Source organism: Comamonas odontotermitis, from assembly GCF_014207855.1.
GTDB classification, from domain to species: domain Bacteria; phylum Pseudomonadota; class Gammaproteobacteria; order Burkholderiales; family Burkholderiaceae_C; genus Comamonas; species Comamonas odontotermitis_A.
Genome location: NZ_JACHKZ010000004.1, coordinates 1 through 113,691, shown reverse-complemented (window position 1 = coordinate 113,691; position 113,691 = coordinate 1). Strand labels below are relative to the sequence as shown.

Below are 113,691 nucleotides of genomic sequence, written 5' to 3'. Positions count from 1 at the left end.
TGATGTGCGCGATTTCAGCTACAACATGCTGTACGGATCGGCGCTGGTTTTTGGCTGGTGCTGCCTGCTTGTGGCCTACCTCTTCAGTGCAGATTTGATGGAGCGCGAACGGCGCATGCACGCCTGGCGCGAAGAGGCCATGAATGCGCAAATGCGCGCGCTGCGCTATCAAATCAACCCGCACTTTTTGTTCAATACCATGAATTCGCTGGCCGGGTTGATGGAAGAGCGGGCTGTGGATCAGGCGCGGACGATGCTGCTGTCGTTTTCCAGCTATCTGCGTGCCACGCTCACGCTCGATCCTTCTGCGGATATTCCTCTGGAGGAGGAAGTTGCCATGCAGCAAGGGTATCTGGATATTGAGCGCGAACGGTTTTCCGATCGCATGCAGGTGACGGTCGATGTACCAGCATCGCTGGGGAAGGCGCTGGTGCCTGCGCTGGTTTTGCAGCCTTTGGTGGAGAACGCGGTCAAGCACGGGGTCTGCAGCATGCAGGGCCCGGTTCAGATTGTCGTGAGCGCATGCGCTCACGACAACCAGTTGCGGCTGGTGGTGGAGAACGACTTTCTTCCCCCTGCAGGCCGGATGAGTCTTGGCACAGGCATTGGCCTGATGAATGTGCGTGAGCGTATCGCGTTGCAGTTTCCTGCAAGGTCTGCACTGACTACGGAAACCGTGAATGAAGGAGGGCGGTTTCGCGCTACCGTTTGTCTGCCTCTGCGATGGGGTTGACGCGGTGAGCGCAGACTGTTTTGCTGGAGAGGCAAAAAGGGCTTTTGTCGGCATGGGCAGGGCATGCGTCAATTTTTGGCACACTGGCGAGCCGCTTTGCGCCTTGGCGCAGCGGCTTTTTCATCGCCAGGCCGCCCTTGGAAGGGCGACTGCCGCGCAAGGCGGGCAGGTTGGCGGCTCTTTTTGCAATGACTGAATCTTCTCCTTTGACTCGCCAGCAAGCCTGGCTGGGTGTGATCGCCCTGGCCATGGGCGCTTTTGTCTTCAATACCAGCGAATTTGTACCGGTGGGCCTGCTCAGCGACATCGGCGCGAGCTACGGTATGACCACGGAGCGCGTCGGCCTGATGCTGACTATCTATGCCTGGATCGTTGCCCTCACTTCGCTGCCATGCATGCTGCTGACCAAGAATGTCGAGCGTCGCAAGCTGTTGATGGGTGTGTTTGCCTTGTTCGTCGTCAGCCATGGCGTATCTGCCATTGCGTGGAACTACCCGGTACTGCTTGCAAGCCGCATGGGCATTGCACTGGCGCATGCGGTGTTCTGGTCCATCACCGCGTCACTGGCCGTGCGTATTGCGCCTGAAGGCAAAAAACCCCAGGCGTTGGGATTGCTGGCCACGGGAACGACCCTGGCCATGGTGCTGGGCATACCGCTGGGCCGCGTGGTGGGTGAAGCCCTGGGCTGGCGAACTACCTTTGGCGGCATCGGCCTGGTTGCACTGGCGGTGATGCTGGTGCTGTGGCGTCTGCTGCCTCTGCTGCCCAGCGAAAACGCAGGTTCGGCCAAGAGCATTCCGATGCTGTTCAAGCGCCCAGCCCTGTCTGCCACCTATGCTTTGCTGATTGTGATGGTGACCGCGCAGTTCACCGTGTACAGCTATATCGAGCCTTTGATCCAGCGTGCGGCTGGCCTGTCCAACGATGTGACCACCTGGGTTCTGCTGCTGTATGGCGGCATGGGCATTGTGGGCAGTGTGCTGTTCGGCGCTGTGGGTCTGCGCTGGCCGCGGGGCTTTCTGCTGGCGGCCATGGCTGTGCTGACGGCCTGTCTGTGGCTGCTGCTGCCCAGCGCGCAATGGCCGCTGGCACTGTATGCGGTATGCGCCGTGTGGGGCGTTGCCATGCTGTGCATGGTGTTGCCACTGCAGGCCAAGGTGCTGCGTCTGGCTTCGGACGCCACCGATGTGGGCATGTCGCTCTTCTCGGGTCTCTTCAACGTAGGCATTGGCGCTGGCGCCTTGCTTGGTAGCCAGATCGGCACGCACTGGGGCCTGCAGTACCTGGGGCCGGTGGGCGGTGGTATTGCTGTGGCCGGGGTGCTGTGGTGCGCTTTTGCCAGCTGGTACTGGGTGGGTACCTTTGCGCCAAAGCCGCAGCGTTGACAGTGTTGAGCTAACTCCTGACAGTCTCCGGCACCACCAGCTTGCGCGCTTTGCGTGCCAGGTCGATGAATGCGCGCGCAGCGGGCGAGAGCTTGTCAAAGCGCAGAGCCGCAAGCGCGATTTCTCTGCGGCGGGGCGGCTCCAGGCTGCGGTAGGTGATGCCATCTGGCGCCTCCGGTAGCGCCAGGCGGGCCGCCATGGTGACCGCATTGCCTTGCGCGACAAAGCCCATCATTGAGGAGAGTTGTTCAAACCGAAACAGGGTTTTGGGCACGGCGCCTTCGCTTGCCAGGAAGGCATCGATATACGGGCCCGAGCCCGCAGAGGTGCGAATGAACGGCAGGCCATGAAAATCCATGGCGGAGATGGCCGTCTTGCCGGCCAGGGCATGTGAGGATGGAAGCACAGCCACCAGCTCATCCTCTGCGAGGGGCAGGGTGTCAAATCGATCGTCGGGCAGCACGACAAAGCCCAGCTCCACGCGCCGCGCGAGCAGCCATTGCACCACCACGCTGTCTTGCGCTTCTTCAATCTGCACTTCGACGTATGGATGGGCCTGCTGGTAGCGTGCCATGAGCCCGGGCAGCAGGTGCAGCGAGGAAGTGGCGCCAAACGAGGCGATGCGCAGGGTTCCGCGTGCAATGCCGCGCTCTGCAAGGGCTTCCTGCTGCAGGGCGTCCTTTTGCTGAAGAATGTCATTCGCACGGGTGAGCAGCCGTGTGCCTACATCGGTCAAGGTTGCAGCTGCCCCTTCGCGGTCGAACAGGCTGGCATCCCATTCCATCTCCAGTTGCTTGATGGCATGGCTGACCCCACTCTGGGTAATGCCCAGGGCCGTGGCGGCGCGGGAGAAGCTTCCCATCCGGGCCAGCATCGAGAAGATTTCCAGTTGCGCAAATGTCATGAGTGTTTGCTCATTTGATGATGAATGAAGATAAGTGAATAGTAGCGTTCCATGAACGCATCACGGTATTCCACACACTGGTGTCTGGTTGGCATGGCTGCCTTATGGGGCGCTTCCTGGCCCTGGGGGCGGGTTGTTGCACAGGCCATGCCGCCGCTTGCAGCGGCCAGCTTGCGGTTTCTGCTGGCCAGTGCAGTGCTTTTGCTGTGGCTGCGCCGCAGCGGGCGCATTGGCGCGTTGTGGGCCCTCGGCTCGCGGCAGTGGATGGGATTGGCATGCGCTTCTGCCGTGGGCGTGCTTGGGTATTCGGTGTTCTTCATGCTGGCGCTCCAAACCGTACCGGCGGGCAAGGCGGCGATGGTGGTGGCACTCAACCCGGTACTGACCATGCTGTTTGCCGTGTTGTTGTTCCGCGAAGCCGTCAGCATGCCCATGTGCCTGGGCCTGGTGCTGGCCGTGACCGGTGCGCTGTATGCGCTCAGTGGCGGATCTTTGGTTTTCTTGCCATCTTCGGCCGCTGGCGCGGGGGAGTTGCTGCTGCTGGGCTGCGCGGCTTGCTGGGTGGCCTATACCTTGATTGGGCGGATGGTGCTCGCCCGTGTCGATCCGCTCACCACCACGACCGTGACAGCCGCCATCGGCGCCGGACTGTTGCTGGCTGCAAGTCTGGTGCTGGAGGGGCCTGCGGCGTGGCGGAGTCTGGCGGATGCGCCTGCACAGGCGTGGCTCAGCATCGCAGCGCTGGCACTGGGTGCCACGGCACTTGCCTACGCCTGGTATCTGAACGGTGTGAAAGTGCTGGGGGCTGGAGCCGCCGCAGCCTATATGGCGCTGGTGCCTTTGTTCGGCATGGTTTTTTCCAGTTTCTGGCTGAATGAGCCCTTTACCGCATCGCTGCTGCATGGCGGCGCCTTGGCGATCCTGGGCATGCTGCTGATGAACTGGGGCCATCACCGCATGGAGAGCCGGGCGGGCAAACCAGTGCGGTAGTGCCCATGGTTCATGGCATGGCCAATGGTGCAAAGTGTGCCTGCAGTGCCGCCAGCGCGAGGCGAACGCGCGCGGGCAGGGCGTGGCGCTGCGGCGTGATGGCCCAGATGTCCAGGCTGCCGCAGTCCCAGTCGGGCAGCAGACGCAGCAACTGGCCGCGCTCCACGGGCTCGGCAACGTCCAGCGAAAAGAGCCTGGCCAGGCCCAGGCCTTCACTGCACAGCTGCTGCAGGCCTTGTTGCTGGTTGCAGATGATGCGCGGCGTGGTGTGCAACTGTGCACTGGTTCCCGTGGCCAGGTGCTGCAGGCGCAGCTCTGTCACCAGGGTCTTGCCGGTGTTGCGCACGATCCACGGCAAGGTCTGCAGTTGCTGAGGATGCTCGGGTAGCCGGGCTTGCGGGCCCAGCAGGCTGGGCGCCGCGCAGATCCACCAGGGCAGGCGACCCAGCGGGCGGGCCACCCAGCTGGAATCGGGCAGGCTGCCCAGGCGCACGGCGAGGTCAATGCGCTCCGAGACCAGATCGGTGTGCGCGTCGTCCAGCAGCAACTGCAGACGCAGTTGCGGGTGGGCATGCAACAAGGGCGCCAGCGCGCGGCCCAGTGGGGCGGCCAGGCCCAGCACGGCGGCAATGCGCAGCTCGCCCACTGGCTCTTCGCGTTCGGCTTCCAGCTCGGCGCGGGCCTGGCGGGCTGCCTGCAACATGACGGCGCATTGCGCATAGAAGCGTTGTCCCGCTTCGGTCAAGCTGTGCTTGCGGGTGGTGCGCTGCAGCAGAGGCAAGCCCGATTGCGCTTCCAACTGCCGAATGTGCTGGCTGACGGCCGATGCTGTCATGCCCAGAGTGCGCGCGGCGGCACTCATGGAGCCTTGCTCCACCACGGTGGCGAACACGGCCATGCGATTGAGGTCTTCCATGGGGTAATTTTGAAGTAGAGCTAAACAATCATTGCAGAAATTGATGAATTATCAAATGAACGGTCGCAATCTACAGTAGAGGCCTACGCACACCACTGGCGCACCAGACGCCTTCTTTTCATTTTGACCAAGGAATTCACCATGCAAGTCGCACTGATTGGCGCCACCGGATTTGTAGGCGCTGCCGTATTGAACGAGCTGCTGCAACGCGGCCACGAGGTGGTGGCGCTTGCTCGCCAGCCCGAAAAAATCGCCGCACAGCCACACCTGAAAGTGGTGCAGGCCGATGTGATGGACGCCGATGCCGTGAAAAACGCAGTGGCAGGCAGCCACGCCGTGCTGAGCGCCTACAACGCGGGCTGGACCAATCCGCATATCTACGACGATTTCATGCGCGGATCGCGCGCCATTGTGGAAGGTGTCAAGGCGGCGGGCATCAAGCGCTATCTGGTGGTGGGCGGCGCGGGCAGCCTGTTCGTCAACGGCCAGCAACTGGTGGATTCGCCTGAGTTTCCTGCTGCCATCAAGCCAGGAGCCAGCGCAGCGCGTGACATGTACACCGAGCTGCAGAAGGAGCACCACCTGGACTGGACGATGCTCAGCCCTGCCGTGGGTTTTCATGGCGGGTCTGCGGCGCAGGCGCAGGGCCGCACGGGCCACTACCGCTCCGGCAAGGATGAGCCCCTGATGCAGGCGGGCGGGCAGGTCGGGGATATCTCGGTGCAGGATCTGGCGGTGGCCCTGGTCGATGCGTTGGAGCAGAACACGCATCTGCAGCAGCGGTTTACCGTTGCCTACTGAGAATCAGTCGCTGATAGATCACAAAATTAGCTGCTGGCGCCTGTCCGTAAAGCGCCAGCAGCTATTGTTTTGGTAGCTTCAAATGTTCTTCAGAAACTGCGCGATGTGCAAGAGCACCTGCTCGGGCATCTCGCGGTGCGGCATGTGGCGCGCGCCGGGCAGAATTTCGCAATGTCCGCCGCCGCCAGCGAGCCGGGTGATGCGGGCGGGCTGGGCGGCAGAGCCATACTCGTCGAGCTCGCCATGCAGCGCCAGCAGCGGGCTGCTGAGCCGGGGCAGGGTGCTGTCGAGCGACCAGTTGGCAAAGGCGGGGCTCAGCCAGGTTTCGGTCCAGGCGTCCACCACCCAGCGCGCCTTGTCACCATGGTATTTGGCCAGGCGCGCCAGCTGCTCAGACTCTTGAAACCGGGCGCGGGCCTCGCGGATGCCTGCAAGCGTGTGCGACTCCACCAGCGCCTGCGCGGCGATGGTGATCACCGCCCGGCATTCGCTGCCGGCGCGCGCGGCAATTTCCGCCGCCATGCCGCCACCCACGCTGTGGCCCAGCAGCACGTAGCTTGCCAGTTGCAACTGTTCGCGCACGGCCGGAAAGTACCGCACGGCTTCCTGCGCCACAAAATCGAGATCGGGCAGACCATCCCTCGCGTCTGACTGGCCAAAACCCAGCCGGTCATACGCCACCACCCGGCGGCCTGTGGCCTGTGCCAGCTGGGCCGGAAAATCCCGCCACAGGGCGACGCTGCCCAGCGACTCGTGCAGCATCACGATGGGCGCGCGGGCTTCGCTGCCAGAGGGCGTCCATGATTGCGCAAAAAGCCGTCCTTCAGGGGCGTTGATCCAGTGTTGCTGGGTGGCGATGGTCGTCATTGCAAGTGGCTGTGCGCAGAGGCATGCAGGGTGGGGCGAGCGGCGACCGGAGCGGACACCGGGGCGGATGTGTCTGCCGGGTAGACGATGAATTCAAGCTGCATCTGCGCCTGGGCCGGATCAGTCCAGCGGTAGGGCAGGTTATGGATCTGGCATTCGGGCATGCTGCCTATCGGCCAGGCAGCCCACCACCAGGCGTCAGGTGCCGGAGTTTCGGTCGATACCTGCAGCAGCGGCAAACCTTTCGCACGGGCCCGCTCGGCCTTGCGCCAGGCGCAGCCGAGGTGAAAACCGGGGTCATCGGCATCGCAGACCACCACTTTGGCCTGTGGAAAGAGCATGTGGAGCACGCCGCCTGTGGTGTGGTGTTCGGCCAGAATCACCCCATGGCCGTCGAAGCCGGCATTGCGCAAACTGGCGGCGATGGCATCCAGCTGCCAGTTCAGCCGGTCGCCATTGCCTCGCTGGGCATCGCGCAACGGCGCCAGCATGGCAATCGCGCACATCAGCACCAGGATGGTCAGGCACGCCGTCAGATAGCGCCGCGCGCCTCTTGCGTTGTTACCCGCCTGCGGCCAGCGCGACAGCGCCCACAGCGGAGCCATCAGCAGCAAGGGCTGGATCCAGCGGCCATCGAATTTGGAAGCGCCTGCCAGCACCATCAACGCCAATGCCCCCACCACCACGATGGCGTAGTGGCGCAGCAGAGGCTCCACCCAAGGCAGGGAGCTGGTGTGCTTGCTGTCAGCGGATGCGGCGGGTGCAGCGGGTGCTTTCCAGAATTTACCCAGCGTATAGGTCGCCATCAGCAGCCAGGGCAGCACTGCCAGTAGCAAAAAGGCAAGCAGATCGCCTGAGCCCGTGGCCAGGCCGTGCAGGCGTGAAGGCGTGTCGGCGGGGTGCAGTTTGTCGAGCGTGGAGCCGCTGGCCTTGTCCCAATGCTCCAGCACCCACCACGCATGCGGGGACACCAGCACCACGGTGACCAGCGGCGCCAGCCAGAAGCCACGTGACAGCAGTGCGCGGCGCGGGGCTGGCACGGTCAACGCCGCGGCCAGCAGGGCAACGGCCACCAGGACAAAGCTGTACTTGGACAGAACCCCCCAGGCCACTGCCAGACCGATCCATACAAAGCCCAGCGGGCGAGGACTGCGGATATGGCGCAGCACCAGCCACCAGGTGCAGGCAATTGCACAGGTCAGCATGACGGTGTGGGTTTGGTCGCGCAGCAGTTGCCAACCAATGCCTGGCAACCAGGCCAGGCCCGCCGTCGCCAGCCACGCGGTGCGCTCGGGCAGCACCTGGCGTGCCGCCAGCAGCATGAACACAAAGGTCAGTGCGATCAGGGAGTTCTTGACCAGCCCCACTGCCAGGGTGGTCGGCCCCAGTACAAGGTTCACCGCCCATTGCAGCCAGGTATAGAGCGGTGGCTGCGGCCCATAGCCCAGCCGCAGCCGTTGCGACCAGACCAACTGCTCGTTCTGGTCCCACGAGACAGCGGAAGACATCCACAGCCGCGTCATGATCACCAGCAGGGCCAGCGCGGCAATCCACAGCCAGGGCGCCCGGCTGGGCGCATGCGCCGTGGTTCCGGAAGAAGCACTCATTGCCAAAATACAGTCACCATCTGATAGCTCATCGTGATGCCTTGATCATATCGGGCTTGGTGCAGGCGCTGAATCACTCTTGTTTTTATAGCGGCTTGTATTTGTTGGTACTGCACTACGTGGCATTTGTTAGAACCAGCGCGCTACAAGTGGCATCAGCAGCGCCGCCAGCAACACCTGCAGACTCAGGGCGAGGCCTGCGTAGGCGCCGGCGTCGGCGTTTACCTGCAGGGCGCGCGCGGCACCAATGCCATGCGAGGCGGTTCCGAGGGCAAAGCCACGGGCGACCCAGTCCAGATCACTGGTGCCCACACCCAGCAGCTTGAAAAGGGCCCGTGCCGAGAGCGCACCGACCAGGCCGGTCAGCACCGCAAACACGGCGGCCAGTGCTGGCACGCCGCCGATTTTCTCTGCCACCCCCATGGCGACCGGCGCAGTGACCGATTTGGGCGCGAGCGAGCGCAGCACCTCTGGGGTCAGGCCCACGGCCCAGCCCGCAGCCACCGCGACGATGGCCGCCGTGGCTCCCCCGGCCAGAGCGGCGAGCAGAAAACGGCTCCAGCTGCGCTGCAGTTCGGCGCGCCGCTCCCACAGCGGAAAGCCCAGCGCCACCACGGCAGGCCCCAGCAGAAAGTGAATGAACTGCGCGCCTGCAAAGTAGGTGGGATAGGACACGCCTGTCACCATCAGGGCAGAACCCAGCACCACCACTGACCAGAGCACAGGATTGGCCCACGGCGCCTGGCCGGAGCGCACATACAGCGCCTGGGCCAGCACATAGACAACGAGGGTGGCCGTCAGGCCGAACAGCGGCGCAGACGACAGGTACACCCAGAGCTGAACGAAATCAGGCATCGCCAGACTCCTTCTGGTTGCCTGCAAACTGATCTCGCATCAACACGCGCACCAGCAGCACGGTGACGGCCATGCCGGCCCAGGTGGACAGGGCAATCACCAGCATCAGCTTGAGCCCATAGTTGCGCAGCAGATCGAGGTGGGTGATGACACCCACACCCACCGGCACAAACAGCAGCGACAGGTGCGAGAGCAAGAAGCGCGCCGTGGCCTGTACCGGCTCGCGCACCAGGGGTACACCCAGTGCCACCACCAGGAGCAGCATGCCGACCACCGGGCCGGGAAACGGCAGGTTCAGAAGGCGCGCCAGCGCTTCACCAGCGAGTTGCAGCACAAGAAGCCAAGCCATTCCTTGCAGTGCTTGCATGGGAGAGAGCCTTTCAAAGTGAAGAATCGAATCTGATGGGTCAGGCTGCAGCGCAAACAGGCTTTGCCTGCTTGCGTAGCATAGCGCCGCAATCAGGGAGAGGCCGGTTGCACCGGGGCTTGCATCACCCGCGCATAGTGCTGCGGGGCAAACCGCAGCGCCAGCACGGCGACGGCCAGCGCCATGCCCGCCTGGTAGAGCCAGCCGCTGGTCCAGCTGCCGCTCCAATGGTGCAGCTGCGCCATCACGAGCGGTGCCAGCGCCGCCAGAACAAAGCCGCCGCCTTGCATCAATGCGTTCAGGGCGCCAGCCTGGGTGGGGCGGGGCAAATGGTCAAGCGCCAGCACCATGAAGAGCGCAAAGCAGCCGCCCAGCCCCGCACCCAGAATGACCGCATTGGCCGTGGGCATGGCATCAGGCCACAGCGCAAGGCCGGCAAAACCGATGATCTGCGCAGCCAGGGCTGCCAGCATCCAGCCGCGCCGATCGATCTTGCGACGCGCCAGCGCTGGCATGGCCAGGGCCGATGCGGCCTGCGCGACAGAGAGGAGGGCCAGCAGCGACCCGCTTTGCGCGGCCGACCAGCCATGGCCTTGGTAGAAGGGGGCAATCCAGGCCACTGTTGAGGCATAGCCGCCATTCATCAGGCCAAAGCTGATCAGCAGCAGCCAGGTGCGGGGCCGCCGCATCAGCCAGCTGGTGTCGCTGACGGGTACTGCGCTGCCCGTGCGAGGCGCTGCTGTACGAGCCTGAATGCGCGAGAGCGCCCACCATGCCAGTGGCAATGCGGCCAGCACGGGCAACGCCCAGATAGCCATCGCCGCCTGCCAGCCCATGCCCCATTGCATGGCCAGTGGCGAGAGCTGCGCGCCCAGCGCGCCACCGCCCATCAGTGCGGCGGAATACACGCCCATCATCGGCGCTACATGGCCGGGCGACTGGCGTTTGATCAGCCCCGGCAAAGCGCTTTGCACCAGGGCGACGCCCACGCCGCACAGGCCGGCAGTGGCAATCAGCAAGATGGAGGTCGCGTTGCCCGCTGGCGCGAGGCGCAGCGCACAACCTAAGGCAATGAGCAGCAACGATGCGCAGACGGCCGTGCGCGCGCCCAGACGTTGCAAAGCTGCGGGCGCCAGCCAGCCGCCTACGCCCATCAAGGCCATGGGAAGCAGGGTGAGCCAGGAGAAAGCTCGCAAGTCCATGCCGGTGGCTTGCTGTATGGCATGGCCCAGCGGGCCCGGCGCGGTAAGAAACGGGCGCAGATTGAGGGTGACAAGTATCACCGTCAGCAGCCAGAGTGCAGGCTGGATGGCAGGCGCCGCGTGGGCGCCCGGTTGGGTCACAGACGACATGGCCGCTCAGCCCTGCTGCGGCCAGGGGCTGTTGCCGTACAGCTGGGCGGCAGAGATGCCCGTGTCGATGCGGGTAATGGGCAGCGGTGGCGGATTCAACTGAATACCCAGGCGCTGGTAGGTGCCTTCGCTCGACAGGTTGTAGGGCGCGGCATCGGCATTGTCGAACGCAAAGAACACCTGCCTGGCATTGCCTGCTACCAGCGCGGCAAGGCACATGGGACAGGGATGGCCGCTCGCATAGATGCTCAGGCCCGCAAGGCTGGGATTGGCGCGGGCGCGGGTGCCGACGCGGATGGCCTGCAGCTCGGCATGGGTGCTGGGGTCGTGGCTGGCGATGATTTCATTGACGCCCGTGGCGATCACCACACCGTCCTGCGCCAGCACGGCCCCAAAGGGGCGGCCACCGGCAAGGCGGTTTTGGTGTGCCAATTCAACCGCCTGGCGCATCAACGCCACATCACTGGTCTTCTCGATCATTTGCTATTGATCAATGAGCTATTGGTGCTTGATGATCAAGCGCCGAAGCCACTTTTTATGAATATTAACAACAGCGGTCCATTGTGCCTTTGGCGCGCGCACCCTGGGGGGCTCCTTCGCAAAGGCCGAGGTACGAGGATGTGTTTACCGCAGTCTCGGGCAGACTTTTCACGAGCTGCGCTAGCCAAGGCCCTGGCAAAACGGCAAGATGCAGGCATGCGTCCCACCACTCGCCCTGTTCCTGACGATGAAAACTGGCAGCCCGACCGCACGGGCCACGCCTTGTTCACCACCCGCCTGGGGGTGTGTGCTGTTGCCTGGGGTGAGCAAGGCGTGGTGGCCGTAATGCTGCCTGATCCATCGCCCGACACCACGCGCGACCGTGTGCTGCACAGCGCGACCCGGCGCCGCCCGGGTGGCTGGCGGCAGGCATTGTCAGCAGGCAATCTGAGCCCGGCTGCGCTGCAGGCGGTGGCTGGGGTGCAGATTCTGATGGCGGGCCGTGCACAAGGTGCAGAGGGCGCATTGGCCGCCAGGGAGGATTGGGCCTTTGCCCAGCCACGCCTGACTGCGGCAGGCATGGTGTTGCCGGATGTGCGCGCACAGTTCAGCTCCAGCCGCTGGGCTGCCAACGGCCTGCCGCTGCTCGACGACATTCCGCTGGACTGGCATGGCGTTCCTGAATTTGCCCGGCATGTGTACCGGCTGGCACTGGCGATTGCGCCGGGCCACACCCGCACCTATGGCGAGCTGGCCGCCGATCTGGGGGCGGGCGGCGATGCTGAAGGCTCTGTCAGCAGCGCGAACGGCGGCCGGGGCCTGGCGCGGGCCGTGGGGCAGGCGCTGGGCGCCAATCCGTTTGCACCGGTGGTGCCTTGCCACCGCATTCTGGCGGCGCAGGGCGGATCAGGAGGCTTTTCGGCCAGTGGCGGCACGCGCACCAAGCTCAGTCTGCTGGAGTGGGAAGGCGCTGCGCTGGGCGATGGGGCGACACTGCCGCTGTTCTAAAGGCAGGCAAAGCGAGGAACGAAGAAGAGCCGCGATTGCGGCTCTTGATTTTAGGTTTTAGGTTTTAGGGGAGAGGGATGCCTACACCACGCCGCTCTCGCGCAGCTGGGCAATCTCAGCTTGGCTGCGGCCCATCTCGGCCAGGATCTCGTCGGTGTGCTGGCCCATGGCGGGTGGCGGGCGGCGCACCACGGGGGGTGTAGCAGTCAGGCGCATGGGGCTTGCCACGGTGCTGATGGTGCCAATGCCATCACCCGCGTTGCGAGGCGTCTGCACATGCAGGCCGCGCGCCTTGACCTGCTCGTCATCAAAGGCCTCGGCAATGTTGTTGATCGGGCCGCAGGGCACGGCCTTGTCTTCCAGCAGCTTGATCCACTCGGCGGTGGTGCGGGTCTTCATCAGCGGGTAGAGCAGCTCTGCCAGGGCCTTGCGGTTGATGATGCGGTCTGAATTCTTGGTAAAGCGCGCATCCTGCGCCCAGCCCGGGTTGCCGGTGGCGGCGCAGAAGCGGGCGAACTGGCCGTCGTTGCCGATGGCCAGCAGCACATTGCCGTCCTTGCTGGGGAAATCCTGGTACGGTCCCACGCTGGGGTGGATGTTGCCCGCACGCTCGGGGATGACGTTGGCATTGAGGTAACCCACGGCCTGGTTGGCAAGCACGGACATGCCCACGTCAAGCAGTGCCATGTCGATGTGCTGGCCTTCGCCCGTGCGGTGGCGTGCATGCAGCGCCGCCAGGATGGAGCTGCACGAGAAGATGCCGGTGAACACATCGGTCACCGCCACGCCCACCTTCAGCGGGCCGCCGCCGGGCTCACCATCGGGGTGGCCGGTGATGCTCATCATGCCGCTCATGGCCTGCACCATCAGGTCGTAGCCCGCGCGTGGCGCGTAGGGGCCGGTCTGGCCAAAACCGGTGACGGAGCAGTAGATGAGGCGCGGGTTGATCCTCTTGAGGCTTTGGTAGTCGAGCCCGTAGGCCTTGAGGCCGCCCACCTTGAAGTTCTCCACCAGAATGTCGGCATCCCGCGCCAGCTCCACGATCAGCGCCTGGCCTTCTGGCGTGGCCATGTCGATGGTGATGCTGCGCTTGTTGCGGTTGCAGCAGGTGTAGTAGCTGGCCTGGTCGGTTTTTTCGCCGTCATCGGTATGCAGGTATGGAGGGCCCCAGTGGCGCGTGTCGTCGCCTGCAATGGGTCGCTCTACTTTGATCACATCGGCGCCCAGGTCGCCCAGCATCTGGGCGCACCAGGGGCCTGCCAGCACGCGCGAGAGATCGAGAACTTTGATGCCGTCCAGCGGCGCAATGGGTTGGGTCATGGTGTCTCCAGATTGGATAGCTGAGGGCGCTTGTCAGATGCGCGCTATCGCCCGAATTTTTTGGCAAATCCTGCCGATGGTACGGCCAGCTTCGCGGCCACACCATTCGCATCCCGCAAGGGGCTGGTTAAAGGATCGCAAAGCGCAAGGCGCAGAAGGCAGACAACCCACCCACGGCATGGCCTGCTGTGCGGTGGGTGTGTCATGGATTTGAGTCGATTTACCTGCGGGTGCTTGATCGATAAACGCTGATTGCTATTTAAAATATAGCAATCAGGTTGAGCGACAGGCGGCGCAGGGCAGCTGTGGGTGTGCGCTCAGTTGGCGAACGCGGCGATACCCGTTTGGGCGCGGCCCAGGATGAGTGCGTGCACGTCGTGCGTGCCTTCATAGGTGTTCACCACTTCAAGGTTCACCAGATGGCGGGCCACGCCGAACTCGTCGCTGATGCCGTTGCCGCCCATCATGTCGCGCGCCATGCGGGCAATGTCCAGCGACTTGCCGCAGTTGTTCCGCTTGATGAGCGAGGTCACCTCGATCACGTTCTGGTGCTCATCCTTCATGCGGCCTACGCGCAGCGCGGCTTGCAGGCCCAGGCTGATTTCGGTCTGCATGTCGGCCAGCTTCTTCTGGATCAACTGGTTGGCAGCCAGTGGGCGGCCGAACTGCTTGCGGTCCATGGTGTACTGGCGGGCGGTATGCCAGCAGAACTCGGCAGCGCCCAGCGCGCCCCAGGCAATGCCAAAGCGGGCGCTGTTGAGGCAGGTGAACGGGCCCTTGAGACCACGCACTTCGGGGAAAGCGTTTTCTTCGGGCACGAAGACGTCGTCCATCACGATCTCGCCGGTGATCGATGCGCGCAGACCCACCTTGCCGTGGATGGCAGGGGCGGTCAGGCCCTTCCAGCCCTTTTCCAGGATGAAGCCGCGGATCTGGCCGACGGCGCCGCCTTCGGAGACTTCCTTGGCCCACACCACGAATACATCGGCGATGGGGCTGTTGGTGATCCACATCTTGCTGCCCTTGAGCTTGTAGCCGCCGTCGACCTTGTAGGCGCGGGTGGCCATGCTGCCGGGGTCGGAGCCGTGGTCGGGCTCGGTCAGGCCAAAGCAGCCGATGAACTCGCCCGTTGCCAGCTTGGGCAGGTACTTCTGCTTCTGCTCTTCAGTACCGAACTCGTTGATGGGCACCATCACCAGCGACGATTGCACGGAGGCCATCGAGCGGTAGCCCGAATCGATGTACTCGATCTCGCGCGCCACCAGGCCGTAGCTCACGTAGTTGAGGCCTGCTCCACCGTACTGCGTAGGGATCGTGGGGCCCAGCAGGCCCAGCTCGCCCATCTCGCGGAAGATGCTGGTGTCCACCGATTCCTTGCGGAACATCTCTTGCACGCGGGGGGCCAGCTTGTCGCGGCAGTAGGCGCGCGCCGCGTCGCGGATCATGCGCTCGTCTTCAGTCAGCTGCTCGTCCAGGTGAAAGGGATCGTCCCAGGTGAAATTGGCCATGTCTGTGCTCCTTGAATCCGTATGGATGTGTATTGAATGGGTAGAGGGAGGGTGCGCGGCAGTGCATGCCCGCCCGCTCCTGAGCAGCCGCCATCGTAGGTGGGGGAGTGCTTTGACGCAAACGATTGTTTATCATCCAGATATGCCAAAAGATCATTTATAAAATATGGCTGAACACGGGACTTGCTATCAAATTCGTAGAGATGGTTTACGCTGATAAAAGGAGGATGATTCAAATGAAAAGAAAAAATGGCTCTGCAAGATGAGGTGAAAAGGCTAAGTTATGCGCCGAATGATTCCATCGACCCAGGCATTGGCCTGCTTTGAGGCAGCCGCCCGGCACGAAAGCTATACCCGCGCCGCGCAGGAGTTGGCTCTGACGCAGAGCGCCGTCTCGCGCCAGATCATTGCGCTCGAAGAGCAGCTGGGTGTGCAGCTGTTCAAGCGCTCGCGCCACGGCATGGTGCTCACGCCCGCAGGCCACCAGTACAGCCAGCAGGTGGCGCAATGGTTGCAGGGCATCGAGCGCGGCACGCTGGACATCATGGCCCACCAGGGCGCAGGGGGGGCCATCAGCATTGCCGCCGTGCCCACCTTTGCCACGCGCTGGCTGCTGCCGCGGCTGCCGCAGTTCCAGCAGTTGCACCCCGGCGTAGTGGTGCATATCGATGTGCAGACCCGTCCCTTTGTATTTGCCGAGCGGCAGGTGGATGCAGCCATCTACGCAGGCACGCCCGAGCAGGCGAGGCAATGGCCGGGCACGCAGGCCACCTGGCTGATGGACGAGGTCATCGTTCCCGTCTGCAGCCCGCGTCTGCTGGAGCCTGCCATTGACCGTGGCCGGGGCCGTGCCTACCAGCCGGTTGCGCCCCAGGTGTTGGCCCGGCTGCCGCTCCTGCAGCAAAGCACGCGCCCGGATGGCTGGCGCAGCTGGTTTGACGAGGTGGGTGTGGACGCACCGCATGCGCTCGATGGCCCGCGCTATGAGCTGTTTTCCATGCTGGCCGTGGCGGCAGCGCAAGGCATGGGGGTCGCCTTGATTCCGCCGATGCTGATCGAGGACGAACTCGCACGTGGCGAGCTGGTGGTGGCCTGCAACCTGCCCCTCAAGGGCAGCCGGGCCTATTACCTGATCACGCCCCTGGCCACCGATGGAGAGCCGACGCAGGCGGCGCTGGAGGCGTTTGCGCGCTGGCTGGTGGGCAGGGCCGGGAACTGAGTGCCAGGCCGGTTGGCACAAAGCAAGGCGCCAATCGCCGACAATCGCGGGTCATTTCCAAGAAACCCGACAGAGACCTTTCAGGAGTTGCCATGTCTTTCTGCCAAACGCTTTGGCAAGCCAACCATGCCCTGTACCAGCGCACGCTCGATCTGCCATTCAACCGCGAACTGGCCGCCGGTACCCTGAGCCGCGAGCGCTTTCGCCACTACATGATCCAGGATGCGCACTACCTGGTGGCCTATGGCCGGGCGCTGGCCGTGGCGGCTGCCAAGGCAGACAACGCAGAAGGTGTGGTGCAATTCGCCAATGCTGCCAATGAGGCGGTGGTGGAAGAGCGCAAGCTGCACAGCGGCTTCATGCGCGACTTTGGCATCACCGCCGAAGAGTTTGCCGCCACGCCGCTCACCCCGGCCTGCCACCACTACGCGAGCTTTCTGGTGGCCAACAGCTGGTCCGAAAGCTACCCTGTGGCATTGGCAGGGTTGCTGCCGTGCTTCTGGATCTACGCCGAGGTGGGGCGCGATATCCATGCGCGCTCCATGCCGGGCAATCCGTACCAGGCCTGGGTCGATACCTATGCGGGCGAGGAATTCCACGCCATCGTGCGCGGCGTGATTGCCACGATTGACCGCGTGGCGGACGCAGCCGACAGCGCAACACGCCAGCGCATGGCCGAGGCCTACCGCTATTCGGCGGAGCTGGAATGGATGTTCTGGGACAGCGCCTACCAGTTGGGTGGCTGGCCGACGCGTCCCTGAAGGCGTACCTTTAGGCGCATCGGGCGCTCACTGCAGGCGGTCCCCAAGGACTCGCTCAGCGGTTCACCGCCTCGCAGGCAGCGGCGCACTGTCTGCACGCGTCTGCGCAGCGCTGGCAATGGTCGTGGTGGTGCTGAACGCATTCATTGGCGCAGGCCAGGCATACCTCGCCGCATACGCGGGCCAGGTGCCTGGCCATTTCGCTGTTGCGGGCCATGGCAGAGGCGGTCAGCTGGCAGATGGCGGCGCAATCGATGTCCAGCGCAATGCAGCGCGCCATCATCTGCATGTCTTCCTCTCGCAGGCAACCGGCCAGACAGGTATTGCAGGCGGTGGCGCAGGCGTTGCAGGCGTCAATACAGGCTTGGTAGCTGAGGGTAGGGGTCATGGGTATCTCCTGGTGGACGGACGGATGGCTTGCTTTCCGTTGTACTCCGCACTGCAGCAGGTGTGTGTAGGTGATGGGGCTCAGTTGGGGATGATGGAGGCTCCGAGGGCTGGCGGTATCCGGCACCTGCCAGAAAATTAAAAGCAATGAATGGGGGGGCGTGTAAACACTCTGTCGCACTTTGGTAAAGCAGTGCAATGTCGGCTTGTGGATGACACGGTTGGCGGTGTTGGCCTACAAAAAAGGCCAGGGCGCAGGCCTACGCTAGCGGCGTTATCTCACCAGATGCGCAATGGCGCAGACCCCGAAGTCACCTGAATCCGAGGCCTACGAAATACGCATCGCAACCAGAAAAGGAGTTGCCATGTTGTCTCTCAATCCCGTCAAGCCCGATACCGTCTACCACGCTCCCGTTTTTGAGCCCACCGTCGACGAGCTGGCCTTGCTCAAGAAACTGGAGCTGGGCGAAGTGATCTCGATAGCGACCGCCTTGCACGACCATGTCTCCAAACGGCTGTTCGAGTGGGGCATGGTGGATCGCCGCGATGGTGATCTGGCGATCACGGCATTGGGCCTGCAGCAGATTCGCCGTGTGGAATAGCGCCTGTGCGGGCGCACTGCATGTGCAATGTGCGCCGGCTGATACAGGAGGAATCCTCTCACCCGCTGAAAAGGGCAACCGTGTTGGTTGCCCTTTTTTTCATCACCTGCCTGTAAATCCTTACAAATCAATGTGATGAGTCTCTTATCTACAGCTGTGCACAGTGCTTTCCACAGCATTGTGCCCGGCGGGTGGGGACAAGCGGCTGGTTTGTGAATAGCCTGTCTACCGTGGGCGTAAATGGGCTGTGGCGCTCGTCCGGTGTGCGAGGTTTGCTACAAAAACAGGCAGATTTCGCGCAAAAGACCTGTTTTGGTGTGGATAAAACGCGCGCTGCCCAAAATTTGAGCGGGTGGGTGTTTTTGTTGTTTTATCAGCTACTTGCAGTGCTTATCTACAAGCGTTTCCACTGCTTTCCACAGCATTGTGCCCGCCAGATGGGGACAACGGGGCACGCAGGCCGGCTTACCCCGCGTTTTCGACGAGAGGAGCACATTGCTCCTGCAGATAATCCAGCATGGCGCGCAGCTTGGGCGGGATGTGCGGGCCTGGCGCATAGACGGCATAGACCATGCGCGGTGCATAGCCGCCGGTGAGTTGCCAGTCAGGCAGCACCTGCACCAGGCTGCCATCGGCCAGATGGCTGCGCGCCACAAAATCGGCCATCAATGCAATGCCTGCCACTGGCCCTTGCTGCAGCGCGCGCAGCATGCCGTGGCTGCTGGCGATGGTGATGGGGGTATTGAGTCGCAGCTTGGTGGCAGGTGAGGCTGGCGCTTGGGCAGGAACCATCTCCACTGTGTTCTGAAACAGGCCATAGCCCAGGCTCATGCAGCGGTGGGCCAGCAAGTCCTGCGGCGTGGCGATGGGCGCATGCATGCGCAGGTAATCGGGGTGCGCCGCCAGCACATAGGCCATGCGCGCCAGTGGCCGCGCCACCATGCCTGGCGGCAGGGCATCGGCTGCAGCAATGCGGATGGCCAGATCCAGCCGCTCGGCGGTCAGGTCGGCCATGGCATCGGTCATGGACACCTGTACCTGCACATCGGGCCAGCGTGCGCAAAAGCCCGGCAGCAACGGCGCCAGCCACCAGTCGCCAAACACCAGTGGCGCATTGATGCGCAGCACGCCCTGGGGCTGCTCGCGGTGCGCTGCTGCGCGCGATACGGCCAGCTCGGCGCTCTGCAACATCTGCAGGCAGTCGGCATGCACGGCGGCTCCTACCTCGGTGAGCGACAGCGAGCGCGTGGTGCGATGCAGCAGCTTGACGCCCAACTGCGATTCCAGCCGACCCACGCTGCGGCTTACCGCTCCGGTGGTGAGCCGCAACTGGCGGGCCGCCCCGGCAAAACTCTGGTGAGCCACCACTTGGGTGAATACCTGCATATCGGCCAGCGGAAGCGTGTCGGTAGTCATGGCTTTGGTACGTTGAAGATGTTGATTTGAATTCAATAATAAATTGAAATAAAAGTGGATTGTTGATTTTTTGTTGATGAGAGACCATGCACGGCAACTGACAAGGAATCGACAAGGAGTTGGTCATGGCGCATTCAAGTACGGTCTCTCCCGCAGTGGCGGTGCAATCCTCAGCAGCCCAGGCGAAGACCGCCGGAGGCAATTGGCGCATGGTGGCTGCCATGCTGCTCTCGGGCACCATTGGTCTGGTGGTGATCGAAAGCGGCCTGCAGGTGGAGCTGGTGGTATTGCTGCGCTGCCTGCTGGGTGCCTTGGGCCTGGGTGCATGGCTGTGGTGGCGCAAGGCGTGGACGGCGCCCAGCAGCATGGGCCTGTGGATGATGGCAGCAGGCGGTGCGGCGTTGGTGGGCAACTGGGTGGCGCTGTTCCATGCCTACGCCTATGTAGGCATTGCAGTTGCCACGGTGGTCTACCACGTACAGCCGTTCTTGTTGGTGCTGGCGGCAGCGCTGGGGGGTGAGGCGCTGCGCTGGCGCCAATGGCCGTGGATGCTGCTGGCCCTGGCCGGTGTGGTGCTCACCAGCGGTCTGGGCACCGATGCGGCTCTGGCGGGCGAACACGCAGCGGCCGGCCTGCCGGTTTGGGGTGTGCTGCTGGCATTGCTGGCGGCAGCGCTCTACACGGTAACGGTGATTACCACCCGGCGTGTGCAAAACACCGCGCCTGCGCAGATTGCCATGGTGCAGATGCTGGCCGGTGGTGTGCTGCTGGCGCTGTGGCAGGCTCCCGTGCTGGCCGCCATGGCGCTGCAGGGCTGGCAGCAGCCAGCTGGAATTCCGATCAGGCAGACCGTGGCTTGCGTGCTGGTGGTGGGGCTGGTGCACACATCGCTGATGTATGGGCTGATGTACGGCGCCTTCCAGCGCCTGGGGGCTGCGGCCATCGCCATGCTGAGCTTTGTCTACCCTGCCGTGGCGCTGCTGGTCGATCTGTGGTGGTTCGGAGCGCACCCTGCACCTGCGCAGTGGCTCGGCATGGGCCTGATCGTGGTGGCGGTGGTGGGTTATCGCTGGCAGGAATTGCGGGCCGTGCAGCGCTGAGGCGCCAGCGCTCAGACGGGGGACATGCGTTTGCTGCAATGCGGCATTTACTTTTCTTCGCAGTCGGGATAAAGCAAAGGCAACACGGCTGCACTAGGATGCGATCATTCTTCTTTACATGAGGCGTCCTCCTGAGGGGGAGGGGCCTGTTCATGTAACACCACTGATCGATCGCATGCCATGGACCACAATTCCAACAATTCCGCCCATCCTGCCAACTCTCCACAGCCTGCTGCTGCACCGCTGACCAGTCCGGCCCCCAAGCCGCGCAGGCGCTGGGTGGGCTCCACAATTGCCGTGCTGCTGGTGGCGGCGCTGGCGGGCGGTGCCTGGTATTTGGTGCAAAGCAAAAAAGCCGGCAGCGGCGGGCCGGGCGGCCCCGGCTTTGGCGGCCCGGGTGCGATGCGGTCCATGACCGTCACAGTCGGCAGCGCCACCGTCAAGCGCCAGAATCTGCCGGTGACCCTGACTGCGATGGGCACGGTGGTGCCCACCAACACGGTCACCCTCACCACCCAGGTCTCCGGCGTGCTGCGCGATGTGCTGTTTACCGAAGGCCAGACGGTGAAAAAGGGCCAGAAGCTGGCGCAGATCGACCCCCGGCCCTTTGAGCAAGCGCTGATGCAGGCCAAGGGCCAACTGGCGCGCGACCAGGCCCAACTGGACGCCGCGCGCGTGACCTTGAAGCGCTACCAGACGCTGTGGAGTCAGGACTCCATCGCCCGCCAGGACGTGGACACGCAGGCAGCCACTGCCAAGCAGCTGGAAGGCACGGTGATTGCCGATCAGGCGGCGGTGCAGTCCGCGCAACTGAACCTGGGCTATACCAGCATCACCTCGCCGATTGATGGCCGCATCGGCCTGCGCAGCATCGACCCCGGCAACTACGTGAGTGCGGGCGGCACTACAGGCATTGCCGTCATCACCAAGGTGGCGCCGATCGATGTGAGCTTTACCGTGCCGCAAGACCATATTCCTTCAGTTCTCGACGCCCAAAAGCAGGACGCTCGCCTCCCGGTGGTGGCGCTGGATCGTGCGGGCAGCAAGCCGCTGGCAACCGGTGCATTCCTCACCTTGGACAATCTGGTGGATACCGCAACGGGTACCGTCAAGGCCAAGGCGCGGTTTGACAATGCCGACGGTGCGCTGTTTCCCAACCAGTTCGTCAACACCAGACTCACGCTCAAGGACATCAGCACCCTGGTGGTGCCGGTCACTGCCATCCGCACGGGCGGCAATGGTGATTTCGTCTATGTCATCAACCAGGACCGCACGGTGAACCAGCGCACCGTGATCCGCGGCATGAGCACGGTCGAATGGGTGGCAATCAGCAGCGGCCTGAAAGAAGGCGAGTTGGTGGTGACCGAAGGTGCCGATCGCCTCAAGGACGGAGCCAGTGTTGCCTTGCAGGGAGACACGCCCACGCAGGCGCCTGGTGCCAGCAGCGGTCGCAGAGGCAACCGGGGCGAGGGTGGCAATGGCGGCGGTGGAAGGCGCGGTGGCGCGGGCCGCCCGGGCGATGCGCCAGCGGCTCCTGGCGCGCCCGCCAACGGCGCTGCAGCCAATGGCAGCCATGGAGGCGCAGCCATGGGCAACCCTGCTGCGGTAGAGCCCAATGCAGCGCAACCCACCCCGGCAGCGCCTGCTGTAGCGGTACCTGACGCAGTGCCCACGGCCCCCGCCTCTTCTGCGACACCGGCAACGCCCGCCAAGGCGCAATAAGGCGGGCTGATCGATGAGTCCTTCCCGTCCATTCATTCAAAGGCCGGTGGCCACGGCCTTGCTGATGGTGGCCATTGTGCTGTCGGGCCTGGTCGGCTTCAAGCTGCTGCCCTTGTCGGCGCTGCCCGAGGTCGATTACCCCACGATCCAGGTGCAGACCTTGTACCCCGGTGCCAGCCCTGAGGTGATGAGCCGCACGGTGACTGCGCCACTGGAGCGGCAGCTCGGCCAGATGTCGGGGCTGGACCGCATGTCGTCCACCAGCGCGGCAGGCGTCTCCATGGTCACCCTGCAGTTCCAGCTGGGCCTGTCGCTGGATGTGGCCGAGCAGGAGGTGCAGGCCGCCATCAATGCCAGCAGTGCGCTGCTGCCTGCCGATCTGCCCGCACCGCCCGTCTACGCCAAGGTCAACCCGGCCGATACGCCGGTGCTGAGCCTATCTGTCACCTCCAAGGAGCTGCCGCTGACGGAGATGCAGAACATCGTCAATACGCGACTGGCGCAAAAGATCAGCCAAGTCTCGGGCGTGGGCCTGGTCACGCTCGAAGGCGGGCAGAAACCGGCCATGCGCATCCAGGCCAATACGCAGGCGCTGGCGGCCAACGGTATCACCTTGAGCACGCTACGCACTGCCATCAGCAATGCCAATTCCAACACCGCCAAGGGCAGCTTTGACGGGCCCAAGCGCGCCTACTCGATCAACAGCAATGACCAGTTGCTGACCGCCGATGACTACATGAACCTGGTCGTCAGCTGGAAGAATGGCGCGCCGGTCTATATGAAGGATGTGGCCCAGGTGGTGGCCAGTGCCGAGAACGACCGTCTGGCGGCCTGGGTGGATGAGACACCAGCCATCGTCGTGAACGTGCAGCGCCAGCCCGGCGCCAACGTGATTGCCACGGTCGATGCCATCAAAGCGCGCCTGCCTGAGCTGACGGCCTCCCTGCCCGCTTCGGTGGAGGTGAAGGTGCTGACCGACCGCACCACCGGCATCCGCGCGTCGGTGGAACATGTGCAGATGGAACTGGTGCTGGCCGTCATCATGGTGGTGCTGGTGATCTTCTTCTTCTTGCACAGCCTGCGCGCCACGGTGATCGCCAGCCTGGCGGTGCCGATCTCGCTCATCGGCAGTTGTGGCCTGATGTACCTGCTGGGCTACAGCCTCAACAACCTCAGCCTGATGGCACTGACGATTGCGACCGGTTTTGTGGTGGACGATGCGATCGTGATGATCGAGAACATTGCCCGCTACATCGAGGAGGGCGAGACGCCGATGGCAGCAGCGCTCAAAGGGGCGTCGCAGATAGGCTTTACCATCATCTCGCTCACCGTGTCGCTCATCGCGGTGCTGATACCGCTTCTATTCATGGGCGATATCGTGGGCCGGCTGTTCCGCGAGTTTGCCGTCACCCTGGCGATCACCATCCTGATCTCTGCCGTGGTGTCGCTCACCCTGGTGCCCATGATGTCGGCGCGCTGGCTCAAGCACGAAGACACAGGGGCGCACAGCCATGGCTGGGTGGGGGCCGTGCAGCGCGGCTTTGACAAGGTGATCCACCACTACGACCGCGGACTGCAGTGGGTGTTTCGCCACCAGGGTCTGACCTTGGTGGTGGCCGTGGCCACCCTGGCGCTGACCGGGTTGCTGTACCTGATGATTCCCAAGGGCCTGTTCCCGACGCAGGACACGGGCCAGCTCAAGGCCCAGATCGTGGCCGCGCAGGAGGTGTCTTTTTCCCGCATGAGCGCGCTGCAGCAGCAGGCTGTGAGCGCCATCCTGCACGATCCGGATGTGGAATCGGTCAGCTCGGTCGTTGGTGTGGATGCCGCCAACAACACCATGCTGAATACCGGCAGCCTGTCGATCAACCTCAAGCGTCCGCACGATGCGCAGGACGTGGTGATGCAGCGTCTGCGCGACCGCGTGAACCAGGTGGCGGGCGTGTCGATCTTTCTGCAACCTGCGCAGGATCTGACCATCGATTCGCAGAGCGGGCCTACCGAGTACCGCCTGTCGATTGGCGGCGTGAACACCGACGAGGTGAACCAGTGGACGCAAAAGCTGGCCGCGCGCCTGCAGGAGTTGCCCGAGGTGCGCAATGCCACCAGTGATGCCGGTCGCCAGGGGCTGTCGGCCTATGTGAATGTGGACCGGGACACCGCATCGCGCCTGGGTATCAGCGCCAGCAGCATTGACGACACGCTCTACAGCGCCTTCGGCCAGCGCATCGTCTCCACCATCTTCACCGAGACCAACCAGTACCGCGTGATTCTGGAAGCGCAGCAGGGCCAGTTGAACAGCGTGCAGACCCTGGGCAATCTGGCCATCAACGCCAACAGCACAGGGGCCACGCCACTGTCGGCCATTGCACGGATCGAAGAGCAGATGGCGCCGCTGCAGGTCACCCGCGTGGCCCAATACCCCGCAGCCACGCTGGGCTTTGACACTGCGCCCGGCGTGTCGCTGGGCCATGCGGTTGATGCGATCAAGCAGGCGGCGCAGGACATCGGCATGCCCCGGTCGCTGACCATGGAGTTTCTGGGCGCGGCCGGCGCTTACCAGAAATCGCTCACCAGCCAGCTGCTGCTCATTCTGGCTGCGCTGGTATGCGTGTACATCGTGCTGGGTGTGCTGTACGAGAGCTATGTGCACCCGATGACCATCCTCTCCACCCTTCCGTCCGCAGGTGTAGGCGCCTTGCTGGCGCTGATGCTGAGCGGCAATGACCTGGGTGTGATCGGCATTATCGGCATCATTTTGCTGATCGGCATTGTCAAGAAGAACGCGATCATGATGATCGACTTTGCCATCGACGCCGAACGCAGCCAGGGTATGGCGCCGCAGGATGCGATTCACCAGGCGGCGCTGCTGCGCTTCCGTCCCATCCTGATGACCACGCTGGCCGCGTTGTTTGCTGCGCTGCCGCTGATGTTCGGCTGGGGCGACGGCGCCGAGCTGCGCCGCCCGCTGGGCCTGGCGATCTTTGGTGGCTTGATGCTCAGCCAACTGCTCACGCTGTTCACCACGCCGGTGATCTACCTGGCCTTTGACCGCCTCGGAGCACGCTTTCGCCGCAAGCCCCAGACCCCCGCGCCTGGCGGCGGCGTGAATGATGGCGGTGCAGGTGGTGGAGTGGCGGCATGAATCTATCCTTGCCGTTTGTCAAACGCCCCGTTGCCACGGTCTTGCTGACCATTGGCATTGCGCTGGCGGGAATGGCCGCATTCTTTGTGCTGCCGGTGGCGCCGCTGCCGCAGGTGGACTACCCGGTGATTTCGGTATCGGCCAGCCTGTCAGGCGCCAGCCCCGAGAACATGGCATCGAGCGTGGCCACGCCGCTGGAGCGCCATCTGGGCGTGATTGCCGGCGTCAACGAGATGACATCGAACAGCTCGACCGGCTCCTCGCGCGTCACCCTGCAGTTTGACCTCAATCGCAATATCGATGGCGCCGCGCGCGAGGTGCAGGCCGCCATCAATGCGGCGCGCACCGATCTGCCATCCGATCTGCGCAGCAACCCCACGTACCGCAAGATCAATCCATCCGATGCGCCGGTCATCATCCTGGCGATGACATCGCCCACACGCACACCTGGCGAGCTGTACGACGAGGTCTCGAACGTGGTGAGCCAGCGCATCTCGCAGGTCGATGGTGTCGGTGATGTGGAAATTGGCGGCGGTTCGCTGCCCTCGGTACGTGTGGAACTGCTGCCGCAGGCCCTGAGCAAATACGGCATTGCCACCGAGGACGTGCGCGCCGCCATCCAGGCGGCCAACGCCAACCGTCCCAAGGGCGCGATCGAGAATGAAGGCAACCGCCTGCAGATCTATACCCCCGCGCCAGAGCGCAAGGCGTCCTGGTACCAGGGCCTGGTGGTAGGCTGGCGCGACAACGGTGCCGTCAAGCTGGGCGATGTGGCGCGCGTGATCGACGGCCCGGCCAACGTGCACACCATGGGCCTGTTCAACGGCCAGCCCGCCATCCTGGTGCTGATCACGCGCCAGCCGGGGGCGAACATCATCGATACCGTTGACAACGTGCGCAAGCTCTTGCCCGAGCTGCAGGCGCAGCTGCCCAAGGATGTGACCATCCAGGTGGCCAGCGACAGCACCAATTCCATCCGCTCGTCGCTGCGCGAGATCGAAACGACGCTGATGGTGTCCGTGGCGCTGGTGGTGCTGGTGGTGGGGGCTTTCATCCGCAAGGCGCGCGCGACGGTTATCCCGGCGGTGGCAACTGTGGTGTCGCTGCTGGGCACCTTCGCCATCATGTACCTGCTGGGCTTCAGCCTGAACAATCTGAGCCTGATGGCGCTGACCGTGGCAACCGGCTTTGTGGTGGACGACGCGATTGTGGTGCTGGAAAACACCAGCCGTCACATCGAGCAGGGCATGGACAAGATGGCCGCTGCCTTGCTGGGAGCCCGTGAGGTGGGCTTTACCGTGCTGTCGATCAGCATGTCGCTGGTGGCGGTGTTCATTCCGCTGCTGTTCATGGATGGGCAGATCGGTCGCCTGTTCAAGGAGTTTGCCGTTACCTTGTCGGTGGCGGTGATGATTTCGCTGGTGATCTCGCTCACCACCACGCCGATGATGTGCGCGTGGTTCCTGCGCGATGAAGATGCCGTCAGCTCCGAACCCCAGGGCCGCATGGCGCGTGCCCTGGAGGCCGGTTACTCCTGGATGCTGCGCATCTACGAACGTTGCCTGGACTGGGCGCTGCACAGCAAGGCGCTGGTCATGGCCATTCTGGTGGTGGTGATCGGGATGAATGGCTATCTCTTCGTGCATGTGCAAAAGGGTTTCTTCCCACAGCAGGACAACGGCCAGCTGGCGGGCGGCCTGCGTGCGGACCAGAGCATCTCGTCCACGGCCATGGCCGACAAGCTCAAGGATGCGTTGTCCATCATTCAACGGGATCCCGCCGTTGATACGGTGGTGGGCTTTTCGGGTGGCAGCCGTGCGGGTGGTGGCTTCATGTTCATCAACCTCAAGCCCGTGAAGGAGCGCGATGTGACAAGCTTGCAGGTGGTGGCGCGCCTGCGGCCGCAGCTGTCGCAGATCACTGGCCTGCGTGTGTTCCTCAATCCTGTGCAGGATCTGCGCATGGGCGGGCGCTCGTCCAATTCCACCTACCAGTACACGCTCAAGAGCGACAACACGGCAGACCTGAAGAAATGGGCTACGCGCCTTGCCGATCGCCTCAAGCAGGAGACGTTGCTGCAGGACGTGGATACCGACCAGGCGGAAAACGGCGTTGAAGTGTATGTAGATGTCGACAAACAGGCCGCGGCACGCCTGGGCGTCAACTCCAAGGCCATCAACAATGCGCTCTACAACGCATTTGGCCAGCGCGCGGTCGCCACCATCTACAGCGATCTGAACCAGTATTCGGTCATCATGGAGTGGGCGCCCGAGTACACGCGTGGCCCTCCTGCGCTGCAGGACATCTATGTGCCGTCCAACCTGGCGGGTACTGTGGGCACGGCGGCAAACCCGGCGCTCAAGAGCGCCTCGACCGGCAATGTCATCAGCACGGCGGCCGACACCATGGTGCCGCTGTCCGCCTTTGCCAAGGTGGTGGAGCGGCCTGCGCCCACCTCGGTCAACCACCAGGATGGCGAGCTGGCTACAACGATCTCGTTCAACCTGGACGAAGGCGTGGCGCTGAGCGAAGCGCAGGCCGTGATCCGGCAGGCGGAAGCCGATATCGCCATGCCGATCAATGTACGCGGCAGTTTTCAGGGCACGGCGCTCAGCTTTCAGAAGACACAGTCGCAGCAGCTGTACCTGATCCTCGCGGCGCTCGTGGTGATCTATATCGTGCTGGGCATCCTGTATGAAAGCCTGGTGCATCCGGTCACGGTGCTGTCTACCTTGCCGTCGGCAGGTGTGGGCGCGGTGATTGCGCTGATGCTGTTTGACATGCAGTTCACGGTGATCGCACTCATCGGGGTATTTCTGCTGATCGGTATTGTCAAGAAGAACGCGATCCTGATCATCGATTTTGCGCTCGAAGCGCAGCGTGCACGCGGTATCAGCGCCACAGATGCCGTGCGTGAAGCCTGCGTTCTGCGCTTTCGCCCCATTCTGATGACCACCCTGGCTGCCGCGCTGGGCGCGCTGCCGCTGGCCATCGGCTTTGGCCAAGGCTCAGAGCTGCGCCAGCCGCTGGGCATCGCCATCATTGGCGGCCTGCTGGCCAGCCAGGTACTGACCCTGGTGACTACACCGGTCGTGTACGTGCTGATGGACAAGTTGCGCCGCCATGCACCCGATGAGCGCTATCTGAGCCGCACGCATCCGGATGAGGCAGGGCCTGCTCTGGGTTAAGAAGAAACTTATGAAACCACAACTCGAACAACCATCTCCACGCGCCAACGCGCTGGGCGCCAACGCGCTGGGCGCCAATGCGCTTCGCACCCTGGCTCTTGCGCTGTGCTGTGCAGGCGTGCTGAGTGCCTGCTCGGTGGCTCCTGTCTATGAAGTGCCGAGCACACCGGCGCCCGCCAGCTTCAAGGAGGCGGGCGCACTATGGCAAAGCGCGCAGCCCAATGACGCCATGGATCGCGGCGAATGGTGGGCCTTGTTTGGCGACGCGCAACTCAACCAATTGGCCGCGCAGGTGCAGGTGAACAACCAGAACATCGCTGCTGCCGCCGCTGCCGTTGCACAGGCCCAGGCTGCCGTGCGTGTGCAGCAGGCAGGCCTGCTGCCAACCGTCAGCGGCTCGCTCGGGCAGACACGCCAGGGCGGCAGCCAGGCCAGCGGCAGTGGCAGTGCATCGCTGGGCATCAATGCAGCCTGGGATGCGGATGTATGGGGGCGTTTGAAGGAGTCCGTGAGCGCTGCGCAGAGCAGTGCGCAGGCGAGCGAAGCAGATCTGGCCGCTGCCCGCCTGTCGGCAGTGGGCAGTCTGGTGCAGAACTACTTCCGGCTGCGTGAGGCCGATGCGGAGTTGCAGATCCTGCAGCAATCCATCGAGGGCTACCAGCGCAGTCTGCAGATCACGCAGAACCGCTATGACAGCGGTATCGAAGCCAGGACGGCCGTGCTGCAGGCGCAAACCACCCTGACCAATACCCAGGCCAGCGCCGAGTCGCTGCGCCAGTCACGCCAGACTTATGAACACGCGATTGCCGTATTGACCGGCCAGGCACCCGCCCAGTTTGATCTGCCTGTGGCCCCTTGGCGGGTGACCGTGCCGCAGGTGCCGGGGGTGGTGCCTTCGACCTTGCTGGAGCGCAGGCCCGATATTGCATCGGCCGAACGTGCCGTGGCTGCGGCCAATGCGCAGATCGGCATTGCGCAGTCGGCCTATTACCCAAGCCTCAGCCTGTCGGGGTCGCTGGGCCGCACGGGCTCCAATCTGGGTGATTTGTTTAGCGCTTCGGGCTTGCTGTGGTCGCTGGGCGCGTCCATCAGCCAGAGCATCTTCAACGCCGGGGCCACTGCGGCGCAGGTGGATTCGGCCAGGGCCGGGCATGCCGCCAAGACGGCCAGTTACCGGCAGACGGTGCTGGGCGCTTTCCAGGCGGTGGAAGATGTGCTCAGCAACATCGCGGCGTTGAACGCGCAGCAGCCGCTGCTGCAGCAGAGCCTGGATTCGGCTGAGAAGGTGGAGCAGCAGATGCTCAACCGCTACAAGGAAGGGCAGGTTCAGTACACCGATGTGGTGACCGCGCAGGCCACGGCGTTGAATGCGCGCCGCTCGCTGATCCAGTTGCAGCTGAACCAGCAGCTGGCCGCGGCGCAACTGATCCAGGAATTGGGTGGTGGCTGGCATGCGCCATGGATGCAGGCCCCGGATGCAGCAGCGCTGCAGCCCAAGCCTTAGGACAATGGGGATACTGCTGCTGCCTGCGTCTGTTCACCGCAGGTGGGGCAGAAAGTTCCGCCCTGTGCGCTCTACAAAGCTGGCATAACTCATCGGCGGCCCCAGGGTGGCGTTTGCATCGTTGGGCAGCACCCAGGCCCAGGCGCGCTGCTGCTGTTCGTCATACACCAGCTTGTACAGGTGGCTTGGCACCCAAACCTGGTTGCGGCCAATGGTGTGGGCACCGCTGTCGAACAGCGGGCCGGTATACACAAAGACATTGCCGCTGGCACGCTGGGCGTACTTGCGCACGTCGGCTTCGAGCTTGGACCAGATCTTGCGGTTATTGGTGGGGTCTTGCGGCACCATGTTCGACAGCGCAAACGACTGCGCCATGCCGACTTGGGTGCTCTGGTTGGCGGCGGCTGCCATGTGGCCGCGGTCATAGCCGCTGCCCTGGTAATCAGACAGATCGGCCTTGTATGCGGAGCGCAGGCGCGCATCGGCGTAGAAACGGTCGGTACGCTCCTGGCCCGCAGCATGCTGCAGGCGATGGCGATTGAGCCGTTCGATGGTGACGATGGGGGTTTTGGACAGCCCCGAATACAGCACTGCAAAACCATCCGAGCACAGCGCTACCGGCATCCAGCTGGCGCCCACATTGGCCAGCCCGAGCGGGGCGCTGGCGGGCAGCTGTTCTGCGCACTGCGCAAAGCTGTCTGATACGCCTGGGGGTTTGTTGCTGGCCTGGCCTTTGGGCGCAGTCGGCTGGCTGGCCCCGCCGCCGGTCCCATGGCTACCGGATGAAGGTCGCGCAGATTGGCGGCTTTGGCGGGCCAGTCTCAGCAGGTCATCCTGCCAGTTGGCCCATCGGGTCTGCTGGTCTTCCTGCCAGTGGGCGGCATCGCGCACCAGAGGCTGGGCTTGCAGCCAATGCTGCGTTTTTTCTCTGGCCCAGTGGCGAGCGCCTTCCAGTTGCGGGGCCAGCGCGAAAGAGCCTGCCGCTGCTGCTGCGCTATAAGCTGCAATGGCAGCCTTGCCGACCAGCGGGCGCAGCAGCCGAGCGATCAGACCGTTAGAGGATTTGCGGGATGTGTTGCTGCGTTTGCCAGCACGGGATGCGGAGCGGGAGCGGGACGGGGGGCAGGCCATGGATGAACAGACACCAGGGCGCCCAATGCGCCCTTTGCAGGAGAGTCGCAGACAGAAAACACATGCGCAACTGGTGCAGCGAAAGGGTGCTGTCTGCTATCGTAATTGTGGCGGTCTTACAAGCAAGGGCGAGCGTAAATGATGAATTTATTTAAAACATCTCTGCGTGCTTTGGCGCGATGGAAGGGGTATGGGTAGTCTGTTGATGGAATGAGCCGGGAACGCGAGCGGACTGGAGACATATGGCGCAATTCGATATGGAGTTCTCAGTGAAAGTCACGGCTGCGGATGTGCAAGGTGTCGAACCAGTCGGACATATCGCGCAACCGATGGGCAATCAGGTTGCCGACATCGCCCGTGCGCTGCCAGCGCCCCTCCACCGCCAGCAGCTGTGAATGCAGCAGCGCCTCGCGCTGGTGTTCGCGGATCTTGGGCCAGCAGATCACCTGCAGGTTGCCGGTCTCGTCTTCCAGGGTGATGAATACCACGCCTTTGGCCGTGGGGGGCTGCTGGCGCAAGGTGACGATGCCGCAGGCGCGCACCCAACTGCCGTCACGCGCATCGCGCAGGGCCGCATGGGTGCGGAACTGGTGGCGTTGCAGGCGTTCGCGCAACAAGGCCAGCGGATGGCGGCGCAGGCTCAGGCCCAGTGCTGCATAGTCCCAGTGGATGTCTTCCTGCTCGGCGGCAGAGGGTAATTCCAGGTGGGTCTCATCAATGGCAGCGGCTTGCAGCAAGGGGCTGCTGTGCCGTGGCGCGGCGGCTTGCCATAGCTGGTTGCGGCGGTGGCCTTCCAGGCTGGCCAGGGCATCGGCGGCGGCGAGTTGCTGCATGGCAGGTGCATCCAGCCGGGCGCGCAGTGCCAGGTCTTCGGCGCTGATGAAGGGCGCGGCCTCGCGCGTCTGAACCAGGCGCTCACTCTGGGCTTGCGATAGCTGTTTGACCAGCCGCAGTCCCAGCCGCACTGCAGGCTGCGCGCTGCTGCCATCTTCCATGGTGCAGTCCACCATGCTGTGCATTACATCGACCGGCAGCACCTGCACGCCATGGCGCTGTGCATCCTGGATGAGCTGGCTGTTGCTGTAAAAGCCCAGTGGCTGGCTGTTGATCATGGCGGCCAGAAATTCAGCCGGGTAGTGGCATTTGAGCCAGGCACTGAAGTACACGAGGATCGCAAAACTGGCTGCATGGCTTTCGGGAAATCCATATTCCGAAAAGCCCTGGATCTGTTGGAAGATGGCCTCGGCAAACTCTGGGGTGTAATTCCGCTGTGTCATGCCCTCGATGATCTTGGCATGGTATTGCTGCAGGTCGCCGGTGCGCCTCCATGCAGCCATGTTGCGGCGCAGCTGGTCGGCTTCGCCGGGGGTGAAACCGGCGGCGACGATGGCGATCTGCATGACCTGCTCCTGAAAGATCGGAATGCCTAGCGTGCGCTGCAGAACGTGCTCCAGATCATCGCTGGGATAGTTGACTTTCTCCAGGCCTTGCCTGCGCCGCAGATACGGGTGCACCATGCCGCCCTGGATGGGCCCGGGCCGCACCAGCGACACTTCGATGACCAGGTCGTAGTAGTTGCGGGGCCTGAGGCGTGGCAGCATGCTCATCTGCGCGCGGCTTTCGATCTGGAAGACGCCGATGGTGTCGGCGGCGCAGATCATGTCGTAGGTGGCGGGGTCTGCGTGCGGAATGTCGCCCAGCCCGAAGGTGCCGCCCTTGCGCGCGCCAACCAGGTGCAGCATTTTTTGCAGTGCCGTCAGCATGCCCAGGGCCAGCACATCCACTTTCAGCAGACCCACGGCATCCAGGTCGTCTTTGTCCCACTGGATGACGGTGCGGTTTTTCATGCTGGCGTTCTCGATCGGCACCATGCGCGACAGCGGCCCGCGCGTCAGCACAAAGCCGCCGACATGCTGCGACAGGTGGCGTGGAAAGTGGCGCAGGGTCTCCACTAGCTCCACCAGTTGGCGCACGGCCAGATCATCGGCCTGCAAGCCGGCCTTTTGCAGCGCTTCGCTGCGCAGCAGTTCGGCGTCCCATTGCGAATGGTCGCGTGCCAGCAGGTCGATCTGCTCCGCTGCAAACCCGAGTGCCTTGGCCACATCACGGATCGCGGATTTTCGCCGGTAGCGGATGACGACGGCCGTCAAGCCTGCGCGGTGCAGGCCGTATTTCTTGTACAGGTATTGGATGACTTCTTCGCGCCGCGCGTGCTCGAAATCCACGTCAATATCGGGCGGCTCGTTGCGTTCCCTGCTGATGAAGCGTTCAAACAGCACCGTGCTTTCGGCAGGGTTTACCTCGGTCACGCCCAGGCAATAGCAGACGGCCGAGTTGGCTGCCGAGCCGCGGCCCTGGCACAGAATGTTCTGGCTGCGCGCATAGCGCACGATGTCGTGAACGGTCAGAAAATAATGTTCGTAGTGCAGCTCGCTGATCAGGGAGAGTTCATTCTCCAGCTGGGCCTGGGCCTTGGTGGGAATGCCCTGCGGCCAACGGCTGGCCGCGCCTTCGTAGGTGAGTTGGCGCAGGTAGCTGGCGGGGGACAGGCCCACGGGCACAACCTCGTCGGGATACTGGTAGCGCAATTCATCCAGCGAGAAATGGCAGTGCGCTGCGACGGTGAGCGTGGCATCGAGCAGATCGCGGGGGTACATTTGTGCCAGCCGCAAAAGGCTGCGCAGATGGCGCTCGGCATTGGGCTGCAGGCCGTAGCCGCAATCGGTCAGCGGCTTGCGCAGACGGATGGCGGTGAGCGTGTCCTGCAGCGGTTTGCGCGAACGCACATGCATGTGCACATCGCCTGCTGCGACCAGTGGCACGCCTGTGGTGCGGCTGGCAGCGCGCAGTTGCAGCAGCCAGGCTTCGTCGCCCAGGCTGCGGTCTTGCTGCACCGCCAACCAGCAGCGGCCTGCAAAGTGCTCCTGCAACCAGCGGGCCTGGGTGTCGATATGGGCAGCACTTGCCTGGCGGTGCGGGGCCAGCAGCAGCACGCAGTCGTCAAACACTCTTTTCTTGATAGCTGATTGCGCAAGCGCGTATTGCCCTTTGGGCGCTCTTCTTCGCAAATGGGTGATCAGTGCGCACAGGTTGCCGTAGCCGCGCAGGTTGCAGGCGAGCGCGATGAGGGTGAAGGGCGGCGCATCATCGTTGCTGCATTGCACCTGGAACTGGGCGCCAATGATCAGCGGCAGGTCGCATTCGCGGGCCGCCACATGGGCGCGCACAATGCCGGCGAGCGAGCATTCATCGGTCAGCGCCAGTGCGGCATAGCCCTGGCGGTGCGCACGCGCCACCAGCTCATGCGGGTGGCTGGCGCCGCGCAGAAAGCTGAAATTGCTCAGGCACCACAGCTCGGCGTAGCGTGGAATGGTGGGGCGGGGGAGGTCTGCCATGGCAAGGCTCATGCAAAGCGGCCATGTAGAAACCAGGCGCTGTCCTGCGCCGACAGGCGGGTGTGAAAGACCCACAGCAGGCCTGCATGCGCGCTGTATGCCACCCAGTAATCGCGTACAGCGTTGTGTGCGATCTGGGCCATGGGCGGTGGCGTGCTGGCGCCGGGCTTCGTATCAGCCTCGCCATCGCCGGGCAGCACAAAGCCAGGGCTGCGGTGCCACCAGCCGCCTTCGATGCGCTGCGGCCCTGTCAGCAGCTGCAGCGGGCCTTGGTACAAGGGCTGGCTGTTGCCGTCCTGCAGCAGTTGCAGGGGCTCTGCCAGCAGGAAGCTCGGTTGGGGCAGGGGTGGCACGGCGGGTTGTGCGGGGAGGTGTACGGGGGATAGAGCACCAAGCTGGCAGGCGGGTTGCCATTGCACCTGCCATTCGGGCCGGTGGTCGGCCTGCAGTTGGGGGCGCTGCACCTGGTGGCTGCCCAGGCGGGCGGTGATGCGCTCAAGCACCTGCACCAGGCTTTCGCCTTGTGCGGTGGTGTCGGGCAGCAGGCTGGCGCTGGCTTCGTGCAGGGCTTCAGGGGCATCGGCATGCAGACTTAGCTCGCCCACGGGGGCAAGCAATTGCACATGGGCCAGATGCGCTTGCAGTAAGCGGGCCAGATGCCCGACATCGCGTGTGGTGGTGGCCGTGTGCAGCACCAGCTCGCCGCCATCGCCCACATGTTTTGAACGCATTGCGTCGTGGCACCAGCGCAGGGTGCAACTGCGTATCCCTGCCCGCTGCGCGGCAAGCCAGCCGCACAGTTGCAGCAGCAAGTGGCGCGCACCATGCATCAGGCCGTCGGCCTGATCGATACGCATGGGTAGCTCCAGCCGGGCATCAAAGCGAGCGGGCAAGTCTATCCAGGGGTATTGGTCGGGGCGCAGGCCGCAAGCCTGGTCGAGCGCGGCCAGCAGTTCTGCCCCAAAGCGCCTTGCCACGCCGCCGCGCGGCAGGGCTTGCACCGCTCCCAGGCTGGTGCAGCCCAATTGCGAGAGCAGTTGGGCATGGTGTGCGGTTGCATCGAGGGCGGCCAGCGGCAACGGTGCCAGCACTTGAGCGAGTGGCGCGCCAAAGCCGTGGCGCAGGCCGCTGCGTGCCAGGGCAATGGCGGCCAGGCTGCTAGGGGCCCAACTGATGGCGCGCACGCCCTGTTGCCGGGCTTCGCGCAGCAGGCGCCGGGCCAGTTGCTGGCGGCCACCGAAGAGGCGCTGGCTGGCAGACAGCTCCAGCACCAGTGCATCGCCAAACGGCGCAGGGGAGGGCACGCAGGCCACGCGCGGCGTGAACTGCAGTGCCCACAGCGCCAAGCCATGCATATTGGCATCAATGCTGCTGGGCGGTGGCGCGGTCTGCATGTTTTGCAGATGGGGCAGCAGCGCTGCCCAAAGCGGTGTCATGGCGTACAGGAGAGGATGAGGGGGCTGAAAGAGGGGTGAGCGAAGGCGTGGCGGTTGCGTTGCCCAGCATGCGCGGCGTCAGGAACGCTTGCAGGCTGCGCGGAGCGGCAGGCAGATCGAGCGTGCCGGTATGTGCCGGCCCGCGTCGCTTGACGATCTGCAACTGCAGTGACCAGGGCTTGCTGGCATGGGCCAGCAGCCGCAGCGGAGCGGCCGATGCCTGGTGTTGGCCACTGCTGGGCCGAAACAGAAAGACGAGTCCTTCAAATTGCTGCGCGCTGATCTGCAGGCGGCGGATCTGCTCAGGGCTGGCCTGCGGGAGCCAGGCGAGGAGCACGCCTGCCGCATTGGCGCGGATGAGCTGCTCCAGTGCCCAGAGCCGGTCCTGCGGCGTGGAGGTATTGATCCATACGAACTGGTCGGGCGTCAGCCCCTGCTGCGCCAAGCCGCTGGCGTGAGGCGGCAGCGGCGGGCCGATGGCGACGATGGCTTTGCGCTGCTGGCTGTGTTGCTGCAGCGCAGCGGCTGTCAGTCGCCATTCCAGCTGGCCTGCCTGGGGTTGCAGCACTTCCGTCAGGCTCTGGCTGGGCCAACCCTTGCCGGGCAGCTCGCAATCCAGCGCTTCCCATCCTGTGGGTGTGCAGGCCAGTTGCGTGCGCACCATGCAGTCGCCCCGCCAGATGTTGGCGGCAACCGATGGTGGCAGAGCAGGAGCCGGATTGGACGGGATGGAATGCATGATAAATACTGTTTATATATACAGTATAAAGCGACGCGGGGCACTTGTCTGCAATGGTTGGAACGGGGCAGGCTTTCCATATCAAATGCATAGCGCACAATGCTTTGCCAGATGGCGCCGGCAGGATTTTTATTACCATGGCTTGCAGCGCGGGTAAGATCAGGCACACATGCATATACCAGAACCCCACGATTCAGCGGATCGGCCTTTGCCGCCGCATGCTGCGGCTTCGGTGCGGCATACGGCCGTGGCCGATGGCGTAGCCATTGATGGCCTGGCGCCCGTTCCGCATCTGGAGCGCAAGGCCGCTGCATTGCTGCTGTTCACGATGCTGCTCATTGTTGGATCGGCGTTGTACCTGCTGTATGCGCGCGGGGTTTTCGAGCCCAAGCAGGAGCTGATCCTGACAGCCGAAGACTCCGAGGGCGTGACCATTGGCATGGACATGACCTTTTCGGGCTTTCCCATCGGCAAAGTGGACAAGATTGAGCTGGCCCAGGATGGCACGGTGCGCATCCATGTGGCCGTGCCGCAAAAGGATGCACACTGGCTGCGCATCAGCAGCGTGTTCACCCTGGTCAAAGGCCTGGTGGGGGGGACCACGATCAAGGCGTACTCAGGCATTCTGGACGACCCACCGCTGGAAGATGGCGCGGTGCGCGCTGTGCTGCTGGGCGATGCCACGGCCGAGCTGCCGCAGCTGATGAGCAATGCCCGTCAGCTGCTGGAAAACCTGAACATGATGACCTCGGCCGGATCGGCGCTGGACAGCACCTTGGTGCAGTTGCGCATGCTCAGCACCAAGCTGAATGGCCCCGGCGGCGCGCTGGGCGTGGCGCTGGGCGGGGATGAGGAGGCCAAAAAGATCTCCGTCACGCTCGACCGAGCCAACCAGTTGCTCGCGCGCCTGGACGGCCTGGTCAAGAATACGGACAAGCAGGTGTTTGGCGCGCAGGGCGTGATGCCCGAGGTGCGTGCAACCGTGCAGCAGCTCAATGGCGTGCTGGCGGATGTGCGCGGCAGCCTCAAGAAAGTGGACGCCGTGCTGGTGGAGGCGCAGGCTGTAGGCTCCAATACAAAGGACGCCACTTCCAATCTGGGTGACTTGCGCGCCGATGTTGAGGCCAGCCTGCGCAAGGTGGACGGTATGCTGGCCGAGCTGAACCGCAAATGGCCGTTTGCCAAGAAGGAAGCGGAGGTCAAGCTGCCATGATGTCGACGCGCTTCTTCTCTTCTTCTGCTGTACATCGGATTGCTATTGCTCTGGTAGCTTCTAGCGCTTTGCTGGCTTGCGCTGGCGGCCAGAAAGTACCAGATTGGGCCGTCAATGAACAGGGCGCGGTCGAGCGGGCAACCGATGCCTACCTGTCTGGCAACAGCCGCGTTGCCGATGTGGAGTGGCGCCGTGCGCGTGAGGAGGTTCGCCGCACTGCGCGGCCTGACTTGCTGGCCCGGCTGGAGCTTGCACGCTGCGCCGCACAAGTGGCTGCGCTAGATGCGTCGCCATGCAGTGGTTATGAGGCTGTGGCCCAGGATGCGGCAGCGCCCGAGCAGGCCTACGCTCGCTATCTGCGCGGCGCCCAGCAGATGGCAGATATCGCACTGCTGCCCAAAGCCCAGCAGGCCGTGGCAGCGCAGCAGCCTGCCAGTGCAGTCGCGGCACTGGCAGCCATTGACGACCCGCTCTCGCGCCTGGTGGCCGCAGGCGCAATGGCGGTGCGCGGCCCGCTGCCCATGGCGGTGGTGCAGCAGGCGGTCGACACTGCTTCTGCCCAGGGCTGGCGCCGTGCGCTGCTCGCCTGGCTCATCAACCAGCAGCGTCTGGCACAAGAGCAGGGTGATACCGTACTGGCAGCGCAGGTGCAGCGGCGGCTGGATGTGCTGCAGGCGACGCAGAAGTAGCACAGCGCCTGCGCAACCCCTGCGCCTTCCCTACAATCGCTGCCCATGCAACTTTCAACGCTGTGGCGGCAATCGTCCGCTTTTCGCATGGGTGTGTCGATCAGTGTCGCCACCGGGCTGTATGGCATCTCTTTTGGTGCCTTGGGTGTAGCCGCAGGCCTGTCGGTATGGCAGACCTGCGCGTTGAGCCTCTTGATGTTCACCGGCGGCTCGCAGTTTGCCTTCGTCGGCGTGGTTGCTGGTGGTGGTGCTGGAGTGGCCGCGCTGGGCGCCGCCAGCTTGCTGGGTGTGCGCAATGCGGTCTACGGCATGCAGATGGCAGCGCTGCTGGGCCCCAAGGGGTTTGCTCGGCTGCTCTCGGCGCAGCTGACAATCGATGAATCCGCTGCCACTGCCTTGGGCCAGGCAGACAAGACTGAGCAGCAGCGCGGCTTCTGGACGGCTGGCGTGGGCGTCTATGTCCTGTGGAATCTGTTTACCGCAGCAGGCGCACTGCTGGGCAATGCACTGGGCGACCCCAGCCGCTGGGGGCTGGATGGCGCGGCAGTAGCCGCTTTTCTGGGGCTGCTGTGGCCGCGTCTCCAAGGGCGTGAGCCGATTGCGCTGGCTGTGGCGGCAGCAGCAGTTGCCATGCTGGCGGTGCCCATGGTGCCGCCGGGCATTCCGATTCTGATCGCTGCCGTGCTGGGCGGTGTGTGGGGTTACTGTACCCGCAGCAGTGGGCGGGCACCCAGCGCCGCAGGAGGCGCAGCATGAACACGGAAACCATTGCACAGATCGGCGGCCACTGGTGGCTCTGGGTGTTGCTGGCCAGCGCCATTGCCTATGCCACCAAGCTGCTGGGTTACGGCGTGCCCGCACGCTGGCTGCACCATCCGCGCATGGCACGGGTGGCGGGCTCGCTCACCATTGCCTTGCTGGCGGCGCTGACAGCCATGAATACCTTTTCCAGCGGCCACCAACTGGTTCTGGACGCGCGGCTTGCGGCCTTGGCCGTGGCTGCCATTGCGCTGGCGCTGAGGGCTCCGTTCCTGCTGGTGGTGGTGCTGGGAGCCGGGGCGTCGGCAGCAGTGCGCTGGTGGATGTAAGAACGTGTTTACGATCCCCTCACGCCGCGACTGTGGCTTTGCGGGGCGCCCGGCTAGGGATGGGATGCGAGGGGTGCGCCTAGCGGCGCAATACCGCAGCAATAGCCATGCTATTGCGATGATTTGTAACGCCGCAGACCGCCCCTAGCCGGGCGCCCCTGACCGGGCGCCCCCAAAACCACTGTCCCTACGGGTTGGAGTGAAATCGGGCGATTTCTGTGCGCTGGCCCTTGCTTGCACCCCGGTGCAAGCTGTGGCCCATCGCATCGAACTCATCCCGATTGCACTCCAACGCGGCTGCATAGAGATCGTGAACACGTTCTTAGCGCCGTAAAGCGGTTCCAGATACAGCGGTTCAGCACTTTGGTATAATCGACCGGTTTTGCATGGTGCAAGACGCACGTCGCAAGCTTTTCCGGCTGCGGCGCAAGTAACCAAAAATGCCAGCGCAAGCTGCATTTTTCAGAAGGAAAACACATGATCGCCGCATCTATCAAGGCCGAAGTTGTAAAGGCCAACGCACGTTCCGCTTCCGATACTGGCAGCCCAGAAGTCCAAGTGGCTTTGCTGACCGCCCGTATCAACGAACTGACCCCTCACTTCAAAGAGCATGCCAAGGACCACCACGGTCGTCGCGGCCTGCTGCGCATGGTGAGCCGTCGTCGCAAGCTGTTGGACTACCTCAAGTCCAAGGACGCTGACCGTTACACCGCGCTGATCGCCAAGCTGGGCCTGCGCAAGTAAGCCTGGGGTGAGATGAAAACGCCTGAGTTAGTCCGCTAGCTCAGGCGTTTTTTACTTCGGAGGGTGCAAAGCAGAGCGAAGCTGTGTCATTCCAATGCTGCAAAATTTGTAGCTATAAGTGCAGCATTGGAATGGCATCGTGTTCTGTTTGTACCCCTAAATCAAGCCGGGCCTGCGTGCCCAGCTATCCATCAAGGAGTCAAATATGACCATGTTCAATAAAGTGACCAAGACTTTCCAGTGGGGCCAGCACACGGTCACCATGGAAACCGGTGAAATCGCACGCCAGGCCTCTGGTGCCGTGCTGGTCAACATCGATGACACCGTGGTTCTGGCCACCGTCGTTGGTTCCAAAATTGCCAAGGCTGGCCAGGATTTCTTCCCGCTGACCGTGGACTACATCGAGAAGACCTACGCTGCAGGCAAGATTCCTGGCAGCTTCTTCAAGCGCGAAGCCAAGCCGAGCGAGCTGGAAACCCTGACCAGCCGCCTGATCGACCGCCCGATCCGCCCGCTGTTCCCTGAAGGTTTCTACAACGACGTGCATGTGGTCATCCACACCATTTCGTTGAATCCCGAAGTAGATGCCGATATCGCTGCGATGATCGCAGTGTCCGCTGCGCTGTCCGTCTCAGGCATTCCTTTCAACGGCCCCATTGGTGCTGCCCGCGTGGGTTACATCAATGGCGAATACGTGCTCAACCCCGGTCAGACCCAGCGCAAGGATTCGCAGATGGATCTGGTGGTGGCTGGTACCGAAGCCGCTGTGCTGATGGTGGAATCCGAAGCGCAGCAACTGCCCGAAGAAGTGATGCTGGGCGCCGTGGTCTTCGGTCACGACCAAGGCAAGATCGCCATCAACGCCATCCACGAACTGGTGCGCGATGCTGGCAAACCCGCCTGGGACTGGGCTGCGCCCGCCAAGGACGAAGCACTGATTGCCAAGGTGACCGAGTTGGGCGAAGCCAAGCTGCGCGCCGCCTACCAGGAGCGCAACAAGCAAGTGCGTACGCTCGCTTGCCGCACCGCTTACGCTGATGTGAAGGCTGCACTGACGGAGCAGGGCGTGGCGTTTGACGGCGTCAAGGTCGAAGGCATGCTGTTTGATATCGAAGCCCGTATCGTGCGTTCGCAGATCCTGGCTGGCGAGCCCCGTATCGACGGCCGCGACACCCGCACCGTGCGTCCCATCGAAATTCGTAACTCCGTGCTGCCACGCACCCATGGCTCGGCGCTGTTCACCCGTGGTGAAACGCAGGCCCTGGTGATTTCCACCCTGGGTACCGAGCGCGATGCACAGCGCATTGACGCCCTGGCTGGCGAATTTGAAGACCGTTTCCTGTTCCACTACAACATGCCTCCGTTCGCCACTGGTGAAGTGGGTCGCATGGGTTCGACCAAGCGCCGCGAAATCGGCCACGGCCGTCTGGCCAAGCGCGCCCTGGTGGCTTGCCTGCCTTCGAAGGAAGAATTCCCCTACACCATCCGCGTGGTGTCGGAAATCACCGAATCCAATGGCTCTTCTTCCATGGCATCGGTCTGCGGTGGCTGCCTGTCCATGATGGATGCTGGCGTGCCCATGAAGGCGCACGTGGCCGGTATCGCCATGGGTCTGATCAAGGAAGACAACAAGTTTGCCGTGCTGACCGACATTCTGGGTGATGAAGATCACCTGGGTGATATGGACTTCAAGGTGGCTGGTACGACCAACGGCATCACCGCTCTGCAGATGGATATCAAGATCCAGGGCATCACCAAGGAAATCATGCAGGTTGCTCTGGCACAGGCCAAGGAAGCGCGCATGCACATCCTGGGCAAGATGCAGGAAGCCATGGGCGAGGCCAAGGCTGAGATTTCGTCGTTTGCTCCCAAGCTGTATACGATGAAGATCAACCCCGAAAAGATCCGTGACGTGATCGGCAAGGGCGGTGCCACCATCCGTGCGCTGACCGAAGAGACCGGAACCCAGATCAATATCGAGGAAGACGGCACCATCACCATCGCCGCCACCGACGGTGCCAAGGCAGACGAAGCCAAGCGCCGCATCGAGGAAATCACTGCCGAAGTCGAAATCGGCAAGGTCTACGAAGGCCCGGTCGTGAAGATTCTGGACTTCGGTGCCCTGGTCAATCTGCTGCCCGGTAAGGACGGTTTGCTGCACATCAGCCAGATCGCCCACGAACGCGTGGAAAAGGTCACGGATTACCTGCAGGAAGGCCAAGTGGTCAAGGTCAAGGTTCTGGAAACCGACGACAAGGGCCGCGTCAAGCTGTCGATGAAGGCGCTGACCGAGCGTCCAGCGGGCATGCCGGAGCGCGAGCCTCGCGAGCCACGTGAATTCCGCGAACGCGCACCACGCCAGCACCGCGAGCCCCGTGAGCCACGCGTGGGTGCTGAGGGCGATCAGCAACAACAACAGCAGCAGTAATGCCTGCAGGGCGCACCCAAGCTTTTGGGCCTGGGTGCGTTTTTGTTGATCGAACAATGTGAATGATGTGATGTACCAAGGAAGCGCCATGGACAAGATGCGTGCTGTCGAGATGAACGGCTTTGGCGAGCCGGGTGTCTTGAAGCTGGGCGAGCGCCCCATGCCGCAAGCAGGGCGGGGCGAGCTGTGCATTCATGTGGCTGCCAGTGGTGTCAATCGCCCTGATGTGCTTCAGCGCAAGGGCCACTATGCGCCGCCTCCGGGCACGTCTGATCTGCCCGGGCTGGAGGTTGCGGGTGTCATCGTTGCCGGTGATGCTGCAGCCATGGCTGCGCAGGGCCTGAAGCTGGGTGACCGCGTCTGTGCGCTGGTTGCCGGTGGTGGTTATGCCGAGTATTGCGTGGCGCCTGTTGCGCAGTGCCTGCCAGTGCCTGCGGGTCTGTCTGATCTGGAAGCTGCGGCTTTGCCTGAGACCTTTTTCACGGTCTGGAGCAATGTGTTTGACCGTGGCGCACTGCAGGCGGGTGAGACCTTGTTGATCCAGGGTGGCAGCAGCGGCATTGGTGTCACGGCGATCCAACTGGCCAAGGCTTTTGGTGCGCAAGTGATTGTGACCGCGGGCTCGGACGAAAAGTGCCAGGCCTGCCGCGACCTCGGGGCTGACCATGCCATCAACTACAGGACGCAGGATTTTGTCGCAGAAGTCCAGCGCATCACCGCAGGCAAGGGCGTGGATGTGATCCTGGACATGGTTGCTGGCGACTACGTGACCCGTGAGGTGGAAGCGCTGGCGGAAGACGGCCGACTGGTCATCATTGCAGTGCAAGGTGGCGTCAAGGCGGAATTCAATGCTGGCCTGGTGTTGCGCCGCCGCCTGCAGATCACGGGTTCTACCCTGCGCCCCCGTCCTATAGCTTTCAAGGCTGCGATTGCAAAGGCCTTGTTGGCCAAAGTGTGGCCTTTGCTGGCGGCAGGCAAGGTGCGCCCCATCATTCATAGCCGATTCCCTGCGGCGCGTGCGGCCGAAGCCCATGCGCTGATGGAATCCAACCAACATATCGGCAAGATCATGCTGAGCTGGAGCGAGCAATGAAAAAACTGATTGCAGGCAATTGGAAGATGAATGGCAGCCTGGCTGCCAACCAATCCTTGCTGCAAGAAATTCTGCAAGGATTGGGGCAGGCTGCATGCGATGTGGCAGTGGCTGTGCCTGCCGTCTATGTCTCCCAGGTACAAGGCTTGTTGCAGGGCTCTGCGGTACACCTGGGTGCCCAGGATGTATCCGCGCACGACGGTGGTGCCTACACTGGTGAGGTGTCTGCAGCCATGCTGCGCGAATTTGGCGTGCGCTACGCCCTGGTGGGGCACAGCGAGCGACGTCAGTACCACGGCGAAACCGATGCCGTGGTGGCAGCCAAGGCGCAAAAGGCGTTGAATGCGGGTATTACACCAATTGTGTGCGTGGGTGAGACGCTGGCGCAGCGCGATGCCGGTGAGACAGAGGCTGTGGTCAAGCGCCAACTGGCGGCGGTGATTCATGCCATTGGTGCCTGCACGACGGAAATCGTGGTTGCTTATGAGCCTGTCTGGGCCATTGGTACCGGCAAGACGGCGACGCCCGAGCAGGCGCAGGCTGTCCATGCTGTATTGCGCGCGCAACTGGCGGCTGCCAGCACGCAAGCGGCCAAGGTGCCGCTGCTGTATGGTGGCAGCATGAATGCAGGCAACGCCGAGCAGTTGCTGGCGCAGCCAGACATCAATGGTGGCTTGATTGGTGGTGCGGCGCTGAAGGCGCCAGATTTTCTGAAGATTATTGCCGCTGCCGCTTGATAAATGGGCGTAAGCAGCTATCAATTTTGATAAAAGGGTAGATGATGGTAACGATTTTGTTGGCAATTCAGATGTTGGCTGCACTGGGCATGATTGGCCTGGTTCTGGTTCAGCATGGCAAGGGTGCGGATGCAGGTGCCGCTTTTGGTAGCGGCGGCGGTGCTGGCAGCCTGTTTGGCGCTTCTGGCAGCGCCAATTTCCTCTCGCGCAGCACGGCGGTGCTGGCTGCGGTGTTTTTTGCAGCTACGCTGGCGCTGGCTTATTTTGGCAATGCCCGTCCTACATCCGCTGGTAGCGTGCTGGAAGGCCCTGCTGCAACCATTCCGCAGTCCAATGCGCCGGCTGTTGATACTGCGGTGCCTCCCGCAAGCTCTTCGGTGCCTGCACCTGCTGCTCCAGCTGCCGGTGGCGCTGCTGCTGTGCCTGCTGCGGCAACGCCTGCAGAGCCTGCGCAACCCGCAGCGAAATAAGTCAACTATTTTGGAAAGAATCCCCGATATCAGGGTTTTTACAGAGTAGAATCTTGGTCTGTCTGGGAAGTAAATTGTTGCAAAAGCAATTACACCTTGCCAGACCAGTCAAAAACAGCCGTCGTGGTGAAATTGGTAGACACGCTATCTTGAGGGGGTAGTGGCGAAAGCTGTGCGAGTTCGAGTCTCGCCGACGGCACCAACACAAAAAAAGGCCTGCCTGGGTCGCGTCTTGTGCTTACCCAGGTTGGCTCCTGCGGTGAGTACTCAGATGAATCTCGATCAATACCTCCCAGTCCTCCTGTTCATTCTGGTGGGCATTCTTGTCGGTGTAGGTCCTCTGGTGGCGGGATACATTCTTGGTCCCAATCGCCCAAACGCGGCGAAAAATTCCCCTTACGAATGCGGCTTTGAAGCGTTTGAAGACGCGCGCATGAAATTTGATGTGCGCTACTATCTCGTCGCCATTCTGTTCATTCTCTTCGACTTGGAAATTGCTTTCCTCTTCCCCTGGGCAGTGTCGCTGCACGAAGTGGGAATGCCTGGTTTTATCGCGGTTCTCGTGTTCTTGGCCATTCTGGTGGTGGGTTTCGCCTACGAATGGAAAAAGGGCGCGCTGACCTGGGAATAACCGGAAATCACAAAGGTGCACGATGATTGAAGGTGTGTTGGAAAAAGGCTTTGTCACCACGAGCTACGACTCGGTGGTGAACTGGGCCAAGACGGGCTCGATCTGGCCCATGACGTTTGGTTTGGCATGCTGCGCGGTCGAGATGATGCACGCAGCTGCAGCGCGTTATGACATCGGCCGCTTTGGTGCCGAAGTGTTCCGCGCGAGCCCGCGCCAGGCGGATTTGATGATTGTGGCAGGCACGCTGTGCAACAAGATGGCTCCTGCCATGCGCAAGGTGTACGACCAGATGGCCGAGCCGCGCTGGGTGATCTCGATGGGCTCTTGCGCCAATGGCGGTGGCTACTACCACTACAGCTATTCGGTGGTGCGAGGCTGTGACCGCATTGTTCCGGTGGATGTGTACGTCCCGGGTTGCCCTCCTACTGCGGAGGCGCTGATCTACGGCATCATCCAGCTGCAGCAGAAGATTCGCCGCACCCATACCATTGCGCGCGCCTAGGAGTCGGAATGAGTGTTGAACTGATACAGCCGACTGTGCTGCAACAAAACATTGCCCGTGTGCTGGGCGACAAGGCGCGTTCCGTGACCTTGGCGCTGGATGAGGTGACGGTGGAAGTGTCTGCCCAGAACTATCTGGCGACCATGCAGCTGCTGCGCGATGCGCCCGAGTGCAAGTTTGAAGTGCTGATGGACCTGTGCGGTGTGGATTACTCCGCATACAAGGATGTGGGCACTGATGGCCCGCGCTATGCGGTGGTGTCTCACCTGCTGTCGGTGAGCCTGAACCAGCGTGTGCGCGTGCGCGTGTTCTGCCAAGACGATGATTTTCCGGTTGTCGATACGCTGAGCAACCTGTGGGCGTCGGCCAACTGGTTTGAGCGCGAAGCCTTCGATCTGTATGGCATTGTGTTCGAAGGTCACTCCGATCTGCGTCGCATCCTGACGGATTACGGCTTCATCGGCCATCCTTTCCGCAAGGATTTCCCGCTGTCCGGCCATGTCGAAATGCGTTACGACGCGGAGCAGGGTCGGGTGATCTACGAGCCTGTCTCTATCGAGCCGCGCGAGATCACGCCCCGCATTATTCGTGAAGAGCATTACGGAGGCCTGCACTGAGGCATTCGGTCCTCACGATGAAAAAACATGGCTGAAATCAAAAACTACACACTCAACTTCGGTCCCCAGCACCCTGCAGCACACGGGGTGCTGCGTCTTGTGCTGGAGCTCGATGGTGAAGTGGTGCAGCGCGCTGACCCACACATTGGACTGCTGCACCGCGCCACCGAAAAGCTGGCCGAGAGCAAAACCTTCATCCAGTCGTTGCCTTACATGGACCGTCTGGACTATTGCTCGATGATGAGCAATGAGCACGCCTACTGCCTGGCCATCGAAAAGCTGATGGGCCTGGAAGTGCCCATTCGTGCGCAGTACATCCGCGTGATGTTCTCCGAAATCACCCGCATCATGAATCACCTGATGTGGCTGGGCTCTTCGGGCAATGACGGTGGCAGCTCCACCATTCTGATCTACACCTTCCGCGAACGTGAAGACCTGATGGACATGTATGAGGCCGTCTCTGGCGCCCGCATGCATGCAGCCTACTTCCGTCCTGGTGGTGTGTACCGCGATCTGCCGGACAGCATGCCGCAGTACAAGGCCAGCAAGGTGCGCAATGCCAAGTCGCTGGAGCTGATGAACAGCAACCGCAAGGGCTCGCTGCTCGACTTCATCGACGATTTCACAGCGCGCTTCCCCAAGTGCTGCGATGAGTATGAAACCCTGCTGACCGACAACCGCATCTGGAAGCAGCGCAACGTCGGTATCGGCGTGGTCGATGCCGAGCGTGCGCTAAGCCTGGGCCTGACCGGCCCGATGCTGCGCGGCTCTGGTGTGGCTTGGGACATGCGCAAGAAGCAGCCCTACGAAGTCTATGACCGCATGGAGTTCGATGTGCCAGTGGGCACGACGGGCGACTGCTATGACCGCTACCTGGTTCGTGTGGCGGAAATGCGCCAGTCCAACCGCATCGTCAAGCAGTGCGTGGATTGGCTGCGCGCCAACCCTGGCCCGGTGATTACCGACAACCACAAGGTTGCTCCTCCAGACCGCGAAGCGATGAAGAGCAACATGGAAGAGCTGATCCACCACTTCAAGCTCTTCACCGAAGGCTTCAAGGTGCCTGAGGGTGAGGCTTATGCGGCTGTGGAGCACCCCAAGGGTGAGTTCGGCATCTATTTGGTAAGCGATGGTGCCAACAAGCCCTATCGCATGAAGATTCGTCCACCGGGGTTCGTGCATCTGGCCGCTCTTGACGAGTTGAGCCGCGGCCACATGCTGGCTGACGCCGTGATGGTGCTGAGCACCCTGGACATCGTGTTTGGAGATGTTGACCGATGATTACCGAAGCAACAAAAGCACGTTTTGCACGCGAAGTTGCCAAGTATCCGGCAGAGCAGAAGCAGTCGGCCGTCATGGCCTGCCTGTCGATCGTGCAGCAGGAAGAGGGCTGGGTCAGCCAGGAGAGCGAGGCGGTGATCGCCGAATTCCTGGAAATGCCGGAAATCGCCGTGCATGAAGTGACCACCTTCTACAACATGTACAACCAGCATCCGGTCGGCAAATACAAGCTGAGCGTATGTACCAACCTGCCATGCCAGCTGCGCCGTGGCCGCGAGGCGCTCAAGCACCTTGAAGACAAGCTGGGCATCAAGATGGGTGATACCACCGCCGATGGCGTGTTCACCGTCGAACAATCCGAGTGCCTGGGCGCCTGCGCCGATGCGCCGGTGCTGCTGGTCAATGACCGCCATATGTGCAGTTTCATGGATAACGAGAAACTGGACCAGCTGGTGGACGGATTGCGCGCAGCGGAGGACACCAAGTGACGACATCCTCGCAAATTCTCAAGCAGTTCCAGGCAACTGGCGTTGAAACCTGTTTCCACGACCGCCACATCGATCCGCAGATCTATGCGGGCCTGAACGGTACCAACTGGTCGATCAAGGACTACGAGGCACGAGGTGGCTATGAAGCCCTGCGCAAGCTCCTGGGCAAGGATGGCGGCGAAGGTCTGACGCAAGACCAGGTGATCGCCACCATGAAGGAATCGGGTCTGCGTGGCCGTGGCGGCGCAGGTTTCCCTACCGGTCTGAAGTGGAGCTTCATGCCCCGCAACTTCCCCGGTCAAAAGCATCTGGTATGCAATTCGGACGAGGGCGAGCCCGGTACATGCAAGGACCGCGACATCCTGATGTACAACCCGCACATCGTGATCGAAGGCATGATCATTGCCGCGTACGCGATGGGTATTTCGCTGGGTTACAACTACATCCACGGCGAAATCTTCCAGGTCTACGATCGCTTTGAAACTGCCCTGGAAGAAGCCCGTGCGGCCGGCTACCTGGGTGACAACATCATGGGTAGCAGTTTCAGCTTCCAGCTGCACGCGCACCATGGTTTTGGCGCCTACATCTGCGGCGAGGAAACGGCTCTGCTCGAATCGCTCGAAGGCAAGAAGGGTCAGCCTCGCTTCAAGCCACCTTTCCCTGCGAGCTTTGGCCTCTACGGCAAGCCCACCACCATCAACAACACCGAAACCTTTGCTGCGGTGCCCTGGATCATCCGAAATGGTGGCCAGGCCTATCTGGAGTGCGGCAAGCCAAACAACGGCGGCACCAAGATCTTCTCGGTCAGTGGCGATGTGAACAAGCCCGGCAACTACGAGGTTCCGCTGGGCACGCCATTCTCCAAGCTGCTGGAGCTGGCTGGTGGTGTGCGCACGGGTCGCCAGCTGAAGGCCGTGATTCCTGGTGGATCTTCCGCGCCAGTGCTGCCTGCGAACATCATGATGGAATGCACGATGGATTACGACTCCATCTCCAAGGCCGGCTCCATGCTGGGCTCGGGCGCTGTCATCGTGATGGACGACTCGCGCGACATGGTCGAGAGCCTGCTGCGTCTGTCGTACTTCTACCAGCACGAGTCCTGCGGCCAATGCACGCCTTGCCGCGAAGGCACGGGCTGGCTGTGGCGTATGGTGGATCGCATCCAGCATGGCCATGGCCGCAAGGAAGACCTGGACATGCTGGACTCCGTGGCCGGCAACATCATGGGGCGCACGATCTGTGCATTGGGCGATGCGGCTGCCATGCCGGTGCGCGCAATGATCAAGCATTTCCGCCATGAATTCGAAGCAAAGATCAACGCTGCTGAAAAGCAGACCGCTGCTTCTTCCTGATCGCGAGTGAGCATATGGTTGAAATTGAAATAGACGGTCAGAAGGTCGAAGTCGCGGAAGGCAGCATGGTCATGCACGCGGCTGACGCTGCGGGCAAGTACATTCCCCACTTCTGCTACCACAAGAAACTGTCGATCGCGGCGAACTGCCGCATGTGCCTGGTGGATGTGGAAAAGGCTCCCAAAGCCATGCCCGCGTGTGCCACGCCGGTGACGCAAGGCATGGTTGTGCGCACCACCTCGGACAAGGCGGTAAAGGCCCAGCAATCGGTGATGGAGTTTCTGCTCATCAACCACCCGCTGGATTGCCCGATCTGCGACCAGGGTGGCGAGTGCCAGCTGCAGGATCTGGCCGTGGGTTACGGCGGCAGCAGCTCGCGCTACCAGGAAGAAAAGCGTGTGGTTTTCCACAAGAACGTGGGCCCGCTCATTTCCATGGAAGAGATGAGCCGCTGCATCCACTGCACCCGTTGCGTGCGCTTTGGACAGGAAGTGTCCGGCGTGATGGAGCTGGGCATGGTCAACCGCGGCGAGCACTCCGAGATCACCACGGTGGTGGGTGATACGGTGGATTCCGAGCTCTCCGGCAATATGATCGACATCTGCCCCGTAGGTGCATTGACGAGCAAGCCTTTCCGCTACAGCGCCCGTACCTGGGAGCTGTCGCGCCGCAAGTCTGTCTCGCCCCATGATTCCACGGGTGCCAACCTGATCGTTCAGGTCAAGAACAACAAGGTGATGCGCGTCGTTCCTTTCGAGAACGATGCCGTCAACGAATGCTGGATCGCTGACCGTGATCGCTTCTCCTACGAAGCGCTCAACGGCGAAGAGCGCCTGACCAAGCCCATGATCAAGCAAGGCGGTCAGTGGTCGGAAGTCAGCTGGCAGGTCGCGCTGGAATACGTTGCCAATGGCATCAAGGGCGTGCAGCGCGATCATGGTGTCGAGGCGCTGGGTGCATTGGTCAGCCCGCACAGCACACTGGAAGAGCTGTTCCTGGCTGGCGAGTTGGTGCGCAGCCTTGGCAGCCGCAATATCGATTACCGCCTGCGCAATGCCGAATTTGCCAAAGACGACGGTGTTCGCTGGCTGGGCCGCTCCATTGCTTCGCTGTCGGACCTGAACACTGCTTTGGTGGTGGGCTCGAACGTGCGCAAGGAACACCCGCTGTTCGCACAGCGTATTCGCCAGGCTGCCCGCAAGGGGGCGGTGGTTGCCACGATCAATGCCAAGGCTTTCGATCTGGCCATGCCTGTGGCTCACCAGCTGCTGGCTCCTGCCGCGCAATGGGCTTATGCACTGTCGTCAGTCGCTGCAGCCATCGCTCAGTCCAAGGCCATCGAGGCGCCAAACAACGCAGGCACCGTCACTCCTGAAGCCATCGAGATCGCTCGCGCACTGCAAAGCGGTGAGCAGAAGGCCATCCTGCTGGGTAATGCGGTAGCGCACCATGCGCAAGCCAGCACCTTGCTGGCGATCGCCAACTGGATTGGTACCCAGACGGGTGCGACCGTCGGCTTCCTTACGGAAGCGGCCAATACGGTGGGTGCGCAATGGGTGGGTGCCGTGCCGCAAGGGCAGGGCCTCCATGCGGGCCAAATGCTGGCTGGCGGCATCAAGGCAGCCATTTTGCTGAATACGGAACCTGCGTTCGATTCGGCCGCTGGCAGCAATGGTCTGCAGGGCTGCGAGATGGTAGTGAGCCTGAGCCCGTTCAAGGCCAACATGGACATCGCCGATGTACTGCTGCCGGTTGCTCCATTTACCGAGACATCGGGCTCGTTCGTGAATGCCGAAGGCCGCGTGCAGGGCTTCCATGCCGTCGTCAAGCCCTTGGGCGATGCACGGCCAGCCTGGAAGGTGCTGCGCGTGCTGGGCAATCTGCTCGGTGCAGCAGGCATGGATTTCGAGTCGTCCCAGGATGTGCTGGCTGTGGCCACGCGCTCGCAAGACCAGGTTCCTGCTGAGTTGCTCTCCAACAGTACCAAGACGAATATGGCGGTAGCGGCACCTGCAAGCCAGGAGCCCGTTGTCGCAAGCATTTACCAGTTGGATGGAATCGTGCGTCGTGCGCCTGCGCTGCAAATGACTGCGGATGCCCGCCAATCCTCGGAGGTGGTGGCACCATGATTGACGCGATTTACAACGGCGGTCTGACACTGATCGCAGCAGGCTGGTGGTCTACGCTGGTCTGGCCGGTGATTTGGAACCTGATCAAGATCCTGTGCATCGTGCTGCCCCTGATGGGCGCGGTGGCCTATCTGACGCTTTGGGAGCGCAAGCTGCTGGGCTTCATGCAGGTACGCTACGGTCCCAACCGTGTGGGTCCTTTCGGTCTACTGCAGCCTCTGGCCGATGGCTTGAAGCTGGCGACCAAGGAAATCATTACCCCGACGGCTGCCAGCTCCGGCTTGTACCGTCTGGGTCCTATCATGGCCATCATGCCTGCGTTGGCCGCGTGGGTGGTGATTCCTTTCGGCCCTGATGTTGCCTTGGCCAACGTCAATGTTGGTTTGCTGCTGGTGATGGCAATCACCTCGATCGAAGTCTATGGCGTAATCATCGCCGGCTGGGCGTCGAACTCCAAGTACGCCTTCCTGGGGGCGCTGCGCGCATCAGCCCAGATGGTGTCCTATGAAATCGCAATGGGCTTCTGCTTCCTGGTGGTCATCATGGTCACGGGCAGCATGAACCTGACCGAAATCGTGCTTGCGCAGGGCAAGGGCATGATGGCTTCGGCCGGTGCCAGCATCCTGTCATGGAACTGGCTGCCCTTGTTGCCGATGTTCATCGTCTACCTGATCTCGGGCGTGGCCGAAACCAACCGTCACCCGTTTGACGTGGTGGAAGGCGAAGCCGAAATCGTGGCCGGTCACATGGTTGAATACTCGGGCATGGGCTTTGCAGTGTTCTTTCTGGCCGAATACGCCAGCATGTGGCTGGTGTCGATCCTGGCTGTGATCATGTTCCTGGGCGGCTGGCTGCCACCTTTCGAATTCCTGTCGTTCATCCCCGGTTGGATCTGGCTGGCTGCCAAGACTTTCCTGGTGGTGTCGATGTTCATCTGGATCCGTGCGACTTTCCCGCGTTTCCGTTATGACCAGATCATGCGTCTGGGCTGGAAGATCTTCATCCCCGTGACCCTGGTGTATCTGGTCTTTGTCGGCGGCTGGCTGCTGTCGCCCTGGAACATCTGGAAGTAAGCGGAGGCACACAACATGACTACTGCAGTTTCACCCCGCACTTTCTCGGTGAAGGATTTTTTCAAGAGCTTCATGCTCTGGGAATTGATGAAGGGCATGGCCCTGACCGGTCGCTACGCCTTTGCGCGCAAGATCACCGTTCAGTTCCCCGAGGAAAAGACGCCCCTGTCTCCACGTTTTCGTGGTCTGCACGCCCTTCGTCGCTATGAAAACGGAGAAGAGCGTTGCATTGCCTGCAAGCTGTGCGAGGCCGTTTGCCCTGCCATGGCGATCACCATCGAGTCGGATGTGCGTGATGACGGCTCGCGCCGTACCACCCGTTATGACATCGACCTGACCAAGTGCATTTTCTGTGGCTTCTGTGAAGAAAGCTGCCCCGTTGATTCGATCGTGGAGACCCAGATTCTGGAATACCACGGTGAAAAGCGCGGCGACCTGTATTTCACCAAGGAAATGCTGTTGGCCGTGGGCGACCGTTACGAACCTGAAATTGCTGCAGCCAAGGCTGCGGACGCAAAGTACCGTTAAGGCGGCGCTTGGAGACTGATTGAAAAGAGCCCCACATGGACGTCACAACTGGTTTTTTCTATCTGTTCTCGGTGGTGCTGCTATACGCGGCATTCCGGGTCGTTACTGCCCCAAATCCGGTGCATGCTGTGCTGCACCTGATGTTGGCGTTTTCACAGGCCGCTGGTATCTGGCTGCTGCTCAAGGCTGAGTTCCTGGCCATCGTTCTGGTGATGGTGTATCTGGGCGCCGTGATGGTGCTGTTCCTCTTCGTGGTGATGATGCTGGATATCCGCATCGATCAATTGCGCAAGAGCTTCTGGAAGAACTTTCCGCTCGCCGCTGTGATTTTTGCGATTGTGGCCTTTGAGATGGGTGTCGTGCTCATTGGCGGCTTCAGCATGGTGGATGAGCCCAAGGTGATTCCAACGGTGGTGGATGCTGCTGGCAAGGTCATTCCCTACAGCAACGTCAAGGCACTGGGTACGCTGCTGTACACCGAGTACCTGTTCCCCGTGCAGATCGCTGCCGTGATCCTGCTGGTTGCCATGATTGCTGCGATTGCGCTGACACTGCGCCACCGCAAGGATTCCAAGGCGATTGATGCTTCCCTGCAGGTGCGCGTGCGTGCCGAAGATCGTCTGAAGCTGGTGAAGGTGGAGACGGTGAAGCCTGCTGCCCCTGTGGTGCAAGAAGCTGCCGCAACCGAGGAGAAGAAGGCATGACACTGACACTTGGTCACTTTTTGACTCTGGGAGCAATGCTGTTTGCTCTGTCTGTGGTCGGAATCTTTCTGAACCGCAAGAACCTGATTGTGCTGCTGATGGCCATCGAGCTGATGCTGCTCGCGGTGAACATGAACTTCGTTGCCTTCTCCCACTATTTGGGAGACATGCACGGACAGATCTTCGTGTTCTTTATTTTGACGGTTGCCGCTGCGGAGTCGGCTATTGGCTTGGCTATCTTGGTGCTGCTGTTCCGTAACAAATCCACTATTGATGCGGAAGATCTCAATGCCCTGAAGGGTTGAGGCACCAATACTTGCAAGGTTAAGAAGAATGAGTCAAACCCTTTCTGCTTCAACACTGTTGGCGGTGCCTCTGGCTCCGCTCGCAGGATCTTTGCTGGCAGGCATATTCGGTACCGCATTTGGTGGCAACCGTATTGGCCGTGTCGGTAGCCGCTCGCTCACCATCCTGGGTGTGCTGATTGCTTTCGTCATCTCGGCGATGACGTTCCAAAGCGTTGTGTTTGAGGGTGCCACCTTCAATCAGACGCTCTACACCTGGATGACGGTGGGTTCGCTGAAGATGGAAATCGGCTTCATGATCGATTCCATTACAGCAATGATGATGTGCGTGGTGACCTTCGTGTCGCTGATGGTGCACATCTACACCATTGGCTACATGGCAGAAGATGACGGCTACGACCGTTTCTTCTCATACATCTCGCTGTTCACCTTCTCCATGCTGATGCTGGTGATGAGCAACAACCTGCTGCAGCTGTTCTTCGGCTGGGAAGCTGTGGGTCTGGTGTCGTACCTGTTGATCGGTTTCTACTTCAAGAAGGAAACCGCCATCTTCGCCAACATGAAGGCTTTCGTGGTCAACCGCGTCGGTGACTTTGGCTTCATCCTGGGAATTGGCTTGATCGCAGCCTACACTGGCACGCTCAATTACACCGAAATCTTTGCCAAGACCAACGAGCTGGCTGGCATCACTCTGCCGGGTACCACCTGGTCGTTGATGACCGTGATCTGCATCTGCCTGTTCATTGGTGCCATGGGCAAATCGGCACAGTTCCCGTTGCACGCCTGGCTGCCTGATTCGATGGAAGGCCCAACCCCCATCTCGGCACTGATCCACGCGGCTACCATGGTGACTGCCGGCATCTTCATGGTATCGCGCATGTCGCCGCTGTATGAACTGTCGGACGCTGCGCTCAACTTCATCCTCGTGATTGGTTCGATCACTGCGCTGTTCATGGGCATTCTGGGCATCATCCAGAACGACATCAAGCGCGTGATTGCATATTCCACGCTGTCGCAGCTGGGTTACATGACCATTGCATTGGGCGTATCGGCTTACTCGGTATCGGTGTTCCACCTGATGACCCACGCATTCTTCAAGGCGCTGCTGTTCCTTGGAGCCGGTTCCGTGATCATGGGCATGCACCACAACCAGGACATCCGCTGGATGGGTGGCGTGCGCAAATACATGCCCATCACCTGGATCACCTTCCTGCTGGGTAATCTGGCGCTGATCGGTACGCCATTCTTCTCGGGTTTCTACTCGAAAGACGCGATCATTGAGGCGGTGCACGCTTCGAACCTGCCTGCTGCCGGCTTTGCCAACTTTGCCGTGCTGGCTGGTGTGTTCATCACTGCGTTCTACTCGTTCCGTCTGTATTTCATCGTGTTCCACGGCAAGGAGCGCTACGACCAGAACCCCGATGCGCACCATGACGACCACCATGGTCATGATGACCATCATGGCCATGGACACGATGCCAAGCCGCATGAGTCGCCATGGGTTGTGACCTTGCCTCTGGTGCTGCTGGCCATCCCTTCGGTGGTGATCGGCGCCATCGCACTGATGCCCATGCTGTTTGGCGATTTCTTCAAGGGCGTGATCTATGTCGATGGCTCCAAGCACGGTGCCATGGCGGAGCTGGCCGAGAAGATTCACGGTTGGGTGCCGATGGCATTGCACGGCTTTACGGCTGCGCCTTTCTGGCTGGCCTTGGCAGGTGTCGTGGTGTCCTTCATCTTCTACATGGTCAAGCCAGAGATTCCTGCAGCCATCAAGCGCGCTTCGCAGAAGATTGGTCTGTACCAGGTGCTGGAAGGCAAGTATGGCGTGGACTGGGTGTATGAGAACATCTTTGCCCGTGGCGCGCGCGTATTCGGCAATGTGTTCTGGAAGGTGGGCGACCAGGGACTCATCGACGGTCTGATCGTCAATGGCTCCTGGAAGGTGGTTGGCCGTATCGCTGCTCTGGTTCGCTGGCTGCAGACGGGTTATGTGTATCACTACGCACTGGTCATGATTCTGGGCATCTTCCTGGCCATGACGTACTTTGTGCTGCTCAACAAGTAAGGAAGAAGAAAAATGGGATTGTTGAGTCTTGCAATTTGGACCCCCATCGTCTTTGGTGCGGTGGTGTTGGCTTTCGGCAAGCAAGAACAAGCCAAGATGGTGCGCTGGATCGCCCTGATCGGTGCGTTGGCTGGCTTGCTGGTCACGATACCGTTGTACACGGGCTTTCAGCTCGGTACTTCGGCGATGCAGTTTGTCGAGAAGGCCTCCTGGATTCCGCGTTTTGGAATCAACTACTACCTGGGCGTTGATGGTATCTCCTTCTGGTTTGTACCGCTGACGGCCTTCATCACGGTGATCGTGGTGCTGGCTTCCTGGGAGAACATCACGGAGCGCGTCAACCAGTACATGGGCGCGTTCCTGATTCTGTCGGGTCTGATGATCGGTGTGTTCTCTGCACTGGACGGCCTGCTCTTCTACGTGTTCTTTGAAGCAACGCTGATCCCGATGTACCTGATCATCGGTATCTGGGGTGGCCCCAACCGCATCTACGCGGCTTTCAAGTTCTTCCTGTACACGCTGATGGGCTCGTTGCTGACCCTGATCGCGATCCTGTACCTGTACACCAAGGCAGGTAGCTTTGAAATTCTGGCATGGCACCAGTTGCCGCTGTCGATGACAGAGCAGACGCTGATCTTCTTTGCCTTCTTCGCAGCATTTGCGGTGAAGGTTCCCATGTTCCCGGTACACACTTGGCTGCCTGATGTGCACGTGGAAGCGCCTACGGGTGGTTCTGCCGTGCTGGCCGCCATCATGCTGAAGCTGGGTGCTTACGGCTTCTTGCGTTTCTCGATGCCGATTGCGCCTGACGCTGCCCACAAGTGGGCCTGGCTCATCATTGCGCTGTCGCTGATTGCCGTGGTCTATGTGGGTCTGGTTGCCATTGTGCAGAAGGACATGAAGAAGCTGGTGGCTTACTCGTCGGTGGCGCACATGGGCTTTGTGACCCTGGGCTTTTTCATCTTCAACGACATCGGTGTGATGGGTGGCATAGTGCAGATGATTGCCCACGGCTTTGTGTCGGGCGCCATGTTCCTGTGTATCGGTGTGCTGTACGACCGCGTGCACTCGCGTGAAATCGCTGCCTACGGTGGTGTGGTCAACACCATGCCCAAGTTTGCCGCCTTTGCACTGCTGTTCGCCATGGCCAATTGCGGCCTGCCAGGCACCGCTGGTTTCATCGGTGAATGGATGGTGATTCTCGGGGCCACCAAGTTCAACTTCTGGATCGGTGTGCTGTCTGCAACCGCTCTGATCCTGGGCGCGGCCTACACGCTCTGGATGTACAAGCGCGTGTACTTTGGCCCGGTAACCAATGACAATGTCCGCGAGCTGAAGGATATCGGCTGCCGCGAATTCTTTATCCTGGCTGTGTTGGCAGCCGCGGTGCTGTACATGGGTATCTATCCTGCGCCATTCACGGATGTGATGGGTGCGTCGGTTGCAGACCTGCTCAAGCATGTCGCCACGTCCAAGCTGTGATGCCCGGACAGAATTGAGAGACTTGAGATGATTGATAACATCAGCTGGCTGGCTATCTATCCCGAAATCGTTCTGTTGGTGATGGGCTGCGTCATCACCTTGGTGGACCTTGGCGTCAAGAGCCGTGGTCGCACCGTGACCTACATCCTCTCGCTGCTGACTTTGTTGGTGGTGGCTGTGATCACGGGCATGTACGCCAGTGCGGGCAATACCTTCTACGCCTTTGGCAACATGGTGGTTTCCGACTCCATGGGCAACTGGCTCAAGTGCTTTGCAGCCATCGCCATGGCGGTGACCCTGGTGTATGGCCGAGGCTATGCGCGTGACCGCGAAATGCTGCGCGGTGGCGAGTACTTCTCGCTGTCCCTTCTGGCCTTGCTGGGCATGAATGTGATGATCTCGGGCAACAATTTCCTGATCATCTATCTGGGTCTGGAATTGCTGACCCTGTCGAGCTACGCGCTGGTATGCCTGCGCCGAGACAACGCAACAGCCGTTGAAGCTGGCATGAAGTATTTCGTGCTGGGAGCCATGGCTTCGGGTTTCCTGCTGTACGGCCTGTCCATGATCTATGGCGCCACCGGCTCGCTCGATATCGGCGAAGTCTTCAAGGCGGTGAATTCCGGCCTGATTCGTCATCAGGTACTGGTCTTCGGTCTGGTGTTCGTGGTGGCCGGTCTGGCCTTCAAGCTGGGTGTGGTTCCATTCCACATGTGGGTTCCAGACGTGTACCAGGGCGCGCCAACGGCTGTCACCATCATCGTTGGCGGTGCACCCAAGCTGGCCGCTTTTGCAATCGTGATTCGTCTGCTGGTGGATGGTTTGTTGCCACTGGCCATCGATTGGCAGCAGATGCTGGCGGTACTGGCCATCATGTCGCTGCTGGTGGGTAACCTGGCAGCTATTGCGCAAACCAATATCAAGCGTATGCTGGCGTACTCGACCATCTCGCAAATGGGTTTTGTGCTGCTGGGCCTGATGTCCGGCGTGGTCAATGGCAATGTAGAGGCGGCTACCGCTGGCAACGCATACAGCGCCGCCATGTTCTACGTGGTGACCTATGTGCTGACGACGCTGGCCACCTTCGGCGTGGTGCTGCTGCTGGCCCGCGAAGGTTTCGAGAGTGAAGAGATTGCCGATTTTGCAGGCCTGAACCAGCGCAGCCCGCTGTATGCAGGTGTGATGGCCATCTGCCTGTTCTCGATGGCTGGTATTCCTCCGCTGGTGGGCTTCTATTCCAAGCTGGCGGTGTTGCAGGCGCTGGTGGCATCGGGCAGCGGTCTGTACATTGCACTGGCCGTGTTTGCGGTGGTCATGTCTCTGATCGGCGCGTTCTACTACCTGCGTGTCGTCAAGGTCATGTACTTTGACAAGCCCATCACCGCTGCCAAGGTGTCTGCCCCGCTGGATGTCCGTGCGGTGCTGGTCGTCAATGGCGCACTGGTGTTGATCCTGGGCATTGTGCCCGGTGGTCTGATGAAGCTGTGCACCGACGCCGTGCTCCGCGCGCTGGCAAGCTAAGCTGTAATCCTTCTGCAAGAAAGCCCGCATGTCTATCACTGCATCCATCTGGCTCGTGATAGTGGCGGGCTTTGTCGCAGCCAACATTCCTTTTCTCAACCAGCGTTTTTTCGCCATCGGGCCCAAGGGCAGGGTAGGTGGCAAGGCGTTGTGGATACGGCTGGTTGAGCTGCTTGTGCTGTATATGCTGACAGGGGCTCTGGCCTTGCTGCTGGAGGGCAAGGCCGGGCAGCGCAGCTCTCAGGGCTGGGAGTTTTACGCTATCACTGCCACGCTGTTTCTGACTTTTGCCTTTCCAGGGTTCGTCTACCAATACCTGACCCGCAAAAGCCGCTCGGCGGACTAACGCATGAAGGTTCTCAATCTGCGTTGCCCTCTGAACCATGTGTTCGAAGGCTGGTTTGCTTCTGATGCAGAGTTTGAGCAGCAACAACAGGGTGGCTGGCTCAGCTGCCCAATGTGCGGCTCTGCCGAGATCGTCAAAGGCCTGAGTGCCCCACGTTTGGCGCGCAAATCCAACACTGTCTCTGCTCCCGCCCAGCCTACCGCTGGCATTTCTCGTGAGGGGGCTTCGGGTGATGCCGCTGCACCGGTGGCCGATCTTCAAGCCCTGCAGCAGGCATGGCTGGAGGTCTCCCGCCACATTGTGGCCCACACCGAAGACGTAGGATCCGATTTTGCCGGGCTGGCTCGCCAGATGCACGAGGGCGAAACGGAAGCCCGAGCCATTCGCGGTACGGCGACTGCAGACGAGCGGCGCTCACTGGCGGATGACGGCATCGAGATTCTGCCATTGCTGCTGCCTGAGGCTGCAAAACACAGTCTGCAGTAGCCGCCCTCGTTTTACCAAGCCAGCCTCGCCAAAAACAGCCGGTATACACTGGCTGTTTGCATTTTGTGCTTCCCATTTCATAGCATTTGAGGAAGAGTGCCTCCGGGGGCATGCGCCGTACAGCTGCCTTGTATGTCACCCCGATGACTATAAAAAAATGAGCAGCTGGCGCCCACGGGAAAACGCTTACGCATGCGTACTTACAGGCTTTCCCCACTATGACTTGTTGATAGTTTTTCCTAACATGGGCATTGTCGAAGCGGCGTGTCCTTTACGTGCAAGGATGCGCCGAACTTTTTTAAGCGAAGTGGTGCAGTGCCAATGAGTGATGTCATTCTTCAAACCCAGGATCTCACCAAGGAGTTCCGTGGATTTACAGCGGTCAGCAACGTGAATTTGTCCGTTCAGCGGGGATCCATCCACGCGTTGATCGGGCCCAATGGCGCGGGCAAGACCACCTGCTTCAACCTGCTGACCAAATTTCTGACCCCTACCAAGGGCGTCATTCATTTCAATGGTGTCGATATCACCAAGGAAGAGCCTGCGCAGATTGCACGGCGCGGGGTGATTCGCTCGTTCCAGATATCGGCGGTCTTTCCGCACCTGACCTTGATGGAAAACGTGCGGATCGCGCTGCAGCGCCAGTTGGGTACCTCTTTTCATTTCTGGAGCAGCGAGCGCACGCTCGACAGCCTCAACGGCCGTGCCGTCGAACTGCTGGACGAGGTGGGTCTGGCACACATGGCCAATGAGGTGACCCTGAACCTGCCCTATGGCCAGAAGCGGGCATTGGAGATTGCCACTACCTTGGCCATGGAGCCCGAGCTGATGCTGCTCGACGAACCAACGCAGGGCATGGGCCACGAGGACGTGGATCGCGTCACGCAGCTGATCAAAAAGGTATCGGCAGGCCGCACCATCCTGATGGTGGAGCACAACATGAAGGTGATCTCTACCATTGCGGATCGCATTACCGTACTGCAGCGCGGCGCGATTTTGGCCGAGGGCGATTACCAGACGGTGTCTCAGAATCCGCAGGTGATGGAAGCATACATGGGCACGACGGACGGCCAGCTGCAGGGAGCGCACTGAGATGAACGACAAGAATATGACGCCTGCATTGGAGATTTCCGACCTGCAGGCCTGGTACGGGGAATCGCATGTGCTGCACGGCGTGAACATGCGCGTGATGCCTGGCGAGGTGGTGACATTGCTGGGGCGCAATGGGGCAGGGCGTACCTCCACCATGCGCGCCATCATGGGCCTGACGGGGGCTCGCAAGGGCTCGATCAAGGTCAATGGCGTTGAAACCATCGACATGCCGACCCACAGGATTGCCCACCTGGGCCTGGGTTACTGCCCGGAAGAGCGCGGCATTTTCGCCAGCCTGTCGTGTGAAGAAAACCTGATGCTGCCACCCGATCTGAAAACGGGAACGCCGGGCATGTCGGTCGCCGAAATCTACGAGATGTTCCCCAACCTGGCCGAGCGCAAGCATAGCCAGGGCACCCGTCTGTCGGGTGGTGAGCAGCAGATGCTGGCTGTGGCTCGAATTTTGCGCACGGGCGCCAAGCTGCTGCTGCTTGATGAAATCTCCGAAGGGCTCGCACCCGTGATCGTGCAGGCGCTGGCTCGCATGATCGTCAGCTTGCGCGCCAAGGGCTACACGGTGGTGATGGTGGAGCAGAACTTCCGTTTTGCAGCACCTCTGGCGGACCGCCTCTATGTCATGGAACACGGCCAGATCGTCGAGCAGTTTGGTGCCGATGAGCTGGAGGCAAAGATGCCACTGCTCAACACCTTGTTGGGGGTTTGACAAAAATAATAGCTGGCAGCGCGTGATTTGATTAGGTTTGGGGCAGAAGACTATGGATGCCCGCACTCACTAGGCGCTGGCCGCTCTCTTTTTCAAGGCTGGCAGAAAGCAGGACAACAACTGCTGGCCGATCAGGAATGTTTTTACAGGAGACAGATATGAAAGCGAAGCTCAAAACCATTGCACAGGTCACTTGCTTGATGGCCCTTGCTGCCGGCGCGGCCCAGGCGCAGGAAAAGGTCAAGATCGGCTTCATCACGGACATGTCCAGTCTGTACGCAGACGTTGAGGGCAAGAACGGCGCGGTAGCCATCCAGATGGCCATTGACGATTTTGGCGGCAAGGTGCTGGGGCAGCCGGTTGAACTGGTGTCGGCCGATCACCAGAACAAGGCGGACATCGCCGCATCCAAGGCGCGCGAGTGGGTGGATACCCAGGGCGTTACCATGCTGTTTGGTGGCACCAACTCTGGTACCGCGCTGGCAATGGCCAAGATTGCACAGGAGAAGAAGCGCGTCTTCATCGTCAACGGTGCTGGCGCAACGGCTCTGACCAATGAGCAGTGCAGCCCTTACACCGTGCACTACGCCTATGACACCATGGCGCTGGCCAAGGGCACCGGCAGTGCCGTGGTCGAGCGCGGTGGCAAGAGCTGGTTCTTCCTGACCGCTGACTATGCCTTCGGCCATTCGCTGGAGAACGATACCGCAGCCGTCGTCAAGGCCAGCGGTGGCTCGGTGGTGGGTACGGTCAAGCACCCGCTCAATGCCTCTGACTTCTCCTCGTTCCTGCTGCAGGCACAGAACTCCAAGGCCCAGGTGCTGGGTCTGGCCAATGCAGGTGGAGATTTCATCAACAGCGTCAAGGCTGCCAAGGAATTCGGCATCAACAAGACCATGAAGACCGCTGGTCTGCTGGTATTCCTGACCGACATCCACAGCCTGGGTCTGAAGAACACCGAAGGCCTGTTGCATACCGTCAGCTGGTACTGGGACATGAACGACGAATCGCGCAAGTTCGCCGAGAAGTTCTTCGCCAAGACCAAGCGCATGCCTACAGACATCCAGGCTGCAGATTACTCTGCCACGATGAATTACCTCAAGGCCGTCGAAGCCGTGAAGACGGTGGACGCCGACAAGGTGATGGCGCATCTCAAGAGCACGCCTCTGAGCGATTTCTACGGCAAGGGCGTGCTCCGCCCCGATGGCCGCTACGCCCACGACATGTACCTGGTGGAGGTCAAGAAGCAGGCCGAATCCAAGAAGCCTTGGGATTACCTGAAGGTGCTGCAGACCTTGCCAGCGGACAAGGTGTGGACCACCAAGGCCGAATCCAAGTGCGCTCTCTGGAAATAAGCTGAATTCCGGCGCGTGTTCATCCACTGATTCGTGAGCCCCTCATGGAAATTTTTGGTGTTTCAGTTCCGGCCTTGATGAGCCAGCTTCTGCTGGGTCTCGTCAATGGGTCGTTCTATGCCATCCTCAGTCTGGGGTTGGCAGTTATCTTCGGCTTGCTCAATGTGATCAATTTCGCACATGGAGCACTGTTCATGCTGGGGGCCATGTTCACGTGGATGGCCGCATCGTACTTCCAGGTCAATTACTGGGTGATGCTGCTGCTCTCGCCCCTTCTGGTGGGGGTGATCGGCGTGGTTATCGAGCGCTTCCTGCTTCGCCACATCTACAAGCTCGACCACCTCTATGGCCTGCTGCTGACCCTGGGCCTGTCGCTGCTGATCGAGGGCGTGTTCCGCTCGATCTATGGCGTCTCGGGCTTGGGTTATGACACGCCTGAATTGCTCGAAGGTGCAACCAATGTCGGCGTCATGATGCTGCCCAATTACCGCATGTGGGTGGTGGTGGCCTCCCTGGTGGTGTGCTTTGCAACCTGGTTCGTCATTGAAAAGACGCGCCTGGGCGCCTACCTGCGCGCCGGCACGGAGAACCCGCGCCTCGTCGAAGCCTTCGGCGTGAACGTGCCGTTGATGATCACGCTGACCTATGCATTCGGCGTGGGTCTGGCCGCCTTCGCCGGTGTGCTGGCGGCACCTGTCTACCAGGTCACGCCTCTCATGGGGCAGAACCTGATCATCACCGTGTTTGCGGTGGTGGTGATTGGTGGCATGGGCTCGATCATGGGGGCCATCGTCACTGGCCTGGGCCTGGGTGTGATTGAAGGCCTCACCAAAGTGTTTTATCCGGAAGCCTCGTCCACCGTGGTATTCGTGATCATGGTGATTGTGTTGCTGGTGCGCCCAGCGGGCCTGTTTGGCAAAGCGAAGTGAGGGCTAGGGGATGAATTCCAAGAAATTTGCCAAATGGGGATACGGTTTGCTGCTGCTGGGGCTGATTGCGGCCCCGTTGATGGGCGCCTATCCGGTGTTTGTCATGAAGCTGATGTGCTTTGCGCTGTTTGCCTGCGCCTTCAACCTGTTGCTGGGCTATACCGGGCTGCTGTCGTTCGGCCACGCTGCATTCTTTGGTGGCGCCGCCTATATCACGGGCCATACCATCAAGACATGGCATCTGACGCCTGAACTCGGCATTCTGTTTGGGGTGGCATTTGGTGCGTTGCTGGGGCTGGTGTTTGGCTGGCTGGCCATTCGCCGCCAGGGCATCTATTTTTCGATGATCACCCTGGCGCTGGCCCAGATGCTGTTCTTTGCCTGCCTGCAGATGCCGTTTACCGGCGGCGAAGATGGCCTGCAGGCCGTGCCGCGCGGCAAGCTGTTTGGCGTGCTGAGCCTGGAGAGCGACCTCGCAATGTACTACGTGGCTCTCGTCATCGTCGTGCTGGCTTTCCTGCTGATCATGCGTACCGTGCATTCACCGTTTGGCCAGGTGCTCAAGGCCCTGAAGGAAAACGAGCCTCGCGCCATCTCGCTAGGCTACGATGTCAATCGCTTCAAGCTGCTGGCGTTTGTCATCTCGGCAGCGCTGGCAGGGCTGGCTGGTTCGCTCAAGACGGTCGTGCTGGGCTTTGCCACGCTGACGGACGTGCACTGGACCGCTTCGGGCCAGGTCATTCTGATGACGCTGGTGGGCGGCCTGGGTCTGCTGTCCGGGCCTATCGTGGGTTCTGCGGTGATCGTGGCCCTGGAAAACAAGATCGGCGATATCGGCAGCGCGCTGTCGCGCTGGACGGGTGTGGAGTGGTTCAACACCCTGGGTGAATCCGTGACCATTGTCACCGGCCTCATCTTTGTGATCTGCGTGCTGGCTTTCCGCCGCGGCATCATGGGCGAGTTGATCGCCTTCGTGGACCGCCGCAAGAAATAGCACTTTTTGCGCAGCGTCGCTCCGCTGTGGAACCAATGGACAAAGGCCCGCATATGCGGGCCTTTGGTTTGGGTGCGGGTGGATTACTTCCAGAGCTTGCAGGTGGATTCTGCCTTGGTGGTCCACACCTCATCGGGGCTGAGTGTCTTGAGAACCTTGAAATAATCCCAGGCGCCTTTCGATTCCGCAGGGGCCTTCACCTGCATCAGGTACATCTCGTGGGCGTAGCGGCCATCGGGGCGGATGGTGCCCTTGGCATAGAAATCAGACAAGGGCTCCGCCTTGAGTGCAGCCATCACCTTGTCTGAATCGGTGGATTTGATTCTGTCCGCAGTCTTGAGGTAAGTCATCATGGCCGAGTAATCTGCCGCCTGCAGCGAGGTGGGCATCTTCTTGAATTTCTCGAAGAAGCGGTCCGAGAACTTGCGGCTTTCCGGGTTCAGATCCCAGTGCCAGCTGTCGGTGAACATCAGCCCTTCCGTCTGTTTGAGACCGAGGCTGTGGATGTCCGAGCTGAAGAGCAGCAGGCCAGCCAGCTTCATGGTTTTGGTCACGCCAAACTCTCGCGCTGCCTTGATGGTGTTGATGGTGTCACCGCCTGCGTTGGCCATGGCAAGGATCTGTGCCTTGGAGTTCTGGGCCTGCAGCAGAAAGGACGAAAAATCCGATGCATTGATGGGGTGCCTGACCGAGCCAACCACGCGGCCTCCTGCCGCCTTGATCACCTTGGTGGTATCGGCTTCCAGGGCATGGCCGAAGGCGTAATCTGCGGTCAGGAAGAACCAGTCCTTGTCGCCCAGGCCCACAATGGCGCCGCCGGTGCCCTTTGCCAGCGCCACCGTGTCATAGGCGTAGTGCACGGTGTAAGGGCTGCACTGGTCATTGGTGAGGGCCGATGTGCCCGAGCCGTTCACAATGATGAGGCGCTTCTTTTCCTCGGCCACCTTGGCCATGGCGAGGCCGGTGCTGGATGTGGTGCCGCCTACCAGCATCTGCATGTCACGCTGGTCAAACCATTCGCGCGCCTTGGAAGCGGCCAGGTCCGCCTTGTTCTGATGGTCGGCAACCATCAGCTCCACCGGCTTGCCAAGCACCTTGCCGCCATAGTCATCAATCGCCATCTGCAAGGCCAGGGCACCGCCCTTGCCGTCCACGTCTGCATAGACGCTGGACATGTCGGTGATGAAACCAATCCGCACCTTGTCCTGCGCCAGGACACCCTGGGCCACCAAGGTAAGAACACAGCCAGCAGCCGCTGCAGCTATTGCGCGCCTGCGGTGTGGGAGCGCGCGGTGCGAGGGCAGGCGTGGCATTGCAGGAACATTCATAGGAGTACTCCTTGTTCAAAAAAAGACATGCGTACGGCGCGGCGGCCAAGTGCGGGGCACGCATGGGCTGCTGCGCCTCGATGGTTGCAGGCGGAATGGGCAGCGCCTACTGGGGTAAGCACCAAAACAGGGCAAACGATGCATGGGCGGGGGCGGTGCACGCATTGAGGCGGGAGGGCTGGCGCAGTAAGGCTTGAACCGGCTATACTGCACGCAGCTCCGGGGTGTGCGAAAGCGCTGAGATGCGAAAGGCAGTTGCAAGACTGTTGACTAGCGAACCCGACGAACTTGATCCGGTTCATGCCGGCGGAAGAAGAGCGGGACCCTGACGCAGGGCCCTTGGACCAGAGGATGCGGGGCATCCATCCACGGGCACAGCACACCCCAGGCGCCTCGCGCACTGGGGTTTTGTCTTTTTTGGGCGAGTCTTCGGGGCGCAACGGCCTTGGCTGGAGTCGGCAGATTCCAGAGGGAGCCTCAGCATTGGCCAGCCAGTGCAAAGGGCTCCTCCAGTGCAGAATGGTTTTGGCACCAGTCCATCACCACCAGATCAGAGCGGGGCCGGCACTCCACGGAGCGTTTGATGAACTTCATACGCTTTTTGGAGACTGCAATGAACGCCCCCGATTCGATCTTCACCCCCGCCGCAGGCAATGCCCCTGATGCAGCCCGCTTTGCCCAGTTGCTGGCCCAATCCCGTCAGCCTTTTCCGGCATCCACCAAGAGCTATTTGAGTGGCGCCATCCACCCGGAGCTGCGCGTGCCCGTGCGCGACATTGCGCTCACCAATGGCGAGCAGGTCAGCGTGTATGACACTTCGGGGCCGTACACCGATCCCTCGGCGGTGATCGATGTGCGCAGCGGCCTGCCCAGCGTGCGTGGCAACTGGATCGAAGTGCGTGGCGACAGCGAATACTACGCCGGCCGCTTGCGCGTTGCGCTGGACGATGGCGGCAAGCGCGGTGAGGAAGATGCACGCGTGGCCCAGCTGCGCGCCGAGGCTGCCGCGCTGCAGCGCCAGCCACGCCGGGCCAAGAGCGGTGGCAATGTCACCCAGATGCACTATGCGCGCAAGGGCATCATCACGCCCGAGATGGAATATGTAGCGCTGCGCGAGAATGGCCGCCGCGAATGGATGGCCGAGTACCAGCAAGATGCGGCGCGCGAAGCGCGCCTGGCTGGCAACAGTCTGGGCGCAGCGATTCCGAAGATCATCACGCCCGAGTTCGTGCGCGACGAGGTGGCGCGCGGCCGTGCCATCATTCCGGCCAACATCAACCACCCCGAGATCGAGCCCATGGCTATCGGGCGCAATTTCAAGGTCAAGATCAACGCCAACATTGGCAACTCGGCTGTCACCTCCAGCATCGAGGAAGAGGTCGAAAAGCTGGTCTGGGCGATCCGCTGGGGCGCGGACAATGTGATGGATCTGTCCACCGGCAAGAACATCCACACTACGCGCGACTGGATCATCCGCAATTCGCCCGTGCCCATTGGCACCGTGCCCATCTACCAGGCGCTGGAGAAGGTAGGCGGCATTGCCGAGGACCTGACATGGGAAATCTTCCGCGACACGCTGGTCGAGCAGGCCGAGCAAGGCGTGGACTACTTCACCATCCACGCAGGCGTGCGCCTCGCATACATCCACCTCACGGCCCAGCGCCGCACCGGCATCGTCTCGCGCGGCGGCTCCATCATGGCCAAGTGGTGCATGGCACACCACCGCGAGAGCTTCCTCTACGAGCACTTCGAGGATATCTGCGACATCATGAAGCAGTACGACGTGAGCTTCTCGTTGGGCGATGGCCTGCGCCCGGGCTGCGCGTCCGATGCGAATGACGAAGCCCAGTTTGCCGAGCTCAAGACGCTGGGCGAGCTGACCCAGATCGCATGGAAACACGATGTGCAGACCATGATCGAAGGCCCGGGCCACGTGCCCATGCACATGATCCAGGCCAACATGACCGAGCAGCTCAAGCACTGCCACGAAGCGCCTTTCTACACCCTGGGGCCGCTGACCATCGACATCGCCCCCGGCTACGACCACATCGCCAGCGCGATCGGCGCAGCCATGATCGGCTGGTTCGGCACCGCCATGCTGTGCTATGTGACGCCCAAGGAACACCTGGGCCTGCCCGATCGTGACGACGTCAAGCAAGGCATCATCGCCTACAAGATCGCAGCGCACGCGGCCGATGTGGCCAAGGGCCACCCGGGCGCACGCTCGCGCGACGATGCGCTCTCTCAGGCGCGCTTCGACTTCCGCTGGGAAGACCAGTTCAATCTGGGCCTGGATCCCGACACGGCGCGTGCGTTCCATGATGAGACGCTGCCCAAGGACAGCGCCAAGGTGGCGCACTTCTGCAGCATGTGCGGGCCCAAGTTCTGCTCGATGAAGATCACCCAGGAAGTGCGCGATTTTGCCAAGTCGCAAGGCGTGGCAGCGGAGCAGGGCATTTCGGTGGGCATGCAGGCCAAGGCGGAAGAGTTCAACCGCACGGGCGGCGAGTTCTACATTCCGATCGCATCGGATACGACAGCGCGTTGAACCGTGTGAGGTAGAGCCGAAAATAGCGGCCAGCGCCAATCCGTCAAGCGCTGGCTGCTATTTATTGGGTAGCAACTACCTGAAGATGCCGTTAACTTAACTTCAGTCTGCCAGCTCGTGCAGTACCTGCGTGTACAACTCCAGATCGCTGGCCGAAAAGCAGCAGAACACCACCGATTGCACGCCGGGCGCGTTGCCTGCACATGCCTTGACGGTTGCCACAGCAATGCGCGCCGCCAATGTAATGGGGTAGCCATAGATGCCGGTGCTGATGCTGGGGAAGGCGATGGTTTGGGCGCCCACGCTTTCGGCCAGGGCCAGCGAGTGCCGGTAGCATGCCGCAAGCAGCGACGCTTCATCGTTTTCGCCATTGCGCCACACAGGCCCTACGGTGTGGATGATGTGCCTGGCGGGCAGCCGGTAGCCACCCGTGATCTTTGCATCTCCCGTCTTGCAGCCGCCCAGCAATCGGCATTCGTGCAGCAGCTCGGGCCCAGCGGCCCGGTGGATGGCGCCATCGACCCCACCGCCGCCCAATAGCGACGAGTTGGCGGCATTGACGATGGCATCCACCTGCAAGGTTGTGATGTCGGCTTGGATGGCAGTGGTGAGCATGGCAGGAGTCCGGCAATGAGGGCCTCTACAAAGGCGGTTTGCAGAGGGGCCCCGGGGTTTCATCGTAGCGTGTCCTCCAGGGGGGAGTCACCTGTGTCTTGCCACGAAAGTGTCAGGCTCATTTGCTGCACTGCACTAAACTTGCCTTCAGTGACGGCCTATCGCCTGTGATTTCCATCGAAGAAAGACCCAGCCATGAATGTCTCCCAAGCCATGAAAGAGCGCCGCTCGGTGCGCGCGTTTTTATCCAAGGCCCCTACGGCAGACCAGGTGCACAGCCTGATGAGCGATGCGGCGCAAGCAGCATCCGGAGGCAATCTGCAGCCCTGGCGTGTGGTGGCGCTGGCAGGCGCGGCCTTGACGCAGCTCACGGATGCCATTGCTGCGGCGCAGCCCGATGAGGAGCAGGTCAGCAACCTGTCGTATCCGCCCAATCTGTGGGAGCCATACCGCAGCCGACGTTTCAAGAACGGTGAGGATCTGTACAAAACCATTGCCATCCCGCGCGAGAACAAGGCGGCACGCCTGGAGCAACTGGCCAAGAATGGCCAGTTCTTTGGGGCACCGGTGGGTATTTTGGTGTTTGCGGATGAGCGCATGGGTTACGCGCAGTGGGTGGATCTGGGCATCTACCTGCAATCGCTCATGCTGCTGGCCACCGAGCGGGGCATGGCCACCTGTGCCCAAGGCTTCTGGCGTCGCTATGGCAACACGGTGGAGCGCGTGCTCAAGGCCCCCGAGCCTTACCGTGTAGCCTATGGTGTGGCGCTGGGCTATGAAGACACGCAGGCACCGATCAATACCTTACGCGCCGACCGGGCGCCATTTGCCGAGTGGGCGCAGATGCGTGGTTTTGAGTGAGTACTTTTTGATGAAGGTAGCAGCTGGCGCTTGTCCGTAGCACGCAAGTGCTTTCATTTCATAGCAAAAAGCCGCAAGGGTCTCTTGCGGCTTTTGTGTTCTATTTTTGTTCTTTTGTGCTGCTTGGGCTTGCGATTTGGGCGGGCTTACTTCCAGATGGGGCAGTTGGCCTCTTCCTTGCTAGCAAACAGCGTGTCGCCAGGCAGTTCCTTGATCAGCTTGAACGAGTCGTGCTTGGCCTTGGATTCCTCGGGCGTTTTCACCTGCAGCAAGTACATGTCGTGCACATAGCGGCCATTGGGCTGGATCTTGCCCTTGCCGAACATGTCGTTCAGCTCCATTGACTTGAGCGTGGCCATCACCTTGTCGGCATCCAGGGTCTGGGCCTTTTCCACGGCCTTGAAATAGCTCATGGCCGATGAATAATCAGACGCATGCAGCGAAGTGGGCATCTTGCCGGTCTTTGCATAGAAGCGGTCAGTCCATTTGCGCGCTTCGGGGGTGCGGTCCCAGAACCAGCTGTCGGTGAACATCAGGCCGCCAGCAAGCTTGAGCCCCAGGCTTTCCACCTCGTTGGCGAACACCATCAGTGCCACAGGCTTCATCTTGGGGGTGACGCCAAATTCGCGCGCGGCCTTGAGCGAGTTCATGAAATCGCCACCTGCATTGGCGAGCCCAAGAATCTGCGCCTTGCTCGCCTGCACCTGCATCAGGTAGGACGAAAAGTCGTTGGCGTGAAAGGGCGCGCGCACCGATTTGAGCACCTGCCCGCCATTGGCGGTGATGACCTTGGTGATGTCGTTCTCCAGCGTGTGGCCGAAGGTGTAGTCGGACACCAGCAGAGCCCAGTTCTTGCCACCTTGCTCTGCCACGGCCTTGCCCGTGCCGCGTGCAATGGCTGTGGTGTCTGAGTTGTAGTGCACCCAGTATGGCGAGCAGTTGGCGCCGGTGATGCCCGAGGAATATGCGCCATTGATGAGCAGCACGCGCTTTTTCTCATTGGCCACCTGGCCCATGGCAAGAGCCGTGGCGGTGTTGGTGCCGGCAATCAGCAACTGAACGCCCTGCGTGTCCACCCATTCGCGCGATTTGGTGGATGCGATATCAGCTTTGTTCTGGTGATCGGCAGAGATCAGCTCGATCGGCTTGCCCAACAGCTTGCCTCCAAAGTCGTCAATAGCCATCTGAATGGCTGCAGCGCCGCCCTTGCCATCGCCATCGGCGTACTGGCTCGACATGTCGGTCAGAAATCCCAGGCGAACCTTGTCCTGAGCGTGGGCCGTGGCAGCCAGCAGGCTGCAGGCCAACGCACAGGCCGTCATGGCGGGGTGCAGGGCAAGGGACGAAGGCTTGAACATGGACGAATTCCTTTGTGATCGATTGGAATGGATAGGTGTCTGCATGCATGCTAGAAGCATTGTTTCTGGCGCGTGATAGTGAAAACCGTTGCATCGCCGTCTTCCTGTCGCCCAGGTTACGTTGTCTGAATATTGATGATCTGGATGTTTTTAATTCCTGTGCGGATAGCAAAAGACGCACCGGCGAAGACGCAGTTGTCTGTCAGGGGAAAGGTGCGTGTTTTCTTTCATGATCATGTCATTGATTGTTGCAAAACTCTCGCCTTTCTTTTGGGGATACTATGCGACGCCTACCTCTCGTGGCGGCAATGGCTTCATTGCTGACCTTGTCCTTTCAAACCACACTCGCCGCCGACAGGGCCGTGGTTGCAAACATGCAGCCTCTGCAGCCGTTACAGGCGCTGGAGGCCAGGCTGGCCAAAGCCGATCCCCAAGGCCAGGTCTATCTCGACAAGGTATTCAATGACAAGGCTGCAACCGGCCTGCCTGCTGGCTGGCGCACGCCTGGCTGGAACAAGGGCACGGCCGCCATTGATGCGGCCACCGGCAACCTGCTGATCGACGGTACTGCCAACGACACGTCGATGACTGCCGTCATGTTGCCGGTGGAACTGGAGACGCTGTCCAACTACCGCATTGACATGGAGTTCACCTTCGACAAGGTGAACAGCAACACCCGTTGGGGCAGCGTGATGTACCGCAGTTCTGCGGAGGGCGGCTCCCCAGCCTATGAGCCGTATCACCAGTTCGCGATTCGGCAAAACGCCACTGCCAGCAACGGTACCGAATTTGCCTTCCGCAAAGCCGGTGCATGGTCGGTGAACAGTACCAAGGCTTTTACCGAGGCGATCGACAAGAACAGGACCTATATCGCCAGCGTGGTGGTGTACGGAAACCGCGTGCGCCAGTACCTCAATGGTGCGTTGCTGCACGATGTCGTCATCACCACAGGGCTCACCCAGGGTGGCATCGGCATGCAGACGGCGGGGCTGGTCATGCGCGTCAAAAGCCTGAAGGTGACCGAACAGCTGACCCCTTTGCCCGATCTTGACATGCCTGTCACCGTACAGGACACCGGTACGCTCGCTGCCATGGCACCTACCCTGGTGCAGGCAGCCCATGCAGGCGTGGCGTTGGACGGTACCGGCGTCAGCAGCACCTTGCTGAGCCTGGACAGCGCGCTCAACCTCAAGGACGCCAATGGCGCTGTGGTGGGCACCCTCAAGGCGCACTACGAGCAAGCTAAGCGCAACACCATACCGCTGTTGCGAATCGACGATGCGGCCACTGTGAATGCGCTGGTGGCTTTCTCCAACGGTGTACACAACCTGGCCGACCTGACGCTGCTGTCTGGCGATGTGGCACTGCTCAAGCAGGCGCGCATGGCGCTGCCCAGGGTGCGCACGGCTGTGGATTTCAGCCAGCGCAATCTGGGCACGTCGACGCAGGATCTGCTCACGATCTCGGGCGACACCAACCGTGCGGGCGCCAAGATCGCCATCTTGCCCGCGAACCTGAGCAAGCGTGATTTCGTGGCCCGCTTGCAGCGCCTGCTGATCACGGTATGGACAAGTGCCGAAGCGGATACGCCTGAGCAGGCAGCGCGCATTCTGACCAGTGGTGTCAACGGCGTGGTGTCGGCCAACAGCGCGGCCTATGCGGAGGTGCTGCGCAAGCTGCCTGCCAACACGCTGCTGCGCAAACCGCTGGTGATTGGACATCGCGGCATGCCCAGCCGTGAAGACGAAAACACGCTGGAAAGCGCCAGGGCCGCGGTGGCCGTGGGGGCGGATGCAGTGGAAAACGACATCTACATCACCTCCGACGACCACCTTGTCATCATGCATGACGACACGGTCAACCGCACGACGACTGGCACTGGCGCAGTCGAGGGCATGAGCCTCGACCAGGTCAAAGCTTTGCGTACCAAGGGCAAGGGCTACCAGGTGCCTACCATGCGCGAATATTTCAAGGCCTTCAAGGACAAGCCCATCACCCACGTGATCGAGCTCAAGAGTGCCAACCCGCGCATCATTGCCCAGCTCAAGAAGGAAATGGCGGAAGAAGGCGTGGCGGACCAGTCGGTCGCCATCTCGTTCAGCAGCGATCAGCTCAAGCGCAGTGCCGAGCAGATGCCGGAGTTGACGGGCGGCTTTCTCAACAGCATTGCCGACAGTGCCGATGTGACCAGCAGCGTGCGCAACGTGCTGGAAGCCACCCAGGCCAATTCCTCCACCTTCAACCCCAGCTATGGCGCCATCAGCCAGCGCACCATGGAAGCGGCAAAGCATCGCGGTGTCACATTCTGGCCATGGACGGTAAACACGCCGGCAGATTTCTACAAGTACTACAGCTGGGGCACCCATGGCATCACCACCGATCACGCCTATCTGGCCAGCGACTTCCCGGTGGAGATCGCTGCAAAGCCACAGCAAGGCGTGCTGGCGCTCAACACGCCGGTGAGCGTGGAGGTTGATCTGCTCACGCAGCTCCAGGCCAATAGGGCTGCCGTCGCCAATGAGCTGGTGTACCTGGGAGGCACTGCCGCTGTGGCACAGAGCAACGGCGGCTCGCTCAGCTTCAGCACGGCTGGCACGGCCATCGTCATGCCCGGCTACCGCCACAAGATGGATGCCAACTACAGCTATGTGATTCTGGGCAAGCCCGTGACGCTGATCGTTGGCGATGGCAGCCATGGCGTGATTGGCGTGCCCAATGTGGCATCGGCGGGTAGCGTTGCATGCTCCAGCGCCGTACCCGGCCAGACCAGCAGCTGTACGTTAGTGCCGCAGCCGGGCTACCAACTGCTAGGGTTGGCTGCAAGCAGCAACTGCCCCGCTGGCAGCTGGAATGCAGATCGCTCCGTCTACACCACGGGCACGCTTACCGGCCAGTGCCAGCTTCAGTTTGATTTTGTGGCCCGGCCTGCGACGGCATCGCTGGCGCCAGCCGGCAAGGTGGGTGATGTGCAGGCCCGTGTCAGCGGCGGTGGCGCAGGGCTGTGGGCGTTCGATGCGGGCAGGCCAGTGGCAGTCAGCGCTGCTTCGCAGCCGCCCCAAGGCGTGGGCTTTCCGTTTGGTCTGGTGAGCCTGCAGCTCACCGGTGGGCAGGCGGGGCAAAGCGCCACGGTGGAGCTGACCTATCCCGAGGCGCTGCCTGCAAACGCCAAGTACTACAAGTTCGGCAAGACGGCAGACAACCAGACGGACCACTGGTACGTGTACCCCAACGCCAGCATCAGCGGCAACAAGGTGGTGCTGACCCTGACGGACGGCCAATTGGGCGATGACGATCTGGTGGCCGACGGTGTGATCCGCGATCCGGGCGGTGTTGCGGTGGTGGCGGGCGACCCCGTTACGCCATCGGCGCAGGCCACGCCGGTTCCTGCCCTGGGTCAGGCGGCTTTGGCACTGTTGTCGGGTGGCATTGGTATGCTGGCCTGGCGCCGCAAACGCAAGGCTCAGGCCTGATCGCGGCGTTGAAATGGCCTACAGATGGCTCGCCCCCGCCAGTTGCTTAAAGCCCTGGCGGGTTTTTCTTGCCGCAGCCGGATGAGGCGCGGCCGGATTTAGCTGCGAGGAGCGCGGATTGCGTTCTTGGGCCGAAAGGCCTTGCACACCGCGTCTTGTGTTTCCAGATAGGGGCCGCCGATCAGATCAATACAGTAAGGTACGGCGGCAAAAATGCCCGGCACGAGTTGCGTACCGTCGGCGTCCTTCAGGCCTTCCAGCGTTTCTGCAATCGCCTTGGGCTGGCCGGGCAGGTTGATGATGAGGCACTGGCCTCGGATGACGACGACCTGGCGCGACAGAATGGCCGTGGGCACGAAGCGTAGGCTGATCTGGCGCATCTGCTCGCCAAAACCAGGCATTTCCTTGTCTGCCACGGCCAGGGTGGCTTCGGGCGTCACATCGCGCAGCGCAGGGCCGGTGCCGCCCGTGGTGAGCACCAGGCTGCAGCCCGCATCCACCAGCTCGACCAGGGTCTGGCTGATCAGCGCCTGTTCGTCGGCGATCAGGCGGGCCTCGTAGTCCACCGGGTTGTGCAGCGCACGACCCAGCCAGTCCTGCAGGGCGGGCAGGCCTTTGTCCTCATACACGCCACTGCTGGCGCGGTCGCTGACCGAGACAATGCCAATCTTGATGGAGTCGTATGCAATACTCATATTTTGATAGCTGGTTGTGCGCATCAATCATGCGCTGGGGGCTTTTCTCTCTCAATCCTCGTCGCTGGCGTCGACATCGGCAGCGGATGCCTGCAGGCGTGCGGCGTGGGCGGCCATCACATGGTCTCGTACCAGCTGGAACAGCTCGCGGTATGCGCGGCCCTTGCGTGCCGCCTGGCCGGTGGATTCCTGCACGTTGGCTTCGTGGGCGCCGGGCATATCCTTGCGCGCCTGGCGTACCAGCGAACGCAACTGCTGGATATCGGTCTGCGGCGCCTCGTTGATCCATTGCGCCACGGCATCGTCGTCTGCGATCATGCGATCACGCCACTGCTCCGAGGCATGCAGCAGTGCCTTTTCGATGCCTGAGCCTTCTTTCTGCTCGGTGAGCGCGGCATTGATGGCTGCCACCTCGCCTTCGTCGAGCCTGCGCATCAGCTTGCCGACGAACTGCATCTGGCGGCGCTTGCCTTCAAAGTTGGTGATGCGTTTGGCCTCGGCCAGCGCGTTCACCAGGATTTCAGGCAGTTGCAGGCGGTTGAAAAGATCGCTGCGCAGCGTGAGCAGTTCCTTGCCCAGGTCCTGCAGGGCGTCCATTTCCTTCTTCAGATCGGACTTGCTCGACTCGGTCGTGCCTTTGAGTTCGGCCTTCAGCTCGATATCGAGTTCGCTGCCTTCGGCCACGAACTTGCCGCGAACGAAATAGCCTTTTTTGGGTTTGCGTGACATGGTTGTGCTTTTGTTCAAAAGGCCACAGCCCGGCAGGGAGGTGCTGAACGGGCCGCTGCCTCTGCTGCGCACGCTGGTTGCGCAGGTCGTTCAGCCCATCTCATTGCCAGGGCGATGGCGGTTATCAGTATCATAGCGGGCAGTATGAAAAAAACCGTATCCAGCTCCAACAGCCAGGGCGATGCCCAGGCCGCCAGCGGCTTCAGTTACAGCCGCGCATTTTTCAAGGACCTTGTCGAGCAGGCGCTGTCGCATGCCAAAACACTGGGTGCCACCGATGCCGGAGCGGATGCCTCCGAAGGCGCTGGCCTGTCGGTCAGCGTGCGCAAGGGCGAACTGGAGACGGTGGAGCGCAACCGCGACAAGTCGCTGGGCGTGACGGTGTATATCGGCAAACGCCGAGGCAATGCCAGCACCTCCGATTTCTCGGCCGAAGCGGTAAAGCGCACGGTGCAAGCAGCCTACGACATCGCCCGTTTCACGGCCGAAGACCCGGTTGCCGGCCTGCCCGATGCAGCCGATATTGTGCCAGCAGCCGAGCAGCGCGAACTTGACCTGTTCCATCCGTGGGCTATTGACAGCGAAGCAGCCGCCCAACTGGCGCTGCAGTGCGAAGCGGCCGCCTTTGCCACCGACAAGCGCATCACCAACAGCGAAGGCGCTGGCGTATCGGCCCAGCAGAGCCATTTCTACAGTGCCCATACCAACGGTTTTGCCGGTGGCTACGCCAGCTCGCGCCACAGTATTTCGGTGGCGCCCATTGCAGGCAAGGGTGCCGACATGCAGCGCGATGCCTGGTACAGCAGCATGCGCCGCGCGCAAGACCTGGCCGATCCTGCTGTCGTCGGGCGTTATGCTGCGGAGCGCGCCTTGTCGCGTCTCAACGCACGCAAGATCCCCACGACCGAATGCCCGGTGCTGTTTGATGCGCCGCTGGCTGCGGGTCTGGTTGGCTCATTGGTGCAGGCCATCAGCGGCGGCGCGCTGTACCGCCGCAGCTCCTTCCTGCTGGGCTCCTTGGGCAAAAAGGTGTTCCCCAAGCACATCCAGCTGGTGGAAGATCCATTTGTCATGGGCGGCAAGGGCAGTGCGCCGTTTGATGACGAAGGCGTGCGCGTCAGCAAGCGCCATGTGGTGGAAGACGGCAAGGTCAATGGCTATTTCCTCTCCACCTATTCTGCCCGCAAGCTGAGCATGAAGACCACGGGCAACGCGGGCGGAGCGCACAACCTGCACTTCTACTCCTCGAAGACGCGGCCTACCGATGATCTCGCTGCCATGTTGCAAAAGCTGGGCACCGGCCTTTTCGTGATCGAGTTGATGGGCCAGGGCGTGAACCCGGTGACGGGCGATTACTCGCGCGGCGCGAGCGGTTTCTGGGTTGAGAATGGGCAGATTGCCTTTCCGGTGCAGGAAATCACAATTGCCGGCAACTTGAAGGACATGTTCAAGGACGTTCTGGCCGTGGGCGCAGACGAGTACTGCGCAGGTTCCAAGACCCTGGGCAGCATTCTGGTTGGCAAGATGAAGGTGGCGGGCTCCTGATGTTCACCGGCATCATTCAGGCGGTCGCCACCATCAGCGCCATCGACGACCAGCCCGGCCTGCGCACTTTCACGGTGGTCTTTCCGCCAGATTTTTGCCAGGATCTGGCCGTAGGCGCCAGTGTGTCGCACGATGGCGTGTGCCTGACGGTGACCGAACTGGTGGACGCGCAGCACGCACGGTTTGATGTGATGCTGCAAAGCCTGAACATCACCACCCTGGGCCAGTTGCAGGTAGGCTCGTCCGTCAATGTGGAGCGCGCCGCCAAGGACGGGGCCGAGATTGGTGGCCACCCGCTGTCCGGTCATGTGGATTTCACAGGCACCCTGGCTGCGATCCGCGAGTTCGACAACAACTACGTGATGCGCGTGGCCGTGCCCGAGGCCTTTCGTCGTTACGTATTTGCCAAGGGCTATATCGCCATCAACGGCGCCAGCCTGACGGTTGCAGAGGTGAACCGCCAGGAGGGCTGGTTCGAGGTCTGGCTCATTCCAGAAACCCGCCGCATGACGGTATTTGAAGCCAAGCGTGTGGGCGATGGCCTCAATATCGAGATCGAACGAGGCACGCAAGTGGTGGTGGATACGGTCCGCGAAGCCGTGGACGAAAGCCTGGGCCAGCTCAAACCCTTGCTGGAGAGCCTGCTGCGCGAGAAGGGCCTGTCGCTGGACGATCTGGTCAAGCCGCCGCAGTTGCCACGGGGATAGGGGCCAGGCTCAGAGCGCTCCCAACCTGGCCTGCCGCAGCCTTGGCCCGCCAAAATACCCGCATCAGCGGGTATTTTTCATGGTTTGAGCTTGGAGGGCAGCAGCAGCGAAACGCACGCTGCAACCAGCAGCAGCATGGCTGCCGCTCCAAAGGCAATCCAGTGCGTGCCAAACTGCTCGAAGGCCCAGCCGCCGAGCCAGCTGCTGATCATGGCGCCGATCTGGTGGCCCAGGTAGGCCCATCCGTACAGCAGGCCCACCAGTTGGATGCCGTACAGATCGCCCAGGATGGCAGAAGACGCGGCAATCGAGCCAGCCCAGACAATGCCGCCAATGGCAGCCACTGCATACAGCTGCCAGTGGTGAACGACCGCCACCAGGCCCACAAAGCCCAGGCCGCGTACCAAGTAGATGACGGCGAGGATGTAGCGGCGCGGCACCATGTCGGAGAGCTTGCCCAACGCCAGGGTGCTGAAGATCGCCACAAAGCCGATGAGGCCGATGCCGCCCGCGCTGCTGCCTGCGTCAAAGCCATGGTCCATCAGCATGGGCATGCCGTGGGTGCCCAGCAGGTTCATGCTGAAGCCGCAGGCAAACAGGCCCAGGAATATCTGCCAGAACGGTGCGGTTGCGATAGCCCGGGTAAAGCTGATTGCTTCTGACTCTGTAGCTGCTGGCGATTGATGGGTGAGCTTTGACTGCCGTTTTTGTTCAATTTGCGTAGCAGTCAAATCGGTGTTTTCCGGGGCTTCGTCGCGCACGATCCACAGCGCCATGGCACCGATGATGAGTGCAAACACCACTGCAAACCCCAGCAGGGTGCGCTGCCAACCCCAAAGGCCGATGGTGGTGGTGAACACGGGAGTCATCACTGCGATGCCAGCCATCGAGCCCGTGGACAGAAAGAACAGCGCCATGCCACGCTGGCGCGTGAACCAACGGCTGATCATGGGTGTGACTGCCACCGGGCTGGTAAAGGCCAACCCGAGCGACAGCGCGACGCCATAGGCCCAGAAAAAGCTCCATGGCGTGCGGGCGTTCACCGTCCAGAGACAGGCGAGCACGACAATGGCGGTGCCCGTGAGCAAAACGGTGCGCGTGCCCTTGCGCGCCACCAGCCAGCCTGCAGCCGGCATGCCCAGGCCATAGCAGAGCATGCCGACTGCCACGATGGACGAGAGCAGGCTGCGGCTGAAGCCCAGATCCTCCGACATGGGCAGCATGAAAGGGCCAATGCCCATGCGCATGCCAACCGTGAGCAGCGTGAGGACGGTGGAAGCTGCGACGATCACCCAGCCGAAGTAAAGGCCGGGCGGCGGAGTCGGGCCCGGGGGCACGGAAGAGGGGAGCGCTGTCATGTCGCGGTGGCTGCAGGACGCCCGCAGGCGAGTCTGCGCAGCAGGGATGAATAACCGCAGATGATAGGCCGGGGCGTCAGATCGGCAAGCATGCCCGGCGGCAGGATGTCTCCCAGGCGGCACCGCTGGTGGGCGCTCAGCGCTTGTGCATGGCTTGGGCCGTGGTATCGGGCACGGGCAGCAGCATCAGCAGTGTGCGGTTGTAGTCTTCCACCACCATCAATTGTCCCAGGTGGTTCAGCGCGAGGCCCGTGGGGCGGCCCAGCGGGCGCATGTTTCCGTCTGCCGTCCACCCGGTCAGCCATTCCACCGGTTTTCCGCCTGGCTTGCCGTCCTTCTGGCGCGCAAAGCCCACAACCCGGTGGCCCTGAGGGCCGTGCCAGGCCACCAGCAACTGGCCATGGAAGGGGCTGGTAATCGGAGTGGCGAGCAGATGCAGCGGCGCTGCGTGTGCAGGCCACAGCATGCGGGGCATCTTGGTGGAGGCGCACCGGACGCGCTCGTTGTAGCCGCGTGCCACGCGCTGCTGGCCCACACAGTAGGGCCAACCGTAGTCTGCACCTGCAACCAGTTCGTTCAGCTCTTCTGGCGGCTCGTTTTTGTCGCGGTAGTCGATATTGTTTTCGCCTTGCCACAGACTACCCGCAGCCGGGCCATCGGGCAGCGTGGCAAGCGCCACCGAATTGCGCAGACCGAGTGCAAAGGGTGCAAATTGCCGCACAGGCGGCTGTCCTGCTACTGGCGGGTTCTGCAATACCGCGCGCCATACCGCGCCACGGAACTGCATGGCCTCCCGCTCGGGGCACGGATAGGCCAGCTCACCCTGCGTGCTCTGGCAGCGGTCGGTGACCGAGCCCATGTTGACATACAGGCTTCCATCCAGCCCGAACGTGATTTCCTTGAGCGGGTGGGCCCCATCGTTGGGCAATGCGTCCAGTACCGTCTGTGGCTGTACGGGCTCGCCTGCGATGGGGACCGGCGTGCGCCAGATTCGGCCTGCCTCGCCGATGTAGATCTGCGCATCCGGGCCGCGCACCAGTGCCAGGGGGCGATCCAGCTTGTCTGCCAGCACCTTGACCTGTGGGCGTTGCGCGGGTGTGGCAGCGGGCTGCGCAGGCAGTGTCACCTCCAGCAGCCGTCCCTGGTGGGGCACCCAGCTGCCCATGTCAATGATCCACAGGCGGCCGGGGCTGATCTCCAGCACCCGGCGCGGCGCGCGCAGGCCATCGCGTTCATCGGCGACCAGGGCCACGCAGGTTCCTGCCGGGCTGCTGATGCTCACGCGCTCGTAGCCGCCGCAGCTGCCTTGCGGTGTGTAGCCCCGCGCCTGCACTTGGGGCGCGCAGGCCAGCAAGGCGGCCAGCGCAGTGGCTGCGCGCAGCCCTGTCAGGCGCTCAGGCCAGCAATTGCGCAATGGCCTGGCCCACATCGTCTGTCTTGGCCTGTCCGCCCAGATCGGGCGTGCGGGGACCGCTCAGAATGGTCTGGCTGATCGCGTCTACGATGGCATCGTGTGCCTGCCGCCATGCGCCCTGGCCGTTGCCCAGGAAATCCAGCATCAGCGCCACGGACCAGACCATGGCAATTGGGTTGGCGATCTTCTGGCCATAGATATCGGGTGCGGAGCCATGCACGGGCTCGAACAGCGAGGGGAAGTTGCGCTCGGGGTTCAGGTTGGCCGATGGCGCAAGGCCAATGGTGCCAGTGGTGGCGGGGCCCAGATCGGAGAGGATGTCGCCGAACAGGTTGGTGGCCGCCACCACGTCAAAACGGCCGGGCTGCAGCACAAAGCGGGCGGTGAGGATATCGATGTGCTGTTTGTCCAGCACCACATCGGGGTAGTTTTTGGCCATGGCTTCGGCGCACTTGTCCCACCAGGGCATGCTAATAGCAATGCCATTGGACTTGGTGGCGAGGGTCACATGCTTCTTGCTGCGGCTCTGGGCCAGATCGAATGCGAACTTGAGCAGGCGGTCTGCGCCCTTGCGGGTGAACACAGCCTCCTGCAGCACCATTTCACGGTCCGTGCCTTCGAACATGATGCCGCCCAGCGCGGTGTACTCGCCTTCGGTGTTCTCGCGCACCACATAGTAGTCGATGTCGCCCGGCTTGCGGCCAGCCAGCGGGCAGGGCACGCCATCAAACAGGCGCACCGGGCGCAGGTTGATGTACTGGTCGAACTCTCGGCGGAACTTGAGCAGTGAACCCCACAGCGAGACGTGGTCGGGCACGGTGGCGGGCCAGCCCACGGCGCCGAACAGGATGGCATCGAAGCCTTGCAACTGTGCCTTCCAGTCGTCGGGCATCATCTGGCCATGTTGGGCAAAGTAGTCACAGTGCGCCCAATCAAAGTGCTGCATCTCCAGCGGCAGGTCGAAGCGCTTGGCAGCAGCTTCCAGCACGCGGATGCCCTCGGGCATCACTTCCTTGCCGATACCGTCGCCAGCCAGTACGGCGATACGTTGTTTCTTGCTCATGGATCGTCCTCTAGGTGTCTTGGTGGCACGACCTGCCCGCAGTGGCAGGCCTACAATGGCGCGTCCTTGCCATTTTGCAAGGAGGATGCCAGCTATGCCACGCATCCTAGCGCCATTGGCATGGGCTGTGCAGCATTTGCGGGACAGCGCGTGCGCTTGCTGCGGTTTTAGCTGATCTGCCGTGTCTCACCTCCCTTTTCCTCCTGAATTTCTGGCCGTGCTGGCCGCTGCCTGCTGGGCGATGGCTGCGCTGTTTTCCGCGCCGGTTTCGCGCAAGATGGGGGCTTTTGCCTTTACGCGCTGGCGCATGGTGTTTGCCAGTGTCATGCTGGGCGGCTGGGCCACTGTTGCGGGCAGTTGGAGCACGCTCAATCCCACGCTGATTGCGGTGCTGGTGCTCTCGGGTTTTATCGGCATCTTTATTGGTGACACGGTGCTTTTCGCCTGCATGAACCGGCTCGGGCCACGCCGCTCAGGCATTCTGTTTGCCACGCATTCGATGATGTCTGCCGTGCTGGCTGCGTTGTTTCTGGGCGAGCGCATGAGCGGCACTGCCATGGTGGGCTGCGCCCTGCTGGTGGGTGGGGTGATGACGGCGATTGCCTTTGGCTCGCGCGCGGGCAGCGCTACGGAATGGGAGGCCACGCGCGGCCGCCTGGCGGTCGGTGTGAGCCTGGGTCTCCTGGCCGCGTTGGGCCAGGCGCTGGGCACCTTGGTGGTCAAGCCGGTGATGGAGCCGCAGGTCGACCCGGTCGCTGCATCGGCCATCCGCATGGCGGCGGGTTTTGGCTTTCATGCATTGCTGCTGCTGGTGCGCTGGCAGCCTGCACGTTTGCAGGCGCCCATGGCGCGGCGTGATTGGGGCTTGGTAGCGGGCAGCGCCTTTTTGTCGATGGCGCTGGGCATGACGCTGATTTTGGCTGCGCTCCAATACGGCAGCGCGGGCCTGGTGGGCATGCTGTCGTCGATTTCGCCGATTTTGCTGCTGCCGCTTCTGTGGTGGAAGACCCGCGTGCCGCCTACTTTTGGGGCTTGCCTTGGCGCTGTATTGACGGTGGCGGGCGTGGCGCTGATTCTGTCGCGCAGCCTGTAACGCCGTACAGGCTGCGCGCATAGCTTATTTGATCAGCTTGACGGAGCCCGACAGGGTGACCGACACCATGGTGTAGCCAGCTTCCAGGCCGACAGGTTCACTCGCATCAGCCGATTTAGACATGGCCATGGCGTAGCCGCGGTTGGCACGCATCATGGGCTGGCTGGAGCCGCTTTGGTTCAGGTTGATGTTGCCGTATTCGTAGCGTGCAAACCCCATGGCGCTGGCGGTGACCTTGGCCTTGGCCTCAAAGGCTTTGACAGCTTCAGCAATCAACTGGTCCTGTGCTTTTTTGCGGGCAGCGTCCGACAGTCGAAAGCCAGAGCCTGCCAGCCGCGCCTTGTCCATCAGGGCCGCCATGGTCTGGCCGACTTGGGCGGTGTCGGTCGATTCGATTTGCACATTGAAGTTGGTGCGCCAGCTGGAGATCTTGCCGTCCTTGTTGTAGACGGGCGTGGTGAACAGATTCTCGGTGGTGACCTGCAGCGAAGGCGATTTCTTCACAGTGGCGAGCACGTCGGCCAGGGCGGCTTTGCCCAACTGTTGCGCCTGAGCTTGGTCTTTTGACTCTTTCTCCACGCTGAACTGCGCCCATGCGGTGTCTTCGGGCACGCGGGTGGTTGCTTCGGCGTCCAGCGTCAGTGTAGGGCCGGTATCGGCTGCGTTGGAGTTGTTGGTGTGGTTCTGAGCCATGGCGGTGGTGGTGACAAATGGGGTGGCGGCAATCAATGCGGCGGCAGCCAGCAAGCGTATTTTTTTCATGAAAACTCCTCATAGAAAGGCAGGGTTCGTCATCTGCCCTTTGGGTGATGCCTCGGTGACCCTGGCGATGGTAGTTGCAGCCCGGCCCATAGCTGTGCAGGCGAATCCCGCATTTGGCTGGGGCGTGCCTGGTCTGCACACTGCAATGGAGTGTGACAGCGTAGGGCTTCGATAGTTCCGCGCCTGTAGGAGAGCTGCCGCAATGTCCCTGGTTAATCTAATTTCACATTGGCTGCTTTCACCACGGCTTCCATGCGTGATTTTTCTTCACGGATGAAGGCCGTTGTCTGTGCGGGGGGCATCAGCTGGATATCGTAGCCCTGTGCCACCAGTGCTTGCTTGGCCTCGGGGGATCCCACACCTTGGACAAAGCCCTGGTAGATGCGCTGGCGCTCCGCGTCAGCGAGCCCTGCTGGCGCGATGGCGGCAATCCAGCCATCCAGCACGTAATCCGGCAGGCCCTGTTCAGCGATCGTGGGCACATCGGGCAGGGCGCCCGACCGTTTGGCGCTGGTGACTCCCAGCGCACGCAGCGCGCCGGTCTTGACATGCGGCGCTGCTGGCGCAACCGCCACCACGCCCAGTTGCACCTGGCCGCTGAGCAGGTCATTCATCAGCTGGCCCATGCCACGGTACGGGATGTGCGGAATCTGCAGCCCGGCCTGTTGCACAAACATCGCTGCGCCCAGGTGCAAGATGGTGCCATTGCCTGAAGAGCCGTAGTTGAGCGTGCCGGGGTTGGCCTTGGCATAGGCGATCAGCTCCTGCACATTGCGCACGGGCAGCTTGGGGCTGGCAACCAGCACGAAAGGCGTACTGCCGATGATGGTGATGGGCGTGATGTCGTTGATCGAGTCGAACGGAATGTTCTTGTACAGACTGGGGTTGACGACATGGTTGTTGCTGATGATACCGATCGCCGAGCCATCCTTGGGTGCGCGCACCAGCTGTGCGGTGCCGGTGATACCCCCCGCGCCAGGCAGGTTCTCGATCACCAGAGTCTGGCCGAGCGCCTTGCCGATGCTGGGGCCGATGGCGCGGATAGCTCCATCTGCACCCGAGCCCGCCGACAGCGGCAGGATGACGCGCAGCGGCTTGTCGTGCGGCGCGGCGGCCTGGGCCTGCGGTGGCACTGTGCTGGCAGCGGCACAGGCGATGGCGGAGGCCAGCCACTGGCGGCGGGTGATGGATGGGGATGCTTTCATACCTTGTCTCCTGCATGCGAGTCTACGCCCGTCTGGTAATTAATGGTTGCTATCAAATAGAGAGCATTTTTCTGCAACTAGCCCGCAATGGCTCCTGTGGTGCGCAGCGTTGCAATTGCTGCTTCGTCATAACCGAGGCTGTGCAGCAGTTCCCTGGTGTGCTCGCCCAGTTGTGGCGGGTTCAGGCGCACACCCAGGCGCTCGCCCGCCAGGCGGATGGGAAGCAAGGTGGTGGGCGCTTGCTGGCCTGCACGCTCGCCATCCGTGAGGCGCACATCGGCCAGGCCGCCCGTAGCAAGCAGGTGGGGGTCGTTCAACAACTGCTCGGGCTTGCTGATAGGGGCGTAGGGCAGGCCGTTGTCCTCAAACCGTTGGGCAATGTGGGCTGCAGTCATCGGCGCAAAGCGCTGGCGCAGCTCGGGCAGCAAGCGGGGGCGCAGGCGCACACGGCTGTTGTTGGTGGCGTACTGCGGATCGGCCAGCAGATCGCTCCAGCCAAAGGCGGTGCACATTGCCGCCCACTGCGCGTCGCTGACGGCGGCCAGAAAGATCTGCTCATCGTTCTGCACCGTGAAAACGTCGTACACCGACCAGGCAGAGATGCGGTTGGGCATGGGCTCGGCGGCCTGGCCGGTCACGGCGTACTGCATCATGTGCTGGCCCACCAGGAACACATTGTTTTCGAACAATGCGGAATCGATCTCCTGGCCCTTGCCGGTCTGCGCCCGCTGCATCAGCGCAGCCATGGCACCGATGGCGCCAAACATGCCTCCCATGATGTCGTTGACGCTGGTGCCCGCGCGCAGCGGGTCGCCGGGGCGGCCCGTCATATAGGCAAGGCCTCCCATCATCTGCACCACTTCGTCGAGCGCGGTGCGGTGCTCGTACGGCCCGGGCAAAAAGCCGGTGTGGTTCACGTAGATGAGACGGTCATTCAGCCTGCTGAGCGCTGCGTAGTCGAGACCATACTTTTTCATCACGCCGGGCTTGAAGTTTTGCGCCACCACATCGGCCGTGCTGGCCAGTCGGATTGCCGCTTCCAGCCCCTGTGGCTGGCGCAGATCCAGGGCGATGCTTTTCTTGTTGCGGTTGAACATGGGGAAGAATCCTGCACCCGCGCCCAGCAGGTGGCGGGTGCGGTCGCCTTCGACGGGCTCGACCTTGATGACGTCTGCCCCCAGGTCTGCCAGCACCATGCCGCAGGTGGGGCCCATGACCATGTGGGTGAATTCGACCACACGCAGGCCTGCAAGTGGCAGAGAGGGTGGAGCGTCGGGCGGAGATGGGTGACTCATGATTTGCTAGCTGTCAGCGCTTTGTGTAGGAGCGCCAGATTGGGTTTTGTTGAAAATCTTTGTGAAAACTCAGGCCGTGGCCGCGAGAGGGGCTGGCTTGGCACCTCCGTCAATGACGCCGGCCTGCCACAGGCTGCCGTGCAAGGTTTCGCCGGGCAGCCAGTGCTGCAACTGCTGCCGCAATTGCAGCAAGGCGGGTGTCTGTATGCCGGTGTCCGCGCCCATGCGTTCGAGCATATAGGCGAGATCTTCGGTAGCCACATTGCCGCTGGCGCCGGGCGCGTGGGGGCAGCCTCCAATGCCTCCCAGGCAGGCGTCAAAGCCACGCATGCCGGTTTGCCAGGCTGCATAGGCGTTGGCCAGGCCCATGCCTCGGGTGTCGTGAAAATGCGCATAGCGCAATCTGTCGCCCACCAGATGCAAGGCCTTGTCAAACAGGCGGCTGACCGAGGCAGGATCGGCATAGCCCACGGTGTCGGCCAGGCTGACGCGGTCGGCGCCAGCATCGAGCAGGGCCTGCAGCAGGCGCAGCACCTCGGCTTCGGCCACTTCGCCTTGCAAGGTGCATCCGAAGGCGGTGCCTACCCCGCCTTCGATGAGGGCAGAGACGCCAGATGCATCGCGCGCTGCGCGAATGCGGGCGACTTCTGCCACCACTTCATCGGGCGACTTGCGCAGATTGGCCAGACTGTGGGCATGGCTGGCCGACAGCGGCACGATCATTGCGTGCGCGCCAGCTGCCAATGCACGCTCCGCACCCTTGAGATTGGGCACCAGCACGGATGCCACCAGGCCCGGCAGCCGCAGTGCATGTTGCAGCACTGCCTCGGTATCGGCCAACTGGGGCAGCAGCCGGGCGGGCACCATGGAGCCAACCTCTATTTCGCGCACTCCGGCGGCGTAGGCGGCATCGATCCAGATGCATTTTTCGGCAGTGCTGACGATGGTGGCGACGCTTTGCAGGCCATCGCGCAGGCCTACCTCGCGGATAGTGGCGGAAACGCCAGAGGGGTGTGCGGTTTGCAAGAGGCTGTCTCCGTGGGTTGTTCTGGCTTGGATTCTAAAATTTCCAAAGCGTCAGCAATAATCAATTTGAGAAGCTATATAGTTCCAAAATGGAAAATCTAAAAGCCTGCAGCTATGCGCAGTTCCACGCCTTCAGGGCTGTTTGTACAGCTTGTGGACGCCGCGGGAGTTTCGCCCATGCATGACCTCAGCCTGTTGAACCTGCGCCTGTTTGTGCAGGTGTGCGAGCAGCGCAGCATTGCCAAGGTGGCGCAGTCAGAGGCACTCGTGGCCTCGGCCATCAGCAAGCGCCTCGCGCAGCTGGAACATCAGATGGGCGCTGATTTGTTTCTGCGTGAGAAGCGCGGCCTGCGGCCCACCGCTGCAGGGGAGACTTTGCTGGAGCATGCGCGCACCATGCTCGCGGCGGCCAACCACATGCAGCAGGAGATGGCGGCCTACAGCAAGGGCGTGCAAGGACAGGTGCGGGTGCTGGTGACGGCCTCGGTGATGGCCGAATCCCTGGCCGAAGATGTCGCCTGCTTTTTGCAGCAGCCCGCGCATGCCAACATCCGCGTGACCCTGGAAGAATGTGTGAGTCCTGACGTGGTGCGTGGTGTGCGCGAGGGGCGCGCTGCCATGGGTATCTGTTGGGATGCGGCTGATCTGGCTGGCCTGCAGACGCGACCCTACCGCAGCGACCGGCTGGCTATAGCCGCCCACAAGAGTCACCCGATTGCACAGCTGAGCGAGGTGCACTTTGCCGATGTGCTGGACTATGAACACGTCAGCATGCCGGCATTGAGCGCAGTACAGATCTTGCTGACCCGCGCCGCTGCGCAGGAAGGCAAAAGCCTGCGCCATCGCGTGCATGTTTCCAATTTCGACGCTGCCTTGCGCGTGGTGCAGGCCAATCTGGCCATCAGTGTGGTGCCGCGCGAGGTGGCGCAATCCTATGCAGCCAATACCGATGTGCGCGTGATTCCGCTTGCGGACAGCTGGGCGCACCGGCGGTTTGCGATCAGCTGCAGGGATGAGAGCCAGTTGTCTCTGGCTGCAAGGGCGCTGCTGGAATACCTGAGTGGCTCCAGCAAGGCATCGGTCGGCGTCTCGCGCTGAGGCGATTGAAGCCGGTGATGCCATGGTGTCGTTGAGGATGCCTCAGTAAAAAAGCCTTCTGTGCAGCGCGCAGAAGGCTTTTGTCATTGCGTCAACGCTTAGTTGCTCTTGAAAGTGGTCAGGTACGAGAACTTCTGGCCGGTTTCCTTGATGGTGAAGCTGTATTGCAGCTTCACGGTCTCGCCGTTGGTGTAGGTGCTGCGCAGGGCAAATGCCAGAGGCTGGCCCGCCGTCACGACCTGACCGTCGCGCAGGCCATCGAAGGTGGCTTTCACGGGAGAGTCGGGTGTCAGGTTTTCCGTCTTCAGATCGGCAATGGTGTAATTGGTGCCATTGGCCACCAACTTGTAGCCGGCCACTTTGTAGGTGGTACCACAATTGCCTTCGCAGCTGACAGTAGAAGTTGGCGTGGCGGTGTAAGGCCAGGTCACCAGGTTTTCCGTGGTGTCGTCAGTACCGGTGCTGCCAATGCTGTAGAGCAGGATGTTGTTGATGGCCTTTACGTTGATGGTCGTTTGGGCCGCCTGGCTGTTGTCCTTGCCATCATTGACGACCAGGACGATCACATATTGGCCGACCTTGTCTGCCAGAAAGCTGGGCTTGGCGCTGGTGCTTGATGACAGGTATGCCGTGCTGCCCTGCGGTGCGGAAACCAACGCCCACTTGTAGGTGATGGGGTTGCCGTCTGCATCGGAGCTGCCGCTGCCGTCGAGATTGACCGTTGTGCCGTGGACGGCATTGGTAACCTCTGCAATCGCCGCGACCGGAGGCTTGTTGGGCTTGGGTGCGGGTTGCTCGGAGTCATCATCAGAGCCGCTCGTGCCGTCGTCGATCGATGGGTCGAGATACAGCGGGCCTGCTTGAACCAGATTGCCCTTGCCATCTGCGATTCGCATGATGGTCAACTCTGGCGAGGTGTCGGGCAGAGGGCCGCCGTCGCCCAGAATGGCGCGTGCGGCACCGTAGAAGCCGGTTCCGATGCGGATACGCTGCTGGTCACCGGTTAGCGTCTTTGGCTCGCAGGCAAAGCGGAATTCCAGCCAGTAGTTGGAGAAGCAGGTGTAGCCCGCTTCCTTGTCCTCCACAACACCTTCACCAGTTTTCACCAGATTCAGGATGCGGTATTTGGCTGCGCCAGCGTGAGGAACCAGTGCCCAGGTACCGACCAGGCTGTCGACACTTTCCACATTCACGCCAAAATAGTAGCGTTGCATGCGCAGAGGATCTTCCTGCGGGAACTGGACGAGACCGGTTGCAGAGGTGGCAAACGTCACCTCCGAGATTCCTGCATAGCCGTCCTCGACAGCATTTGAAGGTGGGCCACCCAGATAACGGCCATCCCTGTACTGCAGCAACCGGATGGAGGGAGTGTCCGGGGTGGGGATCGTGCTGGGGCTGTGAACCTGCAGTCCAATATGGAAGGTTGCCTTGCCGGTGTTCGTGTAGTTGTAGATCGGCATGAACAAGGTGTGCTTGGCATTCGTAGGCTTTTGCACATCCAGGGAGATGCCTCGTCCGGCCTGGCCGGTGACTTCCTTGGTCACAATCCAGGTGCCAGCTTCGGGCAGGGAATTGCGGCGGAAAAGCTGGTCGATGACCAGTTTGTTGTCCTTGATGGTATAGGCCACCTTTTCCACCCGGGCGCCCAAAACGCGGTGCTTGGTGCCACCAGTGCCAACGGTGATGGTGCCGTGCAGCTCATCGAGGCTGCGCTCCATGGTCAGCGTGGTGGGCTGGCGGGTGAGGGTAGTGCCGCTGCTGTTGAGCTCTTCGCCCACGCAGGCAAACAGGTGGTTGGCACCCGTGTAATTGCACTCCATGAACCCATACTGTTTGGGTGTGGCGATATCAAAGCGGCGAACCGTGAATTTGTTGCTTTTGGCATATGGCCAACCGGGATCCATGTCCGGGTTGAGTGCCAGCTGCGAGCCCAGACCGATGTCGGCAAAATAGGTCTTCACCGGCTTGTCATTCTCATCGAACTCCACCATGGCCCAGCGCTCGGAGTACGCGGTATCGGACCATTGGGCCTCCGGCATGCTTTCGTAGTTGAAGCGCTGCATCCGCTTGATTTTCTCGCCAGGCAGCTTGATGGTTGCAGTGGTGCGGCTCGTGAATTCGATCTCGACATTCCCTGCATTGGCAGCTTCCGTGCCATTTTTGGGGGCGCTGCCAAATGAAGGGCCGTCCTTGTATTGCTTCAGGGGGGCTACCACTTTGTTGTCAACCACAGGGCCGGTGGCCATGTGGAAAGTGGCAGAACCGTCTTGGTTGTAGTTGTACAGTTGCATCAGGAAGATGCCATCCTGTACATCGATACCCATGCCACGGCCAGGTTTGCCTGTCATTTCATTGGTGATGATCCAGTTGCCGTTCTGTGGCGTGATCGTGTTCGCGGCCCAGCCTGCAGAAAACGCGCAGGAGATCAGTGCAGCGGTAATGCTCTTTGTAAACAGTCGCATGGGTCTCTTCAATAAAATGACAAGCAAAAAATTGGCAACACATTGTCTGCGCAGCCAACCGGGTATTGTACGACAGCCCATATTGGAGCTGAAAAGCGGGCAATGGGTCTTAAAGTGCGACAAATTGAAACCGACCCGACGACCCGCCTGCAAAGGGCCTCAATGGCTCAGTGCCGCCTTGACAGCAGCGGACACCAGACCCATGTCGGCTTTGCCCGCCAGTCTCGTTTTGACCACACCCATGACCTTGCCCATGTCGCCAGGGCCTGCGGCGCCAACTTCCGCAACAATGGCTTGAACGGCCGCAGTGACTTCTTCTGCGGACATGCGCTGGGGCAGGTAGGCCTTGATCACTTCGATCTCGGCTTTTTCCTTGTCGGCCAGATCCTGGCGATTGGCGGTTTCGAAAGCGGCAATGCTGTCTTTGCGCTGCTTGATCATCTTGTCGACGATGGCGATGATCATGGCGTCATCCAGCTCGACGCGTTCATCCACTTCCTTTTGCTTCATGGCCGCTTGCAACAGGCGAATGGTGCCCAGGCGCTCCTGGTCCTTGGCACGCATGGCGGTTTTCATGTCTTCGGTGATTTGTGCTTTCAGGCTCATGGCTTTCTCCTTTTAGAACGTGTTTGCGAGCAAGCTTCGGCCCATCGCTTCGAACTCTTCCCGATTGCACTCCAATGTGGCTGTCTAAAGATCGTCAATACGCTCGCAGGGTGAGCTGGAGGTTCGGGCAGAAGTCTGCCGAAGTTGTGTGGCTGTGCCTGGAGGGCTACGCCAGGAAATAAAAAACCCGCGCCTGGCGTCCCGAGCGCGGGTGGTGTCACAACCAGGGCATTCAATGCGCCGGGCGTGAAAGCTGCGATCAGTACAGCTTCTTGGGCAGCTGCATGCTGCGAACGCGCTTGTAGTGGCGCTTGACGGCAGCTGCCTTCTTGCGCTTGCGTTCAGCCGTTGGCTTTTCGTAGAACTCGCGAGCGCGCAGGTCGGTCAGCAGGCCCAGCTTTTCGATGGTGCGCTTGAAGCGGCGCAGAGCAACGTCAAAGGGTTCGTTTTCTTTTACACGGATAGTCGTCATTAGCTAATGTTTTCCATTGGTGCCAACAGCGGGTTTTGGGGAAGATCGGGCCCCAAAGCCTTGAATGGCGGTTGTGCCCTGTCATATTGACTAGTATTGGCAGACAGGGCTTTGCCAGCAAAGAGCCTGAGATTATAACGGGTTTTTGTTGCAATGCAATGGTTGTCCGGCTCGGGTTGCAGCCTGGTGGCGTTGGCGAATGCCCAAGGCCGCGAGCAGTGCCGCCATGGCCACAAGGCCTGTTGTCGTATTGCTTGGCACGGGCGCTGGGCCAGCAGGCGCTGCGTTGCTGCGCAAGGTATTGGTGATAGCCGTGCTGGCCGATTGCCCGCCCGTCACGCTGATCGTTGCCGGGGCAAAAACAGGTGTGTCCCATGTATAGCCAGAAGGCGCTGCAGGTAGTGTTTCTGTCAGTGTGCAGTTGGCGTCTGCTGGAATGGTGGCGAGGGTGGCCGTTTGGCTACCGGCTGCGGTGAAGCTGAGACTGGTGGAGTAGGGGGTGTTTGCCGCTGGCTTGTCGCAGGTAGCCGTGAAGCCGAACGTGAGAGGCCATGTCACCGGTGCTCCGGCAGGCAGCGGCGCCAGGGTCTTGGTGATGAGCGCGGTGCCCAGTGCTGGAGGAATGGTCTGCAGGCGGTTGGTGATGGTGCTGCTGGCTGTCTGGCCCGCAGCTACGGTAACGCCTGCAGGGGCGAACACGGCGGCATCCCAGGCGTGCGCCGCAGGTGCAGCGGGCTGTGTTTCGCTCAGGCTGCAGACTGCACCCTCTGGCACATTGGCGATGGTGGCGGTCTGGCTGCCGGCGGAATTGAAACTGGCGCTGGCTGTGTAGGTAGACCCCGCTGTCGGCAGGTTGCAGGTAGCGGTGAAGTTGAAGTTCTGCGGCCAGGTCACAGGTGCACCTGCTGGCAGTGGCGCCAGGGTCTTGGTGATGGCGATGCTGCCGGTCGTTGGCACCAGTGTGTTGGTGAATGCCGCAGAGGATTGGGCACCTTCGGTGATGGCTACATTGACCGGGGCCGCAGGAGCGACTTCCCAGCGGAAACCGGAGATGGCGGCGGGTGCCTGTTCGGCAACGCTGCAGTTGGCGCCTGCAGGGATGTCTGTGACCGTGGCGGTTTGCGTGCCTGGGGCACTGAATGCAAGCGGAGCAACCGCATAGTTCGTGCCTGCCGTAGGCTTGTCGCACGTGACCGTGAACTGGAAGTTCAGAGGCCAGGTCACAGGAGCCTGTGCGGGCGGCGGTGCGAGTGTCTTGCTGATCGCGATGCTGCCCGATTGCGCGGCGCAGGAGCCAGTGGGAGATGTAGCGGCGTTGACCATGATCGAGCCCAGCTTGCCTACCGGCGGATTGCCCGGCAGGGTAAGCGGGTTGACGTCGCTGATGGTGAAGATGCAGGCGCCGTTGCCACTGAAGGATTGCGCCCGCGGCACGATGAGGGCCGAGACGTTGTTGATGCGGGTGTTGTTGGCAACGTCCGCAGCGGTTGGCATCGTTATCGTGGGGCGGGGTGAGGGGTCCCCGGGCGATGCCGTTTGCGGCGGCATGTACAGCACGTTGTACGCGGGTACGTTGTCGAGCGCCCGGTAGTCGTAGACCGTCATGGGGTTGAGCGAGCTGAAAGAGCTTGCCAGCGGCGTGGCCCCATTGAGCACGACACTGCCTGGCACTGTCGTGAGCGAGCTGTTATTGAACAGTGTGCCTCTCGAAATATTCCAACCGGTTGCCGCATTGATGATGGGGCTGGTTATCTGGTCAATATTGGGTGCGCATGCCGAGCATTGGTCGGGATACAGAAAGAATGCATTGGCCGCACGGGTCTGAATGGCCGATTGCAATGTGCTCACACTGGTCGCGTTGAAGCCGCCAAATACAGCGGTGAGCACCACAATGTCATATTGGCCGCCGCTTGGCGGAATGAAGTCGCTGGCCGTTACCGTTGTCGGGTTACCGCCGGCTCCGGTGATGTCAAAATTCTTCTGTGTGACATCCGCTGCAGTGCCGCCCAATGCGGTGACTGCCGCCACCATTTCGTTGTAAGCGCCGTCCGCATAGGGCTGGCTCAGAGCGGTGCCTACCGCACGAGCATCACCAATGATCAATACCTTGGGGACCTGTGCTGAAGCCATCGATGCCGCGCCAATGAAAAGCGCACCCAAGGCCGCCCGAAGGGCTCCACGCCCGAATTGGTTTGATATGGAGGACATGAACACCCTGTATCAAGTTTGTAATATTTAGTTATTGTAGGGTGAGCAGATTTTTAAAAATTGTGATTTCTAATCAATTATTCATTATTAATAAATTGATTATGAAGATAAGGATTTTGCACAGGCAGCCGCGCTGGCCCAGGCCCATTGAAAGTTGTAGCCGCCCAACCATCCGGTGATGTCGACCACTTCGCCAATGAAGTACAGCCCCGGCACGCGTTTGGCTTCCATGCTTTGTTGCGATAGCTCGCTGGTATCTACGCCGCCCACGGTCACTTCCGCTTTTTTATAGCCTTCGGTTCCTGTTGGTGTCAGCTGCCAGCATGTCAGGCGTTCCGCCAGGCGCAGCAGGGCCTTGTCGCTGGCCTCGGCAATCGGGCGCTGCCAGTCCGGGTCTTGTGCTACCCATGCATCGGCAAGGCGCGCCGGTACGATGGCCGCCAGTTCATTGGCGATCAGCTTGCGGGAGCGTTGCTTGGCGGCGAGCAGGTGCTCTGTCACATCCAGTTCTGGTGCCAGGTTGATGTCAATCGGTGTACCGGTCTGCCAGTAGCTGGAGATTTGCAGTATTGCGGGGCCGGAGAGACCACGGTGGGTAAAGAGCAGGTCTTCGTTGAACTCCATGCGCGTCTTCCTGCTGCCCGTGCCAATCACCACGGGCAGCGCCAGGCCTGCCAGTTGCGCGTAAGGGGCCCATGATGCGCCGTCAAAGGTCATGGGTACAAGGCCGGGCTCGCGGGTTACCAGCTTCAGCCCGAACTGCTGGGCCAGCCGGTAGCCCAGATCGGTGGCGCCAATCTTGGGAATGGAGAGGCCGCCAGTGGCGATCACGAGGTTGGTTGCCTGCACGCGCCCACGGTCAGTATCAATTTGATAGCGAGCGACGCTTGTTGCATCTGCACTATCTGCCATTTTTTCTACGTTTTTGACGGTGCAGGGCTGCCAGCGTTCCACATGGCCAGCCTGGCATTCGGCCAGCAGCATGGCGATGATGTCTTCGGCAGAGTGGTCGGCAAACAGCTGGCCTTTGTGCTTTTCGTGGTGGGCAATGCCGTGCTTGTCGACCAGGGCGACAAAATCGGCGGGTGTGAAGCGCGATAGTGCCGAGCGGCAGAACTGCGGGTTCTGGCCGACAAAGTGCTTGTGCGGTGCGCGTACATCCAGATCGCGGTTGGTGAAGTTGCTGCGTCCGCCGCCCGAGATGCGGATTTTCTCCGCTACCTTGGTGGCATGGTCGATCAAGAGGATCTTGAGCCCGCGCTGTCCCGCTTGTGCGGCGCAAAACAGGCCGGCAGCGCCGGCGCCGATGATGACCACGTCAAATTGCAGAGAAGCGTTGGATGGGGACATGCTGGAGTGCTATTGAAAAAAGAGCTTGCTGCGCTTGCTGGACGCACGATTAGCTTAATTTCCTTGAAATTAATCATCGTGCTGAACCACATTCCCCCAAAAAACCGCCTGGAGGGTCCTGCCAATGGCAGCGCGCACGAGCGACGTGCGGCATCTGAAAAGCCCTGCATTATCGGCGATGCGTACGCCCTCACATCGCTCGCCCGAAGCGGGCCATGCAGTGCCATGCTTTTTTCAGGGTGGGGCCATCGTAGCGGGCGGGGTGCGCTGCCTGCGCATGGCCGAGGGTGGCGGGGGTCAGGCACGGGGGCTCTGTACTGCCCAACTGAGCGAGCATGTCGCGCAAGGCATCTGCAATCTCTGTGCCTCGGTAGGCGGCGGCCTGCGCCAGCATGGCGGAAGTCAAGCGGTAGCCGCCGTGCCAGAGCACTGGCACGCCGCAGCGCGCGGCCGCTGCCGCCGCAGGGCTGCCCTTCAGGCTTGGGTCGAGCACGATCGCGGTCACATCGCGCTCCAGTACCAGGCCTCCATGCACCTGGGCTTCGACGTAATGATCCAGTGGGTCGGGCAGCGCGAGGCACTGCAACTGTTGCCAGTCCATCTGTGGCCACAGGCCCATATGAGTGGGCTGCCAGTAGCTGTCAGGGTCGCAGAAGCTGCTGCGCATTGCCAGCTGTGGATGCAGCACCAGGTAGGCGCTGCCAAAGCGCGGCGCCGCGCCGTAGCCGGTGCTGCTGGCGTAGCCCAACAGGGTGATATCCACGGCCCCGTACACCGGGCGCTCGTCGGGGGCGGATGCGTCATAGGCGCCTGCGAACCAGTCATGTTCCCATTGCCAGCGCTGGCCACCGGTCTGGGGGCTGTAACTGCCATTGCTCCAGCCGCTCTCAAACTGTGACTGGTAGCGGCCACTGGCAGCCAGCTGCTCCATCACCGGCTGGCCCAGGTGCAGCCAATCGGCATGAAAGTGGATGTGGATGGGAGCCAGCGGCGCCGTACCGCAGCGGCTGGCGCCACGGCTTTGTACGGCTTGCAGCGCCTGCAGCTGGGCCGGCTGCAATGCAGGGGATGCGGGCTGGGGGACAGGTATTTGCATGCTGGCTTGAGCATAGCAGCCGTTGGCTGGGACCCATTGTTTGGGTAGAGAGTGTCGCTTTTTGCCGCAAATCCCTACAATTCGCCCATGCGTCTTCCTCACCACCAACTCACGATGACTGTGCTCATGTCGCCCGACATGGCCAATTTCTCTGGCAATGTGCATGGCGGGGCCATTCTGCGCCAGCTCGACAATGTGGCCTATTCCTGTGCCAGCCGGTATGCAGGGCGCTATGTGGTCACGCTAAGTGTGGACCAGGTGATGTTTCTGGAGCCCATCCACGTTGGTGAGTTGGTGTCGTTCTATGCGAGTGTCAACTACACCGGTACTTCGTCGATGGAAGTTGGCGTCAAGGTGGTGGCCGAGAACATCCAGCAGCGCAGTGTGCGCCATGTCAACAGCTGCTTTTTCACGATGGTGGCGGTGGATGACAACCGCAAGCCAGTGCCGGTACCTCCACTGCAACCTGAAACCGCCGAGGAAAAGCGCCGCTGGAATGCAGCCATCACCCGCAAGGAGCTGCGCAAGGAGTTGGCGCGGCGCTTTGCCGAAACCCGGCAGACCGATGTTGCGCCAGGCTGAGGGGGCGGGCTGTCATTCATTGCACGCCACACCGTCCCCTCCAAAATGTAAAAGAAGACTCAAAAACGCAAAAGCCAGCGAAGGTGCTGGCTTTTGTATTTTCAGGCGCTGATAAGCGCGCTTGAATGCGGGTGGTCAGCGCGCCTTGTTGGCATCTGCCGGATTGGCGGAGAAAACGCCATCCACGCCCACCTTGTAGAACAGCTTGTATTCCTTGCTGGCGTCGCCCGCAAAATCACTGGCCAGCGTGCTGACATCGCTCGAGAACTCAAACGGGTGCACAAACAGGTTGGCTGCGTGGGCATTTTTTACCAAGTCGGAGGCGGTCATCATTACGCGGTCACGGTAGTCCAACTTCCCGTCATTGTTCAGATCGTCGGGCTGGCCATCATTGTTTTTGTCCAGATAGGTGGCTGAGATGACATACGGCTTCCATGGCGAGATGCCATTGGCATAGGTCTTGATCTGCGCCAAGCCTGCCGCGGTAACCATGTCGGCATAGGTGGTTGCCGTGCCTGCCACTGTGAAATCATACGGACGGTCATTGGGCGGCGACAACTGGAGCACGCCCCAGGGTGTGAGGCCGCTGGCGCGAATCATCTGCACCAGACGGACCTGGGTCTTGGCGCGCAAGGTCTTGAGGTGCTGCACTTCCGACGAGCGGATCATCACGGGCGAGGTGGCTGACGTGTTTCCCGCCTGCTGCAACGCGGCGACCAGCTTGTCTTCCATGGGCAGCCCCAGTTTGCTGTGATAGGTGGGGTTGCGGGTATGCAGGTAGAGGCCGGGCGTGCGTGTCTGTCGTTTGGCCCAGTCGAACACCTGCGCAAGCGACTGGATGCGGAAGCTGTTGGCATCGGTCGTGGTGCTGGTGCCCGTCGGATTCTTGAGGCGCAATGTCTGCAGCTCTGCCAGCGTGAAATCGGATGCGAACCATCCGGTGGTGGACACATCGTCGAGCAGTTTGGTCGTCTTGCGGTTGGAGAACTCGGAGTGGGTGGCGATGTCAGTGATGTTGGTGATATCGGGAGAGCCCAGTGCCACCAGGGTGCCGTCCTTGCTCATGACCAGATCCACCGCAATGAAATCGGCGCTTTGCGTCATGGCCTGGGTCATGCTTTCGAGCGAATTGGCGGGCTGGTTGCCAACGCTGGCCAGAGCAAAGCTCTGGGGGCGTTTGCCATCCAGTGTGGGGTATTCGGGGTTGCCTGGGGTTTCGCCGCCGTCGCCCGGGCCTACGCCAAATTCGGTATTGCAGCCGCTGATGAGCGCCGCACACAGGCCGGTGACGGCGATGGTTCTCAAGCGCCATGCTTGTTGCGTTGGCTTCACGGTTTCTCCTCGTTTTGTTAGTGAGGCCAGCAGTTGGCAGTTGGATGGTCTGCTGGCGGGCCGTAGCTGCCATTGCACGAGAGCCCGGGGCATCATGCAGCAGTTTTACGGTTGCGCTGCACGCCGTGGTGCACGAGTGGGCAGCGCCTCGCTATCGTAGTCGTAAAAAGAGGAAGTATTGTGGAGTGCGGGATCGCCGCCTTGTTGCGGATCAACGGACCGCTCGGCTTGAGCCGCCAAAGCGGCGCAGTGGACGATGTCGCCCACCACGATGATGCTGGGGCTGCCTAGCTGCTCGCGCGCCATGGTGGCGGGCAGCTCTGTCAGTGTGGTGATGGCCTGGCGCTGCTGGGGAAGGCTGGCGTGCTGCACGATGGCTACCGGCGTATCCCCAGGCAAGCCCCGCAGCAGGCCCTGGGTGATGCTGTTGGCGCCAGCCACTCCCATGTAGATGACAAGGGTGAGCCGGGCGCTGTGCGCAGTTTGGGCAAGCTGCGCCCAATCGGGCCCCGCGCCGCCAGGTTTGGCATGCCCGGTGATGAACACCACGCCTTGCGCATGGTCGCGGTGGGTCAACGGCGCCCCCAGGCTGGTGACGGCGGCAAGGCCAGCCGTGACGCCGTTGATGATGCGGGGTGAGACGCCATGGGCGCGCAGAAATTCCACTTCTTCGCCGCCTCGGCCAAAAATGAATGGATCGCCACCCTTGAGGCGCACGACCTGCTCGCCGCTTTGCACCTCCTGCAGCATCAGCCGCTGGATGAAGGCCTGCGGCGTGCTCTGGCAACCGCCGCGCTTGCCCACGTGCACAATGCGCGCGCTGGGTGCTGCCCATTCCAGCACGGCGTCGTTCACCAGATCGTCCACCAGCAGCACCGTGGCCTGCTGGATGGCCCTGGCGGCGGCAATGGTCAGCAAGTCGGGGTCGCCCGGCCCGGCGCCCACCAAGGTACAGCTGCCGACAGAAGGGGCCGCGGCTGAGGGCAGGCTCGTGTTGTCCGGCCGCACGAAAAGCTGATCATTCATGGTAGTGATACTCCTGATTTGATAGCTGAATGTGCATGATCAATGGGTGTTTTATCCGTATTTTTTATCAAATCTACCAGGCTGCGTATGTGCTGCACCTGCTGTGCAAGAGCGGCAGGCACTGGCAGGCGGCCTGCGAGTACAGCCTCGGTATAGCGGGCGGTACTGTCGGCATCGATGGCATCGGGCAGGCCGGGTACATCGCTGTCGGTACCTGCGGCACGTGCCTGTAGCACGTGGTGGTGGCCTTGTACAAATCCGTCGTACTGGGGCGTGCGGCGCGGGTCGGCGCAAACCTCGCCTTCCAGGCCGCGCGAGAGCAGAGCGTTGACACCCAACTGGGAGAGCGTGCCTTGGAGCATGGGCAGGTATTCGGGGTGGGTATAGCTGCCAAGCAGCAAGGCGGAGCCCTCCACCGGCTGCAGCAGCTTGGCAACGCTGTGGCCTGGGTTGCGCAGACCGATCACCTGGCGCACGGCCAGCAGCCGGGCCAGGCCAGGCAGCAAGGTCGCTGTATGCATGGCGGTAACCTGGGCCGCAGAGATTGGGCTGGTTTGCGGCTCGGTGACGATGCCCAAGCGTTGCAGCACGGTAAACACCGAAGTTCGGCTGGTTTCAGTCTGCATGCCGTGCACCAGCACCGGCAGGCCTTCGCGCGCCAGCAGCAGCGCCAGCAATGGCGTCAGGGTGGGCAGGCGGCGTGCGCCGTTGTAGCTGGGGATGATGATGGCCGCGCCATGCGATCCCTGAGCGCCTCGCACTCGAAGGCGCGTGATGCGCGCATGCACGGCATCCCACAGGCCGCACATTTCTTCGGCAGTCTCCCCCTTGATGCGCATGGCAATGCAGAAGGCACCGACCTCATAGTCGCTGACGAGGCCGTCCAGAATCTGGCCGAGCAGGTCAGCGGCCTGCGCGCGATCAAGCGCCTTGGCGCCACGCGCCCCGCGCCCGATCTCTTTGATGTAGTGCTGTATGGCCATGATATGCAGGAATGTTTGGCATATTATTTTAGGTTTTATAGATGAAAAAGTAATAAGAAAAATCATGCCTATCGGCATGCGGGGTATGCACCTTGCGGCCTTGTTCCGGTGCAATGGTTTGGGGAAGATGCATTTGTCACGCCAATCATTCTGAGTACGGCGACAATTGACGAAGTTTTGCGCTGTGCGCAGCTGCAAAGCGGTGGCAAGGGCCTAATATCGGCGGTCTGAGCCAATGCCTTTTTGGGCGCATGAAAGGAAACCCTATGTCCGTATCTCCATCGATGGTTGAAGAGCTGTTGCAACAGTTGCAGGGAGCTCCCATGCAGCAGATGGCGCAAAGCCTGGGTGAGAGCGAAGCCCAAACCGAGCAGGCCGTGCATGCGGCCATTCCGATGATGCTGGGCGCCCTGGGCAACAACACCCAGAACGCGGCAGGCGCCGACGCCTTGTTCGGGGCGCTGCAGCGTGACCACGCGGGCGGCCCGGATCTGGGGGGCTTGCTGGGCTCGCTGCTGGGCGGTGGCGCAGGTGCCGGGCAGGTCGGCGGCCTGGGTGGCCTGGGAGGTATGCTGGGTAGCGTGCTGGGCGGGGCCATGGGCGGCGGTGCACCAGCGGGCGGCAACCCCGCTGCGCTCGATGGTGGCAGCATTCTGGGCCACATCTTTGGCGGCCAGCAGGACCAGGCTTCCAGCAACCTGGGCCAGGCTACCGGCCTTGGAAACAATGCAGGCAATCTGCTCAAGATGCTGGCGCCCATCGTGATGTCGTTCCTCGCGCAGCGCGTGATGGCTGGCGGCATGAATTCATCCGATCTGGGCAATGCCCTGGGTCAAGAGCAAAGCCGTGTGCAGCAGCAAGGCGGCCTGGGTGGCGGCCTGCTGGGGTCTTTGCTGGATCAGAATGGCGACGGCAAGCTGGATGTGGGTGATCTGATGAAGATTGGCGGCTCGCTGCTCAGCGGCCGCCGCTGATCGCAGCCGCATTCGCCAGAATATTCAAGTATCCCCAATACCTTCCCGCAATGCGGGGTGGTGTTGGGGATTTTTCATGTCCGCCCCTTGAAGCGCCTACACTTTCGCCCCATGAGTTTGTTGATTTTGGGAATCGAATCGTCGTGCGATGAAACGGGTGTCGCCTTGGTGCGCACGCAGGATGGTGGCGCGGTGCCGCAGCTGCTGAGCCATGCACTGTACAGCCAGATCGAGATGCACCGTGCCTATGGCGGCGTGGTGCCGGAGCTGGCCAGCCGCGACCATATCCGCCGTGTACTGCCCCTGACCGAAAAGGTATTGCAGGACGCGGACTGCGCGCTCGATGATATCGATGCCATCGCTTTCACACGCGGACCAGGCCTTGCCGGTGCGCTGCTGGTGGGCTCTGGCGTGGCCTGCGCCATGGCTGCGGCGCTGGACAAGCCTGTGCTTGGTGTGCACCACCTGGAGGGCCATCTGCTGTCGCCATTTCTGAGCAATGATCCGCCGCAGTTCCCGTTTATCGCGCTGCTGGTATCGGGTGGCCACACGCAACTGATGCGTGTTGACGGCGTGGGCCAATACACAATTTTGGGCGAGACCATTGATGATGCAGCAGGCGAGGCCTTTGACAAATCCGCCAAGCTGCTGGGCTTGCCGTATCCGGGCGGTCCAGAGCTCTCGCGCCTTGCGCAAGGCGGTGACCCCGAAGCCTTCAAGCTGCCGCGGCCGCTTTTGCACAGCGGTGACCTGGATTTTTCATTTGCAGGCCTGAAGACTGCCGTGTTGACCCAGGCCAAGAAGCTGGGCGACACACTGGATGCGCGCAAGGCCGATCTGGCCGCTTCCACGCAGGCGGCGATTGTCGACGTACTGGTGAAAAAAACCTTGAATGCGCTCAAGGACACAGGCATGAAACGCGTGGTGGTTGCCGGTGGGGTGGGCGCGAACCGCCTGCTGCGCGAGCAGTTGAATGCCGCCTGCGCCAAGCGTGGCGTGCGCGTGCACTACCCGGAGCTGCACCTGTGCACCGACAACGGCGCAATGATTGCGATGGCCGCTGCCATGCGCATCCAGGCAGGGCAGCAGCAGGCCGAGAAGATCTACGCTTTTGATGTGAAGCCGCGTTGGCCGCTCGATTCCATCGTGGCAGCGCCACCCGCCATGGTGTAGCTGATCGCCTCTGCCTTCAGGCAGCAAGACGGGGCCGCATGGGCCCCGTTTCGCTTCTGGGAGGTCGCTTCGTTACTGGATGCTGAGCGTCTGCACCGTGGGCTCTGGCTGGTGGGTCGCCAGGGTCAAGGTCAGCACACCGTTTTCCAGCGCTGCCTTGGAATGGGTGGCGTCAATCGCTGCGGGCAGTTTCCAGGCGCGTTGCACGTTGCGCGGTGCACCTTCCACGCTGCTCAGCCGCACGGTCTTGTCCTGCAGTGCAATGGTCAGCTGCTCTCGGGACAGACCTGGCACATCGAGCTGGATGGTGAACACATTGGCTTCCTGGTTGACCGTCTCGTTGGCTGGCGTGGAGGTGGTGGTCTGCAGGAAGCGCTGCAGGGCGGCATCCATGGCAGCGGGCGAAACAGCAAATGCGGAGCGGTGCAGCAGAGGGCTCATGATCATCTTCAATCCTTTTCTATCAGTGCAGCACGATTGCTGCTCAATGACTGGTAGTTGGATGGAGAAGCGTTGATTTCAAGAGAAATTCTCTGCTTTTTATTTTTGCAGGACTGCTCTTGAAACCCTTTCGATGGCGACCATATTGCGCGCTACGGCGTGCTGAAGTTGGCGGGATCCGGCGTGCGCTGCTGGCGCGCCTTGTTGCGCAGATAGGCCTTGGCAGCGGCTTCGGCTGCCGGTGAGTTGCTGCTTTCGCTGCTGGGCTCCTGTGCCTCGGTGCCGGTATCGGGCAGTGCGGGCGCGCCAGTGCGCGCGCGTTTGATGGCCTGGCCCAGCTCGATCACCGACATGGCGTAAAAGCTCGACAGGTTGTAGCGCGTGATGGTGTAGAAGTTCTGCGTTCCGGCCACGTACTGCGGTTCGCCATCGCCATTCTTCAGCTCGATCAGCGCCAGCAGGCCGCTATGGCTGTTGCCTGGCGGTGCTATCTGCACGCCGTTTGCGGCCATGTCGGCGGCACTGAAGCTGGGCTTGATGTCGGGCTCAAGCAAGGTGGTCAGTTGCGCGGGCGTGCTGCGCAGCTGCATGTCGTAATAGGCGGGCATGCCGCGTTGCCAGCCATGGGCGACAAAGTAGTTGGCGACCGAGCCAATGGCATCGGCCTTGCTGGCAAAGAGGTTGATCTTGCCATCGCCATCGAAATCGACGGCGAAGTTGGACCAGCTGGTCGGCATGAACTGTGGCATGCCCATGGCGCCCGCGTAGCTGCCCACGGTGTCGAACGGGTTGGTATTGTTCAGGTAGGCCGTCGTCAAAAATTGTTCCAGCTCGCCGCGAAAGTACTGGGCGCGGTCTGCCGCGCGCGGGTGGCTCGCAGGGTAGTCGAATGCCAGGGTGGCCAGCGCATCGACCACACTGAAATTGCCCATCTGCTGGCCATAGATGGTTTCCACGCCGATGATGCCGACGATGTACTCCGCAGGCACTCCATAGGTTTGCTCGGCGCGCGCCAGTGTGGCCTCGTTTTCGTTCCAGAAGCGCAGGCCTGCGCGGATGCGGATGGGCTCGACAAAGCGGCTGCGGTAGGCGCGCCAGTTTTTCACTCCGGCCGGACCTGTGCGCGGGGTCATCAGGCGTTGCACCGTGGGGTTGAAGCGCGCCTGGTTCAGGCTGGCGCGCAGCCACGCCTCGTCGATGTGGCGGCGAGCGGCTACTTCGCGCACAAAGGCGTCTGCCTCCGGGCGGCTGGCATAGGTCTGCGCTGAAGCGCTGGCTTCGCTGTCACGCGGTTTCTTGGGGGATTTCTGCGCATGGGCGCCTGCCAGGCAAGCGGTGGCGGCTATTAAAACAATAGTACTTTGGAGAATACGGTGCATGGGGCTTTATACCTTGTGGGCTTGCGTTGCCAGGCTGGACCAGGGCAATTGTCGTAACTGTTTGCGCAGGGCGGCTAGCGTGTGCTGTGGTGCGGCCGTGCCTGCTGGCATGGCATAGCGCAGTTGCTCCATGGCCTGCAACCATTTGGCAAAGGCGCGGGCATCGGGAGAATCTGGTATCTGGCGGCGGATGGCGCTTGCCAGGCTGCGTGGTGTGCTGCTGTCGCTGCTGGCGATACCGGCCTTGGCCAGGCGCTTGCGCGCCTGCGCGATCAACGCCAGCCAGGGATCGGTGTGGCGGCGCTGGTATTGCAGGGCGGCGGCCACGATGAGGGCGCAGGCCATCACCAGAATGCCCAGAATGCGTACCAGATCCATCCAGTTGGGGCTTTGCAGGCCCAATTTGCCAAGCAGATCCATCTGATCGCGTTGGGTGTAGTTCAGCACCCATTGGTTCCAACTGTTGTTGACAGCCTCCCATACGGCGCGCATGCGCTGCAGACCGCTGATGGCGGCGGGGCTGTTCACGTTGATACCCATGAAGTTGCTGGTATTGAGGCGCTGTGCGGCACCCACGCGGCCCGGACTGACAGCACCGGTAGGGTCTACACGCACCCAGCCGTCCTGCTCGCCGAGCCAGACTTCAGCCCAAGCATGCGCATCAGCCTGGCGAACGATCCAGTAGCCGTCCACGCTGTTGCGCTCGCCTCCCTGGTAGCCGGTCACGACCCGGGCAGGCACGCCCGCGCTGCGCAGGGCCACCACAAAGGCGGCGGAGATGTGCTCGCAAAAGCCCTCTTTGCGGTCAAACCAAAACAGGTCGGCCGCCTGGCCACTGTAGATGCCAGGATCGAGCGTGTAGGTATAGCCGCCAGTGCGCAGCTGTGCCAGCAAGCGCTCTACCAGCTGCCGGTCACGGTTGGGCGCGTCGCCAATGTCTGCCACGAGTTGCTGCACCCAGGCCCTGGTGCGCGGATTGCTGGCTGCGGGCAGGCGGCGATTGAAGGCCAGTTCCCGCTGGCCCGCCTCCATGCCGAAACGGTAGCTGGTATGGCTTTGCATGGCGATGCGGGTGACTTCCGCAATCGGGCGGTTGCTCAGCCACTGCAGATCGCCAGTGCTGTAGGAGCGGCCGCGGGGCAGCACAGGTGGTGTGCGGGTCAGATCCAGCGCCAGCAGCCAGGGTTTTTGGTGTGGCTCCAGTGTCAACTCGTAGCGCAGTGGCTCGCCATCGGTCACGATGTCGTCAAACAGCTTGTCGTCGGTGGCGCGAAAGCTGGGGGTAGCGCGCCAGGTAGTGCCGTCAAAGTCTGCCAATACCGGGCCGCGCCAATAGAGCTGGCTGGCTGGCGGTGCCTGGTTGCCGGGGGTATCGAACCTGACGCGAAATGCAATGCCTTCGTCCTGCGCCAGAGATGCCATGTTGCCGACCGTCATCTCATCAGAGAGCCCTGTTTTGCCGGTGTTGGGATTGGGTACGCCCCACAGCGGAGCCATGCGCGGAAAGAGCACGAACAGGGCCAGTGTCAGCGGCGCGCCGATGGCAATCATCTTCAGCGACAGGCCTGCTGCGTATCTGAGTGAAGGCTGGCCCACCGGCATGTGCGCGTTGACCAAGGCGGTCAGCAGGCCCAACAGGCCAATGGCAATGGCCAGAGCGGTAAGCAGCGATTGCGAATGCAGAAAATTGGCCAGCAGCGCAAAAAAGCCGAGAAAGAACACCACCATGGCATCCCGGCGGGCGCGCATCTCCAGCGTCTTGAGTGCCAGCAGCATGCTGACGAGCGTGACACCGGCCTCCGAACCGACAATGGTTTTGTAGCTGGCAACCGTGGCGCCCACCACACACGCCAGCAAGGCCACCAGCACCCAGCGGCCGGGCAATGGTTTTTGGCGTACGGCGAGCGCACCGCGCCACAGCAACAGGATGTACGCAAGTGCTGTTGCCCAAATGGGCAGGGATGCCGCAAGCGGCAACAGTACCCAGGCCACGACGACGAGCAGAAACACGGTATCGCGCGCCTCGCGCGGCAGACGAGGCATTGCGAAGCGCGTGGGAGCAGGCGATGGGGAGAGGTTTTGTGCCATGTGCCCGCCTTACGCCAGTGCCAGTGCCCGCAGGCATGCGAGGCGGTGCTCAGCGCCGGCGTCAGGCGTTATCTCGACGCTGCCGGTCTGTGTGCGCAAACCGTAACGCAGGCTCTGCTGGTCTGCTGCGAGCACCCAGGCGGTGAGGCGCGAGAGCTGAGCCTCGCGCTCGGCAAGGCCGGTGTGGCTGGCGTCCAGCCACAGGTCCTGCTGGGCCTGGTGCTGGTTGTCTCGCACCACAAATTGGCTGCTGCCAGTGCCCATCTCGGTTGCCATGGCACTGGCGGCTTTTTTCCACACCACCAGCTTCAATGGGTCACCGCGCCGGTAACCGCGCACGCCATCGAATTCGCCACTGGCTGCGCGCAGGCTGACACTGCTGCCGATGCCTGCATCGGTGATGCCCAGTGGCAGTGGCGGTGGATGAGCCTCCGGGCTGGGGTAGACCAGGGCATTCTCACTGCTGCGGAAAACGGTCCACATGCGGAAGACGCCCAGCGGAAAGCGGGTTTCCACCACGACAGCAGGCAAAGGCTGCCAGCCGCGCTGCTGAGCCAGTACCGCAAGCTGCACGGTGGTACTGGCCTGTGCGCCTACGTCGGTCATGCTGTAGTCCTCGTCCTGGTAGTGCCGCACGCCCAGGGCGTAGCGTGCGCGGCGGCTGGGGTTGTCAATGCGCAGCTCCACGCGCAGCGCCTGTCCGGCAAACTGCGTCTGCGGCGCATGCAGCGACAACTGCAGGCCCAGCAGGTTGCGGTAGCCAATGCCAATCGATACCAAGGCAGCTCCAGTCAGCATGAATGTCAGCAGAAAACCCAGATTGAGCTGAAAGTTGATGCTGGCCACCAGCAGCACCAGCAGGGTCAGGCCCAGCATGCAGCCCGCGCGGGTGGGCAGCAGGTACAGATTGCGGCGTGTGATGGTGTGGGTGCTGCTATGGGCCAGTTTGCCCAGCCACCACAGGCGCATGCGCTGCCGCCATTGTTTGGGCCAAAATGGGCTTTGGCGCACATCGGTAAAGCGCAGACTGCTCACTTTATTGCAGCGGCACGCTGTCCATCATGGCGCGCACCTGCTCAACAGCGCTGCGGCCTGCGCTGCTTACCGGCACCAGACGGTGCGCCGTGGTCTGCGGCAAAATGGCCTGCACATCATCGGGGGCGACATAGTCGCGGCCATGGATCAATGCCTGTGCCTTGGCTGCGCGGATGAGTCCAATACCTGCACGTGGCGACAGACCTTGCACAAACCACCGTCCTGAGCGAGTGGCTGCAATCAACGCCTGCACGTAGTGGATCAGTGCATCGCTCGCGCGAACACTGCTCACCTCCTGCTGCAGGAACTTCAGCTCGACCGCAGAGGTGAGGGCCGGCAGCTGGTTGGCAATGTCGCGGTGCCCCTGGCCCGCCAACAACTGGAACTCGGCTGCCTGGTCGGGGTAGCCAAGCGAGATGCGCATCAGAAAACGATCGAGCTGGCTCTCGGGCAGGGCGTAGGTGCCCAACTGCTCCAGCGGGTTCTGTGTAGCAATGACGAAGAAGGGCTGCGGCAGCGCGCGTGTGGCGCCTTCGACGGTGACCTGCTTCTCCTCCATGGCTTCCAGCAGGGCGCTTTGCGTCTTGGGGCTGGCGCGGTTGATCTCGTCGGCCAGCAGGATCTGGGTGAACACGGGGCCCGGGTGGAAGACGAAATTCTGCTGTTCGCGCTCATACACCGACACGCCCGTCAAGTCGCTGGGCATCAGGTCGGCGGTGAACTGCACCCGCGAGAACTGCAGGCCCAATGTGCGCGCCAGTGCGTGTGACAGCGTGGTCTTACCCACGCCAGGTACGTCTTCGATCAGCAGGTGACCTCCCGCCAGCAAACAGGTCAGACAATCCTGAACCTGAGCCGGTTTCCCCACAATCACCGTGTTAAGCTGAGCCAATAATTTTTGTATGGTGTGCTGCGTTTGCATGCCATAACGATATACGACAAAAACAAGCAAGGAGACGAAAGCGGTGTCCAAGACAGGTTATTTCACACATCGCGACTGTTGGATGCATGACATGGGCCCGGGCCACCCAGAGTGTCCGCAGCGGCTCGATGCCATTGAAGACCGGCTTTTGATGACGGGCGTGGGTGACGCGTTGGAGCGGCGCGACGCGCCCAAGGCCATGGCCTCTGATCTGGAACTGGGCCACGACCGGTTGCACATCGCCGCGATCCGGGGGCTGTCGGAAATGGCGGCAGACAATCAGGCGGTAGGCGGCCCGGCCACCCTGATGCTGGATACCGATACCTCTGTCAACGCCCACACCTGGAACGCGGCCCTGCGCGCTGCCGGGGCGGCATTGGCTGCGACCGATGCCGTGATTGGCGGCGAGATGGAAAATGCCTTCTGCGCGGTGCGCCCGCCCGGTCACCATGCCACGCGCAAGCAGGCCATGGGATTTTGCTTTTTCAACAATGTGGCATTGGCGGCCAAGTACGCGCTGATGCGCCACCAGCTGCAGCGTGTGGCAATCGTCGATTTTGACGTGCACCACGGCAATGGTACCGAAGACATCTGTGCGGGTGATCCGCATATCCTGATGTGCGGCATCTTCCAGCATCCGTTCTACCCGTTCAGTGGCGACAAGAACCCGGCGGACAACCTGCTGAACGTGCCGGTGCCTGCCTATACCAAGGGCATGGATATCCGCGAGATTGTGGAGACTTACTGGATGCCGCGGCTGGAAGCGTTCAAGCCCGAGATGATCTTTGTAAGTGCCGGCTTTGATGCCCACCGGGAGGACGACATGGGCCAGTTGGGCATGGTGGAGGCCGACTATGCCTGGATCACGCACCGCATCAAGGACGTGGCGCGGCGTTTCAGCAAAGGGCGAATCGTCTCCTGCCTGGAGGGCGGTTACATGATGACGCCGCTGGCGGCCAGCGTGGAGGCCCACATCCGTGTTCTGGCCGATTTGTGAGGTTGTGAGGTGAAGCTGTGATGACGGATACCGCTGTTCTTTTGCAGACCCGCGATGCGCGGGGCGTTGTGACCCTGACGCTGAATGACCCCGCACGTTTCAATGCGCTGGGCGACGAAATGCTTGCCGCATTGCAGATGGCGCTGGCGGCCATTGGCAAGGACGAAACCGTGCGTGCCGTGGTGCTGGCGGCCAATGGCCGTGCGTTTTGCGCGGGCCATAACCTCAAGGACATGGCTGCGCACCCGGATCGCGTCTGGTACCAGGACCTGTTCAACCGCTGCACCAAGGTCATGCTGGCCATTCAAAAGCTTCCGGTTCCGGTGATCGCACGGGTGCAGGGCATGGCTACGGCAGCCGGTTGCCAACTGGTTGCACAGTGCGATCTGGCTGTGGCCAGCAGCGACGCCAGTTTTGCCACCAGTGGTATCCACTACGGCCTGTTCTGCGCCACGCCCAGTGTGCCGTTGGTACGCAATGTCCCCATCAAGCGGGCAATGGAAATGCTGTTGACGGGCGATTTCATCAGTGCGCAAGATGCGCTGGCGCAAGGGCTGGTCAACCGGGTTGCCAGCCCGGACCAGCTCGACGCCGAGGTGGAGCAACTGGTTGCCGCAATTGTGCGCAAGCCGCGTGTGGCCGTCAGCATGGGCAAGGCCTTGGTCTACCAGCAGCGCGAATTGGGCCTGGAGGCTGCTTACCAAGCGGCCAGCCAGTGCATGGCAACGAATATGATGGACCCTGATGCACAAGAGGGCGCGCAGGCCTTTGCCCAAAAGCGCAAGCCGGTCTGGCCGCAGGGCTGAACAAACCCCGTGATGGACAGCAAAGGCGGCATGTGCACGGCATATGCCGCCTTTGTGTTTTGGCGTCAATCTTTTCTAGGGAATGGAATGACTACCGCGTGGTCATGGAATGGTCTATGGATATCTTTGAGAAACTGATTCACGATTTTCGCCAGGCCAGCACCTTGCTGGAGCTGGGGGTGTTGCTGGCTTGCCTGGTGCTCGCTGGTTTGTTGGCCCGCGCCTTGTACCGCCGCTACGATGGCGGGCCATCTGTATGGTTTGGCGCTTCAGCCTGGGGTGGCGCCCTGTTTCCACTGCTGGCTCTCTTGTTCACCGCAGGGGCCCGTATGGTGGTGGAGCACTACCAGCCCGTGTTTCTGCTGCGTCTGGGCGCGCAGATCCTGCTGTCGCTGGCGGTCATCCGGCTGGTAGCGCGCGTGCTGGCCAAAACCTTTCCACACTCCACCGTGGTAAGGCTCATTGAGCGCATCTTCTCCTGGCTGGCCTGGGGTGTCGCCGTGCTGGGTATTTTGGGCGTGCTGCCAGCTGTTACGGGCGAGCTCGATTCGATCCGCTTTGCGTTTGGAAAAACCTCAATCTCCATCCTGGAGCTGCTGCAGGGTGTTCTGTCGGTCGGAATCGTGATGATCGTGGTGCTGTGGATTTCGGCCACATTCGAGCAGCGGGTGATCGACGACATGGTCAGCGATCTGTCCATGCGCAAGATGGCCGTCAATCTGACGCGGATGGTGCTGATCACGGTGGGGCTTTTGGTTGCCTTGTCGCTGGTGGGGGTGGATCTGACGGCCTTGTCCGTGCTGGGCGGGGCATTGGGCGTCGGCCTGGGTTTTGGCATGCAGAAGATCGCCTCCAACTACGTCAGCGGCTTTCTGGTGCTGATCGAGCGGGCCCTGCGCATTGGCGACAACGTGCGCGTGGATGGCTTTGAAGGCCGAATCACCGATATACGCACCCGCTACACCGTCATACGCGCCGGCAACGGGCGCGAATCCATCGTGCCCAATGAAACCCTGATCACGCAGCGGGTGGAAAACCTTACCGCCGCCGACCAGAAATTCAACCTCACCAGCAATATCGTGGTGGCCGCCGACTGCAATGTGGCCCAGGTGCAGCAGATTCTGCAGGAGGCGGCGACGGCGCAGACGCGGGTGCTCAAAACGCCAGCGCCTGTTGCCTATCTGGTCAACTTTGCCGCTGATGGGCTGGAATTCAGCCTCAGCTACTACATCAACGACCCGGTCAATGGGCAGGCCAACATCCGGTCGGCGGTCAATATCGCCATGCTGGAAGGACTGCGTGCCGCCAAGATCGACATTCCGTTCCCGCAACGGATTTTGCATATCCAGAACAATGCGGGCGGTGCAATACCTGCCGCGCAAGGCTGATGCACTGCCAACTTGTGCGGAAAATGGAGCAGTGCGCAGTGATGCGCAGATAATCAAGGCGACGTTGCCGATTGGGTATAAAAAAGCACGATCGTGCTAATTTGTGCGATGATCGCTTCAGCCATTCCCGTTGTCAGGTGGATGCAAGCAGCAGGCCAACTGGCGCAGACCCATTTCAAATAACTCAGGAGTCGAGGTTTATGAAAGTACTGGTACCCGTCAAGCGCGTGGTGGACTACAACGTGAAAGTGCGCGTCAAGAGCGATGGCACGGGAGTGGACATTGCCAACGTCA

General features: G+C 61.6%; 98 protein-coding genes, 1 tRNA gene, 1 pseudogene and 1 riboswitch (1 of these 101 only partly in view). Of the genes and pseudogenes, 58 read left to right on the top strand and 42 right to left on the bottom strand.

The features are described 5' to 3' along the window. Both HNP33_RS04970 and HNP33_RS04965 read left to right on the top strand, forming a co-directional pair. Positions 1 to 733, top strand: the 3' portion of a protein-coding gene (locus tag HNP33_RS04970; RefSeq protein ID WP_184705912.1) for a sensor histidine kinase. 389 nt of this gene lie to the left of the window's left edge; 733 of the gene's 1,122 nt are visible here — the last part of the coding sequence; the start codon falls outside the window, past its left edge; its stop codon occupies positions 731 to 733. Between the two features lie 188 nt (positions 734 to 921). Further along, positions 922 to 2,118 carry a sugar transporter gene (locus HNP33_RS04965; RefSeq protein ID WP_184705910.1) on the top strand — a complete coding sequence of 399 codons (1,197 nt, stop codon included), beginning with the start codon at positions 922 to 924 and terminating at the stop codon, positions 2,116 to 2,118. A 10-nt stretch (positions 2,119 to 2,128) separates the two neighbouring features. Here the strand turns inward: HNP33_RS04965 and HNP33_RS04960 are convergent, their stop codons facing one another. Beyond that, positions 2,129 to 3,022, bottom strand: coding sequence for a LysR family transcriptional regulator (locus tag HNP33_RS04960; RefSeq protein WP_184705908.1), 894 nt, complete (start codon positions 3,020 to 3,022; stop codon positions 2,129 to 2,131). Positions 3,023 to 3,073: 51 nt separating this feature from the next. Between HNP33_RS04960 and HNP33_RS04955 the strand changes: the two genes are divergently transcribed. Continuing rightward, positions 3,074 to 4,012, top strand: coding sequence for a DMT family transporter (locus tag HNP33_RS04955; protein WP_184705906.1), 939 nt, complete (start codon positions 3,074 to 3,076; stop codon positions 4,010 to 4,012). 10 nt (positions 4,013 to 4,022) lie between these two features. Here HNP33_RS04955 and HNP33_RS04950 read toward each other — a convergent pair whose 3' ends face one another. Then, the gene (locus tag HNP33_RS04950; RefSeq protein WP_184705904.1) at positions 4,023 to 4,928 is read right to left on the bottom strand and encodes a LysR family transcriptional regulator; all 906 of its coding nucleotides are present in this window, start codon (positions 4,926 to 4,928) and stop codon (positions 4,023 to 4,025) included. A gap of 141 nt (positions 4,929 to 5,069) precedes the next feature. Between HNP33_RS04950 and HNP33_RS04945 the strand changes: the two genes are divergently transcribed. Next, entirely contained in the window at positions 5,070 to 5,729 is a 660-nt protein-coding gene (locus HNP33_RS04945) for an NAD(P)-dependent oxidoreductase (RefSeq protein WP_184705902.1), read from the top strand. A 78-nt stretch (positions 5,730 to 5,807) separates the two neighbouring features. Here the strand turns inward: HNP33_RS04945 and HNP33_RS04940 are convergent, their stop codons facing one another. From HNP33_RS04940 to HNP33_RS04915, 6 genes are all read right to left on the bottom strand, one after another. Continuing rightward, a complete protein-coding gene (locus tag HNP33_RS04940; RefSeq protein WP_184705900.1) occupies positions 5,808 to 6,596 on the bottom strand; it encodes an alpha/beta fold hydrolase in 789 nt (262 codons plus the stop codon). Next, positions 6,593 to 8,203, bottom strand: coding sequence for a glycosyltransferase family 39 protein (locus HNP33_RS04935; protein WP_184705898.1), 1,611 nt, complete (start codon positions 8,201 to 8,203; stop codon positions 6,593 to 6,595). The genes HNP33_RS04940 and HNP33_RS04935 overlap by 4 nt, the downstream gene beginning before the upstream one ends. Before the next feature lie 129 nt (positions 8,204 to 8,332). Beyond that, positions 8,333 to 9,058, bottom strand: coding sequence for an LrgB family protein (locus tag HNP33_RS04930; RefSeq protein WP_184705896.1), 726 nt, complete (start codon positions 9,056 to 9,058; stop codon positions 8,333 to 8,335). Further along, positions 9,051 to 9,425 (bottom strand): CidA/LrgA family protein, encoded by a 375-nt coding sequence (locus tag HNP33_RS04925; protein ID WP_184705894.1) that lies wholly within the window; start codon positions 9,423 to 9,425, stop codon positions 9,051 to 9,053. The genes HNP33_RS04930 and HNP33_RS04925 overlap by 8 nt, the downstream gene beginning before the upstream one ends. Before the next feature lie 92 nt (positions 9,426 to 9,517). Beyond that, positions 9,518 to 10,777, bottom strand: a complete 1,260-nt coding sequence (locus HNP33_RS04920; RefSeq protein WP_184705892.1) for a cyanate transporter — start codon at positions 10,775 to 10,777, stop codon at positions 9,518 to 9,520. A gap of 6 nt (positions 10,778 to 10,783) precedes the next feature. Further along, positions 10,784 to 11,257, bottom strand: coding sequence for a nucleoside deaminase (locus HNP33_RS04915; protein WP_325064908.1), 474 nt, complete (start codon positions 11,255 to 11,257; stop codon positions 10,784 to 10,786). Positions 11,258 to 11,473: 216 nt separating this feature from the next. Between HNP33_RS04915 and HNP33_RS04910 the strand changes: the two genes are divergently transcribed. Next, complete coding sequence (locus tag HNP33_RS04910; RefSeq protein WP_184705890.1) at positions 11,474 to 12,265, top strand: methylated-DNA--[protein]-cysteine S-methyltransferase; 792 nt, start codon at positions 11,474 to 11,476, stop codon at positions 12,263 to 12,265. A gap of 81 nt (positions 12,266 to 12,346) precedes the next feature. On the opposite strand, the gene HNP33_RS04905 is transcribed toward HNP33_RS04910, so the two are convergent. After that, a complete protein-coding gene (locus tag HNP33_RS04905) occupies positions 12,347 to 13,585 on the bottom strand; it encodes a CaiB/BaiF CoA transferase family protein (protein WP_184705888.1) in 1,239 nt (412 codons plus the stop codon). A gap of 317 nt (positions 13,586 to 13,902) precedes the next feature. Next, positions 13,903 to 15,093, bottom strand: a complete 1,191-nt coding sequence (locus HNP33_RS04900; RefSeq protein ID WP_184705886.1) for an acyl-CoA dehydrogenase — start codon at positions 15,091 to 15,093, stop codon at positions 13,903 to 13,905. Positions 15,094 to 15,376: 283 nt separating this feature from the next. Between HNP33_RS04900 and HNP33_RS04895 the strand changes: the two genes are divergently transcribed. Both HNP33_RS04895 and tenA read left to right on the top strand, forming a co-directional pair. After that, on the top strand, positions 15,377 to 16,312 hold the full coding sequence (locus HNP33_RS04895; RefSeq protein ID WP_184705884.1) for a LysR family transcriptional regulator: 936 nt from the start codon (positions 15,377 to 15,379) through the stop codon (positions 16,310 to 16,312). Between the two features lie 92 nt (positions 16,313 to 16,404). After that, complete coding sequence (gene tenA, locus HNP33_RS04890) at positions 16,405 to 17,073, top strand: thiaminase II (RefSeq protein WP_184705881.1); 669 nt, start codon at positions 16,405 to 16,407, stop codon at positions 17,071 to 17,073. Between the two features lie 55 nt (positions 17,074 to 17,128). Here tenA and HNP33_RS04885 read toward each other — a convergent pair whose 3' ends face one another. Continuing rightward, positions 17,129 to 17,461 carry a four-helix bundle copper-binding protein gene (locus tag HNP33_RS04885; protein ID WP_184705879.1) on the bottom strand — a complete coding sequence of 111 codons (333 nt, stop codon included), beginning with the start codon at positions 17,459 to 17,461 and terminating at the stop codon, positions 17,129 to 17,131. 364 nt (positions 17,462 to 17,825) lie between these two features. Between HNP33_RS04885 and HNP33_RS04880 the strand changes: the two genes are divergently transcribed. Continuing rightward, a complete protein-coding gene (locus tag HNP33_RS04880; protein ID WP_184705877.1) occupies positions 17,826 to 18,062 on the top strand; it encodes a hypothetical protein in 237 nt (78 codons plus the stop codon). A 465-nt stretch (positions 18,063 to 18,527) separates the two neighbouring features. Here the strand turns inward: HNP33_RS04880 and HNP33_RS04875 are convergent, their stop codons facing one another. Further along, positions 18,528 to 19,478: a LysR family transcriptional regulator gene (locus HNP33_RS04875; RefSeq protein ID WP_184705875.1), complete on the bottom strand. Its 951-nt coding sequence runs from the start codon at positions 19,476 to 19,478 to the stop codon at positions 18,528 to 18,530. Positions 19,479 to 19,603: 125 nt separating this feature from the next. On the opposite strand from HNP33_RS04875, the gene HNP33_RS04870 reads away from it, so the two are divergent. The 5 genes from HNP33_RS04870 (at position 19,604) to HNP33_RS04850 (ending at position 30,137) form a co-directional block, all read left to right on the top strand. Further along, the gene (locus HNP33_RS04870) at positions 19,604 to 20,578 is read left to right on the top strand and encodes a DMT family transporter (RefSeq protein ID WP_184705873.1); all 975 of its coding nucleotides are present in this window, start codon (positions 19,604 to 19,606) and stop codon (positions 20,576 to 20,578) included. A 180-nt stretch (positions 20,579 to 20,758) separates the two neighbouring features. Further along, the gene (locus HNP33_RS04865; RefSeq protein ID WP_184705871.1) at positions 20,759 to 22,300 is read left to right on the top strand and encodes an MdtA/MuxA family multidrug efflux RND transporter periplasmic adaptor subunit; all 1,542 of its coding nucleotides are present in this window, start codon (positions 20,759 to 20,761) and stop codon (positions 22,298 to 22,300) included. 13 nt (positions 22,301 to 22,313) lie between these two features. Then, positions 22,314 to 25,445 carry an efflux RND transporter permease subunit gene (locus tag HNP33_RS04860; protein ID WP_184705869.1) on the top strand — a complete coding sequence of 1,044 codons (3,132 nt, stop codon included), beginning with the start codon at positions 22,314 to 22,316 and terminating at the stop codon, positions 25,443 to 25,445. Then, positions 25,442 to 28,633: an efflux RND transporter permease subunit gene (locus tag HNP33_RS04855; RefSeq protein WP_184705867.1), complete on the top strand. Its 3,192-nt coding sequence runs from the start codon at positions 25,442 to 25,444 to the stop codon at positions 28,631 to 28,633. The genes HNP33_RS04860 and HNP33_RS04855 overlap by 4 nt, the downstream gene beginning before the upstream one ends. Before the next feature lie 10 nt (positions 28,634 to 28,643). Continuing rightward, positions 28,644 to 30,137 carry an efflux transporter outer membrane subunit gene (locus HNP33_RS04850; RefSeq protein ID WP_184705865.1) on the top strand — a complete coding sequence of 498 codons (1,494 nt, stop codon included), beginning with the start codon at positions 28,644 to 28,646 and terminating at the stop codon, positions 30,135 to 30,137. A 33-nt stretch (positions 30,138 to 30,170) separates the two neighbouring features. Here the strand turns inward: HNP33_RS04850 and HNP33_RS20840 are convergent, their stop codons facing one another. The 4 genes from HNP33_RS20840 to imuA form a co-directional block, all read right to left on the bottom strand. Further along, complete coding sequence (locus HNP33_RS20840) at positions 30,171 to 31,268, bottom strand: DNA/RNA non-specific endonuclease (RefSeq protein WP_221451992.1); 1,098 nt, start codon at positions 31,266 to 31,268, stop codon at positions 30,171 to 30,173. A 266-nt stretch (positions 31,269 to 31,534) separates the two neighbouring features. Next, positions 31,535 to 34,663 (bottom strand): error-prone DNA polymerase, encoded by a 3,129-nt coding sequence (locus HNP33_RS04840; protein WP_184705863.1) that lies wholly within the window; start codon positions 34,661 to 34,663, stop codon positions 31,535 to 31,537. An 8-nt stretch (positions 34,664 to 34,671) separates the two neighbouring features. After that, positions 34,672 to 36,099, bottom strand: coding sequence for a Y-family DNA polymerase (locus HNP33_RS04835; RefSeq protein WP_233464393.1), 1,428 nt, complete (start codon positions 36,097 to 36,099; stop codon positions 34,672 to 34,674). After that, positions 36,026 to 36,838, bottom strand: a complete 813-nt coding sequence (gene imuA / locus HNP33_RS04830; RefSeq protein ID WP_184705861.1) for a translesion DNA synthesis-associated protein ImuA — start codon at positions 36,836 to 36,838, stop codon at positions 36,026 to 36,028. Before imuA ends, HNP33_RS04835 begins: the two co-directional genes overlap by 74 nt. A gap of 169 nt (positions 36,839 to 37,007) precedes the next feature. On the opposite strand from imuA, the gene HNP33_RS04825 reads away from it, so the two are divergent. The 31 genes from HNP33_RS04825 (at position 37,008) to HNP33_RS04675 (ending at position 65,907) form a co-directional block, all read left to right on the top strand. Then, a complete protein-coding gene (locus HNP33_RS04825; protein ID WP_233464392.1) occupies positions 37,008 to 38,051 on the top strand; it encodes an MlaD family protein in 1,044 nt (347 codons plus the stop codon). Then, on the top strand, positions 38,048 to 38,740 hold the full coding sequence (locus HNP33_RS04820) for a hypothetical protein (protein WP_325064907.1): 693 nt from the start codon (positions 38,048 to 38,050) through the stop codon (positions 38,738 to 38,740). The genes HNP33_RS04825 and HNP33_RS04820 overlap by 4 nt, the downstream gene beginning before the upstream one ends. A gap of 45 nt (positions 38,741 to 38,785) precedes the next feature. Beyond that, the gene (locus HNP33_RS04815; protein WP_184705859.1) at positions 38,786 to 39,496 is read left to right on the top strand and encodes an AzlC family ABC transporter permease; all 711 of its coding nucleotides are present in this window, start codon (positions 38,786 to 38,788) and stop codon (positions 39,494 to 39,496) included. Continuing rightward, on the top strand, positions 39,493 to 39,828 hold the full coding sequence (locus HNP33_RS04810; protein WP_184705857.1) for an AzlD domain-containing protein: 336 nt from the start codon (positions 39,493 to 39,495) through the stop codon (positions 39,826 to 39,828). Before HNP33_RS04815 ends, HNP33_RS04810 begins: the two co-directional genes overlap by 4 nt. Positions 39,829 to 40,305: 477 nt before the next feature. Continuing rightward, positions 40,306 to 40,572: a 30S ribosomal protein S15 gene (gene rpsO, locus HNP33_RS04805; protein WP_184705855.1), complete on the top strand. Its 267-nt coding sequence runs from the start codon at positions 40,306 to 40,308 to the stop codon at positions 40,570 to 40,572. 205 nt (positions 40,573 to 40,777) lie between these two features. Then, positions 40,778 to 43,000, top strand: coding sequence for a polyribonucleotide nucleotidyltransferase (gene pnp, locus HNP33_RS04800; RefSeq protein ID WP_184705853.1), 2,223 nt, complete (start codon positions 40,778 to 40,780; stop codon positions 42,998 to 43,000). A 97-nt stretch (positions 43,001 to 43,097) separates the two neighbouring features. After that, positions 43,098 to 44,093 carry an NAD(P)H-quinone oxidoreductase gene (locus HNP33_RS04795; protein WP_184706078.1) on the top strand — a complete coding sequence of 332 codons (996 nt, stop codon included), beginning with the start codon at positions 43,098 to 43,100 and terminating at the stop codon, positions 44,091 to 44,093. Beyond that, a complete protein-coding gene (gene tpiA, locus HNP33_RS04790) occupies positions 44,090 to 44,830 on the top strand; it encodes a triose-phosphate isomerase (RefSeq protein ID WP_184705851.1) in 741 nt (246 codons plus the stop codon). Before HNP33_RS04795 ends, tpiA begins: the two co-directional genes overlap by 4 nt. A 44-nt stretch (positions 44,831 to 44,874) precedes the next feature. Next, positions 44,875 to 45,300: a preprotein translocase subunit SecG gene (secG, locus tag HNP33_RS04785; protein WP_184705849.1), complete on the top strand. Its 426-nt coding sequence runs from the start codon at positions 44,875 to 44,877 to the stop codon at positions 45,298 to 45,300. Between the two features lie 117 nt (positions 45,301 to 45,417). Next, positions 45,418 to 45,502, top strand: a tRNA-Leu gene (locus HNP33_RS04780). 69 nt (positions 45,503 to 45,571) lie between these two features. After that, positions 45,572 to 45,931, top strand: a complete 360-nt coding sequence (locus HNP33_RS04775) for an NADH-quinone oxidoreductase subunit A (protein ID WP_184705847.1) — start codon at positions 45,572 to 45,574, stop codon at positions 45,929 to 45,931. 22 nt (positions 45,932 to 45,953) lie between these two features. Beyond that, positions 45,954 to 46,433 (top strand): NuoB/complex I 20 kDa subunit family protein, encoded by a 480-nt coding sequence (locus HNP33_RS04770; protein ID WP_021028558.1) that lies wholly within the window; start codon positions 45,954 to 45,956, stop codon positions 46,431 to 46,433. Between the two features lie 8 nt (positions 46,434 to 46,441). Next, entirely contained in the window at positions 46,442 to 47,050 is a 609-nt protein-coding gene (locus tag HNP33_RS04765) for an NADH-quinone oxidoreductase subunit C (RefSeq protein WP_184705845.1), read from the top strand. A gap of 27 nt (positions 47,051 to 47,077) precedes the next feature. Further along, positions 47,078 to 48,331, top strand: a complete 1,254-nt coding sequence (locus HNP33_RS04760; protein WP_184705843.1) for an NADH-quinone oxidoreductase subunit D — start codon at positions 47,078 to 47,080, stop codon at positions 48,329 to 48,331. Then, the gene (nuoE, locus tag HNP33_RS04755) at positions 48,328 to 48,819 is read left to right on the top strand and encodes an NADH-quinone oxidoreductase subunit NuoE (protein ID WP_184705841.1); all 492 of its coding nucleotides are present in this window, start codon (positions 48,328 to 48,330) and stop codon (positions 48,817 to 48,819) included. The genes HNP33_RS04760 and nuoE overlap by 4 nt, the downstream gene beginning before the upstream one ends. Then, positions 48,816 to 50,171 (top strand): NADH-quinone oxidoreductase subunit NuoF, encoded by a 1,356-nt coding sequence (gene nuoF, locus HNP33_RS04750; protein WP_184705839.1) that lies wholly within the window; start codon positions 48,816 to 48,818, stop codon positions 50,169 to 50,171. Before nuoE ends, nuoF begins: the two co-directional genes overlap by 4 nt. A 14-nt stretch (positions 50,172 to 50,185) precedes the next feature. Next, entirely contained in the window at positions 50,186 to 52,300 is a 2,115-nt protein-coding gene (gene nuoG / locus HNP33_RS04745) for an NADH-quinone oxidoreductase subunit NuoG (protein WP_184705837.1), read from the top strand. Next, positions 52,297 to 53,373, top strand: coding sequence for an NADH-quinone oxidoreductase subunit NuoH (gene nuoH, locus HNP33_RS04740; protein WP_184705835.1), 1,077 nt, complete (start codon positions 52,297 to 52,299; stop codon positions 53,371 to 53,373). Before nuoG ends, nuoH begins: the two co-directional genes overlap by 4 nt. Positions 53,374 to 53,388: 15 nt before the next feature. Beyond that, the gene (gene nuoI / locus HNP33_RS04735; RefSeq protein WP_184705833.1) at positions 53,389 to 53,901 is read left to right on the top strand and encodes an NADH-quinone oxidoreductase subunit NuoI; all 513 of its coding nucleotides are present in this window, start codon (positions 53,389 to 53,391) and stop codon (positions 53,899 to 53,901) included. A gap of 35 nt (positions 53,902 to 53,936) precedes the next feature. Next, a complete protein-coding gene (locus tag HNP33_RS04730) occupies positions 53,937 to 54,605 on the top strand; it encodes an NADH-quinone oxidoreductase subunit J (RefSeq protein ID WP_184705831.1) in 669 nt (222 codons plus the stop codon). Beyond that, positions 54,602 to 54,910, top strand: a complete 309-nt coding sequence (nuoK, locus tag HNP33_RS04725) for an NADH-quinone oxidoreductase subunit NuoK (RefSeq protein ID WP_184705829.1) — start codon at positions 54,602 to 54,604, stop codon at positions 54,908 to 54,910. Before HNP33_RS04730 ends, nuoK begins: the two co-directional genes overlap by 4 nt. 28 nt (positions 54,911 to 54,938) lie before the next feature. Further along, entirely contained in the window at positions 54,939 to 56,978 is a 2,040-nt protein-coding gene (gene nuoL / locus HNP33_RS04720) for an NADH-quinone oxidoreductase subunit L (protein WP_184705828.1), read from the top strand. 12 nt (positions 56,979 to 56,990) lie between these two features. Further along, complete coding sequence (locus HNP33_RS04715) at positions 56,991 to 58,460, top strand: NADH-quinone oxidoreductase subunit M (RefSeq protein ID WP_184705826.1); 1,470 nt, start codon at positions 56,991 to 56,993, stop codon at positions 58,458 to 58,460. A gap of 27 nt (positions 58,461 to 58,487) precedes the next feature. Then, positions 58,488 to 59,981, top strand: a complete 1,494-nt coding sequence (gene nuoN / locus HNP33_RS04710) for an NADH-quinone oxidoreductase subunit NuoN (protein ID WP_184705823.1) — start codon at positions 58,488 to 58,490, stop codon at positions 59,979 to 59,981. A gap of 28 nt (positions 59,982 to 60,009) precedes the next feature. Continuing rightward, positions 60,010 to 60,327, top strand: coding sequence for a DUF2818 family protein (locus HNP33_RS04705; RefSeq protein ID WP_184705821.1), 318 nt, complete (start codon positions 60,010 to 60,012; stop codon positions 60,325 to 60,327). 3 nt (positions 60,328 to 60,330) lie between these two features. Then, positions 60,331 to 60,813, top strand: a complete 483-nt coding sequence (locus HNP33_RS04700) for a DUF1178 family protein (protein WP_184705818.1) — start codon at positions 60,331 to 60,333, stop codon at positions 60,811 to 60,813. A gap of 321 nt (positions 60,814 to 61,134) precedes the next feature. Further along, complete coding sequence (locus tag HNP33_RS04695; RefSeq protein WP_184705816.1) at positions 61,135 to 61,905, top strand: ABC transporter ATP-binding protein; 771 nt, start codon at positions 61,135 to 61,137, stop codon at positions 61,903 to 61,905. Between the two features lie 16 nt (positions 61,906 to 61,921). Beyond that, positions 61,922 to 62,629 (top strand): ABC transporter ATP-binding protein, encoded by a 708-nt coding sequence (locus HNP33_RS04690; protein ID WP_184706076.1) that lies wholly within the window; start codon positions 61,922 to 61,924, stop codon positions 62,627 to 62,629. A 158-nt stretch (positions 62,630 to 62,787) separates the two neighbouring features. Next, positions 62,788 to 63,984 (top strand): ABC transporter substrate-binding protein, encoded by a 1,197-nt coding sequence (locus tag HNP33_RS04685; RefSeq protein WP_184705814.1) that lies wholly within the window; start codon positions 62,788 to 62,790, stop codon positions 63,982 to 63,984. Between the two features lie 44 nt (positions 63,985 to 64,028). Beyond that, positions 64,029 to 64,913: a branched-chain amino acid ABC transporter permease gene (locus HNP33_RS04680; protein WP_184705812.1), complete on the top strand. Its 885-nt coding sequence runs from the start codon at positions 64,029 to 64,031 to the stop codon at positions 64,911 to 64,913. A gap of 10 nt (positions 64,914 to 64,923) precedes the next feature. Further along, positions 64,924 to 65,907, top strand: coding sequence for a branched-chain amino acid ABC transporter permease (locus tag HNP33_RS04675; RefSeq protein WP_184705810.1), 984 nt, complete (start codon positions 64,924 to 64,926; stop codon positions 65,905 to 65,907). 83 nt (positions 65,908 to 65,990) lie between these two features. On the opposite strand, the gene HNP33_RS04670 is transcribed toward HNP33_RS04675, so the two are convergent. Beyond that, positions 65,991 to 67,220 (bottom strand): ABC transporter substrate-binding protein, encoded by a 1,230-nt coding sequence (locus tag HNP33_RS04670; RefSeq protein ID WP_184706074.1) that lies wholly within the window; start codon positions 67,218 to 67,220, stop codon positions 65,991 to 65,993. A gap of 225 nt (positions 67,221 to 67,445) precedes the next feature. After that, positions 67,446 to 67,567: riboswitch (TPP riboswitch) on the top strand. Between the two features lie 281 nt (positions 67,568 to 67,848). Between HNP33_RS04670 and thiC the strand changes: the two genes are divergently transcribed. After that, positions 67,849 to 69,783 (top strand): phosphomethylpyrimidine synthase ThiC, encoded by a 1,935-nt coding sequence (gene thiC / locus HNP33_RS04665; RefSeq protein WP_184705808.1) that lies wholly within the window; start codon positions 67,849 to 67,851, stop codon positions 69,781 to 69,783. A 102-nt stretch (positions 69,784 to 69,885) separates the two neighbouring features. Here thiC and HNP33_RS04660 read toward each other — a convergent pair whose 3' ends face one another. Beyond that, on the bottom strand, positions 69,886 to 70,398 hold the full coding sequence (locus HNP33_RS04660) for an O-acetyl-ADP-ribose deacetylase (protein ID WP_184705806.1): 513 nt from the start codon (positions 70,396 to 70,398) through the stop codon (positions 69,886 to 69,888). Positions 70,399 to 70,593: 195 nt separating this feature from the next. Between HNP33_RS04660 and HNP33_RS04655 the strand changes: the two genes are divergently transcribed. Further along, positions 70,594 to 71,259: a nitroreductase gene (locus HNP33_RS04655; protein WP_184705804.1), complete on the top strand. Its 666-nt coding sequence runs from the start codon at positions 70,594 to 70,596 to the stop codon at positions 71,257 to 71,259. A 146-nt stretch (positions 71,260 to 71,405) separates the two neighbouring features. Here HNP33_RS04655 and HNP33_RS04650 read toward each other — a convergent pair whose 3' ends face one another. Next, positions 71,406 to 72,617, bottom strand: a complete 1,212-nt coding sequence (locus HNP33_RS04650) for an ABC transporter substrate-binding protein (RefSeq protein ID WP_184705802.1) — start codon at positions 72,615 to 72,617, stop codon at positions 71,406 to 71,408. 281 nt (positions 72,618 to 72,898) lie between these two features. Between HNP33_RS04650 and HNP33_RS04645 the strand changes: the two genes are divergently transcribed. After that, the gene (locus tag HNP33_RS04645) at positions 72,899 to 76,087 is read left to right on the top strand and encodes an IPTL-CTERM sorting domain-containing protein (RefSeq protein WP_184705800.1); all 3,189 of its coding nucleotides are present in this window, start codon (positions 72,899 to 72,901) and stop codon (positions 76,085 to 76,087) included. A gap of 98 nt (positions 76,088 to 76,185) precedes the next feature. Here the strand turns inward: HNP33_RS04645 and mog are convergent, their stop codons facing one another. After that, complete coding sequence (mog, locus tag HNP33_RS04640; protein WP_184705798.1) at positions 76,186 to 76,782, bottom strand: molybdopterin adenylyltransferase; 597 nt, start codon at positions 76,780 to 76,782, stop codon at positions 76,186 to 76,188. Between the two features lie 51 nt (positions 76,783 to 76,833). Beyond that, the gene (gene yjgA, locus HNP33_RS04635; RefSeq protein ID WP_184705796.1) at positions 76,834 to 77,511 is read right to left on the bottom strand and encodes a ribosome biogenesis factor YjgA; all 678 of its coding nucleotides are present in this window, start codon (positions 77,509 to 77,511) and stop codon (positions 76,834 to 76,836) included. A 144-nt stretch (positions 77,512 to 77,655) separates the two neighbouring features. Here yjgA and pmbA point away from each other — a divergent pair, with 144 nt between their 5' ends. After that, positions 77,656 to 79,056: a metalloprotease PmbA gene (gene pmbA, locus HNP33_RS04630; RefSeq protein ID WP_184705794.1), complete on the top strand. Its 1,401-nt coding sequence runs from the start codon at positions 77,656 to 77,658 to the stop codon at positions 79,054 to 79,056. After that, positions 79,056 to 79,763 (top strand): riboflavin synthase subunit alpha, encoded by a 708-nt coding sequence (locus HNP33_RS04625; RefSeq protein ID WP_184705792.1) that lies wholly within the window; start codon positions 79,056 to 79,058, stop codon positions 79,761 to 79,763. Before pmbA ends, HNP33_RS04625 begins: the two co-directional genes overlap by 1 nt. Positions 79,764 to 79,840: 77 nt before the next feature. Here HNP33_RS04625 and HNP33_RS04620 read toward each other — a convergent pair whose 3' ends face one another. The 3 genes from HNP33_RS04620 to HNP33_RS04610 form a co-directional block, all read right to left on the bottom strand. Continuing rightward, on the bottom strand, positions 79,841 to 81,121 hold the full coding sequence (locus HNP33_RS04620; protein WP_184705790.1) for an MFS transporter: 1,281 nt from the start codon (positions 81,119 to 81,121) through the stop codon (positions 79,841 to 79,843). Between the two features lie 136 nt (positions 81,122 to 81,257). After that, entirely contained in the window at positions 81,258 to 82,550 is a 1,293-nt protein-coding gene (locus HNP33_RS04615; RefSeq protein ID WP_184705788.1) for a PQQ-dependent sugar dehydrogenase, read from the bottom strand. Beyond that, positions 82,516 to 83,598, bottom strand: a complete 1,083-nt coding sequence (locus HNP33_RS04610) for a tartrate dehydrogenase (protein ID WP_184705786.1) — start codon at positions 83,596 to 83,598, stop codon at positions 82,516 to 82,518. Before HNP33_RS04610 ends, HNP33_RS04615 begins: the two co-directional genes overlap by 35 nt. A 181-nt stretch (positions 83,599 to 83,779) precedes the next feature. Between HNP33_RS04610 and HNP33_RS04605 the strand changes: the two genes are divergently transcribed. After that, positions 83,780 to 84,691 (top strand): DMT family transporter, encoded by a 912-nt coding sequence (locus HNP33_RS04605; protein WP_325064906.1) that lies wholly within the window; start codon positions 83,780 to 83,782, stop codon positions 84,689 to 84,691. A 24-nt stretch (positions 84,692 to 84,715) separates the two neighbouring features. Here HNP33_RS04605 and HNP33_RS04600 read toward each other — a convergent pair whose 3' ends face one another. From HNP33_RS04600 to HNP33_RS04585, 4 genes are all read right to left on the bottom strand, one after another. Continuing rightward, positions 84,716 to 85,453 (bottom strand): SIMPL domain-containing protein, encoded by a 738-nt coding sequence (locus HNP33_RS04600; protein WP_184705784.1) that lies wholly within the window; start codon positions 85,451 to 85,453, stop codon positions 84,716 to 84,718. Between the two features lie 212 nt (positions 85,454 to 85,665). Next, on the bottom strand, positions 85,666 to 86,658 hold the full coding sequence (locus HNP33_RS04595) for a Bug family tripartite tricarboxylate transporter substrate binding protein (protein WP_184705782.1): 993 nt from the start codon (positions 86,656 to 86,658) through the stop codon (positions 85,666 to 85,668). Between the two features lie 77 nt (positions 86,659 to 86,735). Continuing rightward, positions 86,736 to 87,953 (bottom strand): CaiB/BaiF CoA transferase family protein, encoded by a 1,218-nt coding sequence (locus HNP33_RS04590; RefSeq protein WP_184705780.1) that lies wholly within the window; start codon positions 87,951 to 87,953, stop codon positions 86,736 to 86,738. A gap of 69 nt (positions 87,954 to 88,022) precedes the next feature. After that, complete coding sequence (locus HNP33_RS04585; RefSeq protein ID WP_184705778.1) at positions 88,023 to 88,979, bottom strand: hydroxymethylglutaryl-CoA lyase; 957 nt, start codon at positions 88,977 to 88,979, stop codon at positions 88,023 to 88,025. A gap of 177 nt (positions 88,980 to 89,156) precedes the next feature. Between HNP33_RS04585 and HNP33_RS04580 the strand changes: the two genes are divergently transcribed. Continuing rightward, positions 89,157 to 90,077: a LysR family transcriptional regulator gene (locus HNP33_RS04580; RefSeq protein WP_184705776.1), complete on the top strand. Its 921-nt coding sequence runs from the start codon at positions 89,157 to 89,159 to the stop codon at positions 90,075 to 90,077. A gap of 98 nt (positions 90,078 to 90,175) precedes the next feature. Here HNP33_RS04580 and HNP33_RS04575 read toward each other — a convergent pair whose 3' ends face one another. The 6 genes from HNP33_RS04575 to HNP33_RS04550 form a co-directional block, all read right to left on the bottom strand. Next, positions 90,176 to 92,539, bottom strand: a complete 2,364-nt coding sequence (locus tag HNP33_RS04575) for a PKD domain-containing protein (RefSeq protein ID WP_184705774.1) — start codon at positions 92,537 to 92,539, stop codon at positions 90,176 to 90,178. Positions 92,540 to 92,698: 159 nt separating this feature from the next. Further along, the gene (locus tag HNP33_RS04570) at positions 92,699 to 93,145 is read right to left on the bottom strand and encodes a GatB/YqeY domain-containing protein (RefSeq protein WP_184705772.1); all 447 of its coding nucleotides are present in this window, start codon (positions 93,143 to 93,145) and stop codon (positions 92,699 to 92,701) included. A gap of 259 nt (positions 93,146 to 93,404) precedes the next feature. Next, complete coding sequence (gene rpsU / locus HNP33_RS04565; protein WP_007833691.1) at positions 93,405 to 93,617, bottom strand: 30S ribosomal protein S21; 213 nt, start codon at positions 93,615 to 93,617, stop codon at positions 93,405 to 93,407. 132 nt (positions 93,618 to 93,749) lie between these two features. Next, a complete protein-coding gene (locus HNP33_RS04560) occupies positions 93,750 to 95,747 on the bottom strand; it encodes a DUF5979 domain-containing protein (RefSeq protein WP_184705770.1) in 1,998 nt (665 codons plus the stop codon). A 177-nt stretch (positions 95,748 to 95,924) separates the two neighbouring features. Continuing rightward, entirely contained in the window at positions 95,925 to 97,175 is a 1,251-nt protein-coding gene (locus tag HNP33_RS04555) for an NAD(P)/FAD-dependent oxidoreductase (RefSeq protein ID WP_184705768.1), read from the bottom strand. Between the two features lie 190 nt (positions 97,176 to 97,365). Next, complete coding sequence (locus HNP33_RS04550; RefSeq protein ID WP_184705766.1) at positions 97,366 to 98,271, bottom strand: DUF3626 domain-containing protein; 906 nt, start codon at positions 98,269 to 98,271, stop codon at positions 97,366 to 97,368. A gap of 87 nt (positions 98,272 to 98,358) precedes the next feature. Between HNP33_RS04550 and HNP33_RS04545 the strand changes: the two genes are divergently transcribed. Then, positions 98,359 to 98,853 carry an acyl-CoA thioesterase gene (locus HNP33_RS04545; RefSeq protein ID WP_184705764.1) on the top strand — a complete coding sequence of 165 codons (495 nt, stop codon included), beginning with the start codon at positions 98,359 to 98,361 and terminating at the stop codon, positions 98,851 to 98,853. A 135-nt stretch (positions 98,854 to 98,988) separates the two neighbouring features. Here the strand turns inward: HNP33_RS04545 and HNP33_RS04540 are convergent, their stop codons facing one another. From HNP33_RS04540 to ybiB, 3 genes are all read right to left on the bottom strand, one after another. Beyond that, complete coding sequence (locus HNP33_RS04540) at positions 98,989 to 100,185, bottom strand: glycerophosphodiester phosphodiesterase family protein (protein ID WP_184705762.1); 1,197 nt, start codon at positions 100,183 to 100,185, stop codon at positions 98,989 to 98,991. Between the two features lie 105 nt (positions 100,186 to 100,290). After that, positions 100,291 to 101,211: a uroporphyrinogen-III C-methyltransferase gene (cobA, locus tag HNP33_RS04535; protein ID WP_184705760.1), complete on the bottom strand. Its 921-nt coding sequence runs from the start codon at positions 101,209 to 101,211 to the stop codon at positions 100,291 to 100,293. Further along, positions 101,208 to 102,194 (bottom strand): DNA-binding protein YbiB, encoded by a 987-nt coding sequence (gene ybiB / locus HNP33_RS04530; protein ID WP_184705758.1) that lies wholly within the window; start codon positions 102,192 to 102,194, stop codon positions 101,208 to 101,210. The genes cobA and ybiB overlap by 4 nt, the downstream gene beginning before the upstream one ends. Positions 102,195 to 102,460: 266 nt before the next feature. On the opposite strand from ybiB, the gene HNP33_RS04525 reads away from it, so the two are divergent. Together HNP33_RS04525 and tsaD are read left to right on the top strand one after the other, a co-directional pair. Then, positions 102,461 to 103,168: a DUF937 domain-containing protein gene (locus tag HNP33_RS04525; RefSeq protein ID WP_184705756.1), complete on the top strand. Its 708-nt coding sequence runs from the start codon at positions 102,461 to 102,463 to the stop codon at positions 103,166 to 103,168. Between the two features lie 111 nt (positions 103,169 to 103,279). Then, positions 103,280 to 104,341: a tRNA (adenosine(37)-N6)-threonylcarbamoyltransferase complex transferase subunit TsaD gene (gene tsaD / locus HNP33_RS04520; protein ID WP_184705754.1), complete on the top strand. Its 1,062-nt coding sequence runs from the start codon at positions 103,280 to 103,282 to the stop codon at positions 104,339 to 104,341. A gap of 72 nt (positions 104,342 to 104,413) precedes the next feature. On the opposite strand, the gene HNP33_RS04515 is transcribed toward tsaD, so the two are convergent. The 5 genes from HNP33_RS04515 to HNP33_RS04495 all read right to left on the bottom strand — a co-directional run bounded on the left by HNP33_RS04515 (position 104,414) and on the right by HNP33_RS04495 (position 110,206). After that, positions 104,414 to 104,788 carry an Hsp20/alpha crystallin family protein gene (locus HNP33_RS04515; RefSeq protein ID WP_184705752.1) on the bottom strand — a complete coding sequence of 125 codons (375 nt, stop codon included), beginning with the start codon at positions 104,786 to 104,788 and terminating at the stop codon, positions 104,414 to 104,416. Positions 104,789 to 104,934: 146 nt separating this feature from the next. Further along, the gene (gene mltB / locus HNP33_RS04510) at positions 104,935 to 106,161 is read right to left on the bottom strand and encodes a lytic murein transglycosylase B (RefSeq protein ID WP_184705750.1); all 1,227 of its coding nucleotides are present in this window, start codon (positions 106,159 to 106,161) and stop codon (positions 104,935 to 104,937) included. Between the two features lie 6 nt (positions 106,162 to 106,167). Beyond that, positions 106,168 to 108,249 carry a transglutaminaseTgpA domain-containing protein gene (locus tag HNP33_RS04505; RefSeq protein WP_233464390.1) on the bottom strand — a complete coding sequence of 694 codons (2,082 nt, stop codon included), beginning with the start codon at positions 108,247 to 108,249 and terminating at the stop codon, positions 106,168 to 106,170. A 9-nt stretch (positions 108,250 to 108,258) separates the two neighbouring features. Next, positions 108,259 to 109,218 (bottom strand): DUF58 domain-containing protein, encoded by a 960-nt coding sequence (locus HNP33_RS04500; protein WP_184705748.1) that lies wholly within the window; start codon positions 109,216 to 109,218, stop codon positions 108,259 to 108,261. 67 nt (positions 109,219 to 109,285) lie between these two features. Next, the gene (locus HNP33_RS04495; protein ID WP_184705746.1) at positions 109,286 to 110,206 is read right to left on the bottom strand and encodes an AAA family ATPase; all 921 of its coding nucleotides are present in this window, start codon (positions 110,204 to 110,206) and stop codon (positions 109,286 to 109,288) included. A 43-nt stretch (positions 110,207 to 110,249) separates the two neighbouring features. Here HNP33_RS04495 and HNP33_RS04490 point away from each other — a divergent pair, with 43 nt between their 5' ends. The 4 genes and pseudogenes from HNP33_RS04490 to HNP33_RS04475 all read left to right on the top strand — a co-directional run. Continuing rightward, positions 110,250 to 111,203, top strand: coding sequence for a histone deacetylase family protein (locus HNP33_RS04490; protein ID WP_325064905.1), 954 nt, complete (start codon positions 110,250 to 110,252; stop codon positions 111,201 to 111,203). Between the two features lie 20 nt (positions 111,204 to 111,223). Beyond that, the gene (locus HNP33_RS04485; protein WP_184705742.1) at positions 111,224 to 112,009 is read left to right on the top strand and encodes an enoyl-CoA hydratase; all 786 of its coding nucleotides are present in this window, start codon (positions 111,224 to 111,226) and stop codon (positions 112,007 to 112,009) included. Between the two features lie 116 nt (positions 112,010 to 112,125). Continuing rightward, the gene (locus HNP33_RS04480) at positions 112,126 to 113,397 is read left to right on the top strand and encodes a mechanosensitive ion channel family protein (protein ID WP_184705740.1); all 1,272 of its coding nucleotides are present in this window, start codon (positions 112,126 to 112,128) and stop codon (positions 113,395 to 113,397) included. A gap of 200 nt (positions 113,398 to 113,597) precedes the next feature. Further along, positions 113,598 to 113,691, top strand: a pseudogene (locus HNP33_RS04475) (electron transfer flavoprotein subunit beta/FixA family protein); the annotation flags it as partial.

What these genes read in the sequence shown, in the direction of transcription:
- HNP33_RS04810 (WP_184705857.1), top strand. Translation starts at nt 39,493, where the DNA reads ATGAACACGGAAACCATTGCACAGATCGGCGGCCACTGGTGGCTCTGG.
- tpiA (WP_184705851.1), top strand. Translation starts at nt 44,090, where the DNA reads ATGAAAAAACTGATTGCAGGCAATTGGAAGATGAATGGCAGCCTGGCT.
- nuoE (WP_184705841.1), top strand. Translation starts at nt 48,328, where the DNA reads ATGATTACCGAAGCAACAAAAGCACGTTTTGCACGCGAAGTTGCCAAG.
- cobA (WP_184705760.1), bottom strand. Translation starts at nt 101,211, where the DNA reads ATGAATGATCAGCTTTTCGTGCGGCCGGACAACACGAGCCTGCCCTCA.
- nuoL (WP_184705828.1), top strand. Translation starts at nt 54,939, where the DNA reads ATGAGTCAAACCCTTTCTGCTTCAACACTGTTGGCGGTGCCTCTGGCT.
- imuA (WP_184705861.1), bottom strand. Translation starts at nt 36,838, where the DNA reads ATGCATTCCATCCCGTCCAATCCGGCTCCTGCTCTGCCACCATCGGTT.
- HNP33_RS04695 (WP_184705816.1), top strand. Translation starts at nt 61,135, where the DNA reads ATGAGTGATGTCATTCTTCAAACCCAGGATCTCACCAAGGAGTTCCGT.
- HNP33_RS04545 (WP_184705764.1), top strand. Translation starts at nt 98,359, where the DNA reads ATGCGTCTTCCTCACCACCAACTCACGATGACTGTGCTCATGTCGCCC.
- HNP33_RS04850 (WP_184705865.1), top strand. Translation starts at nt 28,644, where the DNA reads ATGAAACCACAACTCGAACAACCATCTCCACGCGCCAACGCGCTGGGC.
- HNP33_RS04795 (WP_184706078.1), top strand. Translation starts at nt 43,098, where the DNA reads ATGCGTGCTGTCGAGATGAACGGCTTTGGCGAGCCGGGTGTCTTGAAG.
- HNP33_RS04560 (WP_184705770.1), bottom strand. Translation starts at nt 95,747, where the DNA reads ATGGCTTCAGCACAGGTCCCCAAGGTATTGATCATTGGTGATGCTCGT.
- HNP33_RS04870 (WP_184705873.1), top strand. Translation starts at nt 19,604, where the DNA reads ATGGCGCATTCAAGTACGGTCTCTCCCGCAGTGGCGGTGCAATCCTCA.
- pnp (WP_184705853.1), top strand. Translation starts at nt 40,778, where the DNA reads ATGACCATGTTCAATAAAGTGACCAAGACTTTCCAGTGGGGCCAGCAC.
- HNP33_RS04955 (WP_184705906.1), top strand. Translation starts at nt 3,074, where the DNA reads ATGAACGCATCACGGTATTCCACACACTGGTGTCTGGTTGGCATGGCT.
- HNP33_RS04690 (WP_184706076.1), top strand. Translation starts at nt 61,922, where the DNA reads ATGACGCCTGCATTGGAGATTTCCGACCTGCAGGCCTGGTACGGGGAA.
- HNP33_RS04925 (WP_184705894.1), bottom strand. Translation starts at nt 9,425, where the DNA reads ATGCAAGCACTGCAAGGAATGGCTTGGCTTCTTGTGCTGCAACTCGCT.
- HNP33_RS04670 (WP_184706074.1), bottom strand. Translation starts at nt 67,220, where the DNA reads ATGCCACGCCTGCCCTCGCACCGCGCGCTCCCACACCGCAGGCGCGCA.
- HNP33_RS04525 (WP_184705756.1), top strand. Translation starts at nt 102,461, where the DNA reads ATGTCCGTATCTCCATCGATGGTTGAAGAGCTGTTGCAACAGTTGCAG.
- secG (WP_184705849.1), top strand. Translation starts at nt 44,875, where the DNA reads ATGGTAACGATTTTGTTGGCAATTCAGATGTTGGCTGCACTGGGCATG.
- HNP33_RS04625 (WP_184705792.1), top strand. Translation starts at nt 79,056, where the DNA reads ATGTTCACCGGCATCATTCAGGCGGTCGCCACCATCAGCGCCATCGAC.
- HNP33_RS04645 (WP_184705800.1), top strand. Translation starts at nt 72,899, where the DNA reads ATGCGACGCCTACCTCTCGTGGCGGCAATGGCTTCATTGCTGACCTTG.
- HNP33_RS04840 (WP_184705863.1), bottom strand. Translation starts at nt 34,663, where the DNA reads ATGGCAGACCTCCCCCGCCCCACCATTCCACGCTACGCCGAGCTGTGG.
- HNP33_RS04915 (WP_325064908.1), bottom strand. Translation starts at nt 11,257, where the DNA reads ATGATCGAGAAGACCAGTGATGTGGCGTTGATGCGCCAGGCGGTTGAA.
- HNP33_RS04765 (WP_184705845.1), top strand. Translation starts at nt 46,442, where the DNA reads ATGAGTGTTGAACTGATACAGCCGACTGTGCTGCAACAAAACATTGCC.
- nuoN (WP_184705823.1), top strand. Translation starts at nt 58,488, where the DNA reads ATGATTGATAACATCAGCTGGCTGGCTATCTATCCCGAAATCGTTCTG.
- HNP33_RS04550 (WP_184705766.1), bottom strand. Translation starts at nt 98,271, where the DNA reads ATGCAAATACCTGTCCCCCAGCCCGCATCCCCTGCATTGCAGCCGGCC.
- thiC (WP_184705808.1), top strand. Translation starts at nt 67,849, where the DNA reads ATGAACGCCCCCGATTCGATCTTCACCCCCGCCGCAGGCAATGCCCCT.
- HNP33_RS04590 (WP_184705780.1), bottom strand. Translation starts at nt 87,953, where the DNA reads ATGAGTCACCCATCTCCGCCCGACGCTCCACCCTCTCTGCCACTTGCA.
- HNP33_RS04680 (WP_184705812.1), top strand. Translation starts at nt 64,029, where the DNA reads ATGGAAATTTTTGGTGTTTCAGTTCCGGCCTTGATGAGCCAGCTTCTG.
- HNP33_RS04900 (WP_184705886.1), bottom strand. Translation starts at nt 15,093, where the DNA reads ATGGCCAATTTCACCTGGGACGATCCCTTTCACCTGGACGAGCAGCTG.
- HNP33_RS04770 (WP_021028558.1), top strand. Translation starts at nt 45,954, where the DNA reads ATGATTGAAGGTGTGTTGGAAAAAGGCTTTGTCACCACGAGCTACGAC.
- HNP33_RS04855 (WP_184705867.1), top strand. Translation starts at nt 25,442, where the DNA reads ATGAATCTATCCTTGCCGTTTGTCAAACGCCCCGTTGCCACGGTCTTG.
- HNP33_RS04700 (WP_184705818.1), top strand. Translation starts at nt 60,331, where the DNA reads ATGAAGGTTCTCAATCTGCGTTGCCCTCTGAACCATGTGTTCGAAGGC.
- HNP33_RS04945 (WP_184705902.1), top strand. Translation starts at nt 5,070, where the DNA reads ATGCAAGTCGCACTGATTGGCGCCACCGGATTTGTAGGCGCTGCCGTA.
- HNP33_RS04610 (WP_184705786.1), bottom strand. Translation starts at nt 83,598, where the DNA reads ATGAGCAAGAAACAACGTATCGCCGTACTGGCTGGCGACGGTATCGGC.
- HNP33_RS04485 (WP_184705742.1), top strand. Translation starts at nt 111,224, where the DNA reads ATGACGGATACCGCTGTTCTTTTGCAGACCCGCGATGCGCGGGGCGTT.
- HNP33_RS04715 (WP_184705826.1), top strand. Translation starts at nt 56,991, where the DNA reads ATGGGATTGTTGAGTCTTGCAATTTGGACCCCCATCGTCTTTGGTGCG.
- HNP33_RS04875 (WP_184705875.1), bottom strand. Translation starts at nt 19,478, where the DNA reads ATGACTACCGACACGCTTCCGCTGGCCGATATGCAGGTATTCACCCAA.
- yjgA (WP_184705796.1), bottom strand. Translation starts at nt 77,511, where the DNA reads ATGTCACGCAAACCCAAAAAAGGCTATTTCGTTCGCGGCAAGTTCGTG.
- HNP33_RS04685 (WP_184705814.1), top strand. Translation starts at nt 62,788, where the DNA reads ATGAAAGCGAAGCTCAAAACCATTGCACAGGTCACTTGCTTGATGGCC.
- HNP33_RS04860 (WP_184705869.1), top strand. Translation starts at nt 22,314, where the DNA reads ATGAGTCCTTCCCGTCCATTCATTCAAAGGCCGGTGGCCACGGCCTTG.
- rpsU (WP_007833691.1), bottom strand. Translation starts at nt 93,617, where the DNA reads ATGACGACTATCCGTGTAAAAGAAAACGAACCCTTTGACGTTGCTCTG.
- HNP33_RS04495 (WP_184705746.1), bottom strand. Translation starts at nt 110,206, where the DNA reads ATGCAAACGCAGCACACCATACAAAAATTATTGGCTCAGCTTAACACG.
- HNP33_RS04500 (WP_184705748.1), bottom strand. Translation starts at nt 109,218, where the DNA reads ATGCGCCTGTGGTGGCTGGGCAAACTGGCCCATAGCAGCACCCACACC.
- nuoH (WP_184705835.1), top strand. Translation starts at nt 52,297, where the DNA reads ATGATTGACGCGATTTACAACGGCGGTCTGACACTGATCGCAGCAGGC.
- HNP33_RS04950 (WP_184705904.1), bottom strand. Translation starts at nt 4,928, where the DNA reads ATGGAAGACCTCAATCGCATGGCCGTGTTCGCCACCGTGGTGGAGCAA.
- HNP33_RS04920 (WP_184705892.1), bottom strand. Translation starts at nt 10,777, where the DNA reads ATGTCGTCTGTGACCCAACCGGGCGCCCACGCGGCGCCTGCCATCCAG.
- HNP33_RS04775 (WP_184705847.1), top strand. Translation starts at nt 45,572, where the DNA reads ATGAATCTCGATCAATACCTCCCAGTCCTCCTGTTCATTCTGGTGGGC.
- HNP33_RS04935 (WP_184705898.1), bottom strand. Translation starts at nt 8,203, where the DNA reads ATGAGTGCTTCTTCCGGAACCACGGCGCATGCGCCCAGCCGGGCGCCC.
- HNP33_RS04595 (WP_184705782.1), bottom strand. Translation starts at nt 86,658, where the DNA reads ATGAAAGCATCCCCATCCATCACCCGCCGCCAGTGGCTGGCCTCCGCC.
- HNP33_RS04760 (WP_184705843.1), top strand. Translation starts at nt 47,078, where the DNA reads ATGGCTGAAATCAAAAACTACACACTCAACTTCGGTCCCCAGCACCCT.
- HNP33_RS04620 (WP_184705790.1), bottom strand. Translation starts at nt 81,121, where the DNA reads ATGACAGCGCTCCCCTCTTCCGTGCCCCCGGGCCCGACTCCGCCGCCC.
- HNP33_RS04555 (WP_184705768.1), bottom strand. Translation starts at nt 97,175, where the DNA reads ATGTCCCCATCCAACGCTTCTCTGCAATTTGACGTGGTCATCATCGGC.
- HNP33_RS04575 (WP_184705774.1), bottom strand. Translation starts at nt 92,539, where the DNA reads ATGCGACTGTTTACAAAGAGCATTACCGCTGCACTGATCTCCTGCGCG.
- HNP33_RS04835 (WP_233464393.1), bottom strand. Translation starts at nt 36,099, where the DNA reads ATGACACCGCTTTGGGCAGCGCTGCTGCCCCATCTGCAAAACATGCAG.
- mltB (WP_184705750.1), bottom strand. Translation starts at nt 106,161, where the DNA reads ATGCACCGTATTCTCCAAAGTACTATTGTTTTAATAGCCGCCACCGCT.
- HNP33_RS04600 (WP_184705784.1), bottom strand. Translation starts at nt 85,453, where the DNA reads ATGAAAAAAATACGCTTGCTGGCTGCCGCCGCATTGATTGCCGCCACC.
- HNP33_RS04515 (WP_184705752.1), bottom strand. Translation starts at nt 104,788, where the DNA reads ATGATCATGAGCCCTCTGCTGCACCGCTCCGCATTTGCTGTTTCGCCC.
- mog (WP_184705798.1), bottom strand. Translation starts at nt 76,782, where the DNA reads ATGAGTATTGCATACGACTCCATCAAGATTGGCATTGTCTCGGTCAGC.
- tenA (WP_184705881.1), top strand. Translation starts at nt 16,405, where the DNA reads ATGTCTTTCTGCCAAACGCTTTGGCAAGCCAACCATGCCCTGTACCAG.
- HNP33_RS04940 (WP_184705900.1), bottom strand. Translation starts at nt 6,596, where the DNA reads ATGACGACCATCGCCACCCAGCAACACTGGATCAACGCCCCTGAAGGA.
- ybiB (WP_184705758.1), bottom strand. Translation starts at nt 102,194, where the DNA reads ATGGCCATACAGCACTACATCAAAGAGATCGGGCGCGGGGCGCGTGGC.
- HNP33_RS04820 (WP_325064907.1), top strand. Translation starts at nt 38,048, where the DNA reads ATGATGTCGACGCGCTTCTTCTCTTCTTCTGCTGTACATCGGATTGCT.
- HNP33_RS04910 (WP_184705890.1), top strand. Translation starts at nt 11,474, where the DNA reads ATGCGTCCCACCACTCGCCCTGTTCCTGACGATGAAAACTGGCAGCCC.
- HNP33_RS04615 (WP_184705788.1), bottom strand. Translation starts at nt 82,550, where the DNA reads ATGTGGGCCAGGCCATTGCGCAATTGCTGGCCTGAGCGCCTGACAGGG.
- HNP33_RS04580 (WP_184705776.1), top strand. Translation starts at nt 89,157, where the DNA reads ATGCATGACCTCAGCCTGTTGAACCTGCGCCTGTTTGTGCAGGTGTGC.
- nuoG (WP_184705837.1), top strand. Translation starts at nt 50,186, where the DNA reads ATGGTTGAAATTGAAATAGACGGTCAGAAGGTCGAAGTCGCGGAAGGC.
- HNP33_RS04730 (WP_184705831.1), top strand. Translation starts at nt 53,937, where the DNA reads ATGGACGTCACAACTGGTTTTTTCTATCTGTTCTCGGTGGTGCTGCTA.
- HNP33_RS04960 (WP_184705908.1), bottom strand. Translation starts at nt 3,022, where the DNA reads ATGACATTTGCGCAACTGGAAATCTTCTCGATGCTGGCCCGGATGGGA.
- HNP33_RS04905 (WP_184705888.1), bottom strand. Translation starts at nt 13,585, where the DNA reads ATGACCCAACCCATTGCGCCGCTGGACGGCATCAAAGTTCTCGATCTC.
- tsaD (WP_184705754.1), top strand. Translation starts at nt 103,280, where the DNA reads ATGAGTTTGTTGATTTTGGGAATCGAATCGTCGTGCGATGAAACGGGT.
- HNP33_RS04650 (WP_184705802.1), bottom strand. Translation starts at nt 72,617, where the DNA reads ATGTTCAAGCCTTCGTCCCTTGCCCTGCACCCCGCCATGACGGCCTGT.
- HNP33_RS04505 (WP_233464390.1), bottom strand. Translation starts at nt 108,249, where the DNA reads ATGGCACAAAACCTCTCCCCATCGCCTGCTCCCACGCGCTTCGCAATG.
- HNP33_RS04480 (WP_184705740.1), top strand. Translation starts at nt 112,126, where the DNA reads ATGGATATCTTTGAGAAACTGATTCACGATTTTCGCCAGGCCAGCACC.
- HNP33_RS04825 (WP_233464392.1), top strand. Translation starts at nt 37,008, where the DNA reads ATGCATATACCAGAACCCCACGATTCAGCGGATCGGCCTTTGCCGCCG.
- nuoI (WP_184705833.1), top strand. Translation starts at nt 53,389, where the DNA reads ATGACTACTGCAGTTTCACCCCGCACTTTCTCGGTGAAGGATTTTTTC.
- HNP33_RS04660 (WP_184705806.1), bottom strand. Translation starts at nt 70,398, where the DNA reads ATGCTCACCACTGCCATCCAAGCCGACATCACAACCTTGCAGGTGGAT.
- HNP33_RS04965 (WP_184705910.1), top strand. Translation starts at nt 922, where the DNA reads ATGACTGAATCTTCTCCTTTGACTCGCCAGCAAGCCTGGCTGGGTGTG.
- nuoK (WP_184705829.1), top strand. Translation starts at nt 54,602, where the DNA reads ATGACACTGACACTTGGTCACTTTTTGACTCTGGGAGCAATGCTGTTT.
- HNP33_RS04705 (WP_184705821.1), top strand. Translation starts at nt 60,010, where the DNA reads ATGTCTATCACTGCATCCATCTGGCTCGTGATAGTGGCGGGCTTTGTC.
- HNP33_RS04675 (WP_184705810.1), top strand. Translation starts at nt 64,924, where the DNA reads ATGAATTCCAAGAAATTTGCCAAATGGGGATACGGTTTGCTGCTGCTG.
- HNP33_RS04895 (WP_184705884.1), top strand. Translation starts at nt 15,377, where the DNA reads ATGCGCCGAATGATTCCATCGACCCAGGCATTGGCCTGCTTTGAGGCA.
- HNP33_RS04655 (WP_184705804.1), top strand. Translation starts at nt 70,594, where the DNA reads ATGAATGTCTCCCAAGCCATGAAAGAGCGCCGCTCGGTGCGCGCGTTT.
- HNP33_RS20840 (WP_221451992.1), bottom strand. Translation starts at nt 31,268, where the DNA reads ATGGCCTGCCCCCCGTCCCGCTCCCGCTCCGCATCCCGTGCTGGCAAA.
- HNP33_RS04880 (WP_184705877.1), top strand. Translation starts at nt 17,826, where the DNA reads ATGTTGTCTCTCAATCCCGTCAAGCCCGATACCGTCTACCACGCTCCC.
- HNP33_RS04930 (WP_184705896.1), bottom strand. Translation starts at nt 9,058, where the DNA reads ATGCCTGATTTCGTTCAGCTCTGGGTGTACCTGTCGTCTGCGCCGCTG.
- HNP33_RS04570 (WP_184705772.1), bottom strand. Translation starts at nt 93,145, where the DNA reads ATGAGCCTGAAAGCACAAATCACCGAAGACATGAAAACCGCCATGCGT.
- HNP33_RS04865 (WP_184705871.1), top strand. Translation starts at nt 20,759, where the DNA reads ATGGACCACAATTCCAACAATTCCGCCCATCCTGCCAACTCTCCACAG.
- pmbA (WP_184705794.1), top strand. Translation starts at nt 77,656, where the DNA reads ATGAAAAAAACCGTATCCAGCTCCAACAGCCAGGGCGATGCCCAGGCC.
- HNP33_RS04885 (WP_184705879.1), bottom strand. Translation starts at nt 17,461, where the DNA reads ATGACCCCTACCCTCAGCTACCAAGCCTGTATTGACGCCTGCAACGCC.
- HNP33_RS04815 (WP_184705859.1), top strand. Translation starts at nt 38,786, where the DNA reads ATGCAACTTTCAACGCTGTGGCGGCAATCGTCCGCTTTTCGCATGGGT.
- rpsO (WP_184705855.1), top strand. Translation starts at nt 40,306, where the DNA reads ATGATCGCCGCATCTATCAAGGCCGAAGTTGTAAAGGCCAACGCACGT.